Origin of the sequence: Xylanibacillus composti (assembly GCF_018403685.1) — a bacterium.
GTDB classification, from domain to species: domain Bacteria; phylum Bacillota; class Bacilli; order Paenibacillales; family K13; genus Xylanibacillus; species Xylanibacillus composti.
In genome coordinates this window covers 1-81,741 of record NZ_BOVK01000043.1, presented here as the reverse complement: position 1 = coordinate 81,741, position 81,741 = coordinate 1, and the positions used below count along the sequence as shown (strand labels likewise).

63 protein-coding genes are annotated in these 81,741 nt (G+C 54.2%); 21 read left to right on the top strand and 42 right to left on the bottom strand.

Annotation, left to right across the window (positions count from 1 at the left end; translation table 11 throughout):
* Positions 1–597 precede the first annotated feature (597 nt).
* The 4 genes from XYCOK13_RS15485 (at position 598) to XYCOK13_RS15470 (ending at position 4,688) form a co-directional block, all read left to right on the top strand.
* Positions 598–1,398, top strand: coding sequence for an SDR family NAD(P)-dependent oxidoreductase (locus tag XYCOK13_RS15485; protein ID WP_213413089.1), 801 nt, complete (start codon positions 598–600; stop codon positions 1,396–1,398).
* On the top strand, positions 1,395–2,174 hold the full coding sequence (locus tag XYCOK13_RS15480) for an SDR family NAD(P)-dependent oxidoreductase (RefSeq protein ID WP_213413087.1): 780 nt from the start codon (positions 1,395–1,397) through the stop codon (positions 2,172–2,174). Before XYCOK13_RS15485 ends, XYCOK13_RS15480 begins: the two co-directional genes overlap by 4 nt.
* A gap of 37 nt (positions 2,175–2,211) precedes the next feature.
* Positions 2,212–3,603: a mandelate racemase/muconate lactonizing enzyme family protein gene (locus XYCOK13_RS15475; RefSeq protein WP_213413086.1), complete on the top strand. Its 1,392-nt coding sequence runs from the start codon at positions 2,212–2,214 to the stop codon at positions 3,601–3,603.
* A 179-nt stretch (positions 3,604–3,782) separates the two neighbouring features.
* A complete protein-coding gene (locus tag XYCOK13_RS15470) occupies positions 3,783–4,688 on the top strand; it encodes an RraA family protein (RefSeq protein ID WP_213413084.1) in 906 nt (301 codons plus the stop codon).
* A 317-nt stretch (positions 4,689–5,005) separates the two neighbouring features.
* On the opposite strand, the gene XYCOK13_RS15465 is transcribed toward XYCOK13_RS15470, so the two are convergent.
* From XYCOK13_RS15465 to XYCOK13_RS15420, 10 genes are all read right to left on the bottom strand, one after another.
* The gene (locus tag XYCOK13_RS15465; protein WP_213413083.1) at positions 5,006–6,556 is read right to left on the bottom strand and encodes a response regulator; all 1,551 of its coding nucleotides are present in this window, start codon (positions 6,554–6,556) and stop codon (positions 5,006–5,008) included.
* Positions 6,553–8,307, bottom strand: coding sequence for a cache domain-containing sensor histidine kinase (locus XYCOK13_RS15460; protein WP_244865190.1), 1,755 nt, complete (start codon positions 8,305–8,307; stop codon positions 6,553–6,555). Before XYCOK13_RS15460 ends, XYCOK13_RS15465 begins: the two co-directional genes overlap by 4 nt.
* 64 nt (positions 8,308–8,371) lie before the next feature.
* Positions 8,372–9,688: an extracellular solute-binding protein gene (locus XYCOK13_RS15455; protein ID WP_213413082.1), complete on the bottom strand. Its 1,317-nt coding sequence runs from the start codon at positions 9,686–9,688 to the stop codon at positions 8,372–8,374.
* Positions 9,689–9,884: 196 nt separating this feature from the next.
* Positions 9,885–11,207 carry an extracellular solute-binding protein gene (locus XYCOK13_RS15450; RefSeq protein WP_213413081.1) on the bottom strand — a complete coding sequence of 441 codons (1,323 nt, stop codon included), beginning with the start codon at positions 11,205–11,207 and terminating at the stop codon, positions 9,885–9,887.
* Between the two features lie 31 nt (positions 11,208–11,238).
* Positions 11,239–12,069, bottom strand: coding sequence for a carbohydrate ABC transporter permease (locus XYCOK13_RS15445; protein WP_213413080.1), 831 nt, complete (start codon positions 12,067–12,069; stop codon positions 11,239–11,241).
* Entirely contained in the window at positions 12,070–13,011 is a 942-nt protein-coding gene (locus XYCOK13_RS15440; RefSeq protein WP_213413079.1) for a carbohydrate ABC transporter permease, read from the bottom strand. It lies immediately after the preceding gene.
* Between the two features lie 241 nt (positions 13,012–13,252).
* Entirely contained in the window at positions 13,253–14,059 is an 807-nt protein-coding gene (gene phnE, locus XYCOK13_RS15435; RefSeq protein ID WP_213413077.1) for a phosphonate ABC transporter, permease protein PhnE, read from the bottom strand.
* Positions 14,056–14,871 carry a phosphonate ABC transporter, permease protein PhnE gene (gene phnE / locus XYCOK13_RS15430; protein WP_213413076.1) on the bottom strand — a complete coding sequence of 272 codons (816 nt, stop codon included), beginning with the start codon at positions 14,869–14,871 and terminating at the stop codon, positions 14,056–14,058. The genes phnE (XYCOK13_RS15435) and phnE (XYCOK13_RS15430) overlap by 4 nt, the downstream gene beginning before the upstream one ends.
* Positions 14,868–15,641 (bottom strand): phosphonate ABC transporter ATP-binding protein, encoded by a 774-nt coding sequence (gene phnC, locus XYCOK13_RS15425; protein ID WP_213413074.1) that lies wholly within the window; start codon positions 15,639–15,641, stop codon positions 14,868–14,870. The genes phnE (XYCOK13_RS15430) and phnC overlap by 4 nt, the downstream gene beginning before the upstream one ends.
* Before the next feature lie 118 nt (positions 15,642–15,759).
* Positions 15,760–16,698, bottom strand: coding sequence for a phosphate/phosphite/phosphonate ABC transporter substrate-binding protein (locus tag XYCOK13_RS15420; RefSeq protein WP_213413072.1), 939 nt, complete (start codon positions 16,696–16,698; stop codon positions 15,760–15,762).
* 147 nt (positions 16,699–16,845) lie between these two features.
* On the opposite strand from XYCOK13_RS15420, the gene XYCOK13_RS15415 reads away from it, so the two are divergent.
* Together XYCOK13_RS15415 and XYCOK13_RS22375 are read left to right on the top strand one after the other, a co-directional pair.
* Positions 16,846–18,486 carry a bifunctional metallophosphatase/5'-nucleotidase gene (locus tag XYCOK13_RS15415; RefSeq protein WP_213413071.1) on the top strand — a complete coding sequence of 547 codons (1,641 nt, stop codon included), beginning with the start codon at positions 16,846–16,848 and terminating at the stop codon, positions 18,484–18,486.
* Between the two features lie 126 nt (positions 18,487–18,612).
* Entirely contained in the window at positions 18,613–20,745 is a 2,133-nt protein-coding gene (locus XYCOK13_RS22375) for a lamin tail domain-containing protein (protein ID WP_213413070.1), read from the top strand.
* A 290-nt stretch (positions 20,746–21,035) separates the two neighbouring features.
* On the opposite strand, the gene XYCOK13_RS15405 is transcribed toward XYCOK13_RS22375, so the two are convergent.
* The 12 genes from XYCOK13_RS15405 to XYCOK13_RS15350 are packed head-to-tail and all read right to left on the bottom strand — an operon-like array spanning position 21,036 to position 50,585.
* Positions 21,036–26,561 carry a non-ribosomal peptide synthetase gene (locus tag XYCOK13_RS15405; RefSeq protein WP_213413069.1) on the bottom strand — a complete coding sequence of 1,842 codons (5,526 nt, stop codon included), beginning with the start codon at positions 26,559–26,561 and terminating at the stop codon, positions 21,036–21,038.
* Entirely contained in the window at positions 26,561–27,334 is a 774-nt protein-coding gene (locus XYCOK13_RS15400) for a VOC family protein (protein WP_213413068.1), read from the bottom strand. The genes XYCOK13_RS15405 and XYCOK13_RS15400 overlap by 1 nt, the downstream gene beginning before the upstream one ends.
* A 1-nt stretch (position 27,335) precedes the next feature.
* Positions 27,336–29,609 (bottom strand): bifunctional Gfo/Idh/MocA family oxidoreductase/class I SAM-dependent methyltransferase, encoded by a 2,274-nt coding sequence (locus XYCOK13_RS15395; protein ID WP_213413067.1) that lies wholly within the window; start codon positions 29,607–29,609, stop codon positions 27,336–27,338.
* Positions 29,596–30,735, bottom strand: a complete 1,140-nt coding sequence (locus XYCOK13_RS15390; protein WP_213413066.1) for a saccharopine dehydrogenase family protein — start codon at positions 30,733–30,735, stop codon at positions 29,596–29,598. Before XYCOK13_RS15390 ends, XYCOK13_RS15395 begins: the two co-directional genes overlap by 14 nt.
* A 21-nt stretch (positions 30,736–30,756) precedes the next feature.
* Positions 30,757–39,831, bottom strand: a complete 9,075-nt coding sequence (locus XYCOK13_RS15385) for a non-ribosomal peptide synthetase (protein WP_213413065.1) — start codon at positions 39,829–39,831, stop codon at positions 30,757–30,759.
* Positions 39,832–39,863: 32 nt separating this feature from the next.
* Complete coding sequence (locus tag XYCOK13_RS15380; RefSeq protein WP_213413064.1) at positions 39,864–42,860, bottom strand: salicylate synthase; 2,997 nt, start codon at positions 42,858–42,860, stop codon at positions 39,864–39,866.
* 20 nt (positions 42,861–42,880) lie between these two features.
* Positions 42,881–44,278 (bottom strand): MATE family efflux transporter, encoded by a 1,398-nt coding sequence (locus XYCOK13_RS15375; RefSeq protein WP_213413063.1) that lies wholly within the window; start codon positions 44,276–44,278, stop codon positions 42,881–42,883.
* Positions 44,275–46,029, bottom strand: a complete 1,755-nt coding sequence (locus tag XYCOK13_RS15370) for an ABC transporter ATP-binding protein (protein ID WP_213413095.1) — start codon at positions 46,027–46,029, stop codon at positions 44,275–44,277. Before XYCOK13_RS15370 ends, XYCOK13_RS15375 begins: the two co-directional genes overlap by 4 nt.
* Positions 46,029–47,846, bottom strand: a complete 1,818-nt coding sequence (locus XYCOK13_RS15365) for an ABC transporter ATP-binding protein (RefSeq protein WP_213413061.1) — start codon at positions 47,844–47,846, stop codon at positions 46,029–46,031. Before XYCOK13_RS15365 ends, XYCOK13_RS15370 begins: the two co-directional genes overlap by 1 nt.
* Positions 47,843–49,279 (bottom strand): ABC transporter ATP-binding protein, encoded by a 1,437-nt coding sequence (locus tag XYCOK13_RS15360; RefSeq protein ID WP_213413094.1) that lies wholly within the window; start codon positions 49,277–49,279, stop codon positions 47,843–47,845. The genes XYCOK13_RS15365 and XYCOK13_RS15360 overlap by 4 nt, the downstream gene beginning before the upstream one ends.
* On the bottom strand, positions 49,276–49,956 hold the full coding sequence (locus tag XYCOK13_RS15355) for an energy-coupling factor transporter transmembrane component T family protein (RefSeq protein WP_213413060.1): 681 nt from the start codon (positions 49,954–49,956) through the stop codon (positions 49,276–49,278). Before XYCOK13_RS15355 ends, XYCOK13_RS15360 begins: the two co-directional genes overlap by 4 nt.
* Complete coding sequence (locus XYCOK13_RS15350; protein WP_213413058.1) at positions 49,956–50,585, bottom strand: MptD family putative ECF transporter S component; 630 nt, start codon at positions 50,583–50,585, stop codon at positions 49,956–49,958. The genes XYCOK13_RS15355 and XYCOK13_RS15350 overlap by 1 nt, the downstream gene beginning before the upstream one ends.
* 234 nt (positions 50,586–50,819) lie before the next feature.
* Here XYCOK13_RS15350 and XYCOK13_RS15345 point away from each other — a divergent pair, with 234 nt between their 5' ends.
* Both XYCOK13_RS15345 and XYCOK13_RS15340 read left to right on the top strand, forming a co-directional pair.
* Positions 50,820–51,800, top strand: coding sequence for a helix-turn-helix transcriptional regulator (locus XYCOK13_RS15345; protein ID WP_213413057.1), 981 nt, complete (start codon positions 50,820–50,822; stop codon positions 51,798–51,800).
* A 20-nt stretch (positions 51,801–51,820) separates the two neighbouring features.
* A complete protein-coding gene (locus XYCOK13_RS15340) occupies positions 51,821–52,582 on the top strand; it encodes a thioesterase II family protein (protein ID WP_213413056.1) in 762 nt (253 codons plus the stop codon).
* A gap of 279 nt (positions 52,583–52,861) precedes the next feature.
* On the opposite strand, the gene XYCOK13_RS15335 is transcribed toward XYCOK13_RS15340, so the two are convergent.
* Both XYCOK13_RS15335 and XYCOK13_RS15330 read right to left on the bottom strand, forming a co-directional pair.
* Entirely contained in the window at positions 52,862–54,037 is a 1,176-nt protein-coding gene (locus tag XYCOK13_RS15335; RefSeq protein ID WP_213413055.1) for a helix-turn-helix domain-containing protein, read from the bottom strand.
* Positions 54,038–54,086: 49 nt separating this feature from the next.
* On the bottom strand, positions 54,087–54,734 hold the full coding sequence (locus XYCOK13_RS15330; RefSeq protein WP_213413054.1) for a GntR family transcriptional regulator: 648 nt from the start codon (positions 54,732–54,734) through the stop codon (positions 54,087–54,089).
* A gap of 405 nt (positions 54,735–55,139) precedes the next feature.
* Here XYCOK13_RS15330 and XYCOK13_RS15325 point away from each other — a divergent pair, with 405 nt between their 5' ends.
* The gene (locus XYCOK13_RS15325) at positions 55,140–55,352 is read left to right on the top strand and encodes a helix-turn-helix domain-containing protein (protein ID WP_213413053.1); all 213 of its coding nucleotides are present in this window, start codon (positions 55,140–55,142) and stop codon (positions 55,350–55,352) included.
* Between the two features lie 25 nt (positions 55,353–55,377).
* Here XYCOK13_RS15325 and XYCOK13_RS15320 read toward each other — a convergent pair whose 3' ends face one another.
* Both XYCOK13_RS15320 and XYCOK13_RS15315 read right to left on the bottom strand, forming a co-directional pair.
* Positions 55,378–55,923, bottom strand: coding sequence for a chromate transporter (locus tag XYCOK13_RS15320; RefSeq protein WP_213413052.1), 546 nt, complete (start codon positions 55,921–55,923; stop codon positions 55,378–55,380).
* Between the two features lie 74 nt (positions 55,924–55,997).
* The gene (locus XYCOK13_RS15315; protein WP_213413051.1) at positions 55,998–56,837 is read right to left on the bottom strand and encodes a glycerophosphodiester phosphodiesterase; all 840 of its coding nucleotides are present in this window, start codon (positions 56,835–56,837) and stop codon (positions 55,998–56,000) included.
* 204 nt (positions 56,838–57,041) lie between these two features.
* Here XYCOK13_RS15315 and XYCOK13_RS15310 point away from each other — a divergent pair, with 204 nt between their 5' ends.
* On the top strand, positions 57,042–57,275 hold the full coding sequence (locus XYCOK13_RS15310; protein WP_213413050.1) for a glycerophosphodiester phosphodiesterase: 234 nt from the start codon (positions 57,042–57,044) through the stop codon (positions 57,273–57,275).
* A gap of 29 nt (positions 57,276–57,304) precedes the next feature.
* Here XYCOK13_RS15310 and XYCOK13_RS15305 read toward each other — a convergent pair whose 3' ends face one another.
* From XYCOK13_RS15305 to XYCOK13_RS15275, 7 genes are all read right to left on the bottom strand, one after another.
* Entirely contained in the window at positions 57,305–58,228 is a 924-nt protein-coding gene (locus XYCOK13_RS15305) for an NAD-dependent epimerase/dehydratase family protein (protein ID WP_213413049.1), read from the bottom strand.
* A 23-nt stretch (positions 58,229–58,251) separates the two neighbouring features.
* Positions 58,252–58,776 (bottom strand): PadR family transcriptional regulator, encoded by a 525-nt coding sequence (locus tag XYCOK13_RS15300; protein WP_213413048.1) that lies wholly within the window; start codon positions 58,774–58,776, stop codon positions 58,252–58,254.
* 252 nt (positions 58,777–59,028) lie between these two features.
* Positions 59,029–60,390 carry a TrkH family potassium uptake protein gene (locus tag XYCOK13_RS15295; protein ID WP_213413047.1) on the bottom strand — a complete coding sequence of 454 codons (1,362 nt, stop codon included), beginning with the start codon at positions 60,388–60,390 and terminating at the stop codon, positions 59,029–59,031.
* Positions 60,391–60,526: 136 nt separating this feature from the next.
* Complete coding sequence (locus XYCOK13_RS15290) at positions 60,527–61,366, bottom strand: glycoside hydrolase domain-containing protein (protein WP_213413046.1); 840 nt, start codon at positions 61,364–61,366, stop codon at positions 60,527–60,529.
* A gap of 90 nt (positions 61,367–61,456) precedes the next feature.
* Positions 61,457–62,962 carry an alpha-glucosidase/alpha-galactosidase gene (locus XYCOK13_RS15285; RefSeq protein ID WP_213413045.1) on the bottom strand — a complete coding sequence of 502 codons (1,506 nt, stop codon included), beginning with the start codon at positions 62,960–62,962 and terminating at the stop codon, positions 61,457–61,459.
* A 104-nt stretch (positions 62,963–63,066) separates the two neighbouring features.
* Positions 63,067–63,957: a helix-turn-helix transcriptional regulator gene (locus tag XYCOK13_RS15280; protein WP_213413044.1), complete on the bottom strand. Its 891-nt coding sequence runs from the start codon at positions 63,955–63,957 to the stop codon at positions 63,067–63,069.
* A gap of 225 nt (positions 63,958–64,182) precedes the next feature.
* Entirely contained in the window at positions 64,183–65,133 is a 951-nt protein-coding gene (locus tag XYCOK13_RS15275; RefSeq protein WP_213413043.1) for an aldo/keto reductase family protein, read from the bottom strand.
* Positions 65,134–65,318: 185 nt separating this feature from the next.
* On the opposite strand from XYCOK13_RS15275, the gene XYCOK13_RS15270 reads away from it, so the two are divergent.
* Positions 65,319–65,645, top strand: coding sequence for a winged helix-turn-helix transcriptional regulator (locus XYCOK13_RS15270; RefSeq protein WP_213413041.1), 327 nt, complete (start codon positions 65,319–65,321; stop codon positions 65,643–65,645).
* Between the two features lie 107 nt (positions 65,646–65,752).
* Here the strand turns inward: XYCOK13_RS15270 and XYCOK13_RS15265 are convergent, their stop codons facing one another.
* Complete coding sequence (locus XYCOK13_RS15265; protein ID WP_213413040.1) at positions 65,753–66,835, bottom strand: cell wall hydrolase; 1,083 nt, start codon at positions 66,833–66,835, stop codon at positions 65,753–65,755.
* Positions 66,836–66,978: 143 nt separating this feature from the next.
* Here XYCOK13_RS15265 and XYCOK13_RS15260 point away from each other — a divergent pair, with 143 nt between their 5' ends.
* The 8 genes from XYCOK13_RS15260 (at position 66,979) to XYCOK13_RS15225 (ending at position 72,180) form a co-directional block, all read left to right on the top strand.
* Positions 66,979–67,836 (top strand): sulfurtransferase, encoded by an 858-nt coding sequence (locus tag XYCOK13_RS15260; protein ID WP_213413038.1) that lies wholly within the window; start codon positions 66,979–66,981, stop codon positions 67,834–67,836.
* Between the two features lie 190 nt (positions 67,837–68,026).
* On the top strand, positions 68,027–68,359 hold the full coding sequence (locus tag XYCOK13_RS15255; protein WP_280520908.1) for an ArsR/SmtB family transcription factor: 333 nt from the start codon (positions 68,027–68,029) through the stop codon (positions 68,357–68,359).
* A gap of 29 nt (positions 68,360–68,388) precedes the next feature.
* Positions 68,389–68,877 (top strand): SRPBCC family protein, encoded by a 489-nt coding sequence (locus XYCOK13_RS15250; protein WP_213413037.1) that lies wholly within the window; start codon positions 68,389–68,391, stop codon positions 68,875–68,877.
* Positions 68,874–69,263, top strand: a complete 390-nt coding sequence (locus tag XYCOK13_RS15245; RefSeq protein WP_213413035.1) for a DoxX family protein — start codon at positions 68,874–68,876, stop codon at positions 69,261–69,263. Before XYCOK13_RS15250 ends, XYCOK13_RS15245 begins: the two co-directional genes overlap by 4 nt.
* A gap of 32 nt (positions 69,264–69,295) precedes the next feature.
* Complete coding sequence (locus XYCOK13_RS15240) at positions 69,296–69,862, top strand: dihydrofolate reductase family protein (protein WP_213413033.1); 567 nt, start codon at positions 69,296–69,298, stop codon at positions 69,860–69,862.
* A 364-nt stretch (positions 69,863–70,226) separates the two neighbouring features.
* Complete coding sequence (locus XYCOK13_RS15235; RefSeq protein ID WP_213413032.1) at positions 70,227–70,595, top strand: GntR family transcriptional regulator; 369 nt, start codon at positions 70,227–70,229, stop codon at positions 70,593–70,595.
* Positions 70,592–71,479: an ABC transporter ATP-binding protein gene (locus XYCOK13_RS15230; protein WP_308443030.1), complete on the top strand. Its 888-nt coding sequence runs from the start codon at positions 70,592–70,594 to the stop codon at positions 71,477–71,479. Before XYCOK13_RS15235 ends, XYCOK13_RS15230 begins: the two co-directional genes overlap by 4 nt.
* On the top strand, positions 71,476–72,180 hold the full coding sequence (locus XYCOK13_RS15225) for a hypothetical protein (protein WP_213413031.1): 705 nt from the start codon (positions 71,476–71,478) through the stop codon (positions 72,178–72,180). The genes XYCOK13_RS15230 and XYCOK13_RS15225 overlap by 4 nt, the downstream gene beginning before the upstream one ends.
* Before the next feature lie 66 nt (positions 72,181–72,246).
* Here the strand turns inward: XYCOK13_RS15225 and XYCOK13_RS15220 are convergent, their stop codons facing one another.
* The 8 genes from XYCOK13_RS15220 to XYCOK13_RS15185 all read right to left on the bottom strand — a co-directional run bounded on the left by XYCOK13_RS15220 (position 72,247) and on the right by XYCOK13_RS15185 (position 79,761).
* Positions 72,247–74,568 carry a copper amine oxidase N-terminal domain-containing protein gene (locus XYCOK13_RS15220; protein ID WP_213413030.1) on the bottom strand — a complete coding sequence of 774 codons (2,322 nt, stop codon included), beginning with the start codon at positions 74,566–74,568 and terminating at the stop codon, positions 72,247–72,249.
* Between the two features lie 382 nt (positions 74,569–74,950).
* Positions 74,951–75,973 carry an aldo/keto reductase gene (locus tag XYCOK13_RS15215; protein ID WP_213413029.1) on the bottom strand — a complete coding sequence of 341 codons (1,023 nt, stop codon included), beginning with the start codon at positions 75,971–75,973 and terminating at the stop codon, positions 74,951–74,953.
* Positions 75,974–76,057: 84 nt separating this feature from the next.
* Positions 76,058–76,564: a DUF4178 domain-containing protein gene (locus XYCOK13_RS15210; RefSeq protein ID WP_213413028.1), complete on the bottom strand. Its 507-nt coding sequence runs from the start codon at positions 76,562–76,564 to the stop codon at positions 76,058–76,060.
* A 20-nt stretch (positions 76,565–76,584) separates the two neighbouring features.
* On the bottom strand, positions 76,585–76,974 hold the full coding sequence (locus XYCOK13_RS15205; protein WP_213413027.1) for a DUF350 domain-containing protein: 390 nt from the start codon (positions 76,972–76,974) through the stop codon (positions 76,585–76,587).
* Positions 76,971–77,645 (bottom strand): hypothetical protein, encoded by a 675-nt coding sequence (locus XYCOK13_RS15200; RefSeq protein WP_213413026.1) that lies wholly within the window; start codon positions 77,643–77,645, stop codon positions 76,971–76,973. The genes XYCOK13_RS15205 and XYCOK13_RS15200 overlap by 4 nt, the downstream gene beginning before the upstream one ends.
* Positions 77,642–78,835, bottom strand: a complete 1,194-nt coding sequence (locus XYCOK13_RS15195) for a glutathionylspermidine synthase family protein (protein ID WP_213413025.1) — start codon at positions 78,833–78,835, stop codon at positions 77,642–77,644. The genes XYCOK13_RS15200 and XYCOK13_RS15195 overlap by 4 nt, the downstream gene beginning before the upstream one ends.
* Before the next feature lie 6 nt (positions 78,836–78,841).
* Positions 78,842–79,504 carry a hypothetical protein gene (locus tag XYCOK13_RS15190; protein WP_213413024.1) on the bottom strand — a complete coding sequence of 221 codons (663 nt, stop codon included), beginning with the start codon at positions 79,502–79,504 and terminating at the stop codon, positions 78,842–78,844.
* 20 nt (positions 79,505–79,524) lie between these two features.
* The gene (locus XYCOK13_RS15185; RefSeq protein ID WP_213413023.1) at positions 79,525–79,761 is read right to left on the bottom strand and encodes a hypothetical protein; all 237 of its coding nucleotides are present in this window, start codon (positions 79,759–79,761) and stop codon (positions 79,525–79,527) included.
* A gap of 144 nt (positions 79,762–79,905) precedes the next feature.
* Here XYCOK13_RS15185 and XYCOK13_RS15180 point away from each other — a divergent pair, with 144 nt between their 5' ends.
* Positions 79,906–81,342, top strand: coding sequence for a polysaccharide deacetylase family protein (locus XYCOK13_RS15180; RefSeq protein ID WP_213413021.1), 1,437 nt, complete (start codon positions 79,906–79,908; stop codon positions 81,340–81,342).
* A gap of 108 nt (positions 81,343–81,450) precedes the next feature.
* On the top strand, positions 81,451–81,585 hold the full coding sequence (locus tag XYCOK13_RS22160) for a hypothetical protein (RefSeq protein ID WP_280520907.1): 135 nt from the start codon (positions 81,451–81,453) through the stop codon (positions 81,583–81,585).
* Positions 81,586–81,741 lie beyond the last annotated feature (156 nt).

Sequence of the window (81,741 nt, the reverse complement as noted above, 5' to 3'; positions counted from 1 at the left end):
CATTGATGCAAGGCTAGTGCAGTAGATTCCTCTATTCCGCTCCCCTCCCTTTTTACATCCATATAAGAACCATATTTCCCGCTATCTCATAACTGCTGAGGGAGCAACCAAAACCTGATATTCTTCCTTGCTGAGAGGTCAGCTGAAATCCTCGCGCTTCCTCCATGCAGAAGTCCATCGGAATCCTCGCGCTTCCTCCATGCAAAAGTCCACCAGCATCCTCGGGCTTCCTCCCCGCTTAGGATGGAGTTGGATTATTGCAAGCTCTCCAAGCTACCCGATTCGCCAATAGCCACACGTTGAGATCATCAGTCGGTAAGCAACCTCATTGTTGGATTATTTTTACCCGCAACCCATTCTTTCCCGCACTGCAGCAACGATTGGAATCGCTTTCTGCGCCTTGCCAAGCCAGATTGGGCGAGTTTGAAAAAAAACAAACAAAATCATAATTTTATAGCATCGCATAGCAGGACGCATAATTTGTAAGATTAAATTGTGTAGGAATCATACCCAAGGACAGCGATGGCGTTCATTCATGACTTATCATGACATGAAAACGGATACGAGTAACGCCCGAGGGAGTTATGGAGGGGATCTATGAACATACACAACAAAACCGTTTTTGTAACGGATGCGGACAGCCGGTCAGGCCAAGCGATCGTCCAGTACCTTGCGGACGCCGGGGCGCGCTTCGTCTTGAACAGTATCTCAGACGGCAAAAACATCCAACCCATCTTGGACCATGTTAAGCAGAAAGGTTCCGAGGCGGTAGTCATCAACGTGGACCTGTGCCGACGCTCGGCAGTTGCGGAAGCGCTGCAACAATCCTCAGCCCAAGTTGGAACGGTAGATGTGCTCGTGCACAACAACGATCTGATGAAGCCGGCCAGCGTAGAAAGCTGCGATGAGGCCACCTTCCTCGAGGTGTTGAACCACAATGCCAAATCGGCATTGGTGTGCACGCAAGCTGCAGGGGAGATTATGGCTGCCAAAAAATCCGGCAAGATCATCTATGTCAGCTCCATACACGCCGAGAAGCCTACCGGTTCTTCGTTTGCCTACAGCGCATCCAAGGGCGCGGTCAAGATGCTTTCCCACGAAGCTGCATTGACGCTTGGTCGAGAGGGTATCCAGGTCAATACGATTGAACTGGGCCCGGTTGAAGGAGACGATGAGCGCTTTGCGAGCGACGTCTCCCACCTGTACGAAGATTACCAGTACAAAGTGCCCAGTACCGTATTGGGAACCTTCGAGGATCTGGCCAACCTGGTGCTCTTCCTTGCCAGCGATGCATCGCGTTATCTGAATGGAGCGGACATCCGTATGGATGGCGGTTTCCTGATGCATTACCTGGACGTGAAGATGAATAAGCCATGGCCCGAAGGAGGTGCAACATGAATCTTTCAGGCAAAGTAGCGCTCGTAACCGGCGCAGGCACCGGCATTGGCAAAGGCGTTGCCATCGGTCTTGCCAAACACGGCGCGAAGGTCGCTGTGCATTACAACCGGAGCGACGCAGGCGCCAAGGATACATTGGAGCAAATTCAGGCGTTCGGCGGCGACGCGATCATTGTTCAGGCGAATGTGCAAAATAATGACGAGATCGTGCGCATGGTCAAGCAAGTGGTCGATCATTACGGTCGCATCGATGTGCTGGTGAACAATGCTGCATTGCAGCTGAACTACCGTTTCTTCGAGCATGATGAATCGACTTTTGATCGAATGATGTACACCAACCTTAAAGGTTACTGGCAGTGTATCCAAGCTGTCGTTCCTTATATGAAAAAACAGCAATCCGGACGCATTATGCTGATGTCCTCGATTCATGGCAAGCGCCCCGGGGATTTCGACGTCGTGTATTCCATGACCAAGGGCGGCATTCGCATGCTTGGGCGGGAAGCGGCGATCGAACTCGGGAAATACGGCATCACTGTCAATACGCTTGAACCGGGAGCCGTTGATGTCGGCAAGCAAAGCGTCCGCGAATCAAAGCCATTCCTGGATGAAGCGGAACAAAAGCGGCGCAAGCCTGGCGAATTCATGAAGAAGTTCCCTATGGGACGTGTAGGAAAGCCTGCAGACGTAGCAGCATTGGCTTGCTTTATCGCCTCAGACGAATCCGAATTCATCACGGGCTCGGCGATTCGCTTGGACGGCGCAAGCGTCCATTTGTAAGAGAAGATTGTCCATCTACTAGAAGGAGTGAAAGACATTGTCTAAACAAGAAACCTACGAAAGCACACTCGCACATGTCAACACGCATTCCAATCCATCTGAGCTGAAAATCACGGATATTCGTTTTGCGGATATTTCCGGCGCTCCTATGCACTGCAGCTTGATCAAAGTCTACACGAACCAAGGCCTAGTTGGCTTCGGTGAAGTGCGCGACGGCGCCGACAAAGTATATGCTCAAATGCTGAAGCCTCGCTTGCTTGGCGAAAACCCTTGCAACATCGACAAGCTGTTCCGCCGCATCAAGCAATTCGGTGGACATGCCCGTCAAGGCGGCGGCGTTAGCGGTATCGAAATCGCCCTGTGGGATCTCGCCGGAAAAGCATATGGCGTGCCGATCTATCAAATGCTCGGCGGCAAATTCCGCGATAAGATCCGCATGTACTGTGATACAGACGTTGACGGCAAGGATACAGGCAAAGCTATGGGCGAAGCGCTCAAGAAGCGTATGGAGCAAGGCTTTACCTTCTTGAAGATGGACCTGGGCATCAGCCAAATCATCGACGAGCCAGGTACACTGAGCGCACCGCTTGGCTTCCTGGAAGAGATGAAAAGCACTTCCAAGGCATATTGGGAAGCTCGCAAGAGCGGCAACGTATCCAAGGAAGAGCTGCGCTACCTGCGCAACCGTCATTACGATGTGTTCAATATTGCCCATCCATTCACTGGTATCCATGTAACGGAAAAAGGATTGGATATGCTCGAGCAGTACGTGGCAGACGTTCGTTCCGTCATCGGTTACGAAGTGCCGCTCTGTATCGACCACTTCGGTCATATCGGGGTTGAGGACTGCATCAAGCTCGGACGCCGCATCGACAAGTACAACCTGGCATGGATGGAAGACATGATTCCTTGGCAGCTGACTGATCAGTATGTCCGCCTGACCAACTCCGTCTCTACGCCGGTATGTACAGGCGAAGACATTTACTTGAAAGAAAACTTCAAGCCGCTTCTGGAAGCTGGCGGCGTATCGATCATTCATCCGGACGTCCTGACTACAGGCGGTATTCTGGAAACGAAGAAAATCGGCGACATGGCTCAGGAATATGGCGTAGCTATGGCCATCCATATGGCGGAAAGCCCGATCGCTTGTCTCGCTGCCGTTCACGCTGCAGCCGCTACGGAGAACTTCCTGGCGCTTGAGTTCCACTCTGTCGAAGTTCCTTGGTGGGATGACATCATCAAGGCTCCGAAGCTGCCGAAGCCGCTTCTGCAAAATGGCTTCATTCAAGTCGTCGACGCGCCAGGACTGGGCATCGAGGAATTGAACGACGAAGTTATCGCCGAGCATCTGCATCCGCAAGTTCCGGGTCTGTGGGAGTCTACAGACGAGTGGAACGACTTTGTCGGCAACGACCGTCTGTGGAGCTAAGAGGACCCACGAAAGTGAAGTAAAGCTTCGAGGAAAATTCCGATTACTTTCGCGGGGGCCCGGCAACATTCCCACGAAAGTGAGGAACTGGATTCGAACCTTGTCATACAATCCCGCGACGGAAGCGGCCCCATGCCCCTTCCCGATCGCGGGACAATTCGAAGAGAGAGGTGCTACGATTGAAATTTGATAACAAAGAAGATATCATCCAGCTGACACCATTGTGGAAAGGCGAGCGGTTTGAGAACGGCCGCCCGAAAGTGCCGGCAGACATCCTGGAGCGCATGCGCAAAATCACGCTGGAGGAAGCTTGGGGCCCGCTTTGGCAAAACGGCTATCAATTCCAATTTGAAGGCGACTTCAAAATTATCCATCCCGAAAAAACTATGGTCGGCCGCGCTGTTACAGCGATCATGGTTCCGAAGCGTCCAGACCTGCACGAAACGCTGCTCAACTACGGACATCAGGAAGAAGGCCGCAGCGGCTTCTTCAACCAATGGGTAATCGACCAATTGGAAGAAGACGATGTAGTTGTTGTTGACATGTTTGACAAAATCTTCAAGGGCACTTACATTGGCGGCAACCTGGGCACAGCGATCTCGACCCGTACGAAGCGCGGCGGCGCTGTCATCTGGGGCGGCATCCGCGATAACCAGCAAGTCGTCGAAATCGACAACATCAACGTTTACTATCGCGGCAGCGACCCAACTGCTATCGAAGACGTAACGATGACAGGCATGAACGTGCCTACGCGCATCGGCAAAGCGATCTGCTTGCCTGGCGACGTCGTATTGGGCACACCTGCAGGCGTTATCTTCATTCCGCCGCATCTGGCAGAGGAAGTAGTCGTACGTGCGGAGAAGTCTCAAGTTCGCGACGTATTCGGTTTCGTTCGCCTGAGAGAAGGCGCGTATACGACTGCACAGATCGACTCCACTTGGTCTGTAGCGATGTGGGAAGACTTCATCAATTGGTTCAACACGGACGAAGCAGCTACCGAATATCGTCACCTGAAGTGGGACGAAGAATTGGAAGAAGCGAAGAAGCAAAACCTCAACGGTCCTTCCAGCGACGTACGTCTGTAAGCAATTCGACTTTTTGAATGGGTCCCGCCCATTCATTGCATGTGTGCTTCCCCTGTTCGTACAGGAAGGCAATCTTGGTTTCAAATCTTGGTTTCAACCAGTGGCATGGTTACTTGCGGCTGATCCACGGCAGATATTCTGCTTGGGGATCAGCCTCTTTTTTTTTCTACTTGGCTCCCTCGGTCCGGCAATCGGTAAACCGCGCACGGCAAAAAAAAAAAGGAAATCTCGTCTCCGTCCGTCGCACTAGCACGAAAAGCTGCGAAAGCGGATAAAACGAAATTCCCTTATACCCGGTGGAACAAAACCCGCCCCTTTTATGAATGGGCTTCCCGATATTGGCTGGGCGTCATCCCCGTGTGCTTTTTGAACATTTGACCAAAGTATTTGACATCCTCATAGCCGACCATAGCCGCGACCTCGCTGATTTTGACCGGAGAATGGGACAAGATGTCCATCGCCCGCTGCATCTTTTTCTTCGTTACATAATCGACGAACTTCATACCGGTTTCCTTCTTGAACAAGTCGCTCAGATGATTCGGATGCAGGTGTACATGCTGCGCCACCTGCTGCAGGCCCAGATCATGGCCAATCCGTTCCTCAATATAAGTAATCGCCTTGTGGATGTGGGTGTTTCCGCCTTCCGCCAGCTTATGATGATAAAGCTTCATCACGTGATACAAGTGTTGGAACAAACCGTCCACCGGAAGACGTTCAAGATCGCTGTCGAACGGCTCGGGCTTCTCCCCCGGGTTGCGCTCCTTTCCAATGGCAGCCAACACACGGTCCAGCCAGCGATGCGCAGCGATCGCAACAGACTGGACGGCTGCCTGAAGGGATTGCGGGGTCACCTCGGGATCCGCCAGCAAGTCCTCGACATAACGATGCACCCACGACTTCAGCACCATCGGATCATTGTCCAGCAATATCGTGGAAAGCTCCTTCTCCTCCTCTGTGGTACATACCATTTTCCCGCCGACTCGGCCTGCTATGTCTGCATACTCCCACTGTCTGCTGCGCATAAGACGTCGGAATCCATACGCTTCGCTTGCCGTTTCGTAAGAGTCATACAACTCCATTGCATCTTCCACAGGCTTCCCTGCGACCGCTACGATTTCACACTTTAGCAGCTGCTCGATCTTCTCATAAACGGAACGTTGAATCTGCTTGTCAAAGCCGGAGATGCCGGTTCGGATCACAACAATGACACGTTCCTGCCGAATAAAGCTGACACAAGGCAGCAGGTCCCGAATGGCGTTGTCAACGGCAAAGGTCAGTAGAGCGCTGTCAGAGCGGGCTTCTCCCCAACCTCCGGCAGCCAGAATAATCACCTGCCAGCTGCTGTTTTCCCCGACCCGACCCGCATCCAGCTCGCGCAAGCTTTCCGGCGGCGTCAGCAGCGCTGCAGCTTTCCCTTCCTGCGTTACCCATTGCTCCAGCAGACGCTGATGCTCTTGCAGTTGCTTTTGGCGATCCAGTGTGTGCAGCTCTAGCCGCTCTTCAACCCGCTGCTTTGCCTTGAGTACCGCTTTTATAATTTCCTCAGGCCGGCTGGTTTTGAGCAAGTAGTCGCTGACTCCGTTGCGTATAGCCTGCTGCGCGTAGGAAAAATCATCGTAGCCGGACAAGATGATAATTTCCATCTTCGGATACGTCTTCTTAATCTCTGCTGCCAGCTCCAACCCGGTCATGCCATTCATCCGAATATCCGTAAGCAGGATGTCCGGCTGCTCGTTTGGCAGCCTCGCCAGCACTTCTTCTGCTGACTCAGCGGGCGTCAGCAGGTCCAGACCCAGCTCCCGCCACTTGATAACCTTTGCCAGACCGGTCCGAATGATGACTTCATCATCTGCAATTAATATTTTCATCTGGACCCCTCCTTGAGCGGAATCGAGAAAGATATGCGCGTGCCCGCCCCCGTTTTGCTCTCGATCGACAATCTCGATCCCGGTCCATAGTGCAGGCGCAGACGTTCATTGACATTGCGCAGTCCATAGCTTCCTTCCGCATCCTCAGTTGTAATCGGCTTGCTAATACTGTGGCGAATCGCAGCCAGTCGTTCCTCACTCATGCCGACACCGTCGTCCATGACTGTGAAATACATCCACTCGTCCTTCTTCTCCGCATACACGCCAATCAGACCCTTCCCTTCCTTCTTCTGAATGCCATGAATCATGGAATTCTCCAGGAGAGGCTGGAGCAGCAGCTTCAGCATCTTCATATTGCGCAATGCCGGGTCCATGGACATCTCCAATTCAAATTTGTCCGGATAACGAATCGATTGAATTTGCATATAGTTTTGGATGTGCGCAAACTCCTGGTAGACGGAGCAGAAATCACTGCCTTTATTCAAGCTGAACTGTAAAAAATCGCTCAGCGATCCGACCATATCCGCAATTTGCTTCTCATCCTTCATCAGCGCCATCCAGTGAATCGAGGACAAGGTATTATAGAGGAAATGCGGGTTAATCTGCGCTTGCAGCGCCCGCATGTCAGCTTCCTTCTTGCGCGTCTGCTCCAGAATCAACTGCTCTTTCAATTCCCGAATATAACGGCCGAGCTTATTATAGACCTCTCCCAATCGTCCGATCTCGTCTTTCGTAGATGACTTGTAAATCGGCATAGGTCCCTCCGGATTTACCTTCGTAAACAAGCGAGCCAGCACTTGCAGCGGATTGGTTACCCGGTGAATCATGTACAGCACCAGACCAATGTTGATTAATATCGTAATAACGACCGCAACAGCGGTCAACTGCAAGATAAACCCGTTCTGCGAGGTATACAATTCGTAAGGAATCGTCCCGACCAAAGTCCAGCCTTTGATGGAACTGCGAAGATAAAGGACGGTCTCCTTGCTGTCGTTAGACTCGTAGGTAAAATACCCCTCCTTGCTGCTGATCCGGTTAGAAATCCCCGGGTACAGATTCTCAATCGGCTCGCTGAGCCAATCCTTGTTCGTGGAGGACAGCACCATTCCTTCCTCGTTCAGCAGCGCCACATTGCCTTGATTATCGCCAAATCCCGGCTCTGTCCAGTTCTGGGACACCACGCTCTCATCGAAGCTGATCGCCAGCCAGCCCAATTCCTCGAAGGAATAAATGCTTCTAACCGGACGCACGAATGAAAACACATTATGCAGACCTGTATAATCGCGAATGGTGTATACGTTGGACCAGGTCTTTTCATCCAAATGCTCGAAATCGATTTGCTCCATCAGCGCTCTTTCATAAACTTTCGTTTGCGACAAAAACGCATTGGAATTAAAGATATGAATCGTAATATTCGAAACATAATCCTTGGAGACGACGAGGCTGTCAATCAGGTTCAAAATTTTGCGATGCAGCAGCTCATTGCGTTCCGGATTGCGCAGGAAGTATTGAATATCCTCCTGGCCGATGAGAAATATAGACGTGTTCTCAATGTCATTGACCATGAATTTCAAGTTGGCATCCATCTTCGCCAAGGCATCCCGTCCGGATTGAATCAGCTTCTCCTCCGTAATTTGGGAGGAGATATAGTAAGTAAATCCACCGAGCGAAAGCAGTGGAAGCAGCGTGGAAAGCAGCATGATCACGGATAGCTTTCGCTGCAATGACGATTGTATCCATTTTCTAAACAAAGCCTCATCTCCCCGTCTGCTTGCGCGAGCCCTCCATTTGTGAATGCAGGCTTCGCGCAGGCGTCTATTTCATGCTGACCGCTTCCGCATGAGCCTGCTGAATCTTCAGGGCTATCTCTTCAGGCTCGGCGCCTGATAACAGCTCCTGCAGCCCATTGTTGAGCGCTGCCGCCGCTGCGCCGCTGAGTCTGGAGTCATAAACCGGATGAATATCGAGCTGCTTGACCAGTTGATAAAGCTCAACGAATAGCGGATGTGCTTTGCTTTCATCCAGTGCAAGGTTATAGCTGACCAACGTGTTGCTATCCAGTGTCGCCTGCTGGCCCTCCGGTCCCGCCAATAAATAGTACAACTCCAGCGCCGCCGCCAGCTGTTCCCCCGACAATTTGCGATTGACACCCAAGCCTGTCCCAACAATGCCGGACGTAGACTTGGGATTGCCAAGTCCGCCTTCAATCGGCGGCATAATCGTGACATGGATGTTTTCCAGCATATTCTTAGGCGCGTGCTCCACAAGGTAGGACACGGCCCAGCCGCCATTGAAGAACATCGCGGCCTCTCCGTTAAGGAAAAGATCGGCCATTTGAGTCTCATTCAAGCTGTAATACGTATCCTGGAAGGGCTCTTTCGCATGAAAGTCCTGCAGGAAACGAAGCGCCTTCACAAAGATCGGATCGGTAAATGCTGCACCATCCTGTGCTACGGCCTTCTCAAACCATTCCGTCCCGGTTATGCGGTTGGCGAGCGTGCTGAATATGGTTGACTGCACGACCCAGGGCGCCGTATTGCCAAGCGCTATCGGAATCACCCCATGCTCATTAAAGGTCTCCACAGCCGCCTCCAGCTCCTCCCAAGTGGAGGGTACCGCTACCTCATAATCATCAAAGATGGCTTGATTGTAGTAGAGGAACGAGCTGGGAGCCAAATTCATCGGCACCGCATAAATATGCCCATCGATCGTAAAGCTATCCAGCGCCCCTGGCAAAAAGCCGTCCTTCCAATCCGGTCGGAACTCAAGGATCGAATCAATCGGTTGAATCAAGCCCGCAAGCTCCAGTTCCTTCGTCATGACCCCAGGCCACATCACAAAAAGATCCGGCAGCTCGTCGGCAGCGGCTGCAGTCCTGAGGCTGGTCTTATAATTATCTGTAAGCAAGCCTACATCCACAAGCTCCACATTCGGATGCTGCGCATGATATTTCCGAAGCAGCGCTTGCATGGCCGCCGCTTTTCCGTCTTGCCCCGTCCAATTGTGCCAGATCGTCAAAGTTAGATTTTCTTTCTCTCGTGCAGCGATCTGATCTCCCCCTTGTCGATCACTGCAAGCTGCGCCAAGCAGGATTACGAGGAATGAAAGCATAGCTTGTTTCCAGATCCGCATGATCCCCCTCCATTTCACTATACTCTCTATATTATAGGAAAACCGCCTTAAGCAGAAGTAGCGCGTATCAAGGATTGTCCATGAATTTTTTACACGAAACCCTGCAATCATACGGATTTTTCCCTCCATCATAGGAGGACATGAAGAAGCCGCCTGTCGGAACAGGCGGCTTCTTCCTTTATGCGAGCCTTAACTCTTATTGTTTGGCTGCATTTTGCTCAGCGATCCGCTCGCCGAGTTCGTTCATCTTTTCGTATGCTTGCTCAATGGTTGTTTGACCAAACATAACGCCTTCAATTGTAGACTTGTAAGTGTCCACCCACTCTGTGTATCCGGCTGCAATTGCGAAGAATGGCAATGCAGTTGGTACAGAGATGTCATAAATCTTCTTGCCAAGTCTGTCAGCGTCAGTCATGCTCGGCTCAAGTATCTCGTAAATTTCCGGAGAAATCGGAATACCGCGTGTCATGCCAAGTGCTTGGCCTGCTTCTTGGTCCGTAATGAACCATTTCACGAATTTCTTCGCTTCTTCCAAGTTTGGCGAATCTGCACTGATGCTCAGGAAGATCGTCGATTGCGCCCAACCGCCGCCAGCTTCGCCGACAGGGATGTTGATAACGTCTACTTGCCCAGGCATCATTTGCTCGAGCGCGTTAACGGAGCCAGTAGTTGCGCCGCGTGTCATAACTGTACCGGAAGCCATAGGGTCGGCTGTCGGATCATTCTCCAGGAAGGACAGCGTCTTCTCAGGTGGAGGAATGATGCCTTCCGCTCTCAAATCAGCATGAGTTTGGTGCCATTGCACGAACAAGTCCTTGTCCAGGTTAAATTCCAGGCCGTCCGGGCTGAACAGCGGCGCTCCGCCGTTTCCAGTTTGGTACCAGTTGTACCAATCCCAGTTTTGGGTAGGATCGCCGATAGCGAATTTACCATCAGGAAGCTTTGCCTTGGCTTGACGGCCCCACTCAAAGTACTCGTCCCAAGACCAGCCAACTTGTGGCGTGTCAATGCCATACTCTTCCAATGCAGCTTTGTTGAAAGCCATACCTTGAGAGTTTTGGCTCAGCGGGATACCATACAGCTTGCCGTTGATTTTCAAGTTCTCGATAACGGCATCGTCTACAATACCGGACAGATCGATGTCCGACAGATCTGCCAGCGTACCGCGTGCTACATAGTCATTAATATAAGCAGCGTCCATTTGCAGCACGTCAGTCATGGACTTCGATGCAGCGAGTGTAGGAAGCTTCTGCCAATAACCGTCCCAAGACAGTTGTTCGGTTTCGAAGAATACGCCTGTTTGCTCTTCATAGATGTCGATTGCTGCAAGTGTAGCCTGATGTCTTTCTTCAGGCCCCCACCACATGAAAGTAAGCTCTACATCACCGCCGGCATCTCCGGAACCGCCAGATCCGCCAGAACCGCCAGATCCGGAGCCGCTGTTGCTGCTGCAAGCTCCAAGCACGAGCATGAAAGCAAGCATCAACAACGCCAAGCTTTTCGACCAAGTCTTTTTCATTCTTTGTTTTCCCCTTTCTCTTTTTCGTTTATTAGCCTTTTAGGCCAGTTGTTGCAATCCCCTCGACAAAATGTTTCTGTGCGAGGAAAAATATAATCGTGGAAGGTACGATAGACAGCAAGGACATAGCGAGCAATTGTCCCCATTGAATATCGAACTGGTCAATGAACATTCGCAAGGCCAAGCCGACCGTGAAGTTATCAACCGAGCTCAGGTACAGCACCTGGGCGAAGAAATCGTCCCAGCTCCAGATGAAGGTAAAGATCGCGACCGTAACCAAAGCCGGCTTGATCAGCGGCAGGATAACCCTGTAGTAAATGCCGAATATGGAAGCGCCGTCGATTTTTGCCGCCTCATCCAGATCTCGCGGAATCCCGCGAATAAATTGTACCACTAAGAAGATGAAGAATGCACTCCCCCCGATGAAATGCGGAAGGATCAAAGGTACATAGCTGTCTACGAAACCGAAAGTGTTATAAAGGATGTACTGCGGTACAATGGTTACTTGCATCGGCAGCATCATCGTGAGAAGCAGGATGCCAAACAGGATGTTCTGGAACTTGAACTTCACTCTGGCGAAGCCGAAGGCTACCAGGGAAGAACAGATAATTCCGCCTATGACGTTAAAGAACTCCATGATCAGGTTGTTTTTGAAAAAGTGAGCAAACGTATATTTTCTGGAGAATTGCCAGCCTTCCGTATAGTTGGACCACATTGGCTCCGAAGGCCAAATGGTCGGCAAGCTCATCTCCGGCACCGTCTTCAGCGATGCACCGATCCACCAGAAGACCGGATACAGCATAATGAAAGAGAAAAGTATCATAAACGCATGATTAGCAATTCTGGGGAATAAGTATTTCATTTATTTTCTCCCCCCTGACTCGTAGAATACCCAGTAGCGTGATGCTAGGAAGTTGATAGCAGTTAGGATAGCGACGATGACCAGCAATATCCAGGCAAGCGCTGAAGCGTAACCCATCTGGAAATGTCGGAATGCCTTCTCGTACAAGAAGTAAGCATACACGTAAGTCGAGTTTACCGGTCCGCCCTGTGTAATAACGAAAACAGCGGTAAACATTTGGAACGATTGAATCGTTTGAAGCACCAAGTTGAAGAACATAACCGGCGACAGCATTGGGATCGTGATGCTGAAAAACTTTCTAATCTTGCCAGCACCGTCAACCGACGCCGCTTCGTACATTTCTTGCGGAATCTGCTTGAGGCCTGCCAAGAAAATAACCATCGTGGAACCAAACTGCCACGTATCCAGCAAAATCAACGTTCCAAGCGCTGTATCGGGATGGGATATCCAGCCCATGCCCTGAACGCCGAACCAGCTAAGCACGCCGTTGATGTAGCCATCGACACCGAACATGTTTCTCCACAGAACAGAAACTGCGACGCTCGTGCCGATAATCGACGGGAAGTAGATCATGGTACGGTATGCGTTCAAGCCACGCATCGAACGGTTGAGCAGCATCGCCACGCCCAGCGAGAAAGCAAGCTTCAAGGGTACAGCGATGAAAACAAATGTGAAGGTAACTTTCAACGATTTGATAAATGTATCGTCCGATGTGAAAATCCGTTTGTAATTCTCCGTTCCGACCCAATTCGGATCAGCGATAAGCGGATAATCGGTTAAGGACAAATAGAATGATTGTGTAATAGGCCAAAGCGTCAACAAGAGAAAGCCTATCAGCCACGGCGAGATAAATAAATATCCGGCCAGGTTATTTTCGTCTGATTTCTTTTTTCTGCGAAAAAAACCTCGACTCGACGGCTTGGACGTCGTTAATTCAGCCATATTCCTACCCCCTTGATGTATGGTTTTCTCTAACTCGTGTACTTAATAATAAACGCAAACGCTTACATAAGACAGGTGAAAAAATCAATATAGAGGGGGGAAAAAATACAGATGATCGTGAATGCACAGACGAGAGGAAAGCGAAGCTTCGAAATTGATTACTAATACTATCGCGGGGCCCGGCATATGATAAAAAAAACTGCTCCTGCGCCAAAGCGCCGAAAGCAGTTTTATCGGAACCCTATACAATTTTCTTGCGCAAATAGCCGGATAGCAGATCAATAAGCGTCACCATAATGATGATGCCGAGCAGAATGATGCCTACACGATCCCAGTTGCGGGTACTGAGCGCGAAAATAAGCGGTGTGCCGATGCCCCCGGCGCCTATGACCCCGAGGATTGTGGCAGATCTTACATTAATCTCGAACCGGTACAGCGTATAGGACAGAAAGCCGGGAAGCACTTGGGGAATAACCGCGTACCACAGGATTTGCAGCCGATTCGCTCCAGAGGCAACCAGAGACTCCAACGGACCTTTGTCAATATTCTCGATTTCTTCTGAGAACAGCTTGCCTTGCATGCCAATCGAGTTCAGCCCGAGCGCCAGCACGCCCGCGAAGGCGCCGGGTCCAACCGCTTTGATGAACAGAATCGCCATTATAATTTCAGGGAAGGTTCGGATAAAGCTTAGCACAAACTTCCCCGTCCCTGTTATGACGCCGGGTTTGCCTTTGCGCGAGGAAGCCCAGAACGCGAATGGAATGCACAGCAAGGTCGAGATAAAAGTACCGAGTATGGCAATGGCAAGAGTATCCAGCAGGCCGCGAAGCAGGTCCTCTCCATCAGGCAAATAGACATAATCCCAGTCGGGCGAAAAAATACCGGCCAAAATGGCGCGCACAATTTGTGCGGCTGTTTCCTTGAACCCGTTGAAGGGAATGCCGGAGAAAGCCCATATATAGAGTGCGCCAAGCCCGAGAATAAGCAGCCAACGCAACGGCCAGTTTTTACGGGGTTTCGCAACCCGTTCACTCCATGCTTTGTTCATAGCAGCCTCTCCCGTGCTTTCATGCTGATGAAGTCAATGGCCAGGACGACGACCAGCGTGAACAGGATAATGGTATTCGTCCTGTCATACTGCAGGAAGCCAAGCGTTACCTCATAATAATGCCCAATCCCGCCTGCTCCGACCAATCCGAGAATCGCGGCTGCGCGCACATTGATCTCGAATGTATACAGCACATAGGAGGTATAATGGGCCATCACCTGCGGCACAACCCCGAAGGCAATCCATTGCATCCGGTTCGCCCCGACGGCCGTCATCGCCTCCAGCGGACCGCTGTCGATCGTCTCCACTGCCTCGTAGGTCAGTTTGGCTATGAGCCCGATGGAGAACACAGCGAGCGCGAATATGCCAGATACAAGACCAAGACCGAAGATGGCAACGAACAAAGAGGCCAGCAGCAAATCGGGAATCGTTCGGATCAGGTTGAGCAGCATGCGGACCGGATAATAGATCCAAACGGTTCTGATTACATTTGAGGCGCAGAGCACTGCCACCGGAATAGCCAGCACCGCGCCAATCGTTGTGCCGACTATCGCCATCCGGATCGTATCCAGCATGGCGGGCATAATTCTTTCCACGTATCCCCAATCGGGCGGAAACATCTCCTTGATCAGATCCAGCATATTCGGAGCGCCCCGCACCAGCTCGCTCAAGGTCGATTCGGTCTTCCAGGCACTTCCCCACACGAGCAGAAGCAGCAGGACAGCTGTCAAATAATGCTTGGTTCGGCTTGGCGGCTGCGGCCGCTTCCTTTCCGGCTGCGGATTCGCCTGACGGACTGGCGCGGTCGTCATATCGCCATCTCCCCGAGCAGCTCGTCAGCCTGAAGCGGGCGGCCATATATTTCGGAGAACCGCTCATCCGTCGCTTCTTCTACCGGCCCGTCGAACACGACTTCGCCTGCACGCAAACCGATGACGCGTGTGGCGTATTCGCGTGCGAGATCAACAAAATGCAGATTGACGATGGTCGTAATGCCAAGCTCCTGATTGATTTTTTTCAAGTCATCCATCACTTGCTTGGTCGTCAGCGGATCCAGCGAAGCCACAGGCTCGTCCGCCAGAATGATGTTGGCTTCCTGCGCCAACACTCGTGCTATGGCTACGCGCTGCTGCTGTCCTCCGGACAGCTCGTCCGCGCGTGAATAAGCTTTCTCTACGATATTGACGCGATCCAAGGCGCGAAACGCCAGATCCACGTCCTTCTCGGGGAACAGTCCCAGGATAGTGCGAAGCGTGGAATGATAGCCCACTCTCCCTGCCAGGACATTTCGCAGCACACTGGAACGCTTCACTAAATTAAAGCTCTGGAAGATCATTCCGATGCCGCGGCGAATTTGACGCAGCTGCGCACCCTTGGCCTTGGTGATCGATTGTCCGTCGATCCAGATTTCGCCCTCCGATATTTCGTGAAGTCGGTTGATGGAGCGCAGCAAAGTGGATTTCCCTGCCCCGGATAAACCGACAATGGCTACAAATTCGCCTTTTTCGATACGCAAATTAATGTCATTCAGCCCTTTGGTGCCGTTCGGATACACTTTGGATACATTTCTCAGTTCAATCACGTTTTCCAATCATTCCTTTAGCCAGATTCGTGGGAAGAAGCCGGTAGTGAATCCATATAGAACAAAGGCAGCCAGTGCAAGCCAAAGGAGTGCACTGGCTGCTGCTAATAGCGCTCGATTACTCGGTTCTTACTTTTTCGCTGTACTCGCGGACAATATCAAATATGCTGTCCTCCGACTTGGCATAGCCCTCGTGAGAGTATATATCCCGGACAATCGCACGGCCTTCCTCATCCTGTCCAATTGCGATGAAGGCGTCCTGAATTTTGGTCACCCATTCCGCATCCATATCGGAGCGAACGGCGATGGTGTCATTCGGAATCGGCTCTGTGAAGGTCAGGACTCTCGTTTCCTCGAAGACATTCGGATAATCGTTCATGACAACATTACGGGCATCCTGGAAGATCGCGGCAGCATCCACGTCCCCGTTCAGCACAGCGATAACCCCTTGATCGTGTCCTTTCGCAGTGATCGCTTCCACGTCACTCAACGGATCAAGTCCCGCTTCCATCAGCTTTCCGGCCGGCCATACATAACCTGCGGAAGAGGTAACGTTCTGATAAGCGATCTTTCTGCCCTTCAAATCCTCGACCGATTGAATATCAGAGTCTTTCTTTACAATGATCATGGACTTGTAGAAATCTACCAGTTCATCGGTTGGAGCGCCCGTATCGTCCTGCACGCCAAATCGCTGAGCTTGGAGGATGACTTCTGCCGCGCCTTTTTCCTTTGCCAGCACATAAGCAGTCGGCGGCAGGAAGCCAACGTCCACTTGCTTCGAATCCATCGCTTCGATGATGGTATTGTAGTCTGTCGATACGCTGACCTTCACCGGAATGCCGAGTTGATCCTGCAGCAGTCGCTCCAGAGGCTTGGCTTTGGCTTCCAATGTATCCGCATTTTGCGATGGAACAAACTGCACAGTCAGCTGCTCCGGCACATAGCCGCCTGCTGCCTGCGCTCCTTCCGTGCCAGCCGCGTTATTGCTTCCGCAGCCGCTGATGATTGCCGCTGTCAGTGCCAGCGGGATGGCCAATTTGCTAACTTTTTTGAACATGAGTACCTCTCCCCTGTATTCTTTGATTCTTTCAACATGCCAAACTATAGCACAGGAATTGGGACAAAGTGTTAATCGACTGTTATCGGAATGTGTATTTTTTGTAAATTATGCATCTTTCCAACTATTTTGTATCAAATGCCTGGTATGATAAAGGATGTACATAGTATCCGAAGGAAGGAGCGGCTTCCTGTGCCTGATGACGAACACCTGCACCTTACGATTTTGGCAACAAGCGACATTCACGGCAGCGTTTATCCCACAGACTATCGCAGCGATGCCGAGCAGAACGTCGGATTGGCCAAGCTGGCTGCAGCCATCCGCCGTGAACGGCAGCTTGACCCTGATCTTCTTCTGATTGACAATGGGGATCTTCTGCAAGGCACGCCTTTAGCCACTTACTGCGCCAAGCACAATCGCGAGCAGATCCATCCGGTCATCCGCGCCCTGAATCATTTGCAATACGATGCGGCTGTCGTAGGCAATCACGAGTTTAATTTTGGACAAGCATTGCTGCGCCAAGCCATACGGGATTCCCGCTTTCCTTGGCTCGCAGCGAATATTATAGATTCCAAGACCGGAGATCCCGCCTTCGGCCCCCCCTATATCATCCGAGAGGTTCATTCTGTCAAAATTGCGATAGTCGGCCTCACCACACACTTTGTTCCGAATTGGGAGCAGCCGAAACACATTGCGGGCCTTCACTTCGAGAACAGTCTACAGGCGTTAAAGCGATGGGCGGATCATATTCGCAGCATGGAACAGCCGGATGTGCTCATTGCCGCCTATCATGGCGGATTTGAATGTGATTTGGACACCGGGGTGCAGCTCGAATCAGCAACGGGCGAAAATCAAGGCTTCGCCATGCTCGAGAGCGTCGAGGGCATTGATGTGATGATTACAGGCCATCAGCACCGGCTCATCGCCGGGGTCTGGAACGATACAGCCATCATTCAACCCGGCTGCTTCGGACAGGCTTTAGGCAAGGTTCGCCTGAAGCTGCGCCGTTCCGGCAATGGCTGGCAGCTCGAAGAACGGCAGGCTGAGCTGATCGCTGTTGAAGGCGAAGCGGATCCGCAAATCCTGGCATTGTGCCGCGAGGATGAGGAGCAAACACAAGCTTGGCTGGACCAGCCTCTCGGCAGAACAGAAGGAGATCTGCGCATTCGTGATCCGTTTCGGGCAAGGCTGGCGAAGCACCCATTCGCGGAGCTGCTTAACCGGATACAGATGGAAGCCTCCGGGGTCCGCATCTCCTGCACTGCGTTCATGCATCACGAAGCCCCCGGCTTCAGTGAACGAATCACGATGAGGGAAGTGCTGGCGAACTATCCGTTCGCCAACACCCTCAAGGTGCTGCGGCTTTCCGGAGAGGACATCCGGCAGGCGCTGGAACGAAGCGCCTCCTATTTCACCTTGGATGCCGACGGCAGACCTGCAGTCCATCCATCCTTCCTTGCCCCCAAGCCTCAGCATTACAATTATGATATGTGGGAAGGGATTGAGTACGAATTGGATGTGCGCCGGCCGATTGGCCAGCGGGTCGTGAAGCTGCTTGCAGCAGGCGGGCTTCCGCTTCAATCCGACGACTCTTATGATGTCGTAATGAACCATTATCGGGCAAGCGGCGGCGGCGGATTTGCGATGTTCCAGGGAAAGCCCGTTATACGGGAAATCCAAACAGACATGACCGAGCTAATCGCTGCCTATTTGGCCAAGCACCCCGTCATCTCTGCCTCCTGCAGCCACAATTGGCGCGTTGTCATTCATAGCGGCCGCGAGCAATGACATCTTCATCCATTCTTTACAAGGATAACAAAATATCTTAACATCACTAAGGCCAATCCTGTGCTAGACTGGGGTTGGCCTCCTCCATACAGAGGCCAACAACCTTATAAGGGAGGAATCAAGTTGATGTACGCATTTCACAGTGGAGTGAAGCAAACCGGCAAGCTGGCACTTGCGATCCTACTCGCAATCGCCATGCTCGCAACAGTCGTGGGCATAGTCCCTTCCCATGCCGAAGGACCTTGGGATCCGGCGCCCGTGCTGCACCCGACCGGCATCCCGAACGGCAAATCTGTCCTGTTCGACAATACGCACGGACAGACCGCTGGAGCGGCTGATTGGGTCATTGACGGCGCCTTCTCCGACTTTGCCGGGGCGCTGGCCGCAGAAGGCTATTTCGTAGCCGAGTTGAGAAAGGAAACACCGATTACACTGAGCGATTTAGCTCAATATGATGTTTTTGTGATCCCGGAGGCGAACGTTCCTTACAAAACCTCCGAACAAGCAGCCATGCTGAACTATGTGCATAACGGCGGAAGCATCTTCTTCATCTCCGACCACTACAATGCCGACCGCAACAAAAACCGCTGGGACGCCTCCGAAATTTTCAACGGATACCGCCGCGGAGCTTGGCACGATCCTGCACAAGGCATGAGTCTGGAAGAGCGAAATTCCTTCGCCATGCAAGATGTAACCAGCTCCGACTGGCTCGGCGAAAACTTCGGCGTCCGCTTCCGCTATAATGCGATTGGCGATGTTACGGCGAACCACATCGTTCCCCCCTCCCAATCATTCGGCATTACGGACGGCGTCTCCGCTGTTGCGATGCACGCCGGCTCCACGCTAGCCATCCTCGATCCAGAGAAAGCGAAGGGCATTGTATATCTGCCTCCCACCAACGCGGCATGGAATTTCGCCGTAGATCAGGGCGTATATGAAGGCGGCGGCATTGACGAAGGACCGTATGCAGCCATCGCCAAGGTTGGCGCAGGCAAAGCCGCATTCATCGGCGACTCCTCTCCGGTCGAAGACATTACTCCGAAGTATGTGCGTGAAGAGACTGGCGCTGCCAAGCGAACCTACGACGGGTTCTCGGAGCAAGATGATGCCGTCCTTCTCGTCAACATCATCAACTGGCTGGCCGAACAGGAGAGCTATACGAAGCTGGCCGATGTGCCTGGGCTTCAACTGGACTCCCCGACGACATTGCTGCCCATGGAGGAGCCGTCTGCATCGACCGAGCCCCAGCCCGAGCCTTGGGCTGCACCGGCAGCCGGTTACAAATGGTGGGACAACTGCACATTCAAGCCCGGCTCCTATGGATATGACCCGGCCTGCCATGATACGGGCGGTCCGGTCATCGGCGAAGAAACGAACGACTTGTTCATCTCCGAATATATCGAAGGTTCCAGCTACAACAAAGCTTTGGAAATTTACAACGGCACTGGCGCAACAGTCGATCTGTCCGCCTACACGATCGCCCAGTCCAATACAGCAACGGAAATTGCCTTGAGCGGACAGCTTGCGCATGGCGAGGTTTTTGTTCTGGCGCACGCCAGCGCTGCTCCGGCAATCCTCTCCGTGGCCGATCAAACTACTGGCAGCATTGTCTACAATGGCGACGATGTCGTCACACTGAAGAAGAACGGCTCGTCTGTCGATGTCGTCGGTGTGGAAGGAACCGTCTTCGGGGAAAACCAGACACTCGTCCGCAAAGAATCGGTCACATCCGGCAGAACGGCTTACCAAGCCAATGAATGGCATGTTTATCCGCAAAACACATATACGTATCTAGGCTCGCATACGGTCAATCCGCCCGCTAGTGCAATATGGACAGAATCGTTCGAGAACGGCGCAAAGGGCGCATATGCAGACGGCAATGTGAGCCTGGATTCGGGCAGCTGGGCGTTCCATAATGCCCTTATCGGAAATTTGGCAACCGATCGCAAAAACGGCTCCCAGGCTGTTCGCATTCGGGCAACCGGCACCCTTGGCATGAACTTCGATGTGAACGGAGCTGGCAGCGTCAGGCTGCAGGTAGCCAATTTCGGCAATGACTCGAGCGCCGCCTGGCAGCTGCAAAAGTCGACCAACGGCGGAGCCTCTTGGACCCATGTAACATCTGCCGCTGCCGCGACTTCTACGCTGACCGCTCATACGATCACGGTGAACGAATCCTCTCCTGTCCGCTTCCGCATCCATGTCACCGGCCCGTCCGGCCAGCGCTTGAATGTCGATGACTTCGAAATCTTGAACTAGCGCATCCATGGTTGCGGCGGCAGTGATGGATTCGCACCGGATTTGCGTGCGCATCTGCACCAGCCTTGTTGCAGCTTGTCGCCTGAACATCGTTCCGGGCATATTGCATAACCATTCCCGTCCGGCTGCCGCCATGCAGGCCATATGCTACAAAAAGCCGTTCCTCTTGTCCTTCAGACAAGGGGGGCGGCTTTTCCAACGGATGAGGCTTCCGCCAGTTGCGCTTGACGAAAAAAAAGGGCAATTAGCGTCTCTCCCTTGCGGAAGAGCGCCTTGCCCCTCTTTCAGCTTCAGAACATTCCCGATCCGCGCTTGACAAGCGGCTTCAAGATCAGCTCGGCAACGCCAGTTGCATTGTGCTCCTCTTCAATACAGCTAAAGTGATTGCCCGCAACTTCAGTCACTTCCAATTCGCCAAGGCAAATGTCCCGCCAGAAATCCAGCGTCATGTACTCCGTACCGGGCAAAAAGCTGAACGGCTCTGCCGCCAACAAAAATCGAATATTCCCCATATATGGCGGAGGGGTAAATCGGGCAGCCTTAAAGCTTTGGCGGTACAGCCGGAACAATCCTTCCGCCATCTCAACTGGCATTTGCTCTCCGGTCGCCTTCTCAATCGCGCCGACATATGCCGCGAAGCGTTCCCGCATGCTGACAGCCGCCAGATTGCGAAACAGTTCCCCCACTTTGTCCAGACCCGCATCTCCCCCAATGGCGCAGGAAGAACCTTGCGGAATGCTTCTATTGTTCTTTTCGAAAATATGCAGCAGCCCGCGCACGATTTCGTCGGCATCCGCATCGCCGAAGCCGGCTTCCTGGATGGAAGTATTCAAGTTAGGGAGAAACAATGACTCGATGGCGATGTCATCGTCGATATCGAACAGCACAGGGTGGCTGTCGATCAACACGAGATCGTCCAGGAGGACGCCTCTCTCCACGAGGCGTCTTGCCACTTCAATGGCGATTAACCCGCCCAAGCAATAGCCGATAAGCTGCATGCGCCGATGTCCGCCTTCCAACAAGCGCGCGGTGTAATCTTCGGCAATTTGCTCGATGAGTTCGGACGGTTCGATGGCGCAGTATTTCTCCGTATCCGCCACAGTTATGCCAATGACAGGTCCCAATTGTTGAGCATTCAAGCGCTCCAGGAGCAATTGAAAGCAATTCATTGTGCCCAGACCCGCATGGAAGACAACCCGGAGCGGCCCAGTCTCCCCGCCTCCATATGGTGTGAGCACAGCATTGCTTGACCCTTCAGCCGCATTCGCCGGTGAGGCTTCGTGTTTCTGTTCGTATTCTCGGCTATGGGAACGGATGAATGCTGCCAGCGCGGCGACCGTCGGGTAATTCAGCATCTGCCTGAGCAACGCGTCATAGGGAATCTCCCCTTGCCCTGGTTCCTCGGCAAGCTTGTCGCGCAGCTTCCCGGCTACTTGCGCCATAATGAGCGAATCGGCCCCCAGCTCATAGAAGCTTTGCGATCTGCCGATGCCGGGAATCCCCAACGCCTCCGACCAAATCGCCGCAAGCCGGACTTCCAGCGCGTCCGCGCTTTCCTCGCCGCTGCCAGCGGCTGCATGCTCTAGCGTTGGTTTCGGGCGCCACGTCTGCAGCTTGCGGCGATCCAGCTTGCCGTTGCCCGTTAACGGCAGCGCATCGACGAGCTGCAAGTGGGACGGCAGCATCGAAGCCGGCAGATGCAGCGAGAGGTAATCCTCCAGTTCCCGCACGCTGACCTGAGCCCTGTCCTGTTTCATACGTTTTGCGAACAGATGGAAGCCCAGCACTGACAGTTTGTGCTGCTCCGCAGGCAAAGACAAAATCGGTTCGTCTCCGTATTCCTGCAGCAACTGCAGCCAACCGTCGCGATTCAAATAAGACGAGCGGATGCGCAGACGATCGCCCGGTTCTGTCATCATGAACGCCTGAGAAGCCATGATCCAAGCATGCTCCGCAGTCGGTTCCGTGAAGACAAGCCAGCCGCCAGGACAAATCAGTTCGGCCAAGCGGCTCAAGCTAGCCGGAATGTCACGGGCATTCTCCAGCACACCGGCCGCGAGCACAACGTCAAAGCTGTTAGGCGCAAGTCCCTGCTCCCGGTAATCCCGATCCACATCGAACAGACCGAAACGGATACCCGGGAATTGGCCGAAGCGGGCCTTGGCCCCCGGAATAAAGAACGAGGACACATCCGTAAACCAATATTCCACCTCGATTCCTTCCAATGCGTTCAATACGTTGGCCGTAGTGGCCCCCGTACCGGCGCCGACCTCCAGAATCCGCAGCGGTCTTCCTGAGTCGTGCTGCGCGATGCGCTGGAGAAGCGCACATATGCAGCGGTTAAGATACCCTGCCATGAGATGATCGACGTACAAGGAGCGAACCAGATCAAGCTTGCCTTCGGGAAACAGCAGCGCAACAGGGTCCTGTCGTCCGCCCAGCAGCTCCGGCAGCCGTTCGGCATTGCTCCGCACGTAGGCGATGAAGCCTGCCGAGCTCAGCTTGTTCGTCCAGGCTGTCTCGGCTTGTTCCCAATATCGGCTTATGCTCCTCGCATCCGGCTCCTCTGGACAACTGTAATGGCCGCCAGGGTGCGCACGCAGCAAGCCGGCTTCCGTCAGCATGTCAATCCAGCGTCGAACGATCCATCGAAATCGGGAATCAATGCCAGCGTGCTCTACAATGTCTGATAGCGCGTGCTTCTCCCCTCCCGCAAAGAGCCCGAGCTTGAACAGGGCATCCAGCATCGAGTGGAGAACGGCTGTGTCCAGCTGCTCCGCAGCCATAGCGATTTGGGCTTCGGCAAGGCCGTCGCCGCAAGCCCCGATCTGCTCGTCAATGCCAGCAACGAGCTTATCGAACTCGGCTTGTTCCACAGCTTGGTTCCGCTCCTGCTTGCGGGCAAGCTCCACGGCGCCGAGCAAGGATGCCTCCTCGCCCGCGCCATCCGCCACCACCCCGGCGGCCGCAACGGCAGGATGCTTCAGCAACGCCGACTCGATCTCGCCCAGCTCGATTCGGTGTCCCCGGATCTTGACCTGGTGATCCTCGCGCCCAAGGAACTCGATCTCGCCGCCTGGCAAGTAACGGCCCAGATCGCCGGTGCGATAAAGCCGCTGACCGTCTGCAGGATGCGGGAAAAAGCGCTTTTGTGTCATTGCGGTATCGCCCAAGTACCCCTCGGCCAAGCCCTCCCCGGTAATATACAACTCCCCGGTTGCCCATACGGGACAATCGCGCATGGACGCATCCAGCACCCGGAACCCTTGATTGGCGAGCGGTCGCCCGTAAGGGATGCTTTGCCACTCCGGTTGAAGTCCCTGGTATACATGATAATTCGACCAAATCGACGCTTCCGTAGCGCCGCCCAGACTGATGACCTGCGCCGTGGGCAATCGGCGAATCAGGCGGTCCGGCAAGGCAAGGGGAATCCAGTCTCCGGACAGCAAGGCCAGACGAAGACGGGGCAGCATGACTTGGGGCTCGGATTCCAAATAGGCGACCAGCATCTGCATCAATGCCGGCACAGAATTCCACACTGTGACTTCATGTTCGGCCATCAGCGCCGTCCAATGCGACGGATCGGTCAATCTGTCGGCGCTTGGATAGACCAATGTACCTCCTTCGGATAGCAAGCCGAAGATGTCATAAACAGACAGATCAAAGCTCAGTTGGGCAAGTCCCAGCACGGTGTCTTCCGGGCCAACTCCGAAGCGGCGATTCATATCCGCAATGGTGTTGCCCGCCGCGCGGTGGCTGATGACGACGCCTTTGGGCTGCCCCGTCGAGCCGGAAGTGTAGATCACATAAGCGGGCAGGTCCGGGTTGCCTCCGGACTGGAACGCATACGCCGGAATAGGCTGTAACCGGTCCGCTTCGATGGCGACCGCATGATTGGGCCACGGCAGGCGAGTCGTTGAAGCGGTCAAGACAAACCGAATGTCTGCTTGCTCCAGCATGGCCATGCGGCGAGGCTCCGGCTGCTTCGGATCAATCGGGACGTAGACAGCTCCCGCAGCCAATGCTCCAATAACTGCTGCAACCTGATGCGCACTTTTGTCCATCACGACAGCAACCCGCTCCTGAGCGGCGCAGCCCAACGCCTTTAACCGATCCGCCACCGCAGCAGCCTGCTGAATCAGCGCACCGTACGTCCATTGGCCTGTGCTGTCGATAACGGCTGGGCGATCCGGGGCCTTCGCCGCTTGTGCCAGCACCAGCTCGTGCAACGGACGCGCAGACAAGGGCGCTTGCGTCGCATTGACCCGCTGTCGTTCCGTAAGCTGCCAAGCAGGCAGCGCGACGGCTTCAACCGAATCCCAGCGTCGATCGGATACCGCCAGCGCATGCAGCAATTCCTCGAAGCAGCCAAACATATCATCGACCATTCGGTCGGGGAAGACGCCTTCGCGCACATCCCAATTGACCTGAAGGCCCGCCGGGCTGTCCATCGCCTGGCAATCGATGAAGACTTGCGGCGTCTGGCTGATGCCGCACCCGCCAATTTGGCCCGTCAACGGCTGGCCCGGTTCAACCAGACCAATCGCGCTGGTGAACACCACTGGCATCAATGCCGCATCTCTGCCTCGCCGACGCGCAATCTCCCGCATCGCCTCGACCCCGGAATACAGGCGGTGATCCAGATCCTCGAACAACTGTTTCTGCATAGCTTTCGCTTGCTCGCCGAACGTTTTCTCCCCGTTCCAATCGACAGCCAGCAAGTTGACCGATGTAAAATCGCCGACAATGTTATGCACCTGGGGATGCAGCGGCAGCCGATTCAACATCGTCAGGTTGAGACTAAACTGGCTGCGCCGGCTCCACCTCTCGATAACGGCGGCATAAGCGGCAAGCACGGCCGCGGTTGGCGTCAGCCCTTGCTTTTGCGCGCGCTGCTTGAGCCCTTCCCAGGCCGCTTGGTCCAGATGAAGGAGGCGGCGCCGAAACCGGGCGGCGCTGTCCCCGACAGGCTGTCTCGCCATAGGCAGATCGGGCGCTGTCGGCAAGGCGTCAATCCGGCCAAGCCAGTAATCTTTGTCCCGGACATAGGCAGCAGTCTCCTTCAAACCGCGCTCCGTGAGCAAATAGTCGCGGAAGCTGAGCGGAAGATCGGACAGCTGTCTGCGATCCGGCGCACTGTACAGCGCCTCAAACTCTGCCAATAGCAACCAGATGCTGGCCCAGTCGGCGATCAGAAAATCCACCGAAACATGCATAATCGCGCAGTCGCTCATGCGGGTTACGCCAATCCCGAATAAGGGCCAGCGATCCGTCTCGTACACGCGGTGGCCCATCTCCTCACGTATCTCGGCAAGCCTCGCCTGCGCTTCGCGAAGCTCCCGCAGGTCGGTGTAAGCCACCTTCAGCTTCGGCACACTCTCCATGACGCGCTGCTGTCCGTTCGGATCGATTGTCGCCCGAAGCATGTCATGGCGCTGCACAAGCCTGTTCCAGGCAGTCTCCGTTCGTTCCGGATCAAGCTCCGGATAATGCAGCTCCAAGTAGATGTGGCAAGCTACTCCGCCATAGCCAAACAGGTCGCGTCGCCCCAACAAATAAGCCGACTGCACATCGGTAAGGGGAAAAGGTTCAAACCGGGACGCCGGGTCGGGTGTAACCGTCGCCGCCCGCGCCTCTGCGCGCAAGGCTTCGAGCAGCTCCGCCTTATTGGCTTTCAGCAGCTGCAAATCACTGTCTGCGAACGAATCTTTGCGTGCCCGGTAACGCAGCCTCCCGTCCTCCTCCCATACATCCGTACCCGCCTGACGGAGCTGCATAAGCAGCTCGGCGCCGTTGACTTTAAGATGATGCGGCATCAATCTATCCCTCCTGTTCCTTCGTATATCGGCCATTGCGGTTGGCCTGCTTCTGCCCCGGGGGCTGCCGTAGCAAATACAGCGCCATGCAAGCGGCCCGGGTCCGGCGTATGTGTCAAGCCGGAGAGACATACCTCAAGCACCCCCGTCTGTGGCGACGGGACAACTTTCAGCCAACGGTCTCCATTGACCAGAGTCTGAAACGATGGCAGATGCTCCTCGGCAACTCCCATCTTGACCCACTCCACACGGCTTGCTCCGTTAGGGTGTTCGATGCGGTCAGGGCGCTGGGGAGGATCGTACGCGGAAACGACAAATGGCAAGCCTAGCGGCTCCGTCGCAAACAGACTATAGTTCACCTTCAATCCGTCAGGCCGGGTTCTTCTGCCATGAATCAGCCGCGAGGTGGAGATTCCCGCCCTGTTGACGGCCGATTTGACCGCTTTCAGATCCTGTATGCGCTTCGCTCCCGCTCCTTCTCGCTCATCCGGTTCCAACGCAACATCGCACCAGCCTTGCGGAGATCGGGACCAGTAAGCCCACCGCTTGCCCGCAACCCGTCCATAAACCAAGCCTAGCGGCGGAATGAGAACCGTAAGCGGCTTCGGTATTTGAAAAAATTCAATAAACGGGCCTTCCTCAAACCACAGCAAGGCGTTAAGCGACCGTTCCGGCGCACTGCCCCATTCGACGGAAAATCCCTCCGCTTCTAAATCCCGGACAACCTCGGCAATATTGTTCACCCTGCACAAAATGTGACTGCATTTCAGCATCTTAACCCTTCCTCACTGCAAACAGTTTTTGACCAAGCGGCGCAAGCGGGTGCGATTCGTCCGGCAACACCGTCACTTCCCGGGCACCCGCCCGGTCGAACACGTCGAGCCACTGCCCGACGGACATGAAGGTAGTGTTCGTGTTCCTCCTGTCGTCCTCCGGAACCGTCATCATAAACGCTTGCGAAATCAACATTTCCGTAAATTCCTTGACCGGCTCAGTGACGAGCAGCCATCCTCCCGGCACCAGGCATTCCAGCAAGTCTTGCACGATCCGATCCGTATCGCGCGCATTGTTCAGCATCCCCGCCGCGATGACGATATCGACGCTTTCCGGTTGTAATCCTTGCGCAAACAGGCTTTGATCGATATCGACAAGCTGATACCGCATCCACGGGCAATCGCTGTAACGTTCACGGGCAGCCGCCATAAAAAAGCGGGAGATGTCGGTAAACAGATACTCCAGCTCCAGCCCGTTCGCATGAGCGGCTTTCAGCCTGCTCGCGACCGCATCCGTCGTCGCCCCCGTGCCGGCGCCGACTTCCAGAATGCGCAAGCCAGCTTGCCCGGCCGTCAGCGCAGCGGATGCGGCCAGCTTGGCGTCGGCGATGCGCTGTACGGCATCGGCTGCCGACTGGTTCAGATAACGCGCAATGGCGGTATCGCGGTACAGCGCATGGGCGATGTCCATGCGTCCTTCGGGGAACAGCAGCAGCGCTGCTTGCTGTTCGTCGCGCATTAGCTGCTGAAGCCGTTCGGCGTTGGCGATCAGGTAGTCCACAATGCGGCGGGAGCCGAGCTTGCCGGCCCATGCTTCCATCGCCGACTGCCAGCGCAGCTCCACCACGTCTTTCGTGATCTGTTCCACAGCGAGGAAGCCGTTCCGGCGCTTGACCAAGTACCCGCGTTCCGCAAGCACCCGCAGCCAGCGCAGGACAACAGGCTGATGGCGCGGCGCAACCTTGGCGGCGGCAAAAATGTCTGTCTCGCTGTACGCTTGCTCTGACGCTGTCAGCGTTCCCTGTGATTGCAGGGCGAACAGCATGGATGACAGGGCAGCGGCATCCAGCCTTTCGACGCAGGCGATCACTTGGCTGGCGCTCAACTCCTGTATGGCCGTCGCAGCCTGTTCCGCGTCAGGGGACCCGGCGCTTGCCTGCGATGGAGCAGCACGTTCTTGAGCGTCTTCCGCTATGAGCGCAGCCGCCTCAAGCAAGCAGTCAACCGACAATGGCTGGTGGCCGCGATGCTGCCGCAGCACCGGGTATCCCAGCGCCTGGGTCAATTGTTGCCACTGCCGGGAACACAGCAGCTCTTGCTGCGCTCTTGTATCCGCAACGGTATCTCCGCGAATCATGCTGCTCATCTGCAGCAGATCCCGTCCAATCGCGCGCGGCCACTGTTCCAGAAGAATGTCCCTGTAGCTGTCGGTTGCTGCCGGTCCCAGCACTTGCTCGCTGCGCGCAAGCAGATGCGCGTGCGCCCCTGCCTTCAGCTCGCCGGGAATGTCGGGAACATCGGGAACGTGCAGACGGGGACGCCAGACGACAGGGCCGTGGGTATCGACGAGCGACAGGCTGCCGCCAGCGACTCCAATCGTCAAGCTGTGCAGCAGATGCAAATAATTGTCCGGATCTTCGGGATTGACTTCATTGTGGGCCCTTAGCGTGATCGGAATGTTGCCGAGCAATCCGCTTAGCACCTGAAACGGTCCGTCGTCCTTAAGCACATGGTTAATTGTCCACGGGCGAATGGACGGCAAGGCTTCCATCAGCATATGCATCATCGGATAGGAAACCTGCGTAGCGCATGCCGCATCGATGTACAGCGCCTGCTGCTGCTCCAGCAAGACGCGGGCGCATGCGATAAAACGGCGCACAGCGGGCAAATGCGCGTACAGATCGCCAGTCATATAATGAACGCCGTTCTGCCGCGCCGCCCGCAGACAATCCGCCAGATCCTTGTGATGGACCGGTTGTTCCTGAATGACGTGGACGCCGCGCGCCAGCAGCTCAAGCGTCAGCGCTGTCCCGTCTCCGCCCATGACGCCGGACCGCAGGACGACGCAGGCGAGATCCAGGCGATCGGGGAGCTGCGCGATCTCGGTATAGAGCGGGACCCCGCAACGCTCTGCGCAGAGCTTGGAGCGTTCGCTGCCCTTGCCTAGCAGACCGACGAGTTCGAATTGATCGGGGAGCGCTGTGACCGCCTCAAGATAGAACTGTCCGAATCGGGAGCCGCATACTACCGTCCGCAGTCTGTTATGTCCGTTCATGATTCACCCCCGCTCTCGCTTCCATGACGGAATGCGCAAGATGAACGTCCTGCTCGCCCAGCACATTCATCATGTTGACCGGAGATACCCCTTCTGCCGCATACTTGCAACCTGGCGCCCTCCCGCCGTCCTCCAGCACCAGTCTGGCGGCATTGGCAGCGACCATGCCGGACAACGTGTTCCAATCATTGTTGTACAACAGCGTTGCCCCCAGCCGCAGCGGCTTGCCGTCTTTGCGGCCTTCTGCAAGCAGATGGAACATGCTGTATGCCTGGGCCGGCTGCTTGTACGCGCCGAATTGTTCAACCAGCATTCGGGCAGACGCCAGCTTTTGCTCCTCCGTCTTGTACAGTTCCAGCGCTTTGATCGTCATGAACTTGTTCAGTATCGCGTTGTCTGGGTAGGTGTTATAAAACATGGCCTCGCGGAAACGCCGACTTCGGGCAATCGATAAAAATTCATCGTGCAGGACCGGATAGACGTTCCGTTCGCCCGCAGGGGGAGGCAATGGATAGCTGCGCGGAAACGGACGATCCATTTTGCTGGCTTCGCCGTTCTTGCCGTACATCATTCCCCGTCCGGTATCTTCCTGAATGCTGCAGACGATGTCATACGCTGCGTTCAGTGAAAAGCCGCCGTTGCCTGCAAAAAACAATTCAAGCAATTCGACCTCATCCAGCCCCGTTTCCGCCACATATGCCGGGAACATCTCGGACAAGCCGGGGTATACGCCTGCCGAGACCAGAAACGTCAGCCGCTTCTCTTCGATTTCCCGGTTTGCGCTCCGCAATCGCTTGTACAGATGCTCGTCTCCCGAAACATCCACGTAATGAACGCCGTGTTCGAGGCAAGCAGAAGCAACCCGGTCCAAGACTTGCTTCGACGGCCCCGCACAATTAATGACGACATCGCAGCTGCCCGTGAAGCGGCGAAGCGATTCGCTATCGTACACATCCACATGCATGAAGACGGCTCTCGGTTCCGCGCGGCGGTATTGTTCACGCAGCTTCTCGGGATTCCTTCCGCCGAGTACGATGGGGAATTCGGCGGAACCGAGCATGGTCTCCACCGCTCCTCTTCCGACTTGCCCGGAAGCCCCTAATATACCGATCGTTCTGTTCTTCACCGCAATCGCCTCCTTCTTGCTTCAAATAATGCCTTCTTCATAGGCCGCCGCCTGACCCCTCTCCGCCGCTTTCTTCTCGATCAACCGGGCAAGCTGACCAATATTGGGAGCATCGAACAGATCTTGCAGCGACAAATCGATCTGATAGCGTTCTTTCAATACGTTCATGCATTGGATCGCGCGCAGGGAGTCCCCTCCTAACTCGAAAAAACCGTCATCCAGCCCTACCTGCTTACAGCCGAGAACCTCCTCCCAGACGCTTGCGAGCTTCTCCTGAAGCTCCGTGGCCGGGGCGGCGCGCTTTCTGCCCGCCGTTCTCGCACCAGCCTTCGCCAGAGCCCCCAGCGCCTTTCTGTCCACCTTCCCATTCGCTGACAAGGGCAGTTCCTCCAGCAGCACGAACGAGGTCGGCACCATGTAATCGGGCAGCTTTTGCCGCAGGGCGTCGGACAGCCTTGTCGGGTTGAACGTGCTGACCTGTTCGGGCCCCTGCGCCATAATGATGCACTGGTCGTATGCGTCTGCTGCACCGCTGCTTTCCGGCAATGACATCGTCCGCGCAAATCCTTGTTCCGCTAAAGCCTCCAGCCATTTAGCTGCCGGAAGCAGGGGAAGACAAGTTTCCTTCCGCTCGTCTTCAAAATGGCTGAACCCGTCCTCCAAAAATCCGACGGTCGTCAGCATCAGCCGACTGTTCCGCGTCGCTTCACCGAAGATCAAATACCCGCCGGGCGCCAGCATACGCTTCAGATGCCCCAGTGTCGCTTCCAGATTGCGGGCGCGATGCAGCGTATTGTCTGCGACAATGATGTCGAATTCGTGAAGCGCAAATCCTTGCTGCAGCGGACTGTTGTTCATATCGAACAAACTGTATTCGATCGGAGCCGCTTCGCCCCATTTCTGCTTGGCCTGATCCGTGAAGAAAGAAGATTCGTCGGCATACAAGTACCGTCCCCTTCCTTCACAGAGGGGCGCAAGCGTGTCCGCCAGCCCTCCCGCTCTCGATCCGAGTTCCAGCACCCGTATCTCTTTGTCCGCAGGATAACCATTGAGGATAGTGCGGAACAGCTCGCGGCACAGTCCGATGGAATACGATCTCGCAAGGTTGAAGCCGCTGAGCGCTTCCGCCGTCAGGAAGGAATCCTCGGTCAGGAACAGCTCGCGCGGATCGGTATCGCCTCTCAGCAGAGCGGTCATCGCTGCTTTCCCGCGGCGGAACCCTTCGCTCAACGCCTGCGCTTTCTCCGACATGCCCGGGAACCGGGTCCAATCGAAGCACGACAGTTCATGCTGCGCATTGCCGAACGGGAGGACGTTCTGATAGCGACCGTCCCCTTCCTTCCGCAGCAGCCCCTCTTCCGCCAGCACATCCAGCCAATGAACGAACAACGACCGGTAACGGGGATGCAGCTGGTAACGGCGCATGCATGCGTCAACGGCATAGCGCTCCCCCTCGCGAGCGAATATGCCCAAGCTGGCAAGCGTATCGCACATCGCTGCAACGCTTAAACGATCGGCGTAATCCATGAAAGCGCCAATTGCCTCACCATGGACAGCCTCCGCGAGTTGCGACGCTTGCAGCAGGCCGGTGCTGCAGAGGGTAAGCCACCGTTCCCCGCTGACGGCTGAATCCACGCGCTCGGTTTCAAGCAACGATAGTCCTTCGCCATCGCCGGGAACGATATAGACTACCAATTGCTTGTCGCCGGAAGGCTCGCTCACAGCGGCGACGGCGTCTTTTACCCCATCCAACTGCTTCAGCGCCGCTTCGATCTCGCCCAATTCAATCCGATGGCCCCGGATTTTGACCTGGAAGTCCTCCCGTCCGAGAAACTCGATCGTGCCGTCCGGCAAATAACGGCCCAGATCGCCAGTATTGTAAAGGCGCTCGCCGGTCCGCGGATGACGGATAAACCGTTCGTTCGTTTTGGCTTCGTCGTTCCAATAGCCTTGGGCAAGCCCAATTCCGCCGATGTAAAGTTGGCCCGGTACCCATACAGGGCAGTCCCCCATCCACGCATTCAGCACATAATAGCGCTGATTCGTCATCGGACGGCCATACGGTATGCTCCTCCAGCTCGGGTCGACTTCCCCAATCGGGTACAAATTCGACCAAATGGACGCCTCTGTCGCCCCGCCCAAGCCGATTACCTCTACCCCGGCAATTTGCGCCTGGATCTTGCCTGGCAATTCAAGCGGAATCCAGTCCCCGCTGAGCAGCACCAGGCGAAGAGACTGGGGCAGAGCTTTGCCGCTTCCGGCAGCATGCTCCAGCAGCATTTGCATCAGCGCCGGAACCGTATTCCACACCGTGATGCGCTCTTGTTCCAGCCAGGTCAGCCAACTGCCCGGATCTCTCGTTTGCTCCGCCTCGGGCATCACGATCGCCGCTCCTGCAGCCAGCATGCCGAACATATCATACACCGACAGATCAAAGTTCAAATGCGATAAAGCGAGCACCCGGTCCGCAGGCCCGACAGCAAAGCGGCTGTTCACATCCAAGATGGTGTTCACCGCGCCGCGGTGATCAATCATGACTCCTTTGGGGACCCCCGTCGAACCCGAGGTATAAATGACGTAAGCCAGATCGTCCGGGTTCCTGTCAGGCGAATCAACCTTGCCTGTCGCAGGTGCGAGATGATCGATGTAGATGCGTTCAACTCCTTCCGGCCAGTCCAGCCGCTCGTCCAGCCACGATTGGGTCAGCACCACGCCGACGTTGCCGTCGCGCAATATCTGAGCGCGCCTCTCCCCGGGATGGGCCGGATCGACAGGCAGGTAGGCGGCTCCGGACTTCAGAATGCCGAGTGCGCCGACGACCTGCTCCCACCCTTTCTCCATGATGACCGCTGTAAGCGTATTGGGCTTTGCGCCTTTTGTCCGCAGCAGTTGTGCCACAGCGTCCGATCGGCGGCGCAGCTCCTCGTAGGTCAAGATGCGGTCGGAACAGATGATGGCTGGACGATCGGGCTGCATGGCCGCCTTTGCGGCGAACAAACCGTCGAGCGTATTCCGGGATACAGGGGCTTCCGTACGGTTCGCCTCGATTCTCCCCTCGAGCCGGGGGATCGATAGAAGAGCAGGCATTTCGGCTCGCCACGCCTGTTCTTCTTCAGCCAATCGCCGCAGCAACTGGCAATAGGCCGCAAACATGTCGTCCAATAGCCCCGACGGAAATAGCCCCGCTACAGCGTCCCAAATCAGCAGCAATTGTCCGTCTTGCTCGACGACCTGATGATCCAGCCATACTTGCGGCGTCTGCGTAATGTTGTAGACCAGCTTGCCCAGCCACTTGCCGCCAGACTCTCCTTCGTCCCACTGGTCGACGCCAAGGGCGCTCGTAAATACGACCGGCATCGCAACACCGTTGTGGACGCCGTTTGTTCTCGCCAGCTCACGCTGCACCTGCACTCCTCCGACATAGGGATGGTCCAGGTCCCGCCAAAGCTGCTCCTGCAATTTTCGGGCACGCTCCACAAAGGTCGCCCCGGACGAATGGTCTGCGGCCAGCAGCGTAAGCGAAGTGAAATCGCCCACAATTTGCGGAACCTCGGGATGCAGCGGCAGCCGGTTGAACTGGGTCAGATTGATCGTGAACCGGGGCTGCCTGCTCCATACCGCCAGCACTTCGGCATAGGCCGCGAGCAAAATGCCCGAGGGAGTCACGCCTGCCTCTGCCGTCCGTTTCTTAAGCTGCCGCCATGAGTCGCGATCCAGACGGGCATCCAAACGAGTGAACCGTTGCCCTGAGAGAGACTCCGGGTTTTGCGCAAGCGGCAAATCCGGAGCCGGCGGCAGGTCGGGCAACCGGTTGAACCAATACGCCCGGTCGCGCTCATACAGCTCCGACTCTCTCAGCTGTTCCATAGCCAGCACATAATCCCTGAATGACAAAGCCAGCGGGCTCAGACTGGCATCCGGTTGCTGATACAGCCGATTCCATTCGCTAAGGAGGTGGAACATGCTCCAGCCGTCGAACAGCAGGTTGTCGAAACTGATATGAAGGCGTACCTGATTGTTGCCGAACACCGACGCCCGTACATCGAACAACGGCCACTCGCAGGCGGACAGAACCTGGTGGGACATTTCCTCCCGCACCCGGTTCAGTTCCGCTCGGACAGCATCGGCATCCCGTCCGCGCAAATCTGCGACGGCGATTCGGTAGGGCGGCACATGCTCCAAAATTTGCTGGCGCTGACCGTCTTGCAAGATCACTGCCCGCATCATGTCGTGCTGCTCAATCAGTCGCTGCCAGGCGCGATTGATCCGTTCCAGATCCAAATCTGTCCCTTCGAGCTCAAAATAGCAGTGCGTGGATACGTTGCCCAATGCATAAACACCGCTTCGGCCAACCCAGTAGGCTTGCTGGATTTCGGTCAATGGAAAGGGAGCATGCCGATCTTCGGGAGAAGGCACGATCTCAGGCAGACGGACGACGGCCTCGGCGCTCTGCTCCTTCTCCTGGATAAGCGCCTGTATGCGCTCGGCCAGCTGGGCAATGGTCGGACGCTCGAACACACTCCCCAGGGAAAGCTCAATCTCAAACTTGTCGCGCGCCATGGCGCCCAGCTTGATGGCCAGCAAAGAGTCCCCGCCCAAGGTGAAGAAGTTGTCGGTCAGCCCGACAGGCTCCACTACGAGAAGCCGGCTCCACATCGCCGCAAGCTCCTGTTCGACGGGCGAGCGCGGCTCCGCCACAGCTTGATCCGCTGTGACCGATCTTAAGGAAGACGGCACGGGCAACGCCTGCCGGTCAACCTTCCCGTTAGCAGACAGCGGCAGCTGATCCAAGGGAATGATCGTCGCAGGCACCATATATTCGGGCAGCTTCCGCCGCAGCTGTTCGATCAACGGCTCCGGATTGAAGCGCTTGACGCCAATCGGCGCCAATGCGGCGATCACCTGCTGTCCGTACATGCCAGCAGGCTCGTCTTGCCCCGGGAATGCAGCGGCTTCCGCAAACGATGCTGACTTTAGAAGACGCACCCATCTGTCCGCCGCAAGGAGCGGCAAGCGGGTCGCCGCCCGTTCATCTTCAAATCGGGTAAAGCCGTCCTCCAAATAACCGGCGCTGATCTGCTGCAACCGGCTGTTGCGGGTCATTTCCGTCATCAGCAGCAAGCCTCCCGGCGCCAGCAGAGAGCGAATATGCGCCAGTGCTTTGCCAATGTCCCGAACGCGGTGCAAGGAATCGGCTGCAATCACGATATCGTAGCTATGCGAAGGGAACCCCTGCGACTGCGGCGGCTGGTTCATATCCAGCAGCCTGTACTCCATAAGCGAAACGTGATTCCATCTGTTCTTCGCCAAATTCAAAAAGTAAGCGGATGGATCGGTGCACGTATAGACTGCCTGATCGGGCACAAGCGTCTCAACCAGGAATTCGGTGAGCTCGCCGTTTCTTGCACCGATTTCCAGAATCCGTATCGGCTCCGCTCCAGATCGCTCCCGGACCGCTAGCTCAAGCACCCTTCTGGCAATGTCGTTCCGGTAGCCGGCGCCTGGCATCGACCGAATCAGACTGTCTGGAGACAGATCGCGGTCGTCGGCGAAGAACAACTCGAGCGGATCGACCTCGCCTTTCAGCATCTCCATGTGGGCGTGCTCCATCTGCCGCACATACTGCAGCAGACCGTGCGCACGTTGTTCCCATTCGATATAGTCCCTGCCGGACGCTCCCGTTTCTGCCAGGTCTTTCGGCAGCATTCGGGTGCTGATCCAGCCGCCTGTCCCGTCTTTGCTCAACATGCCTTCCTCTTCCAAAATGCCAAGCCACTGGCATACCAGTTCCCGATAGCGAGCATGAATACCGCCTTGGTGCATAAGCGACTCCACCGTCTGCCGCTCCCCCGGCTGGAGAAACACGCCCGCCTGGTCAAGCACCCGACCTATTTGACAGACGCTCAACCGCTCCGCAAACGACCAAAACCGATGAAGCGCCTCAGGGGGAATCTGTTGCGGCAACGCCTCCCGGGACTGGTTTCGTCCGGCGTCTGTCAACAAGCTCCAATATTCTGCGCTCTTTTGCGGATCGACGCTTTCGAGCGCAAACAAAGCTTCGCTATCCGAATGGGGCACAACATATCCCGCAAGCTGTCTGGTTCCGCGGGGATCGCCCGTCGCCGCAACGACAGCGTCGCGCACGCCCGGATGCTGCCGCAACGCCGTTTCAATCTCACCCAGCTCAATGCGATGCCCTCTGATTTTGACCTGGAAATCCTGACGGCCCAGGAACTCCATCGTGCCGTCCGGCCAATACCGGCCCAGATCGCCTGTGCGATACCAGCGGGAGTCATTCCATTCGACGAAGCGCTCCGCGGTAAGCTCAGGCTCCCCGCGGTATCCTGCCGCTACGCCGGCCCCGCCGATCCACAGCTCGCCGGTTGCCCATTCGGGGCAGTCCCTTCCCTTGTCGTCCACAATCCGATACGCCTGGTTGGACAGCGGACGGCCATACGGAATCGATGTCCAGTGCGCGGGCAACGGCACCGCAACCTCATGATAGTTGGACCAGATGGATGCCTCCGTGGCTCCCCCCATGGCTACCAGGAGGCTATGTTCGGCAGCCTGGTTCAGCCGCGGCGGCAAGTCCAGGCCGATCCAGTCGCCGGAAAGCATGGCGAGACGCAGCGAAGACAACTTTTCCCGCTCGCTCTCGGCGGCCGTCAACAGCATATCCAGCAGCACGGGAACGGAATTCCAGATCGTGGCCTCATACTTGTTCACCAGCTTCAGCCAACGGGCCGCATCCCGCCGCGTCTCTTCCGCAAGCAGCACGAGCGAGCCTCCGGCGCTCAGCAGTCCGAAGATGTCGTAAACAGAAAGATCGAAATCGAGAGAGGAGACCGCCACAATCCGGTCGGTTTGCCCGACCTGATAGCGCTGGTTGAGATCAGCGATCGTATTCCACGCCCCGGCATGGCGAATTTCCACCCCTTTCGGCTCGCCTGTTGAGCCCGAGGTAAAGAGGATATAGGCCAACCGCTCGGGAGATGGATCAGCGGGCTCCGTTAGCGGAACAGCATCCGCCGCATCGGTGATCGAAAGCACGGCGGCATCGGCCGGCCATCCTGCGGCGTCGACAAGCTCAGGATCGGTAAGGACGTGGCGAATACCCGCTTTTTGATGTATCTTGCTGCGGCGGGCAGACGGCTGATCGACGCTAATCGGCACATAGCATGCTCCTGCGGCCAATATGCCGAGGACCGCTGCGATTTGATCGATTCCCCGAGGCAGCGTGACGGCGACAGGGTCTCCTTCTCTTACGCCGCTGGCTTGAAGGAATGCCGCCACCCGCAAGGCATAATCGGACAGCTCGCCATACGAGCAGAGCGCATCGGAGCGGCTGTCGATCAGCGCGGTTTGTCCGGGACTCGCCGCAGCTTTCTCGAAGAAGCCGTCATGCAGACATTGCGCCTGCATGGGAAGCGAGCGCTCTTCATCCTTCTCCCATCTCGGCCGTTCCGCAGCCCATAGCGTATCCGGTGAAGCTTGCCAGCCGGTGTGTTCCGCCGCCAGCCACTCGATCAAGCGGGTCATGGCGGCAAACATCCGGTCCATCATGCCGTCTGGGAACAATGCGTCGACGGCGTCCCATGCCAATAACAAGCCCGCGTCCATTTCGTATATTTGGAAATCCAGCCACACTTGCGGCGTCTGCGAGATCATGTATGCGAGTTCTCCCAATGATTGCCGACATTCGTCGGTCATCAGCGGAGTTCCCAAATTGCATGCGAACACGACAGGGGCAATCTCCCGTTCTCCTTGGCGGAAGCGAGCCAGGTCGCGCTGCACCTGCACGCCGGAATAGGCCGCATGTGCCGCATCCCGATGGAATTGCGCCTGCACGCTTCGCACGCGTTCCAGGAAGGATTGCCGGGTTCCACAATCCACCGCAAGCAACAGCAGATTGGTAAAATCGGCGACGACATCCTCAAGTCCGGGTTCCCCCGTTGGCCGGTCGAACAGCGGGATGTTCAGGAGGAATTGCGAATGGGCGCTCCACCTGTCCAGCACTTCCGCATATGCGGTCAACAGCACCATCGCAGGGGTTACCTGACAAGCGGCTGCCCGTTGTTGCAGCCGCTTCCAGACCGCTTCGCTTACCACATAGCTTCTTCTTGCAAATACAGGCGCTTTTATCGTTTCCGGCCTCGTCTTTAATGGCAATCCGGGAGCGGCCGGGAGATTAGGCAACCGTTCTCTCCAATAAGCCTCGGCCCTGGCTAGTTCCGCCTCCCTGCCTGACGCTTCCCGGCGCAAGTAGTCGGCAAAACGCCAGTTTGCCGGAGCGGCCGGTTTGGCGCCGCGAGCGTAGGCAGCGGCAAGATCGCGCAATAGGATATGCAGGCTCTGCACGTCGGCGACAAGCAGATCTATATCGAAATGAATGCGGGTTCGGCCCTCCGGCAGCAGGCTGAGAGCGAGTCCGGCAACCTCTCCGTTCTCTACCGCCAATCGACGATGTGACAATCGGTCGCGAATGCGCATCAACTCAGGCGCAAGCTCGTCCGCTGAGCAATGCCGCAAATCGTGCACCACCAACGTAGGGGCAGCGGGCGTCTCCATCACTTCCTGCTGTCCGTCTGCCAAAAATCTGGCCCGAAGCATGGCATGATGCGCAAGCAATTGCTTCCAGGCCGATTCCAGCCGCCTTGGCTCAACGCCATGACCGTCCATCTCCACATAGGCGTGACACCCAACTCCGCCAAGCGGCTGTTCGTCGCGCCGTCCGATCCAATAGGCGTATTGCACATCCGTAAGCGGGAACGGTCCTATCGCGGGTTCGGGATCGCACGCCCCAGTCGTCATATGCCGCGCCGGCCGCTCTGCCGTTACCGCCGCTTCCCGATTGCTTTTGTGCAGCAGGCTCCACCAGTCGCCAAATCGCGGCGAGGCGATCAGCTCGGCGAAGGATACCGCCGCGCCGGCCCGTCGCCAATCATTGACCAGCCGCATCATATGCAGTGAATCCAATCCAAGCTCAATCAAGTTCTGATCATCGTCAAACTCGACAGGCGCAGGCAGCATGCGCTTGACTTGCATGCGCGCTTCTTCATAGCCTATCGCAGAGATAGGCAGCAACGATTCGCTCATCCTCCTACTCTCTCCTTTCCCCACATGTCCAGCTATACGCTTCCGCCGACTTCCTGCTTCACGCTGGCGGCAACCAGCTGCTTGGATACACTGCTCAATTTTTCACGTGTCTCTTCCAGCTCTCTGGACGGATTAGACATCTCCACAATGCCTGCCCCGGCTTGCAGCCACGCGCTCTTTTCCTTCTGGAAAATCGTCCGCAGCACAAGGGCGGCGTCCATTGCGCCATTGCTGTCCACCGTCATCACGCAGCCGCTGTACAGATTCCGGGGCTCTGTCTCCAATCTTCCAATGGCATCGATAGACGGTTTCTTCGGTATGCCGCAGGCCGTCACTGCCGGGAACAGGGCATGGAACGCATGCCACGCGTCAAAACCGGATTTCAGCTTCCCCTTCAGCCTCGAAGCAATATGTTGAACTGTGCCTCTGCTTGCCACCGACATGAATTCATGCACGACAATGGTGTCGGACGCACAAATTCGTTCCATCTCCTCGAACGCCAGCTTGACGGAAACAGCATGTTCCGCAATTTCCTTCGGATCACGGAGCAGTTCCTCTCTCAGCCTGCTTGCCTCTTCCACGCTGCTCCCCGTTGCGCGCGTCCCTGCCAGCGGGAACGTGCTCGCCCAGCCTTGATCGTCGACCTCGACAACCGTTTCCGGACTGAACCCGGCCGCGCGCAAGCCATCCAGACTAAGCAGGAACGATCTTGCGGGAGTGTTGGCCCTTCTGCCCGCAATATAGCTGGCCACCATATCCAGCTCCCGGCGAAGCGGAATCTTTCTGGACAAAATCACTTTGTGATAGTTGCGCTGCCGAATTTCTTCCACAGCGGCCTCCACCATCTTCATGTAGGCTTCGGCATCGTGCGTGTCCACTTCCGAAATCTCCGGCACAATCCGATCCGACCAGCCTGCCAAACGGGATGCCGAGTCCTCGTCGCGGCCGCTATTCGCGATTCGCTTCGCCAGTGACTCGGCCTCTTGGAACAACTCCCGGTTCACAGCTCTTAGAACAAGCGTGCCATTCGCAAACCTCAGTTCAACCTGGGGAACAAACAGCTGCATCAGACACGCATCCCCGGACGGCAGCGGCAAATCGTAATGATAGCGGGACAGTTCAAAATTGGCGATGCCATAAGCGCGCCAGTTCCGCAGAGACACAGATGAGAATGCTTTCCCCATGGTTTCGCTTAACGACCTGTTTTCGAATTGCAGCGTTTCCTCGGCGGTTGTTACCGTCGTGCAGTCAGGCTTGACGGTGATCATGGCGTGAACGCCCATGCCCAACGACAGCTCGTCCCCGTTCTCGTAGAGGAGGAAGGTGTCAAACAAACCGGATTCGATCGCCTGCGCCGCCGCGATGTGGGCGTCTTGCTTGAAATCAACCGTTTCTTCCAGATACTCCGCCCGGTTGTCCTCCGCCTGGCGCTCCGATCCGGCTGCCAGCTTCTTGAGCTTCGCCTTGTCGATCTTGCCGACGCCGGTCAGCGGCCAGACATCGACAAATACGATTTGATCCGGCATTTTGTAGCGTGCGACTCCCTTGTCCTGAAGGAAACGGTGAATCTCTGCCAGGCTGATTTCCTTGCCCCCGGTCATCAGGCAAGCGCAGCTTCTTTCCCCGAGCCTTGCATCGGGAAGACCGATCAGGACAGCATCCTGGATGTCCGGATGCGCACACAGCCATGACTCGACTTCAGACGGCACGATCTTTTCTCCCGCCCGGTTGATTTGCTCTTTGATGCGCCCGCCAATTTGAATATTTCCTTCCGCCGTTACTCTCGCCCTGTCTCCCGAGCGATAGAACCCGTCGGGCGTGAAAGCCTTGCGGTTCTGTTCAGGCGCTCTGTAGTAACCGTTGATCGTGTAAGGTCCTCTCACCAGCAGCTCGCCATATTCGCCTGTTTCGACTTCATTTCCCTCCTCGTCCACGAGCAAGATTTCATCATCGGCCGATAACGGCCTGCCCTGACAGCTCTGTATGATCTGCTCGGTATCGTCAAGGGATGTACAACAGATAAGACCTTCAGCCATGCCGAACACCTGCTGCAGCTTGCACCCCATCTCCGGCATGATGCGTCGTGCGAGTTGTTCTTCCAGCATCGCCCCGCCGATCTGGAGAACCTCAAGACTTGAGATATCGCTGGTGCGATCCCATTCGAGGACGTCCAGCCACATACTGGCGAGAGAAGGCACCAGCGCTGTAATGGTCACCTTCTCTTGCGCAATTAACGGCAACGCTTCGTCGCAGCTTGAGGTTTGGCACATCACCACCTTGCCGCCGACAGACAGCGTACCGAGAATGCCCGGGCAGCACAGCGGAAAGTTATGGGCAACCGGCAGAACGGCCAGATAGACGCTTTGCGCTTTCAGGTTGCAGCGCGTTGCTGCGGCCTTGGCATTATAGGCATAGTCGGCGTGCGTTCTCGGAATCAGCTTCGGTATGCCGGTTGTACCGCCGGACAGCAGCAGCAGCGCAATATCCCGGTAAGCGGGCTGTTCCAGCTTAACCGGTGGCATGCCGATATCGGCAAGGCGGACGCCGCTCTCGTTGTCTCCGTCGGTAATGACGAATCGTACGGAAGGATGTCTCTTTGCCAGACGGTTCGCCATGGGCCTGTAATCGAAACCGAGATACACGTCGGGCGCGATATACGCGACCGGCTCGGCCGTTTGGAATATACCGTCCAGCTCCGTCTCTCTGTGAGCGGGCAAAGCGAGGATCGGCAAGGCCCCGATGCGGAACAGAGCAAAGCAAACGACGACGAAAGAAATGCGGTTTGGCAGTTGGACTACGACATGGTCGCCTTTCTTGATGCCCATGTTGTACAAGCCGGAAGCCAACTCATCGGCCTTGCCGTCCAGTTCCCTGTAAGTAAGTCTGCTGTCGCCTTCGACAAGCGCGACACTGTCGCGGTAGCGCTCAGCCCATCTGTGCAAATGCTGTCCCAGGGTCAGAGGCTCCCAGTAGCCGAGTTGTTCGTATTTGCTTGCCGCCTCTGCAACCTGTTTCCTGTCTTCCCACATTCGATTTCTCCTCCAATTCTTTATACGGATATCCTGTCTCCGAATGATGACACAGCTTTTTTTCGAAGTGCAGCAAATTCGTTCCTGACCATAATCAACGTCCAAAGAACAATGACAGCGTCAATCGCAAGCGAACCGTAGTAAACGCCGGAGACGCCCATCCATCTCGGCAGCAGCAGCATGACTGGCACATAGAAGATAAGCTGCCTTGCTATGCCGATCATGGCGGCCGGCTTCCCTTTGTCAATCGAAGGGAAAAACGTCATCGCCATAAAAATCGTGGACAACAGCGGCAATATCCCCATGTAAATCCGGAAATACAGCAATTGTTCCGAAGTAAACGCTTGATCGGGCAGCATGAAGCCTATGACGAACCCGGGGGCGATCATGCAAACGAGCCATAATGGCAAGGTCAGCAGCAGGGAAGCAACGGTAAATTTCATGTAAGCATCCGTCACCCGCTCATAACGGCCTGCTCCATAGTTGATCCCAATGACCGGCTGCAGCGCACGCATGAAACCGAAGATCGGCGTCAGCAAAAAGGTAAATACGCGATACACTGCGCCGTAAAAGGCGATATCCTGCACCGTGCCGTATCGGGACAGCGCGTTGAAGACGACGATTCCTTGCACCAGGTTCATGACAATCATGATCAACGAAGACATCCCTAGTCCGAGGATGGATTTCACAACGGAAGCGTCCCAATATATCGAGAAAACCTTGGCCTTGAAGGAGGAATACCCTTTGCCGAAATATATCCAGCCGAGCAGCGTGTAGACAATCATCCCTGCATTAGTTGCCCAGGCGGCTCCTTCAACGCCCAAATCGAGCATGACGACCAAAATATAGTTAAACAATATATCTGCAGCCAGACCGATCCCCATCACGACCGCCGCCGATCTCATCTTCCCTTCGGCCCTTACAATCATGTTGGCGGCCAGGCCGTATATCCAGAAAAACGAGCCGAGGACTGTAATGCTGAAGTAGCGCTCTCCGATGCTTAACGCTTCGCCTTCTCCGCCCATCATGCTGATGAGCGCTTCCGAGAACAGCAGTCCGAATGCCATATAGACTGCAGTCGCGAGCATCGCAAGCACGTTGACATGCCCGAGCAGCCGTTCCTGCATGCGCTTATCCTGACGGCCTATGGCTATGCTTAACACCGAACCCGCGCCAACGCCGATCAAGGAGCCGACGCCCATGCTGATTTGCGTCAATGGATAAGCTACGGAAACGCCTGCCAAAGCGGTTTCCCCAACATAGCGGCCGACAAATACGGCGGCAACGACGGCATTGAACCCGTAGAGAATCATGGCGACGATTGCAGGCCATGACAGCTGAAAGGTCACTTTCCAGAGGTTGCCGTTCATAATCAGCCGTTGCTGCGCTTCTTTGTCGGAGGCAACAGCTTCACTCAAACAACCGCCTCCCTCTCGCCGGCAAGCTTCCAGCCGCTGGTCTTCGTCTGCAAATCCCATAGTCTGGCGTATAGCCCCCCGTTGCGAATCAGCTCCTCGTGACGACCCTGCTCGACGACTGTGCCTTTGTCCAGCACGAGAATGTGATCCGCCTTGACAACCGTCTTCAGCCGATGGGCGATCATGATGACCGTCCGGCCCTCGATCAGACGACTGATCGCCTTCTGCATCTCCGCTTCATTCTCCGGATCGAGGGAGGCGGTCGCCTCATCCAGCAACAGGACGGGCGCGTCTTTCAGAATCGCGCGGGCGATGGATATGCGCTGTTTCTCGCCTCCCGACAGCGTGGAGCCGCCCTCGCCCACCATCGTGTCGTAGCCTTGCGGCAGCTTCATGATGAAATCGTGGCAGCACGCTTCCTTCGCAGCCGTCTCGATCTCCTCCTGCGAAGCGTCCTCCCGGCCGTAACGAATGTTGTTGCGGATCGTATCCTGGAACAAATATACGTCCTGAAACACCATGGACATCTGTTTCAGAAGCTTTTCCGGGTCCATCCCGCGCACATCCTGGCCACCGAACAGCACTTTTCCTTGCTGCGGGTCGTAAAAGCGCGCGATCAGGCGCAGCATTGTGCTTTTCCCGCTTCCTGAAGGACCGACGATCGCTGTCAGCGTCCCTTCGCGCATCTCTGCGGAAATCTCGTTCAGCACGATCGATTCGTCGTAGCCAAAGGTCACCTGCTCAAACCGGATATCGTGGTTGTTCGGCGGTTCTGATGTCCCGGTCATCGCCGGCTGCTCCAGCAGCTTGACGATGCGCTCGCCCGCCATCGCGTCATACTTGAAGGCGGGCAGCCGCATAATCGCAACTGACAGCGGGTCGAAGATGCGCGTGCCGACCAGCAAAAACAGGGCGAATAAAGGAATCGAGATTTGTCCGCCAAGAATGAGATAGACGCCTGTCATCGTAATCAAGGACAATCCCGCTTCCATGAAGGCGATGGCGACCAGGAAGAAGGGGCCTAGCGCGCCCTCCAGCTTGATGCTTTCTTTCATGTAGTGATAAAACGCCCGCTCTAGCCTTTGGAAATTTTCCCCGCCCAGATTGCAAGCCTTGATGACTTTCATGCCGAGCAAGTATTCCTGCAGCCGGTTCGACTGCGCGATTCTGGCTTCGGAGTGGCTCTGCCCGAGCTTCCTTTCCAAACGGGATACGCCCCATAGAATCAGCAGCGATACAGGGAATCCCGCCAGCATCGCCGCCGCCATTCGCCAGTCGATAAATAGCAATCCGGAAAAAGCCAGGACAGGAATGATCACCCCGCTGACAAGCTGCGGCAATATATGCGTGGCGGCATTCTCGGTCTGGGTAAAATCGTTCATCATCGTATGGCCAAGCTCCCCGGCGTCCTTCCTTAGGAGAAATCCGAGCGGGAGCTTGCGGATATGCTCGGCCAGATGAGTCCGCCCTTCGGCAGATGACTCGTACGCGCTGCGAAAGGTAGCGCGGTAGGACCTCGCCTCGGCCGCAAATACCAGGACTAGACAGACGACCATGCCTCCCCAGGCCAACCACAAGAATTGCATAGGCAGAATTGTCCGCTCGCCCGCGAAATAGGCGTAAATCACGCTGACCGCCACGGTCATGAAACCGAACGGAAGCATGTTGGCCATATTGGCCAGCACCGCCCACAGGATAGGCTTTGCCATTCGCATCGGGTTGCCTGCTGTAATATAGCGCATCCGCTCCATCATGTCGCCGATGCCTCCTTTCTCTCGACCGCGCGATCGATCTGCCACTCTGCTGACATTCTGTAAGCGTCCCACATCGTCTTGTACAATCCTCCTCGGGACAATAGCTCATGATGCGTGCCCGAATCGTCGATCCGGCCATCCTGGAGCACGATGATTTGATTCGCTTCACAGATCGTGGCCAAGCGGTGGGCGATAATCAGCACCGTCTTGCCTTTGATCAGTTCTCGCAGCGCCAGCTGCATCTGGTATTCGTTCTCCGGATCGGCGTAAGCGGTCGCCTCGTCGAGCACCAGAATCGGCGCATTCTTCAGGATCGCTCGCGCCACTGAAATCCGCTGCTCTTCTCCGCCCGACAAGTACAATCCGCCAGCCCCGATCCGCGTGCGGTAGCCGTCCGGCAACCGTTCGATAAAGGTGTGGCACTGGGCAGCTCGCGCCGCCGCGTACACTTCCTCTGGACTCGCGCCCGGCCTGCCCGCCGCAATGTTGTTGTAGACGGTGTCCGAGAACAGAAACGTATCCTGAAACACGAACGACAACGTATCCATCAGATCGCTTGTCCGCATGTTCCGAATCTCCACGTCGCCAATCGTAATGCTGCCGCGCCGCACGTCCCAGAACCGGGGGATCAACTGAGCGATAGTCGATTTCCCCGATCCGGACGGCCCCACCAACGCCGTAATCTCCCCTTGACGCGCCGTAAAGCTGATGCCGTGAAGCACGTCTGCATCGTCTTGCCCGCTATACGAGAAGCAGACCTCTTGGAACTGAACATCGTAGGACGAAGGCTTGTAGGAATATTTAGGCTCCGGAATCGGCTTCTCGGCAAAAATCCGGTCGATGCGCCGGACGCCCTCGACAATGACGTTCAGCGTAGAGGCTAGATTGTTAAGCTTGAAGACCGGCGTAGCAATTCCCGGCGCGAGTACGAGGAAGAACATCAGGGTCACAGCAAAGGCAACGTTATCGGGATCTCCGCTCAGCAGAAACAGGCCTACCGGCAAGAAAAAGGTGGACAGCGACAGAACGATTGTCTTGAAGGACACGTAGCCATTCTGAAAATTGTCGGCATAGTGGAGGCTGAAATCCCGGTAGCGCACGATGTCTGCATGGAACTTGCGGAACGAGCGGACGGTTTGCCCGAACATCTTGATCGAAGGCATGCCCCTCGCATATTGGATGGCCGAGGCGTTGATGTTTTCAAGCGCGTCGAAATACTCCCTCAGTCCAGCCTTCGCCTTCTGCCCGGCCATCATCGAGAATTGGGAGGCGAAGCCGATCAGCAGCGGAATGACGCAAGCCAGGGCGAACCAGACATTCAGGGCAAACATGGTCACCAGCATCGCCACAATCATCACTGCCGTGCTAATCAGGTCGGGCAATTGATGGGCGATGAAGAGCTCGATTCGCTCCACATCCATCTCCACATTTTTTTTAATTTTCCCTGTGGCGTTCTTGTTGAAGTAACCGAGTGGAAGCTTCCCCAGATGGTCGGACAGCTTGACGCGGATGCCGTACAAGATGCGAAACGCGGCGATGTGCGAGAACATCCCTCCGACGTACATCAGGAAATATCCGATCACCATGCCGGAGACGCCCCAAACTGCCCAACGGATGACATATGGGCCGTCCACGCCCGAAATATCCGAAGCGTGACGCAGCAACTCGGCCATCACAAAGTACACCGAAAGATACGGTACAAGCATCATCATGACGCTTCCCGCGGATAACACGCCCGACCATATGAGCAGCGACTTCTTCTCGCCAGCAAGCTCCAGCAGCCTGGCAATGCCTTGTTTGCTTCGAGACTTCACAACTGCCGTCCCCCTTTTTTCTTCATCATGACCACTTGGTCACAGGCAAGCGCCGTCAAGCTCTGATCGTGTGTGATGATCAGGACGGTTTTCCCCGCCTGCGCGAGCGCTCTCGTCCAAGCGGCCACGCGCAGAACGCCTTCGCCGTCAAGTCCGCTGGTCGGTTCGTCCAGCACGATCAATGCCGCGTCCGAGCAGTAAGCCGCAGCCATCGTCACTCGCTGCTTCTCCCCCCCTGACAACGATGCAGGGTGCCTATCCCGAAGCTCGCTTAAGCCGAATGCGTCCATTGCTTCATAAGCCTTCGCGCGAAGCGCTTCGTCTACACGCTTGCCCAATACCAGCTCATTGCCCACGCTGTCCGCATAAAGCTGGTAGTCCGCATCCTGCATGACCAAGTAACTGCAAGCGCGCCTGCGTGCTGCAGACTGAGGAGTGCCCCGGATGAACACCTCTCCGCTGCGTTCGCGGAGCAGACCGCTTACGATTTTGCCCAGCGTGGTTTTGCCCGCACCATTCTCGCCGGTTATCGCGGTCACACTGCCCTGCGGCAGCGCGATGTCGAACCCTTCTATCCCGTCACCGTTCCTGCTGTAGCGATACGCCAAATTTTTTCCTTGCAAGAAAACAGGGGCGAACGCCTGTACAGCTTCGGCTTGGCGCGCCGCTGCAGTCTGAATCATATCCGGATGCCGCAACCCGTATGGACGAACGTCTTCATAGGCAAGCCGCGAAAATTCGTCCTTCGGCCACATGCGCACAAGGCTGCCTTGTTCCATGCAGACGAAGGCATCCGCAACAGGCAGCAGCGAATGCAGGCGATGCTCGCTGATGACCAGGGTCGTCCCGTTCGCCTTAAGCCTGCCCAGCATGTCCATAACGGTTTGCGTCGCTTGTTCATCCAGATTGGCCGTCGGCTCGTCAAGAATTAGGATCGGCGGCGAGAGGACAGAGGCGGCCGCAATGGCAACGCGTTGCTTCTGTCCGCTCGAAAGTCTCCCCAGCTTGCGGTCCAGCAAGTGTGAGATGCCAAGCAGTTCCGCCTGCTCTTCGATCCGGTTCATCACCTCGTCCGGCGCCATCCCGAGGTTCTCGGCCGAGAATGCCAATTCGTCCCGGACATTATCCATAAAAAACTGGCTGCGGGGATCTTGAAACACGACACCGAACCACTTGGCGCGTTCCTCCGGCGACATGGAAGAAGGATTTCGACCGCCAATCAGCACTTCCCCCGACACGCGCCCCGGGTAAAAACCAGGCGCAAGTCCGCAGAGCAGCCGCAAAATCGTACTCTTTCCACAGCCCGAGCGGCCGCACAGCACAACACACTGTCCCTCCTGCACGGATAAGCTGATCTGCTGGACGCCGGATTCATCCCCGGCCTCCCCGTCTTCCTGCCCATAGCGGAAGGTGACATCGCTTAACGCAATCATGTGCCCCAAGGACCTCCCTCCCAATAGACAGAAATCCCCATCAGGACATAGATGCAGGCTGTTAGTCCGTCTCTCGCCTTCAACCCGACCGGATGGATGGAGGTTCTGCCGGAGCCGCACTCGATTCCCCGCAGCTCGGCGGACGAAGCAAGCTCTGATGACAGCTTCAGACACCGGACGATCAGCGGCACGAAGTAGCATTCATAGACAAAGGCAGGCTGCCGCAACAGGCTGTACCAATGGGGGAAAATCCCCCTCGCCCGTATACCGTCGCGAATGGCTTTGATTTCCGCCGCCAACACAGGGAAAAAGCGAAACAAAATGCAAATCATGACCAGCATCGGCTTCGGAATGGCCGCCCTTTCCAATGCACACATAATGCGGCTCGGTGACGAGCGTGTGAGCGCCGCCCCGATCATCGCGACCGGCGTCATTCTCGCTAACGTATAGACGATGATGCCGAATGCCGCTGAATAATCGGGGATAACGGACAAAACGGCCATAAACGCGATATAGGCTAGGACAAAATATACTGTCTGCCTGAGCAAGGAATGGCCGAGCAAATACAAGGCGCTTATAGCGACCAGCACATGCAGTTGCCAAACCTCTCTCGCAAACATCACAAAGACGCTCGCAAAAACCAACAGGGCAAGTTGCGTTCTGGGATCGAGCTTCATTACACCAACCTAGCCTTCGCCACATGTTTTTTCAGCAATGTATTCCCGATATAGCAACCGGCCAAGCCGCCCGCGAATGAAATGGCGCACATGGTCAGCACCATGCCTGGCGTGCCGTAATAATACAACAGGGTGCCGAGCTTATCTGGGGAATAGCTTTGCTCAAGGATCGCTACATATTGTTCCTTGAAGAAAACAATGGGCACAACGCCGCACAGACTGTAACCCACGTAAAACAACCCATAGCCGATGGCGTTGCGGACCGGATTCTTGTATGTATCGCTTCCCCACATAACCAGCTCGCACAAAATGCCAATGAGAGCCAATGTGATCAGGAAGTATACGAAGCCGAACGCCATGAAATACAACCCCACGAGCAGAGAGCTGAAGAACAATACGCCCCGTTTGCCGATTTTATTGGCCATCACCATGTAGATCGGGCCATTGAACAACGCCACAACCCCTGCGCCAACCAGATAAGCGATGGGATGGGCAAACATGCCGCCGACCGTAAGAATGATCATCATCACGACATTGAATATCGCGAGCGTAATGAAATCCCTCATCCTCCAACGGTTGTGCACGGTCGTATTCTGCTTGTGAACTTGCGATTGTGCTTGTGCTTGCATGATCTTTTCTCCTCCTGTACTTGTGCAAAATGAAAGTAAGATTTATAATGTAAATCGTAATAATTACTATTAATATTATTTATTGTTATTTTCATTTAATTATGATTATGATTATCATTATCAAACTTTCTGATTTTACTTTACTTCCACTTGAAGCAACCGACAATACCATTGGAGTGTTTCCGTCTAATCGCGCTATCACATCGTCCGTTCGTGATATTTGGAGGTGGTAAAATGAAAGATATTATCGCGGAAGTGTTCGTCCCTTGTTTGGTAGACAACGGGTTTTATCTGGATGACGAGAACGAGTCATTGGGCCGTGAAGGCATCAGCTATACGCTTGCATCCGATAAAGGCAGAGGGTACTTCTGGGCTTATTCCCATCAAAATTTGTTTTCCGTTTATGTACAGGATTTCGTCTTGTATGAGGACTTGTTCTTGGCATACAAGCAGCCCGCATATATCAGCATCAACTATTATGATTCCGTTTCCGGAGAAGAACTGGAACCGAGCAAACGCCTTGCGTGCCATTGCATCAAAGGACATATAGGACAGAAGAACGTGTATCGAGCCGTCTATCACAAGAACGTGCCCATTCGTTCAACAGGGATCGTGATCATACCGGAATACTTTGAAGATTACTTAACTAGCAACTACCCTGGGGATTACCGGGATCTTAGGTCTGCTTTTAGTCGTATGGACGGTGAGGAAGATTTTCCTGAATTGGTTTTTTTGCTGAGGCAAATCCGGAATTACCGGGGAACGGGCTTGTCCGCAAAGCTGTTTTATGAGGGGAAAGTAAAGGAAGCTTTATCGCTCATCGTCGAGAAAAGCTCGCTTGTCAGTCAGCCCCCTTTCACGAAGAGCCTATCCAGCCAAGACTTGGACGGATTGACGGCCGTTACCGCTTACATCGATGAACAGTTTGCCTCCGATTTGCACCTGGAGCAGCTTGCCCGCATTGCCTGTATGGGAACAACCAAGCTCAAGTACACCTTCAAACAAGCCTACCATTGCACCATCACCGAGTATATCCAGCATAGGAGGATGAGCCACGCGGAGCATCTCCTCGCCAACTCGGACTTGTACGTCAATCAAATCGCCCAAATTGTCGGCTACAAAAATACCGGCCGCTTCTGCGGGCTGTTTCGAAAAAATACCGGCATGACGCCTAATGAGTATCGAAAACATACACATACGAAACGAACGGAATGACCAAACGAAGGAGAAAGCAAATGGAAATGAACCATGCCCGAACGCCTTGGCTGCTCGCTAGTCCGCAAGAATCAGACCAAATTCGCCTCTTCTGTCTCCCTTATGCAGGCGGAGGCGCCTCAGTATTCCGGGGATGGGAGCGTGCGTTTCCCGCTCATGCGGGTATATATCCGATTCAGCTTCCAGGAAGGGAAAACCGGATATCGGAGCAGCCCCTATGTGATATGCGGGTGATGTCAGAGGCAATTTCCGAAGCCATCTATCCCTATTTGCAGTGTCCGTTCCTCTTGTTTGGGCACAGCTTGGGAGCGCGAATTGCTTTCGAGGTTGCGCGAAATCTTCGCAGAACACGGGGGATTCAGCCTTGCCGGCTAATCGTTGCGGGAAGCCGCGCTCCGCACATCCCGGAGCCCCGCCCTCTTCATCAGCTGCCCGAAGAGGAATTCATCAATGAACTGCGCCGCTTTTCGGGCACGCCCGAGGCCATTTTGCAAAGCAAAGAACTCTTGCAGTTCTTTCTGCCGATACTGCGCGCGGACTTTCAACTCGACGAAACTTATGTCTATGTCGATGATGCGCCGCTGGATTGTCCGATCTCGGTATTTGGCGGAACAGACGATACCGAGGCGAGCCGTGAGGAGTTGGACGCGTGGGCGGCTTATACGACCGGTGAATGTTCCGTGGAGATGATTAAGGGCGACCATTTCTTTCTGAAGACGCAGAGAGATGAGTTGTTGCGATCCATTTCTCAAATCATGGATCAACTGCTGAACATTTCATGATGCGGACTCTGGCAAATGCTGTTCCACCCAAAGCCTTGTCAGTCCAAATGCACGCAGCTCCTAACGAAAATTGAATGCTGGCAAGGCGCGCAGCGGAAGTCAGAGACGCTTTTGGAGGGAAATCCGCTGCGAAGTAAAGCATTATGCCGCAAGAAGCAACAGATAGGGAAAGCCATGAAAAAAAGCTGCCCGCACGTCGATAGCTCGACCGTGCGGAGCAGCTTTTTTCCGGACTGTAGTCCGCTCATTTCATTACGCATTTATCGGATTTCATCTATTTTATTTTCCCACAGAAGCGCGGTATTCGCTTGGGGAAACTCCGACCTTTTTCTTGAACAGCTGGCTGAAGTACCGGGAATCTTGGTACCCTACCCGCTCTGCAACCTCGTAGTTTTTCAAATAGGAATTTTTCAGCATATCCTTGGCCTTGTCAATCCGGATATCGGTCAGCTGCTCGATGAAGGTTTTGCCGGTGTTCATCTTGAAGAGCAGGCTTAAGTACGTCGGCGTCATGTACACTTTCTGCGCGACGCTGCCCAGCGTCGCATTCTGGCATTCCATCTCCATGAAATAAAGGGTCTTTTTAATAATACTGCGATGGCTCTCTTTTTCATTTTGCGAAATCACGTCTTTTAGCTCCTTTAGGTATTCGATTACATACCGTTTAATCTCCTGCAAAGTTTCCATCTTTACAATAGACATAATTTCATAATGGAGGCTTGCATTCGCTTTTTCCGCATCTTCCAGCGCTCTTTTTTCCATGCCGACCAAAAGCCGAATCGTTAATTCGTAAATGTCCTTCACATCAATTGGGCCATTCTGCAAGATGCAATGGTAAAAATCATTTACAGCGCATTCAATTTCCACGTCGCTGTCCGCTGACTTCATGCGCTCGTACAAGTCCTTCTCTCTGGATACCGGGTAATCCTGGAGCGGCCTCGTCTTGCCCAGCTCACTGAAGTGAATAACCTGGCCCGCGCCTTTATAAAATTTATTCTGCAGCGCTTGAACGGCCTGCTTGTAAGACTGGTGAACATCCGACAGCTGGCTGCACGGCTTGCCGACCCCAATATTGACGGGGAACGGAAATCGAGCATTCAGCATCCGTTGAATTCGATCAATCACGCCCTTGGACGCCCAAGAGAACAAGATGCCTGTACGTCCTTCTTCATCCGTAAAAACAACACTGCTGTCCTTCAGCTGCTGCTGCAAATCCTCGCGAATCTTCTCCGAGATTCTGCGCTTCTCGGAATCCTCCTTATTGGAGGCCGATGGCTCCAACAAGGCAATGGCCGGAAAGGTGTAGAAAGGATTCAGATTAAACAGAGACAGCTTCTCCTTCAAGTCCTCGCTCTTGCTCAGCCTGTCAGAAACCAGATCAATCAGCACACGGTCTCTCATCCAATTCAGTATACATTCGTCTTGTAACAATAGCTTCTCAGCTTGCATCTGCATGCTACATGTCCCCTTTTTGAAAGCTCTCCTATTTCAAGACGCTATGCACTTAGTCCAGATGAATCACTTTGTATGACTTCATATGATCGATAAATTGTCTCTCCGCTTCAGCCGCATCCCCAGACTTCAATACTTCAATCAGCGGTCTGTGGTATGCTGCCAGCTTCTTGGTGGAATAGTAACGGTTCGAAATCGCCATGAAGCGCATAACCTTGGAACGCATGTGATTCCACAGCTCCAGAATGGCATGGTTGTTGCAGCGCTTGTAGAAAAAACCGTGAAACTCCATGTCGCGCTCCAAAATTTTCAGCATGTCATCCTGCTTTGCCGCCTCGTCCATCTCATCCAGCAAATTTTCCAGATAGCGAAAGTCATCTTCGTCAAGATGCGGCATAGATTCCCTGACCGCAAAGCCCTCTATAATTTCACGCAGTACAAAAATGTCCCTGATCTCTTTGGAAGTAATATTCGATACCACGGAGCCTTTGTTCGGCTGGCCGACAATTAAGCCTTCCTGCTTAAGCCGTTCCAGTGCTTCCCGAACGGGCGCTTGGCTGATTTGAAAACGTCCTGCAATTTCCAAAACAATTAATCGCTCGCCAGGCTGCAAATTTCCCTCGAGGATTTCTTTCTTTAGCATGGTGTACACTTGCGCACTGATGGAATTGTTTCGGAACGTATGTTGGTTGCCAAGCATGTACTCACTCTCCATCACAAAATATCGATTATCGATAATGCCTCCAAAAACGATAGAGACATTGTTAAGAAAATTCTACGGAAAACAGTTGAAGTCTTCCACCACTCTTTCTTGCTCGATTCTCGATTACCGATTATCGATAATCTGTCTTGTTTTTATTATATTAGATTTCATTCGATTTGAAAACTGGTTTATGCAACTTTTTTTACGAAACGTTATCAAAGAACCATGTCGAGGAAGGAGTCAGACAGAAACAACCCTTGATTTCAAGGGAAATTGTTGATTCTGTCTTGACATTGATACAATTTGTATCATACAGTAGAAACAGCACGGCTGGATGAATCCGCTTTCTCCCGTCGCTCAGGCGGTTCCATACAACTGCACCAGCATCAAAGGAGGGTAATCATGAATTTCGGCAAAAGCTTGGCTGAGCTTCGCAAAAAACACAAGTATACGCAAAAGGAAGTTTCCGAGCATCTCGGTATTTCCCGCGCCGCCTGGTCGCATTACGAAAACAACAGGCGCTTCCCCGATTACATGACCTTGCGAAGCATCGCCGACTTTTTCAAGGTGAAGATTGATGAATTAGTAAGTTCAGGCGAGGGAGGCGACCACTAAAGTCGCGGTTCGCAGCGTGCCTAGCTCAGCCGCCGCGCATAAACATTGCCCCCAATGCCATTGATCCGATGATTCCCCAAACCGCATTGAGTTGCAAATAATGAACGAGGATGAAAAAAGCGCCCGCTATAAAAAACGGCAAAAATACGATCGGCCCTTCAGAGGCTTTGAACGCATATTTGGCAAAATCATAGGCCAGCATCGCAAGCATAACGAATATAACCGGCTGTACGCCGCGAATCATGCCCCTGATGATAGGATTGTTGCTCAGCTTCACCATTACTCCGGCCAGCGCTACCATGAGCAGCGCTGTCGGCAAGACGACAGCGGTGAGTGCTGCCGCAGCGCCGAGCCACCCGCCAACCTTAAAGCCAATATATGCAGCCAGCTTGGTCGCGATTGGCCCCGGCAGCGCATTGCCGAACGCCAGCGCCTGACCGAATTCCTCGGAGGTCATCCAGCCATGCTTGTTTACAACCTGATCCTGATACAGCGGGATGCTGGAAGGACCTCCGCCGTATCCGAGCAGCGTTGCTGTACAAAAAGAAAGGAATATTTGCCATATTATCATTCCTTCCCGCCACCTTTCCGCATGTAGGATCGTGATGCCTATGTAAGAACGGCCTGCACGAACCATATTGTACGCTAAGGGTAATCCGTTATCAAGCCGTCAACCCCTGCATGGATCAATCTCCTGGCCTCGCTTGGCTTGCGCACGGTCCAAGGAATCACCTTCAAGTTGTAGGCATGCGCGTTCTCGACAAACCTCGCAGTCACCAAGGATTGATGCGGATTCACATAATCTGCGTATGCGGCAAGGGCTTCCCAGTCCTCCGCCAGCATGCGCTTGCGTTCGGAGCGGATCAGCACAGCCGTTGCCATATCGGGCATCTGCTCGCGAATCGAGCGGATCGCATCACGATCAAAGGATTGGATAATCACTTGCTCCGCATACATCTCGTCTGATTTTGCCGACTCGTCCGATCTTTCGAGCCGCCCCACCATGTCAAGCGTTTTCTCCACCATCCCGGGATACAGACTCGGTTCTTTCAATTCAATCAGCAGGCCGATTCTTCCCCAATAGCGCTCGAGCACTTCCTCCAGGAGCGGAATTCTCTCCCCGGTATATTCCTTGCTAAAGCGGCCTCCTGCATCCAGCTGCTGGAGCTCATGCAGCAATTTGTCCCGCACAAGCCCTCGGCCATTGGTCGTACGGTTCACACTTGGATCATGAATGACGACCAAATGACCGTCGCGGCTCATTTGCACATCCAGTTCCAAATAATCGGCTCTAAGCTCCAGTGCAAGATCGAAAGCGGCAATCGTATTTTCCGGCGCCAGTCCGGAAGCGCCCCGATGCGCAACCACCACTACGTCTCCCTTAGCATAAGCTTGACCCGTTGTTTCGGCCAATCCTGCAAGCACTACTATCCCGATCAATACAACGACTATTATAAATGTTGGGACTCTATGCCATTTTTTCATCATAACCTCCCGTAGAAGCTGCTCTATGATGTTGCCTTTATTATAGGCGTTCATGGTTGGCGAATACACTCTTTTTTATGAGGTTATGAAAAATCATTTGTTTGACATGGCGAAGGAAATAACCGGAAAGAAAATTTTTACACAACGAAGCAAATCGATTAACTTCCTCATGCCAAGGTAGGCCTTGTCTATGCGGGCAAGCTGATGCATGTTACTGACCTGATCGAAAGCTTCGGGCATGAGGTGTTTTCCGTGCATCCGCATTACCGGATGATTGACCGCGCGGATATCGCTGCCATCCGCCAGCACGGCCAACTTGTGTTCGTATGGACCGTGAATCTGCAGCAGGAGATTAACCACATGCTCAATCTCGGCGTATCCGGCGTCATCACGGACTACACCGCACGCATGCGCGAGCTGCTGGCTGCCCGCGCCTAAATCACACCCTCCAAAAGCATTGTCGTTCTTCAAGAACGGGATCTGATCCATGCCAAGGTTTGTTGAATGGCGATGCGGTGGGGGGTGGTTCGGACAGGAAAAGCCGCGGCAAACTTGCTGCAGTCTGCCTGAAACGGTTCGTTCAGCATATACATGATTTCTCTGAATTCGCGCATGGCCGGAACGAACCAGCCCATCACATGAAGCAGCTTGCCGTTGGCTATTCGGTACCGGGGCTTATGTCCGGCTTGTTCGTATATCATTTCCAGCAGTTCTCTGGTCGTAACCGTATCAGCGGAAGGAATATGCCATATCTGACCGAGCGCCTTCTCCTCCTCGCCAAGCACAACAAGCCCGGAAGCAAAATCATCAATATAAATATGCGTGTGCGGCAAATCAATACTTCCAATAATCTCGGCTGGCTTCCCCTGCAGCGCTGCCTGGAATACCCTCTCGCCCAGCAAGGAGAGAGTCACTCCGGGACCATAAAAATCTGATCCCCGACCAATCGCTGCACGGACGACGCCGTCTCGGTGCGCCTGCAACAGCTCTTCCGCCATCTTCGCCCGAACCTTCGTTTTCGTTCCAACAGGCTTTATCGGCAGCTCTTCATGGTATCTCCCGCCAGCATGAGGACCGTACGCATACAGATTATCCCCGTAGATCAGCTTGGCGCCGGCTGCTGCCGCCCCGGCAATGATCCCTTGCATGATGCGGGGAAGCTGCACGGCCCATTGTGAATACGGCAGTCCGGTGCAATTGTAGACAACCTCCGCACCTCGACAGGCTTCTATGCAAAAGGCTTCCTCCTCGGCATTCCCCTGCAGCAGCTCTACCCTTTCCGGCAGCTGCACAGCAGAGCGCCGATTGATCATCCTGACTGGTTTCCCTTTCCGAATGAGCGAGCGCATAACCGCTAGGCCAAGCGCACCCGTGCCAAAAACAACATGCATCCCGTTCCCTCCTCCCATAAGCCTCAATTCCCATCATTCCTTTCTATATGCTGCATCAGCCTGCTGTTCCACTCCTGGAGAAAATCAAACAGCGCGATGCCGAATTCGCAAGGATAGCGCTGATACGCATCTGTACAGGAGTCATCCAGGGCATCCCTCAGCTCGACGAGTTTCTGCTTCTCTGCCTCCAACTCGCCCACATGGGTCTGGATCATGCGCATAATATTTGCCGGCGCTCTCCTCCCTGAGAAGAACAGCTTTGTCATATACTCGTAACGCAGGACAAACTCCTCTTCCCCCGACTGCTCCAACCAGGCATCCAGTTCTTGCTCTCCCTTCGCCGTAATGGCATAAACAATTTTGACGCGGTTTCCTTCCTTGCCCTCGTTCGAAGTAACCGCGCCTTCCTGTTCCAGCTTCCGCAAGGTCGGATATATGCTGCCGTAACTGGCGCTATAAAACTGTCCCGTACTGATCGAAACCATCTTCTTCAACTCATAGCCTGTCATCGGCTGCAGAGACAAGAAGCCTAATAGGGGGTATTTCAAAACGGCCACCTCACTATGCATCAATTAGATATATATCAAAATGATATATACACCAGCAGGAATTGTCAATAATAAAACGCCTGATCTTCCCCCTGTTGTCTCGGAAGATGAATCAAGCGTCTATTGCTCGCCCTATTTAGGAAGTCAGGATTTGGGGAAACGAAAAAAGACGCCTGTCGGCGTCTATTGATTCATGGGAGTAATAGCGGCTGCCCGTTCCAATTAGGAGTGGAGCTGGTCAAGAGGAACGGCTTAGCCGATGATAATATCTTCTTTCGGATAATGGTAATGTTCCTTGCGGTTGCCTGTTCGGAACAGGAACAAGAGAGAGAGAATGCCAATCCTACCCACGAACATCAGCGCCATAATGATCACTTTCCCCACCGTCGACAGATCTCCCGTGATCCCCATGGACAATCCGGACGTGCCAAAAGCAGAGCTCACTTCAAAAATAACCGAGAACAATGAAAATTTTTGCTGTTCCACCCAGTCTAAGGTTACGATGCCGGCTACAACCAAGATCGCGCCTGTTGTAAAGACAACGAAGCTCTTCCGAACGTCTTCGTCCTTGACTGACTTGCGGAACACACGGACCTCGCTTCTTCCCTTGGCGTAGGTATACAGTGTCAGCAATATAATCGCAAACGTCGTCGTGCGGATGCCGCCGCCGACACTCGATGGGCTTGCGCCAATAAACATCAGGATCGACAGGATAAACTGTGTCGGTTCATAGAATTCGCTAACGTCCATCGTCGACAAGCCGCCGCTTCGCGTCGTGATCGAATTGAAGAGCGAGAAGAACAGCTTCTCATGCCAGCTCTTGTCTGCGAAATACATATCATGCTCCAGAATAAAGATGCTGAGGGCGCCCGCAACGATCATAATCACGAACATGCTCGTCGTTACCTTCGTGAATAGAGAGAAGCGGAAGCGGCGATTCCGAGTCATGAGAAACTCGCGGAATTCAATCAGCACCGGAAAGCCAATCGCCCCGAGAAACAGCAGCAGCATCGTAATAAACTGGACGAAATAATCATTGGCGAACGAAGCCAGTGAATTGCCGTAGATGTCGAACCCCGCATTCGTATACGAGGAAACTGCATGGAAGAGGCCGTAATAGAACGACTCCGTCCAGGTATCATGGAACCCTTGCACACGGAAATATACGCCGAATATAAGCGCGCCGGCCAGCTCAATGCCGAGCGCCATAAATAGCAGCAGCCGAATAAGCTGCACAAGGCCCGACAAATTGTGGCGGTTTTGGTCTATCATGATGAGCCTGCGGTAAGAGAGGCTGATATTGCGACCCAGTACAAGCCACAGGAATGTGCCAAGCGCCATGATGCCGATGCCCCCGAACTGGAAGCTGATCATGAGCACGAACGTCCCGAATACGCTGAATGTCTCTGCCGTGTTCACTGCCGTCAAGCCCGTTACGCTAACCCCGCTGACAGCTGTAAACAATGCATCAATCCATGAAAGCTCCGCGCCTGGCTTCACGCTGATCGGCATAACCAGAAGCAGTGTTGTCATCGCAATTACGGTCGCATAGCTGCAAACGATAAACTGCGTAGGCGTAATTTTATGAGAGAGTGCTTTTAACCAATTGCGCATGAATCGATTCACCTATATTTCCGTAATCATACTGCATGCCTCTCTACACTATACAGATATTTCGCCCGCTGAGCAACGAAAATGCGCAACGCCCGAAGGAATAGGCTTAGGCACGGTTAGCGCCTGCGCTTTTTGCTTACCACAAGTAATCCATCATTTCGGCCTTCATCAAGTTTGTGTCGATATTGCAGGCTTCCGCGTCAATGCCGTACTGCCAAATGGAGACCTCCAGCATGTTGCGCGCCTCCGGTTCGAACGCTGGCGCTTCCGCCTTCGTCGTGATCCCTACACTCACATCACTGGTCCACACAGCCGTCTGCTCGGCCAACTCGGGATACGCTTCAGAAAAGGACATATACGAAGCCAGAACCTCGCTGTCGCTAGCCTCTACGAACACACCATAAATGCCGGGGCGGTAGGCCGAAGCGGCAATCGTCTCTGACCACCCCTGCAAAAAATGCTGATCCACGGGATAATTCGGCTCAATATCCGCAAAGATGTACGTTCCTTCCTTCACCCCGATTTGTTCTGCATACGAAATCGCCTCGCGAGCCTCCGTCACGCCGGCATCATATGTGGTTGCATCCGTGAAATGGTTATAGATCGGAATGATGCGGATGCCCTGGTTATGCAGGAACGCAACTTCCTCAGGCGTCAGCCCGTAGGAAACGCCCTGCTTCGTCTCCAAGTACCGGCCTGCGTATACGGGTTCTCCGAAGTTCTCCTGCACACAGGCATAGAAAGACTCATCCATGACGCTGGCTGTATCGATCCCCCAATAGTAAGAAGGACTTGGTCCTTCCGATTCATCAGGATTGCGATCGGCATCGCTTGTGTCAGGACCTTCAATCGGTTCGGGCAAAGCAGTCGCAGGCTCGCTCTCCCCTTCTGTATGCACATTCATGAACAAAGCCAACACAAGAGCTACACATGCAAGGGCGGCAACCGCTGCCCAAAGCTCACCTCGGTCTCTCATGCTCATCCCACCTCGAAGTGTTTGGTCCATCCTATGAACCGATCCCCCTTGAAGTGAGAAAAACAATGGCAATTGGACGAACACCCAAGCCTATCTCGCCGCCGGACGCTCCTTCGCCTTGTCCGCTTCCGCTGCATTCCTGTTCGCTTCCTCGCGATTTTTCCTCATCTCCTCAACACTCTTCACTTGCAGCCGCGCCGCCCCCTGGTACCCTTCCCGGACCGGCACCGGTTCTTCTGAAGCCAACCGCTTCCTGGCGGCCGCCACCGCATCGCGATATTGGGGAAGCCACTCCGCTTGCGCTGCCAGCATTTCGTCCGCCATTTGCCAAACTTCCTTCGGGTTGCATACTGCACCCACAAGCGGATCGATCAGCATCGCCTGCCGAAGCAGCCGGTCATCGCCGTGCACGGCCGCTTCAACCGCAAGTCTCTGCACCGAAACGCTCGCATTGCAAACAGCCGCGCATCCGAGCGGCAGGTCGCCAACTGTGGGCATATTAATGCCGTTGCGGTCCACGTAACCCGGCGCTTCAACGATACAGTCATCCGGCAAGTTGGAAATGATGCCGTTGTTCACGACATTGAAGTGTCCGCGGTATACGCGTCCTGTCTCCAGGCCTTCAATAATATAAGAGCCGTGCTCCTCGCTGCGGTGCTCCGCCTCATACGTCCAGGCCGGATCCTTCATCCAGTTGGGGAAATCCGTCTCGAACCAATTGCGTCCTTCCGTGCAGACCCGAAGATAGCCGCCAGTCTCTCCGTTAATCCAAGTGCCCAAATCAATCCACTCCTGAATTTCCTGCGGCCTCTTTCGATACCAGGGCACATACTCGCTCAGATGGCCGTTCGACTCGGTGCTGTAATAACCGAACCTTCTCAGCATATCGATCCTGACCTTCTCCGTCTTGCTGAATTCCGGATGCCGCTCGAACGCTTCCAGAAGCTGTCCGGTCATGTCCTGCCCATTGTGCTTCACTTGAATGTACCAGGTTTGGTGATTGATGCCGGCACATACGATATCTACTTCATCCTTCGGCAATCCGAGCGCCCGGGCTATCTGATGATGTCCCCCTTGCACGCCATGGCACAAGCCGATCGTTCGCACGCCGCCATAATGGTTGCACGCCCAGGTGAGCATTGCCATCGGATTCGCATAGTTGAGCAGCAGGCAACCCGGTTCTGCGACCTCCCGAATGTCCTTGCAAATATCCAACATGACAGGGATTCCCCGCTGACCGTACATAATGCCGCCCGCACACAGCGTATCGCCCACGCATTGGTCGACCCCATACTTGAGCGGAATGTCCACGTCGAGCTGGAATGCTTCCAGGCCGCCCACCCGAATGACGCAGAACACATACCGGGCATCTTTCAGCGCCTCCCGCCGATCCATGGTGGACTGAATGTGAATGCCGAGCCCATTCTCCCTTAGATCGCGCTGGCACAGTTGCGTAACCATATCCAGATTTCGCTGCGAAATATCGGTGAACGCCACCTCCATGTTGTGAAATGCCGGCACGGTCATCAAATCTCGCAGCAATCCCCGCGTAAAGCCAATGCTTCCAGCCCCGACAAACGCTACTTTGAATGACATCGCTTGCTCCCTCCTTTTCATTCTCCTGGCATCATTTTATCAACCGGGGGATTGCAAGCGTTATCAAAATCGTGACCAATTCTGCATCGGTTTGTTTAAAATTCTCACTTTCCCTCTTGACGTATATACCGAATCGATTCTACAGATTTCCGATAATCCATAGGGGTTTGACCCGTTAGCTTTTTGAATACAGTGCTGAAATACTGACTGCTTCCCATGCCAACGTATTCGGCGATGTCAGCTACGGATATATCCGTTCTTGCCAACATCATCTTGGCCTGGTGCACCCGGTATCGCGTCAGATAGCCCACTACGGTTTCGCCCGTGTTGCCTTTGAAAATACGGTGCAGGTAACCGGGGTGAAGGCCGATGGCGTCCGCGATGTCTTGCACGCGAATGTCCTGCTCATAATGATCGTGGATGTAGTTCAACGCTTTCTTCACATACAATTGACCATGCAGATCCTCCCGAGACTCCGAATCCCGTGCCAGCCGGGCTATCCAAATGAGCAGCTGGGCCAGCAGCAGAGGAATAAGCCCGCTGTGCGGCCCATGCCGATCCAACTCAAGCACCAGGCTCTTCAGGACGGGATATACCTCATTCGAATCGCGAAGCACATGGAAAGGGCAGGCCGCTTTCTGGAATGCAGCCCATTCCGGGTTTTCTCTGGACAGCGCCCCCAGCGACAAAAAACCTTCCCGCTGCGGGACCAGCTCAAATTCCACATTCAGCATCCGGCACGGCTTTTTTGCATCCACAGTCAGCCGATGCGGCACATGCGCATCCAAGAAAATGAACTCATTCCGCTTTAATTCGAAGCTTTGCCCTTCCGTATCGATACGGCAAACGCCGTCAACCGCATACATGATTTCTACTGCGCTATGGGTATGAAAGGGCATGGAGAAGCCGTTCCATTGACGAAAATAATACGCCACTACTTCGGGTTGAACCTCCGCATCCATAACGCGGGCCCCGTACAAGCTGCTTTCTGCCATCCCATTTCCTCCTTGCCCGTCATCGATTTCCGCTCCGCTTGAGAATTGTCCGCCCCGCAACTTTCCTGATATGAGACTTCTGCAGGCATGCCGTGAATCCTTCTGGCAGGCTGATAGCTCCGGTTGCTTCCGGGCAGCACAAAGCCCGTCCGCATCAGCGCGGGCGGGCTTTGTACAAGCTGCCGTATAAGGTTTCGCTTCCTTCACTATGAGGCCCTGTGCGGCTCAAGCAGTCAAAATCGCTTCAATGCGATCGATTGTTTCCTGATCCAGCTTAATGTCTGCGGCCTTTACATTTTCTTCAATTTGTTCCGGACGGCTTGCACCGATCAGAGCGCTAGCCACATTCGGGATGCGCAGCACCCACGCCAGCGCAAGCTGCGACAGACTGTACCCAAGCTCCTTCGCAATGCCTTCCAGCTGTTCCACCTTGCCCAGCACCTCATCGGTCAAGTATGGCCCCATCCACATATTGGAGCTCGGATCCGTTGCGCGGCTTCCTGCCGGATGTGCCTGACCCTTCTTATATTTCCCGGTCAATACTCCTTGCGCCAACGGCGAGAATACGACTTGGCTTACGCCGTTGCGTTCAGACAACGGAATAATCTCACTTTCTATATTCCGGTGGAACATGTGGTACATAGGCTGGTTTACTACTATGCGATCCAGCAAGTACTTGTCCGCGATTTGCATCGCTTCCTGAATTTGCGCGGCGGTCCATTCGCTTACCCCTGCATAAAGAATTTTGCCCTGCCGCAGCATATCATCGATCGTACGCAGCGTCTCGTCCATCGGCGATTCCGGATCATGGCGGTGGCAATAATAAATATCGACATAATCGTGGTTCAAGCGCTTCAAGCTCGCATGCAGCTGCTCAAAAACGTGCTTGCGGGACAATCCCTTGTCATTCGGTCCCTCGCCCATCGGGAAATACACCTTTGTCGCCAGCACATATGATTCCCGCGGATATTTATTCAGGGCAGCGCCAACGATTTTTTCCGCTTCCCCCGTTACATACACGTTCGCCGTATCGAAAAAATTCACGCCAAGCTCGTAGGCTTTGTCTATGATCGTTGTCGCCTTTTCCTGCTCAACGGAGTTCGCGTATGTAAGCCAACTCCCCAAGCTGATGTTGCTGACCTTCAAGCCAGTTCTGCCAAGTCTGTTGTATTGCATCTCAAGCTCGTCCCTTCCATACCCGAATTTTTTTTTGATAATTTGTCTCATGTTCATTATAAACAACGTGATATACAATGAATAGAAGTGAAATATTCTAAAGAAAATTACCTCGACTTCACATTATGTAAGGATGTATAGCTAGTAACCTTTTTATACCGAACGGTTGGGGAGGAGATGCTCAGATGAAAACCGCACGCAAGTTGGAAGTAGTCGAAGTAGAATGCTCGATTGAAAAAGCGCTCACCATCATAGGAGGCAAATGGTCGTTTCTCATTCTGCGCGAGTTGTTTAACGGAACCCGGCGATTCGGCGAGCTGCGCAAATCGATTCCCAACATTAGCCCGAAAGCGCTCACGGACTCGCTCCGGCACCTGGAAGAGCATGAAATCTTGACGCGAAAAGTGATTCCTACCGTACCGGTTACGGTGGAATATACACTGACAGACAAAGGCATGGACTTGAAAAAAATGATCAAGGAAATGAAATTGTGGGGCGCGCGCTGGACCTGAAGGCGCTGACCGGAGCCCATGCCGGGCGCACAACATGAAGCTGCCTCCCAGTCAAAGAATGACTTTGGAGGCAGCTTCTTTTTGAATCGGTTCGCCTTTATAGCGGACTATTTCGCAAATCGATGATTGCCGATATCCTTGACCGTTTCCAGCGAATCGAAGTATCCCCCGCGGGAAACGTTCGGATTGAAGAAGTAAAGGGCGCCCGGAACGACCATCTCTCCATCCAGCGCGGCTTCCGCTGCTTTCAATGCCTCCGCGTCCGGCTCCAAATTTTCCAGCATGCCTTTCGCGGCTGGCGGGAATTGTCCCGGCTGATAAATAACCGCCTCAATCGTATTGGGGAACAAACTGCTTTCGACCCGGTTCATGATCACATTTCCGATCGCCACTTGGCCCTCGTATGATTCATGGCCCGCTTCCACTTCTATGATCTTTGCCAGCAGCACCACATCGGGGGAAGGCAGCTTCTCTGCAATCGCCTGGGGGATGACGGTCTTTAACGTGTTCCCCGCTATAAGCGCATTTGAAGCCAAGCCATTTCGCTCCTTCAGCAGGCCAGCCTTGACTCCGTGCTTCTCCGCGATCACACGAAGCGTGTCTCCCTGTTGAATCGTGTACAACGGCACCTGCGTGATTACCGCTGTCTTGGCAGCAGCATCCCAATCCATGGAGGCATGCATGAGCTCCGCTGCATGACGCAGCGGCAAATAAATGCGGTCTTCCTTAATGATTGGCGTGACATCCATCGTATACGTCTTTCCGTTGACTTGCATCGTCGGATCATCCACAGTGAATACGATCTTGTCGCCAATCGCAGTATGGAGCGAAATCTTCGGCGAATCCCAGACCATCTCACTCTCAAATTCGTCAGCAAGCGAACGCAAGGACACATATACGCGATCATTCTCAATAAACACGGCATCCTCCCGCGATGCATCTTTCCCCACTTGAATAGTCATCGTTATCGGATCCGGCGTAGTTTCGGCTGTATCTTCAGCCACTTGATCCGGCTGCGTGCTGCTTGCATCCCGTTCAGTTGGCGCTCCTTCTTCGTGAAGCGATTCCTGCATATGTACGTTCGTCGGTTCTTCAGTATTTGCCGGTGTTTCTGCGGCATAGGCGGACCCGGAGAATGTAGCGGCAGCTACTATAATCGCGGCTCCTAAGCCTGTCACACCTCGCAGCATGGTACCCCTCCTCTTCGCATGATATTCCTATTTTACCGGACTGCGTCCGATCAGGCAAACTATCTCCCTCCTCTTATTCATGGTACAATAAGACAATCGGAAGTATGACTACATCGTGAAGATCCGGTCAAGGAGGAATATCCATGAACCCCGTTGTCAGTAAGCGTTGGCTGCTTGCCCGACTGTATGAACCCGATCTCGTCATTGCGGACTGCCGCTTTGACCTGGCGAATCCCCTTGCGGGACGCCAAGCATACGCGGCTTCGCGCATTCCCGGCGCCCGGTATTTTGATCTTGAAGCCGATCTCTCCGCACCGGTTGAACAGCATGGCGGACGTCATCCATTGCCGTCGCCCGAGGCCTTGATCGCAACATTCAGCCAAGCAGGAATCAGTACAGATACCAGAGTAGTGGCATATGACGATCAAGGCGGCGCTATGGCCACACGATTGTGGTGGCTGCTCCACTATATGGGCCATGATCGCGTCTATGTGCTGGATGGAGGATTGGCCGGTTGGAAGCAAGAGGGATTCCCTATAGAAGAAGGAAATCCGGCGGTTGTCATCCCGGCTCGCTTTGAAGGGAACCCGCAGCCTGAATGGCTCGCCTCTATGCCGGAAGTCCAAGCAGCAGCCGCTCAAGCGCTGGCTGGCGAGCAAACGGAAACAGTGCTGCTCGATTCGCGGGAGCACAAGCGCTTCCTCGGGGAGGAGGAGCCGATCGATCCGGTCGCTGGACATATTCCCGGCGCCCTCCACTATTTCTGGAAGGATAATTTGAATGAGCGGGGGCAATGGAGGTCCGTCCAAGAACTGGAGGATCGCTTCCATGCACTGCCGAAGGACCGCGAAATAATCGTCTATTGCGGATCGGGCGTGACCGCATGCCCGAATGTGCTGGCATTGAAGCAAGCAGGATTTGAACGGGTCCGCCTGTACGCGGGCAGCTGGAGCGACTGGATCAGCTGTCCGGGGAATCCGATTGCGACAGGAGAAGAGTAAGCCGAGGACCGCGTCGGACGCGGAATTAAGGGCCGCGACAGGTTATGAGCCAATGACCTGTTGCGGCCCTCTTTTGGCTTATATAAGTTTCCTTTAATGGAAATTTCCTTTACAGGAAACTTCCTTCGTGATATATTGATCCAGAGAATCAAACACGATCAGATTTCAAGATCAGAAAGGAGGCAGATCCTTGAATGCGGCTACATTGAGTGCGCTTGCCGAACCTAACCGAATGAACATCATGGAGCTGTTGCGGGACAATGGAGCCCTCACGCTCGGGGAAATCGCGGAGCAGCTTGGGCTTCGATTGCCCCAGTCATCCAAGCATCTCCGGGTGCTGACTGACGCCGAGCTCGTTGACGTGCAGGCCGTAGCGAATCGGAGGATTTTCAAAGTGCGCAAAGAGCGGTTCGCTGAGTTGGAAAGGTGGGTTCAATCGTTCCAGGAAGCCAAGGAGGAGCAATTCACCCGGTTGGACGCTCTTCTCAGCAAAGTGCAAGAAGAACAGGGTGACCCAAATTGATATTGTTAATCCAAAGAGGTGAATGAAACATGTCAAAGACCACGATCATTGCTGAACCGAACAAACAGGAAATCATCATCAGCCGAACGTTCGAAGCTCCCTGCGAGCTCGTTTTCCAAATGTGGACGGATCCCGCTTATATTCCCGAATGGTGGGGGCCCAGCTTCATGACGACGACCGTAGAAAGCCTGGATGCCAAAAATGGCGGTATGTGGAGGTTCATCCATAGAGATCCGAACGGAAAAGAGTACGCTCATCGCGGGGTGTTTCACGAAGTGGCATCGCCGAACCGGCTTATCCAGACACACGAGCTTGAGTTTGTTCCCACTGTCGGGTTGATCACAGTAACGTTCGAAGAAGCGGGAGCAGGAAGAACGAAGATGACGGAAACGTCTCTCTACCCGTCGGTCGAAATCCGTGATGAATTGCTTCGGTCCGGCTTGACCGAAGGAATGGACGAGCTCTTGGATCGATTCGCCTCCTTGCTGGATATGCATTCTCAACGGAGCTTGCCATGAAGTGGTTCGTTCGCATCGTGCAAGGACTATTAGCTGCCGTCTTTCTTATGAACGGGCTAATGAAGGTATTCGTGAGCAGCGAGGAAATCCGGACTCTCTATACGGAGCCGCTCGGATACGGGGTCGGATTTATGCGCATGATCGGCGTATTGGAGCTACTAGCCGGCATTGGTTTGATCGCGGGATTCCGTTGGCCAAGGTTCGCGCTCCTCTCCTCAGCCGTTATCGTGATGATCATGACCGGGGCCGTCATATCCTTATTGGCCTTGGGACAAGGAGCCCTTATCGCAACATTTCCTTTTGTCATGCTCGCGCTCGCGCTTGCTGTGCTTTTCATAGCAGGGAGGCCTCTATTGCCGCACTATCGTCAGAAGGAGAAAATATGAGTCGAGAAATTGCTCGGAAGGATGATGAATCGATGGCAAAAGTGATTTTCGGTATGACCATGTCACTGGATGGGTTCATTAATGACGCGAACGGCAGAATGGGCTTACTGTACCCGAATTTGAAGGAGCTTGGTGAAACGGACATGATGCAAGAGGCGATTCGCACAACCGGAGCGGTAGTTATGGGGCGCAGAACCTTTGCAATGGCCAGCGATCCTGATGCTTACGCCGATCACTATGAGTTTCAAGTACCCATCTTTGTGATCACTAAGCAAGCGCCCGAGAGAAAACCAAAAGAAAATGGCCGAATCCGATTTGCGTTCGTAGATACAGTCGAAGCTGCCATTCAGCAAGCCAAACAAGCCGCTGGGGATAAAAACGTAACGGTTGTGGGCGGACCGAGCGTGGGGCGGCAATTGTTAAAAGCCGGACTCGTGGATGAATTGGAAATTGGCATTATGCCTATCTTGCTTGGTGAGGGGAAGCGGCTTTTCGAGTTCATGGAGGGCATGCAAATCGTGCTCAAAAAAACAAAAGTCGTTGAAACGGGCCAGCGCACTGACATATGGTTTACCGTTCAACAGTCATGCGAATGTTGAATTGGCCGCCGTACAAAGGGAATTCGGTGGCGACGGGATAAGAATAAGAACCGAAGAGCCTGCGTAAGTCGCAGGTTAGAGGGTTGTGACAGGTCAGGAACTTATTTACCTGTTGCAGCCCACTTTGTTTTTTCAGTTGCGTATTGTTTTCTACAGGCTCCATCGAATTTGTAGGGACAGCTGCCGAATTCAGGGGGCCCCAGAGCGGCAAACAACCGCTCTGGTTTTTTTTATTTCTCAGCAATGGATTTCGAATATCTGAATTGTAAATGGGGCAAATATCATGTTGACATCAAGGTTCTTTTGTTATACGGTTAGTTACATAAGTAATGAACCACATAAGGTGGTGAGAGGGAGTGACCTTATGTTTGATGATAAAAGCCCGATTTACCTCCAAATCGCGGCGCAAATCAAAGAACAGATCCTTCACGGTGAGTTGAAGGAAGACGAACAAGTGATGTCGACCAATCAGTATGCGTCTTTTTATCGGATCAATCCAGCAACTGCAGCGAAAGGATTTCAGCAATTAACGGACGATCAAATTTTATACAAAAAGCGAGGGATCGGGATGTTTGTAAGTCCGGGAGCTAGAGAACGCATCGTATCGGACCGGCGGGAGCGTTTTTTTCAAGAGAAGGTCGACGCCATGCTGGAGGAAGCCGCTGCGATCGGTATACCGTGGAATGAATTGATTGACTATATGAAGAAACGGGAAGGAGAGAATTCACAATGAGTGCGCCAGATATAACGATTGAACAGATGAACCTGAAGTATGATTCCTTTCCTGCGCTTCAGGATATTAATTTGAAATTGGAAGGAAATAAAATTTATGCTCTTTTAGGGCGGAATGGATCGGGGAAAACGAGTCTGTTGTCTGTATTGTCTTCCTTTCGCCCGGCATCCAGCGGGAGTGTAAAGGTGGGCGGAGAAGAAGTGTTTGACAATGAGGAAGCTACTCTTCAGATTTGTTTTATTCGAGATGAAGGAAATGTGTATGAAGAGGAAAATGCAAAGAAAGCACTAGCATTCGCATCCAAGTTTCGTCCGAACTGGGATGCAGCTTATGCAGATCAGCTGATGGAGAAATTTAAGCTGCCTTACAACAAAAAGGTAAGCTCGTTTTCACGAGGGATGAAGTCGGCAATGGGCGCTGTGATTGGCTTGGCCAGCCGAGCTCCAATCACCATTTTCGATGAAGCGTATTTGGGCATGGATGCGCCCTCACGTTATGCGTTTTATGAGGAAATACTGCGGGATTATATGGAGCATCCCCGTACGATTATTTTGTCTACTCACTTGATTGAAGAAGTGGAGTCCTTGTTCGAGGAAGTGGTAATCCTGGATCAGGGAAAAATACTCCTTCATGAAAAAGTGGATGAGTTCCGTGATAAAGGTGTTGCCGTCACCGGATCAGCCGATCGTGTAGACGAGATTTCCATAAACATGAAGGTGCTGAGCGAAAAAAGATTGGGTCCAACGAAATCCGTTACACTTTTTGGTGAGCTTGACCGGGAAACAAAACAAAAAATCAGTCACTATCAACTGGAAACCGGTCCGGTTGGCTTGCAGGATTTATTTATCCATTTCACGAGCAAAAAGGAAGGCGATGAATCATGACGAACAAATTGTTCAAGCATTTTTGGGAAAGCAATTGGACTATCTATGTATGGTTTTGGGCAATTTTGTGCTTGATGGTCATTGGCGGATGGGTGCTACAAGTCACCTTTTTGGGGGAATGGATCCGGCTGCGGGATGACATCGATGCCCTGCCGTTTGGTTTTTGGTCTTACTTGGATCAGGCTCCAAAATGGTTTTTGTTTGTGAACGGTATTTTGTTTACAACGATCGTGATGCCTGCATTGATTAAGCACGGGATCTCCCGCAGATCATTTTTTCATGCAAGCTTGCGAAAAGGGCTAACCGTTTCTGTTTTGTTTGTTGCCATTCTGATCATTGCCAATTTATTAGAATTTGGCGTTGCCCGATGGTTGGGCGAAACCTTAATCTTCCGCTTCTCCGCCCAGGATGTCTGGGTGAATCCGGTTTTTAATGCTGTGAAACTATATTTGGACATGCTTCTGATATTTATTGCAGGCTGGTTGGTCGGACTGAGTTTTTACCATAAGGGCTGGCTGCGGGGGATTGTATACAGCATCGTCGCGCTCGCGCCATTTTTCCTCATCCATTTCATTGGTCAGTCCGAGAACGTTCACGTTGCCGCCCTGGGAAGCGCGGCGATGATTGCAGCATACGTTGTCTCGACAGTACTCCTTTGTCTATGGGCTCGCCGAATGGTTAGCAGAGTAGCTGTTCGTTAATTTCCCAACCAAAAAAGGAGAAATGTCCATGAAAAATCATGGACATTTCTCCTGCAAATGTTCCGGTTAATTCGAAATCAGCGTAATCTCATTCGATGGCAGGGACAGACTGTTCACTGTTGCCGTCCTTCCGTCCGCTATGGAGAGAATGAAGACGCGGTAAGGAATTCCCCCGCGCAGCGCATTGCCATCCACATCCGTTGCGGAAGCTGGCAGCGTCACTGCGAGATTGCCGCCGGTTTTGCTGACTGTAGTATAGCGCGATGCCGGTACTGCATTAGCTGCTGCCAAATTAAAATTGCTCGCGTTAGCAGCAGGAACAACCATGACGGCATAATAAGCGATCTGCTGTTCATTGCCGGCTTTGGTGAAGTTGACCGTCAGACCCAGCTGACCGCCTGGGGCGCTAGTATCCTGCACGTTGGTGATTGTAGCTGCTTGAACGCCCGCTTCGGTAAGCACGACATCGGCCGATGGCGCGGACAGCGCGTTGGACATGTTGGTACGGCTTTCCGCCACCGCAAGGACGAATACCTTATACGGAATGCCCCGAACTAACGGATTGCCTTGCACGTCTCTAACCGACTGCGGCAGCGCTCTGCGAATATCGCCTCTCTGCTTCGCCACCGAAGTATAATTCGCGGAGGTGACTTGGTTGGCCGAAGCCAGATTGAAAGCATGAGACTGACTGGCAGGCACCAGCATGATCCGATATTCGGAAACGGCTGCTTCATTCGGAGAACGGGTGAACGAAACTTCCAGATCGCGGCCGTCTCCGAAATGATTGACAATATGGCCCGCTACATGGCTCGGAGCCCCCAGCGCATTGTCTGACAAGGTGATAGACGCGGAGGCATGGGACAAGGCGTTGCCTCCGGCATTGTTGCCCGTGTTCACAGACAAAACGAACACTTGGTAACTGACGCCGCTGCGGATAGCCGCTCCGTCTACGTCTCGGGCGTCAGGCGGCAGAGCCTGGCTCAGATGATTGCCAGTTTTAGCGACATAGGTAAAGTTTCCTGGGGACACGGCATTGGCTGCTGCCAGATTAAATCTTGAAGCGTTGGCCGATTTCACCACCAGAATGCGGTAATGGCTGAGTTGAGATTCATCCGGGATTTTGTTGAACGAAACCAATAGATCGCGGCCGTCGCCATAATCGCTAATATCGTTCACTTGCAAATTGCTAACGGCATTAACCCTGACGTTGTTGGATAAGGTGATTTCCGACGAAGCGGAGGACAGCGCGTTCGCATGGCTGCTGCGGCTGTTGCCGACAGCCATAACAAACAGGCGATACGCTTGGCCGTTCACAATGGCATCCCCCTGCACGTCCCGCATTGTGGAAGGCAACGTCTGACTGATATTGCCGCCGGTCTTGGCGATGCGGTGGTAACGGGCTGATCCGACTTTATTCGCTTCGCTGAGATTGAAGTTGCGGGCATGCTGCGATTTCACAACGAAGACGCGGTATTCCTCTACTTTGGACTCGTCAGCCGACTTGTTGAAGCCGATCAAGAGATCGCGGGCATCGCCGTAGTCGCTGACGTCCTTGACGGTTACGTTGGTCGGCGCCTTCACAGCAGGAAGGTTGATGGTCACCGCAGAACTGGATGGAGACAGCTCCATGCGGTATAATCCGTTGTTGTTGCCGACGGTAAGCACGAAGACGGTATAGGATTGCCCGCTTTTGATCACTTCCCCATCGACGTCGCGGGTATTTTCCGTTAAGGTTACCGTTTGATTGCGTCCGTTCGGCCTGACAGCCGTGAAGTTGCGGGACAACACATTTTCCGCCTTGGCACTGGTAAATTGGCGCGCCGCAGAAGATTTGACCACCAGAATCCGATAGTGGTCAATGACGGATTCGTCTGCCGCACGATTGAAGCGAACTTCGAGATCGCGGCCGTCGCCATACTGCGCATTGGCTTTCACCTGAAGGCCGGATACTGCGACAACCGGCTTCGTTGTAATGGTTACCGTTTGGGCAGCAGCGTTCCACGTTACTTCTTCTCCCAATGCTTCGCTAACAAACCGCACGGGCACGACTGTGCGGTCGTTGACGGTCCTTGCCGGCACATCCAAATACACGGTTTCGTTGTTGATCGTCGCCGTCGTGGAATGAATCGTGAGCGATACCGTCGTGTTTCCTTTCCGCGCAGTGACGCGCTGTTCCTGCTGGTTCCAATTTACTTGAGCGTTCAACGCTTCGAATATGGCGCGCAAAGGCACCATTGCGCGGTTCTGAATCAACACCGGGCTTTGATCGGTTGCCAATTCCACGCCGTTGATGAGAATTTTAATTTGCGAAGCCGCTTGACTCTGTGCCTGAAAGAAAACCGATGACAACATTAGGCATGCTACGAACATAAACGCCAGCTTTTTCACATAACTTCCTCCCTCGATTGATAAGGAACTATAATGATGGTTATGTATGGTTGACGCTCCAAGAATGAGAAAAGTTGCTTGTTTTCAGTCGGGAGAACAAAATATTTTTTTGGCGCCAACAACCTAGTAAGAGGTGTTCAGTTTTACTGCCGAGATCAATCAACCATCGCGAAATGTCATGCAGAAGATCGGGATGCGCCTTGACCGCTTCTTCGACCATCCCAACGTGCAGATTGGCAGCCCCTTAAGAAGACATATGCTCTATCATGTAACGCCGAATCAGTTCCCGGCTTCCTCTGGCGCATACAAACAGCCCCCGAAAATAAACGGAAGCGCAAGGCGTGTCCGTTTACTTTTACGGGGGCCAGTCGAAGAGCTCGAATCAAGATTGGGCATACTCCATCGCGGAGCGCTGTATGACAGACTGCATCGGGAGATGATAGGGGCATTTCTCCTCGCACAGCGGCTTTTCCTTGCATGGCTCATAGTCCGCGCATGCCTGCATCTTCTCCAGATGGTTCTCAAAGAAGGATTGGCCTTTCGGCAGCAATCCGAGAGCGCGTGTTGCTTCGCTGGAAATCATCACGTCCGGAATCTTGATTTCCAGCGGACAGGAGCAGTAGTTGCAGCGGCGGCAATTGTGTGCGCCCATCTCCCGCGCAAGCTGCTCGAGCTCGGCCTTTTCATCCGCATCCACATCCCGCTCCATGGCCGCGATATTTTCCTTCACTTCGTCCACACTCGTCATCCCGGAAATCAATGTATGGATGTTCTGGCTGTACGGATACCGGATCGCCTTATCAATCGGCTGAATAAATCCGCCGGACAGCGGCTTCATCGCAGTACGACCCATATTCAGCTTGTCTGCCATCGGAATGAGCTCATCCAGCGCAAACGGCTGGGCCAAGTTCAGATGGAAGAGCACTTGTTCGAATTTGCCGCCGGAAATCCACTTGGCCAGCAGCTCAGGGCGATGGCCGGTAATGCCGACATGCCGCACTTTGCCTTCCCGCTTCATCTCCATGACCGCTTCATATGCGCCGCCCTCATCCATCACCTGCTTGATCTCATGCGGATAATTCACATAATGGATTTGCAGCAGATCAATATAATCGGTCTTCATTCGAATCAAACTGCGTTCGATCTCTTCTTTCGCCGACTGGTAATCTCTTTTATTCGTCTTAGTCGCAAGAAAAAACTCATCGCGGCGATGCGAGATGCTGTTGCCGATGATCTCTTCGCTGTTGCGATAGCCTGCAGCTGTGTCAATGTAGTTGATGCCATGATCCAGCGCATAATTCAATGCCTCCTTCGCCTGCTCAAACGGGACGCCAGGCAAATTCATCGCACCAAATCCAAGCGAGGACACCTTGTAGCGAATATTTCCAAACGAATGGTATTTCATGGACATTCCTTCCTCCCATGCTCGTTGATCTGCTAGTTCAAGCGCTAAGTGCCGCATCAAGGATGAACGCCAGAGGGAACGGCATTAGCTGCCGCCAAATAAATGAACATCGCTGGGCAGGATGCGCTCCCCTTGATACAGCATGAACCGGCCTTGCATCCATTCAATCCGCAGCAGCTGCCGATCATCGGACTGAAACCGCCATACGTGCATTTCCCCTGCTGCCGTAAAAGGGGTTCGTCCGGTTACGGTTTGCCAAACGGTATATTCTTCCTCCAAGTAATAGCTCACATCATCGAGTTCAATCGTTGACGGTACTTCACTGTACTGATCCAGCCTCCCGTCAATCTCCTCATACAGGATGCAGTCGGGCGCTTCTCTCTGCTCGACATACAGATACTTGATGGCTGCGCCGTCCTTTAATGTGATCATCGCTTCTCTTCGGCCAGATCCCGACATTTTGCCGATCACTTCGTACATGGCGAGCGATACCTCAAGCGCATCGCCCGGCATGCAATCCATCACCGTTTTTTCTCTTCTCGGCGGTTCCGGACGGCGCATCATGCCTTTCAGTCGATTCCAGATACTCATCGTAGCTCGTCACCTTTCATCTAGACAATTAAGCTGGACACAGCGAAGGCGATGCCAACATACACAAACGCCAGCAGCGCGGCTACTGCGGTGTTGCCCTTCTGCAAATTTTCCGAGAGCTTGATGCCTGGCGTTGCCCAATCAAATACCCAATACGTAGCGATCAAGCACACGTATCCGACAAAAAACCACATGCCCATATGAAGAATGGAGGCGTTCGTGTAAGCGGCTACTCCAAGTATAATAGCCGTCGCCAAAAATTTGCCGCCGAGGGCAACGCCAACAGCCGTATTGCCCTTGCGCAATTCCTCCAAATCATTGAAAGGCGTCATTATCGAGAACAAGAACATGCCGGTCAGCTGCAAAATCACAATCGCCAGCACACTGATGAACAAATTGACAACAATCATTCCGCCCACCCCCTGAATTTGGCCATGGCCATATCGTAATCTTCGTAATCGTGCACTTCCTCCAGCTGCACTTTGACACGCTCCTGCGACTTCAGAGCTTCATAACGGTCCGTATCGATCGGCTGCTTGATATCGTGGCCGGATGGCAGCGTCACCACGGCGAACTGCCGAAACTCCCCTTCATGCTCGGTCTTATAAACACCGACGAGATCGACCTCGGTCTCCAGCAACACCTTGAGATTCGCCAAATCTTCCTCAGCCGCTTCCTGTGTCGTGTAAGACTTGATCATTTTCCATTCGGACAAGGTAACCTGATTGCGCCCATCCTCATTCATGCGCATCGTTGCGCTCATATGTTCCAATACCCATACTTTGTCACCCGTGGCGAAATGATTGTCATTGGGCAGCAGCTCATTATTCGGAAGCAGCACCATATCCCCGCCAATGATATCGCCGACTTCCCGCTCTGCAATGCGATAATCCCAAGGGACTACGCTTGCCGAGGAAACGGCGTTTTCTGTTGGTACGGCAGAAGCGCTGCCTCCGCTCAGCGGGGAATTCGCCGTTTGCAGCACATCGGGCGCCGTGTCCGAATTCTTGCCGATGATGAATAGAACAACCAGTATGATGCCACCAATGACCAGCAACTGCCCTAATCTGCCTTGCTTCATTTCTCCTTCACCCCTATTGCTATAAAATGGCTCGCGTTGCCCGTAATCAGTCCACCCGCTCTTCCCAACAGTCCCGATGGCTGTCCGTTAAGCATGAACATGCCTGCCAGCAGATGATAATCGCCGTTGTATAATTTGACCGGGTGCAGCTCGGCGCGCTGCTGGTATATCGGCGGAAACCAGACACTTGTGTCGTATCCATCCCGATCCTCGGTTTCCAGCTGCCCTTTCTCATCATAGAGCTTGACGGACCCGCCTTCGCGGCCAAACATGGATTTGCTGACATAGGAATGCTCCAATACAGGCTGATCGTACGTCGGCAGCATATAGCGGTTTATTATTGCATGCTCCTCCCGGGTAAACAGTCCGCTCATGAGTTCATGCAGTCCCCAAATCAGCGCCTGAAGCCCCTTCGATTGCAGCAATATTGCATGAACCGGGTTGAACAGCTGCAGTTTCCCGCTTTCCAGTGCGAAAGCAAGCGCCTCGCCGCCGTCATCTACCGCCATCCATTCTTTAGGATACAAGGCGAACAAGCTGTGAATCGGCATGCCTGCCGCATCCTTCAGTTGACCTTCATCCACCCACAGTTCCAGACAGTCCAGGCAGCGGACAGGCAATCCGCTGTGCCGCACCAGCATTTCAATCGTCCCTGTGTCCTCAGCGTGTTCCCCATATGCCATGCATGCCGCAACCTCAGGTCTCTCCGCCTGCCACGCTTCCGCAATTCGTGCCTTCATGCCATCATTAGCACTCATGACCCCATACTGCCTGCACATCCAAGGAGTCACCACGCTGGCTTCCACATACCCTGTCGGCGTATCTGCGTTCAGCTCCAGCAAGCGAATGTCTCCTGCCGGCGATATGGCGAAATCAAAACGCGCGTAACGGCTGATCAACCCCTCCGGTCCCGGCTCAAGGACGTCCAGTGCATCCCACAACACTTCAGGTACGGCCAGCAGCTCATACAAGTCCCTGCGCCCGACAACGAATCTTGCCGCCTTGTCAAAAATCGTCCACAGTGCACCAGCCGCATTCCGCAACTCTTCATATAAGGACGCGGGCATGACAGCAAGCTGGTCCACCCAGTACGCTTCGTTACCCAGATCTGCCCAAGTAAAGCCCATCGCAGCCAGCTTCTCCACACGCTCCCGGCGATTCGGCCGCGGCTCGCCCACAATCTCGATCATGACACGTCAGCCTCCGAAGGAGGAGCTTTTGCTGCTGGAACTGAAGCTGCTGGATTTCCCGCCTATTCCGCCGGGGGAGGAGGAAGTTGCCTTGGCCGAACTGCTGCTGGCGCTTCCCCTTCTTGTAATGGAACCGGTGGAATCAGTCGTTTTCGGCCGAACCGTAGATCCCGCTGTCGGCTTGTTCTGGAAGCTTCCGCTTTCGAATGTTTTTGGCCGGTAAGGCTCATTCGTCCGCGGGTTGTAAACCGGTCGGGAATCCGACCAGCTGCGGCTGGAGTAGGACCTGCCGCTGTTGAAGATCAAGTGATACAACAGCAAGTCGTCCCAGCCAAAGCCATTATGCACAATAACGGGGGCAGAACCGCCGCCTGTGCCTCCTGCCGCTTCTTCGCCGGACCCGTCCAGCGGCCCCTCTTCGAAATCTGCTCCCTCAGCCGGCAGTCTGATTGGCAAATTCCAATCTATCTCTGGATCATAATACTCTTTCACCGCTTCCGTAGACCATTCGACCAGCACGGGGCCAGCGTCTGGATTCGTTGTTTCCGCTCGCGCCGGCGGCATCAGCAATAAATTTGCCGCCAATGCCACGCCAAGCGAAGTAGAAAGCACTCGCAACGGCTTGCCCTGATAAGTCCAATGCTCGAGCAGTGATTTGCGCTCCGTCATGTTCCGCTTCCCCTTTCCCGTCAGTCTGCTTCTGTTTTGTTCGTCTCGCGATCCTCTATAACTGCTGCCACCAATATTTCCAGCAGTCCGGAATTGACATTCAATCGGCCTTCCAGCATCTCATATTCCTGTCCGTCGACCAACAAGTAATTGGCATGGTCCAGCGCAGATATTTGTGTGTCGTTCCATATTGCCTCATGAATCGTTTTCATTTCCCCGGACAGTTTCTTCTCCACAATAGCAATTTTCACGCTCATCGGAAACCCCTTTCGACAAAAAAAATAGTTACTTTTCATACGTAATCCAGCAAAAAATGTTTCATGAAGTCTTGAAGCAACTGGAACCGCACATACCCGGTAAGCTATGATGAAGGTATTAGCCCGCATGGGAGGAGGAGAGTCTTGAAAGCCTTGCTCTTGATCCTTGTCATCGTCTATGTGGCCGGTTACTGCTTGATACCATACCTGTATTCCCGCGTCCTCAGCCCTTGTTTTGGGTGGCGCTTTCCTTCCGCTCGCTTTGCGCGAACCGTGTACAGTCTGCTTTCCGGCAGGCGAGCTGTGGCGCTGACCTTCGATGACGGCCCGGACCCGGTTTATACTCCGAAGCTGCTGGATTTGCTTGCCGCCAATCACATTTCCGCCACCTTCTTCGTAGTGGGGCAGCGGGCTTCCAGGCACCCTGACCTGATCCGAAGAATCGCTGCTGAAGGGCATGAAATCGGCATCCATAACTACAGGCATTGGCCCAATTGGCTGCTGGCTCCTTGGTCGGTTGACCGTCACCTTCAACGGACCGCATCCATGATTCATGAACAGACCGGGCGATGGCCGAAGCTCTACAGACCTCCGTGGGGATTGCTTAACCTCGCCGACCTGTTTCGTTCCCGCTACCGCCATGTGCTGTGGTCCGTTATGGTCAACGATTGGCGCGCGAAGGCGGAGACAGTGACCGCCATGCAGCGCCAATTATCGCAGCATGTTGCCGACGGGTCGATCATTGTGCTTCACGATTGCGGCAGCACCTTCGGCGCCCGTCCGGATGCGCCCCGCTATATGCTGGAAGCGCTGGAAGGCTGGCTTCGGATCAACCGAAACAAGTGGACCTTCGTGACGCTCAGTGAAGGCATTGCGCTGGATGCCGATCGGCAGAGCGGCGAAGGGGGGGCTCCGGCTGTCCCCTGCTCCCGAACGCAAGCCGTACAACCTCGACCGAAATCATCTGCGCGGCGGCGCATTCGTTCCGCGTTTGCAGCAGCGTGGCTGACATGGGACAGCCTGGTTTTGCACCTGCTGCGCATTTGCCCGATCGACTCAGAGCAACCGTTCATCCAGGCTCGTGTCCGTCCGTACACGGGCAAGCAAGCGCTCCGGCTGGACGACGGAACCGAAGTCCGAAAGGGCGATTACATTGCGGAAATTCATCTGAACAATCGGATGATCTATTCGATCAGTCAAGCCTATCCTTCGATGATGCAGCTGATCGTGGCCCTGCTTCGCCGCTTCCAGCCTGGACTTCCGCGGCTGGCTGCCTATATTCGCAAGCATCCGAAAGCTGCGAGGATCAAGGCTGTGTACGGCGTCAGCTTGCTCCACCAGCCGGCGGAGCGGTTCGGCTTTACCGTATTGGCACTGCCTGATGGTCTGTTCATGCGCATGACCCGTTGGTATTTGCGGCTCGTGCAGCGACTGCTACAGCCAGGTCGTCCCCGGCTGCGGCGCAGCAGAGAGCGACTGGAGCCGAAGATCATGGCGATGTCCTCAAATAAGCTGCTGCATCTATATCCGGATAAGAAGCCCGGCGAATTCCGGCAACCGCAGACAAAGCAGAAGGAATGAGCGAATAGAGTGCTTGAAATCGAAGTTTCGCGGCAACATGCAGTTGCCCCCATTTATTTATATTCCACCGCTTCGCTTGGCAAGCTAACAGCATCGGAGGTGAGACGTATGAACATCATGGACGGCATGGACGCAGCCCGCTTCAAATCAGGGAATCCGGACAATCCTGACAAACAGCGCAAGGCCAAGAAGAACGAAAAAGCGATCAAAGACCTCGTTCAACGGGACTTCAATAACCGTTAGGACAACGCCTGCGATTCGTGAAGCATCGCAGGCGGCCATACTCTTGGCTGCTTGATAACAATCGTTAAGGAATCATGCATAGAACTGTAGGCAGCATAGCCTATTAAAATGAGGTATCTATAGAGAAGTGAAAAAGTGTCAATAGTCTGTGAAAAT

Excerpts from the sequence above, each read along its gene's own strand:
- XYCOK13_RS15195 (WP_213413025.1), bottom strand. The coding sequence starts at position 78,835 with ATGATCGAGATTGTGGGCGAGCCGCGGCCGAATCGCCGGGAGCGTGTG.
- XYCOK13_RS15230 (WP_308443030.1), top strand. The coding sequence starts at position 70,592 with ATGAGTGCGCCAGATATAACGATTGAACAGATGAACCTGAAGTATGAT.
- XYCOK13_RS15325 (WP_213413053.1), top strand. The coding sequence starts at position 55,140 with ATGAATTTCGGCAAAAGCTTGGCTGAGCTTCGCAAAAAACACAAGTAT.
- XYCOK13_RS15280 (WP_213413044.1), bottom strand. The coding sequence starts at position 63,957 with ATGGCAGAAAGCAGCTTGTACGGGGCCCGCGTTATGGATGCGGAGGTT.
- XYCOK13_RS15415 (WP_213413071.1), top strand. The coding sequence starts at position 16,846 with ATGATAAAGGATGTACATAGTATCCGAAGGAAGGAGCGGCTTCCTGTG.
- XYCOK13_RS15190 (WP_213413024.1), bottom strand. The coding sequence starts at position 79,504 with ATGACGGAGCGCAAATCACTGCTCGAGCATTGGACTTATCAGGGCAAG.
- XYCOK13_RS15235 (WP_213413032.1), top strand. The coding sequence starts at position 70,227 with ATGTTTGATGATAAAAGCCCGATTTACCTCCAAATCGCGGCGCAAATC.
- XYCOK13_RS15480 (WP_213413087.1), top strand. The coding sequence starts at position 1,395 with ATGAATCTTTCAGGCAAAGTAGCGCTCGTAACCGGCGCAGGCACCGGC.
- XYCOK13_RS15215 (WP_213413029.1), bottom strand. The coding sequence starts at position 75,973 with ATGAAATACCATTCGTTTGGAAATATTCGCTACAAGGTGTCCTCGCTT.
- XYCOK13_RS22375 (WP_213413070.1), top strand. The coding sequence starts at position 18,613 with ATGTACGCATTTCACAGTGGAGTGAAGCAAACCGGCAAGCTGGCACTT.
- XYCOK13_RS15455 (WP_213413082.1), bottom strand. The coding sequence starts at position 9,688 with ATGCGGATCTGGAAACAAGCTATGCTTTCATTCCTCGTAATCCTGCTT.
- XYCOK13_RS15440 (WP_213413079.1), bottom strand. The coding sequence starts at position 13,011 with ATGGCTGAATTAACGACGTCCAAGCCGTCGAGTCGAGGTTTTTTTCGC.
- XYCOK13_RS15465 (WP_213413083.1), bottom strand. The coding sequence starts at position 6,556 with ATGAAAATATTAATTGCAGATGATGAAGTCATCATTCGGACCGGTCTG.
- XYCOK13_RS15350 (WP_213413058.1), bottom strand. The coding sequence starts at position 50,585 with ATGCAAGCACAAGCACAATCGCAAGTTCACAAGCAGAATACGACCGTG.
- XYCOK13_RS15275 (WP_213413043.1), bottom strand. The coding sequence starts at position 65,133 with ATGCAATACAACAGACTTGGCAGAACTGGCTTGAAGGTCAGCAACATC.
- XYCOK13_RS15200 (WP_213413026.1), bottom strand. The coding sequence starts at position 77,645 with ATGAAGCAAGGCAGATTAGGGCAGTTGCTGGTCATTGGTGGCATCATA.
- XYCOK13_RS15380 (WP_213413064.1), bottom strand. The coding sequence starts at position 42,860 with ATGTGGGAAGACAGGAAACAGGTTGCAGAGGCGGCAAGCAAATACGAA.
- XYCOK13_RS15330 (WP_213413054.1), bottom strand. The coding sequence starts at position 54,734 with ATGCTTGGCAACCAACATACGTTCCGAAACAATTCCATCAGTGCGCAA.
- XYCOK13_RS15305 (WP_213413049.1), bottom strand. The coding sequence starts at position 58,228 with ATGCATGTTGTTTTTGGCACGGGTGCGCTTGGCCTAGCGGTTATGCGC.
- XYCOK13_RS15340 (WP_213413056.1), top strand. The coding sequence starts at position 51,821 with ATGGAAATGAACCATGCCCGAACGCCTTGGCTGCTCGCTAGTCCGCAA.
- XYCOK13_RS15245 (WP_213413035.1), top strand. The coding sequence starts at position 68,874 with ATGAAGTGGTTCGTTCGCATCGTGCAAGGACTATTAGCTGCCGTCTTT.
- XYCOK13_RS15335 (WP_213413055.1), bottom strand. The coding sequence starts at position 54,037 with ATGCAGATGCAAGCTGAGAAGCTATTGTTACAAGACGAATGTATACTG.
- XYCOK13_RS15370 (WP_213413095.1), bottom strand. The coding sequence starts at position 46,029 with ATGGAGCGGATGCGCTATATTACAGCAGGCAACCCGATGCGAATGGCA.
- XYCOK13_RS15240 (WP_213413033.1), top strand. The coding sequence starts at position 69,296 with ATGGCAAAAGTGATTTTCGGTATGACCATGTCACTGGATGGGTTCATT.
- XYCOK13_RS15225 (WP_213413031.1), top strand. The coding sequence starts at position 71,476 with ATGACGAACAAATTGTTCAAGCATTTTTGGGAAAGCAATTGGACTATC.
- phnE (WP_213413077.1), bottom strand. The coding sequence starts at position 14,059 with ATGAACAAAGCATGGAGTGAACGGGTTGCGAAACCCCGTAAAAACTGG.
- XYCOK13_RS15270 (WP_213413041.1), top strand. The coding sequence starts at position 65,319 with ATGAAAACCGCACGCAAGTTGGAAGTAGTCGAAGTAGAATGCTCGATT.
- XYCOK13_RS15250 (WP_213413037.1), top strand. The coding sequence starts at position 68,389 with ATGTCAAAGACCACGATCATTGCTGAACCGAACAAACAGGAAATCATC.
- XYCOK13_RS15205 (WP_213413027.1), bottom strand. The coding sequence starts at position 76,974 with ATGATTGTTGTCAATTTGTTCATCAGTGTGCTGGCGATTGTGATTTTG.
- XYCOK13_RS15445 (WP_213413080.1), bottom strand. The coding sequence starts at position 12,069 with ATGAAATACTTATTCCCCAGAATTGCTAATCATGCGTTTATGATACTT.
- XYCOK13_RS15185 (WP_213413023.1), bottom strand. The coding sequence starts at position 79,761 with ATGAGCGTGAAAATTGCTATTGTGGAGAAGAAACTGTCCGGGGAAATG.
- XYCOK13_RS15295 (WP_213413047.1), bottom strand. The coding sequence starts at position 60,390 with ATGCGCAATTGGTTAAAAGCACTCTCTCATAAAATTACGCCTACGCAG.
- phnE (WP_213413076.1), bottom strand. The coding sequence starts at position 14,871 with ATGACGACCGCGCCAGTCCGTCAGGCGAATCCGCAGCCGGAAAGGAAG.
- XYCOK13_RS15360 (WP_213413094.1), bottom strand. The coding sequence starts at position 49,279 with ATGATTGCGTTAAGCGATGTCACCTTCCGCTATGGGCAGGAAGACGGG.
- XYCOK13_RS15420 (WP_213413072.1), bottom strand. The coding sequence starts at position 16,698 with ATGTTCAAAAAAGTTAGCAAATTGGCCATCCCGCTGGCACTGACAGCG.
- XYCOK13_RS15285 (WP_213413045.1), bottom strand. The coding sequence starts at position 62,962 with ATGTCATTCAAAGTAGCGTTTGTCGGGGCTGGAAGCATTGGCTTTACG.
- XYCOK13_RS15310 (WP_213413050.1), top strand. The coding sequence starts at position 57,042 with ATGCATGTTACTGACCTGATCGAAAGCTTCGGGCATGAGGTGTTTTCC.
- XYCOK13_RS15345 (WP_213413057.1), top strand. The coding sequence starts at position 50,820 with ATGAAAGATATTATCGCGGAAGTGTTCGTCCCTTGTTTGGTAGACAAC.
- XYCOK13_RS15485 (WP_213413089.1), top strand. The coding sequence starts at position 598 with ATGAACATACACAACAAAACCGTTTTTGTAACGGATGCGGACAGCCGG.
- XYCOK13_RS15355 (WP_213413060.1), bottom strand. The coding sequence starts at position 49,956 with ATGAAGCTCGATCCCAGAACGCAACTTGCCCTGTTGGTTTTTGCGAGC.
- XYCOK13_RS15400 (WP_213413068.1), bottom strand. The coding sequence starts at position 27,334 with ATGCTGAAATGCAGTCACATTTTGTGCAGGGTGAACAATATTGCCGAG.
- XYCOK13_RS15265 (WP_213413040.1), bottom strand. The coding sequence starts at position 66,835 with ATGCTGCGAGGTGTGACAGGCTTAGGAGCCGCGATTATAGTAGCTGCC.
- XYCOK13_RS15290 (WP_213413046.1), bottom strand. The coding sequence starts at position 61,366 with ATGAGAGACCGAGGTGAGCTTTGGGCAGCGGTTGCCGCCCTTGCATGT.
- XYCOK13_RS22160 (WP_280520907.1), top strand. The coding sequence starts at position 81,451 with ATGAACATCATGGACGGCATGGACGCAGCCCGCTTCAAATCAGGGAAT.
- XYCOK13_RS15320 (WP_213413052.1), bottom strand. The coding sequence starts at position 55,923 with ATGATAATATGGCAAATATTCCTTTCTTTTTGTACAGCAACGCTGCTC.
- XYCOK13_RS15395 (WP_213413067.1), bottom strand. The coding sequence starts at position 29,609 with ATGAACGGACATAACAGACTGCGGACGGTAGTATGCGGCTCCCGATTC.
- XYCOK13_RS15450 (WP_213413081.1), bottom strand. The coding sequence starts at position 11,207 with ATGAAAAAGACTTGGTCGAAAAGCTTGGCGTTGTTGATGCTTGCTTTC.
- XYCOK13_RS15405 (WP_213413069.1), bottom strand. The coding sequence starts at position 26,561 with ATGCCGCATCATCTTAAAGTCAACGGCGCCGAGCTGCTTATGCAGCTC.
- XYCOK13_RS15210 (WP_213413028.1), bottom strand. The coding sequence starts at position 76,564 with ATGAGTATCTGGAATCGACTGAAAGGCATGATGCGCCGTCCGGAACCG.
- XYCOK13_RS15385 (WP_213413065.1), bottom strand. The coding sequence starts at position 39,831 with ATGAGCGAATCGTTGCTGCCTATCTCTGCGATAGGCTATGAAGAAGCG.
- XYCOK13_RS15315 (WP_213413051.1), bottom strand. The coding sequence starts at position 56,837 with ATGAAAAAATGGCATAGAGTCCCAACATTTATAATAGTCGTTGTATTG.
- XYCOK13_RS15260 (WP_213413038.1), top strand. The coding sequence starts at position 66,979 with ATGAACCCCGTTGTCAGTAAGCGTTGGCTGCTTGCCCGACTGTATGAA.